This window comes from Micromonospora sp. WMMC264, from assembly GCF_027497275.1.
In the GTDB taxonomy this organism is placed as follows: domain Bacteria; phylum Actinomycetota; class Actinomycetes; order Mycobacteriales; family Micromonosporaceae; genus Micromonospora; species Micromonospora chalcea.
This window is the reverse complement of record NZ_CP114907.1, coordinates 854,886-968,904: the sequence shown is the minus strand read 5'-3', so window position 1 is coordinate 968,904 and position 114,019 is coordinate 854,886. Positions and strand designations below refer to the sequence as shown.

General features: G+C 74.3%; 106 protein-coding genes and 1 pseudogene (2 of these 107 only partly in view). 30 read left to right on the top strand and 77 right to left on the bottom strand.

Annotation, left to right across the window (positions count from 1 at the left end; all coding sequences use genetic code 11):
• From O7542_RS04610 to O7542_RS04595, 4 genes are all read right to left on the bottom strand, one after another.
• A protein-coding gene (locus O7542_RS04610; protein ID WP_043329564.1) for an Rrf2 family transcriptional regulator crosses the window boundary here: on the bottom strand, positions 1-296 show its 5' portion. Its footprint begins 172 nt before the window's first position; 296 of the gene's 468 nt are visible here — the first part of the coding sequence; its start codon is at positions 294-296; its stop codon lies off the left edge, out of view.
• A gap of 70 nt (positions 297-366) precedes the next feature.
• Positions 367-1,245 (bottom strand): acyl-CoA thioesterase II, encoded by an 879-nt coding sequence (locus O7542_RS04605; RefSeq protein WP_043329561.1) that lies wholly within the window; start codon positions 1,243-1,245, stop codon positions 367-369.
• Positions 1,242-2,690, bottom strand: a complete 1,449-nt coding sequence (gene pyk / locus O7542_RS04600) for a pyruvate kinase (protein WP_043329559.1) — start codon at positions 2,688-2,690, stop codon at positions 1,242-1,244. Before pyk ends, O7542_RS04605 begins: the two co-directional genes overlap by 4 nt.
• Positions 2,691-3,095: 405 nt before the next feature.
• Entirely contained in the window at positions 3,096-3,461 is a 366-nt protein-coding gene (locus O7542_RS04595) for a YciI family protein (protein WP_043329557.1), read from the bottom strand.
• A gap of 163 nt (positions 3,462-3,624) precedes the next feature.
• On the opposite strand from O7542_RS04595, the gene O7542_RS04590 reads away from it, so the two are divergent.
• Both O7542_RS04590 and O7542_RS04585 read left to right on the top strand, forming a co-directional pair.
• Complete coding sequence (locus O7542_RS04590) at positions 3,625-4,491, top strand: aldo/keto reductase (RefSeq protein WP_210888588.1); 867 nt, start codon at positions 3,625-3,627, stop codon at positions 4,489-4,491.
• A 79-nt stretch (positions 4,492-4,570) separates the two neighbouring features.
• Positions 4,571-6,163 carry a GMC family oxidoreductase N-terminal domain-containing protein gene (locus O7542_RS04585; RefSeq protein ID WP_281605743.1) on the top strand — a complete coding sequence of 531 codons (1,593 nt, stop codon included), beginning with the start codon at positions 4,571-4,573 and terminating at the stop codon, positions 6,161-6,163.
• A 41-nt stretch (positions 6,164-6,204) separates the two neighbouring features.
• On the opposite strand, the gene O7542_RS04580 is transcribed toward O7542_RS04585, so the two are convergent.
• From O7542_RS04580 to O7542_RS04565, 4 genes are all read right to left on the bottom strand, one after another.
• Entirely contained in the window at positions 6,205-7,008 is an 804-nt protein-coding gene (locus O7542_RS04580) for an alpha/beta fold hydrolase (RefSeq protein WP_064445267.1), read from the bottom strand.
• A gap of 170 nt (positions 7,009-7,178) precedes the next feature.
• Complete coding sequence (locus O7542_RS04575) at positions 7,179-7,442, bottom strand: DUF6244 family protein (protein ID WP_013287536.1); 264 nt, start codon at positions 7,440-7,442, stop codon at positions 7,179-7,181.
• 155 nt (positions 7,443-7,597) lie between these two features.
• Positions 7,598-8,425 carry a hypothetical protein gene (locus O7542_RS04570; protein ID WP_113972510.1) on the bottom strand — a complete coding sequence of 276 codons (828 nt, stop codon included), beginning with the start codon at positions 8,423-8,425 and terminating at the stop codon, positions 7,598-7,600.
• Positions 8,422-10,938, bottom strand: a complete 2,517-nt coding sequence (locus tag O7542_RS04565; protein WP_281605742.1) for an FtsK/SpoIIIE domain-containing protein — start codon at positions 10,936-10,938, stop codon at positions 8,422-8,424. The genes O7542_RS04570 and O7542_RS04565 overlap by 4 nt, the downstream gene beginning before the upstream one ends.
• Before the next feature lie 184 nt (positions 10,939-11,122).
• Here O7542_RS04565 and O7542_RS04560 point away from each other — a divergent pair, with 184 nt between their 5' ends.
• Positions 11,123-12,532 carry an alkaline phosphatase PhoX gene (locus O7542_RS04560; protein ID WP_281605741.1) on the top strand — a complete coding sequence of 470 codons (1,410 nt, stop codon included), beginning with the start codon at positions 11,123-11,125 and terminating at the stop codon, positions 12,530-12,532.
• Between the two features lie 113 nt (positions 12,533-12,645).
• The gene (locus O7542_RS04555; protein WP_281605740.1) at positions 12,646-12,855 is read left to right on the top strand and encodes a Fic family protein; all 210 of its coding nucleotides are present in this window, start codon (positions 12,646-12,648) and stop codon (positions 12,853-12,855) included.
• Positions 12,856-13,062: 207 nt separating this feature from the next.
• Here the strand turns inward: O7542_RS04555 and O7542_RS04550 are convergent, their stop codons facing one another.
• Both O7542_RS04550 and O7542_RS04545 read right to left on the bottom strand, forming a co-directional pair.
• Positions 13,063-13,269: a DUF397 domain-containing protein gene (locus O7542_RS04550; RefSeq protein ID WP_082930880.1), complete on the bottom strand. Its 207-nt coding sequence runs from the start codon at positions 13,267-13,269 to the stop codon at positions 13,063-13,065.
• Entirely contained in the window at positions 13,260-14,027 is a 768-nt protein-coding gene (locus O7542_RS04545; RefSeq protein ID WP_281605739.1) for a Scr1 family TA system antitoxin-like transcriptional regulator, read from the bottom strand. Before O7542_RS04545 ends, O7542_RS04550 begins: the two co-directional genes overlap by 10 nt.
• A 185-nt stretch (positions 14,028-14,212) precedes the next feature.
• On the opposite strand from O7542_RS04545, the gene O7542_RS04540 reads away from it, so the two are divergent.
• Both O7542_RS04540 and O7542_RS04535 read left to right on the top strand, forming a co-directional pair.
• Positions 14,213-14,548: a hypothetical protein gene (locus O7542_RS04540; protein ID WP_209962665.1), complete on the top strand. Its 336-nt coding sequence runs from the start codon at positions 14,213-14,215 to the stop codon at positions 14,546-14,548.
• Between the two features lie 26 nt (positions 14,549-14,574).
• Positions 14,575-14,829: a hypothetical protein gene (locus tag O7542_RS04535; protein WP_082930966.1), complete on the top strand. Its 255-nt coding sequence runs from the start codon at positions 14,575-14,577 to the stop codon at positions 14,827-14,829.
• Positions 14,830-14,866: 37 nt separating this feature from the next.
• On the opposite strand, the gene O7542_RS04530 is transcribed toward O7542_RS04535, so the two are convergent.
• On the bottom strand, positions 14,867-15,448 hold the full coding sequence (locus O7542_RS04530; protein ID WP_069089052.1) for a TetR/AcrR family transcriptional regulator: 582 nt from the start codon (positions 15,446-15,448) through the stop codon (positions 14,867-14,869).
• 182 nt (positions 15,449-15,630) lie between these two features.
• Here O7542_RS04530 and O7542_RS04525 point away from each other — a divergent pair, with 182 nt between their 5' ends.
• Complete coding sequence (locus O7542_RS04525; protein WP_069089051.1) at positions 15,631-17,085, top strand: MFS transporter; 1,455 nt, start codon at positions 15,631-15,633, stop codon at positions 17,083-17,085.
• A 66-nt stretch (positions 17,086-17,151) separates the two neighbouring features.
• Here O7542_RS04525 and O7542_RS04520 read toward each other — a convergent pair whose 3' ends face one another.
• A complete protein-coding gene (locus O7542_RS04520) occupies positions 17,152-17,937 on the bottom strand; it encodes an SGNH/GDSL hydrolase family protein (RefSeq protein ID WP_043329537.1) in 786 nt (261 codons plus the stop codon).
• A gap of 195 nt (positions 17,938-18,132) precedes the next feature.
• Between O7542_RS04520 and O7542_RS04515 the strand changes: the two genes are divergently transcribed.
• On the top strand, positions 18,133-19,668 hold the full coding sequence (locus O7542_RS04515; protein ID WP_281605738.1) for a M1 family metallopeptidase: 1,536 nt from the start codon (positions 18,133-18,135) through the stop codon (positions 19,666-19,668).
• 52 nt (positions 19,669-19,720) lie between these two features.
• Here the strand turns inward: O7542_RS04515 and O7542_RS04510 are convergent, their stop codons facing one another.
• From O7542_RS04510 to gltB, 3 genes are all read right to left on the bottom strand, one after another.
• Complete coding sequence (locus O7542_RS04510) at positions 19,721-20,248, bottom strand: hypothetical protein (RefSeq protein WP_113972517.1); 528 nt, start codon at positions 20,246-20,248, stop codon at positions 19,721-19,723.
• Between the two features lie 145 nt (positions 20,249-20,393).
• The gene (locus O7542_RS04505) at positions 20,394-21,899 is read right to left on the bottom strand and encodes a glutamate synthase subunit beta (RefSeq protein WP_281605737.1); all 1,506 of its coding nucleotides are present in this window, start codon (positions 21,897-21,899) and stop codon (positions 20,394-20,396) included.
• On the bottom strand, positions 21,892-26,550 hold the full coding sequence (gene gltB / locus O7542_RS04500) for a glutamate synthase large subunit (RefSeq protein WP_281605736.1): 4,659 nt from the start codon (positions 26,548-26,550) through the stop codon (positions 21,892-21,894). The genes O7542_RS04505 and gltB overlap by 8 nt, the downstream gene beginning before the upstream one ends.
• Positions 26,551-26,695: 145 nt before the next feature.
• On the opposite strand from gltB, the gene O7542_RS04495 reads away from it, so the two are divergent.
• Positions 26,696-27,538, top strand: coding sequence for a GNAT family N-acetyltransferase (locus tag O7542_RS04495; protein ID WP_069089046.1), 843 nt, complete (start codon positions 26,696-26,698; stop codon positions 27,536-27,538).
• 17 nt (positions 27,539-27,555) lie between these two features.
• Here O7542_RS04495 and O7542_RS04490 read toward each other — a convergent pair whose 3' ends face one another.
• On the bottom strand, positions 27,556-28,743 hold the full coding sequence (locus O7542_RS04490; protein ID WP_043329527.1) for an NAD(P)/FAD-dependent oxidoreductase: 1,188 nt from the start codon (positions 28,741-28,743) through the stop codon (positions 27,556-27,558).
• 11 nt (positions 28,744-28,754) lie between these two features.
• On the bottom strand, positions 28,755-29,981 hold the full coding sequence (lgt, locus tag O7542_RS04485) for a prolipoprotein diacylglyceryl transferase (RefSeq protein ID WP_281605735.1): 1,227 nt from the start codon (positions 29,979-29,981) through the stop codon (positions 28,755-28,757).
• Between the two features lie 102 nt (positions 29,982-30,083).
• Here lgt and O7542_RS04480 point away from each other — a divergent pair, with 102 nt between their 5' ends.
• On the top strand, positions 30,084-30,620 hold the full coding sequence (locus O7542_RS04480) for an NUDIX hydrolase (protein ID WP_281605734.1): 537 nt from the start codon (positions 30,084-30,086) through the stop codon (positions 30,618-30,620).
• Between the two features lie 110 nt (positions 30,621-30,730).
• On the opposite strand, the gene trpA is transcribed toward O7542_RS04480, so the two are convergent.
• From trpA to trpC, 3 genes are read right to left on the bottom strand one after another with little or no spacing between them, the layout of a single operon-like run.
• A complete protein-coding gene (trpA, locus tag O7542_RS04475) occupies positions 30,731-31,534 on the bottom strand; it encodes a tryptophan synthase subunit alpha (protein ID WP_043329522.1) in 804 nt (267 codons plus the stop codon).
• 4 nt (positions 31,535-31,538) lie between these two features.
• Complete coding sequence (trpB, locus tag O7542_RS04470) at positions 31,539-32,765, bottom strand: tryptophan synthase subunit beta (protein ID WP_030500291.1); 1,227 nt, start codon at positions 32,763-32,765, stop codon at positions 31,539-31,541.
• Positions 32,766-32,800: 35 nt separating this feature from the next.
• Positions 32,801-33,604 carry an indole-3-glycerol phosphate synthase TrpC gene (gene trpC / locus O7542_RS04465; RefSeq protein WP_030271968.1) on the bottom strand — a complete coding sequence of 268 codons (804 nt, stop codon included), beginning with the start codon at positions 33,602-33,604 and terminating at the stop codon, positions 32,801-32,803.
• 443 nt (positions 33,605-34,047) lie between these two features.
• Between trpC and O7542_RS04460 the strand changes: the two genes are divergently transcribed.
• Positions 34,048-34,323, top strand: coding sequence for a hypothetical protein (locus O7542_RS04460; RefSeq protein WP_069089043.1), 276 nt, complete (start codon positions 34,048-34,050; stop codon positions 34,321-34,323).
• On the opposite strand, the gene O7542_RS04455 is transcribed toward O7542_RS04460, so the two are convergent.
• The 5 genes and pseudogenes from O7542_RS04455 to O7542_RS04435 form a co-directional block, all read right to left on the bottom strand.
• On the bottom strand, positions 34,316-34,873 hold the full coding sequence (locus O7542_RS04455; RefSeq protein ID WP_281605733.1) for a Trp biosynthesis-associated membrane protein: 558 nt from the start codon (positions 34,871-34,873) through the stop codon (positions 34,316-34,318). The genes O7542_RS04460 and O7542_RS04455 overlap by 8 nt on opposite strands.
• On the bottom strand, positions 34,870-36,423 hold the full coding sequence (locus tag O7542_RS04450) for an anthranilate synthase component I (protein ID WP_043329521.1): 1,554 nt from the start codon (positions 36,421-36,423) through the stop codon (positions 34,870-34,872). Before O7542_RS04450 ends, O7542_RS04455 begins: the two co-directional genes overlap by 4 nt.
• Entirely contained in the window at positions 36,420-36,833 is a 414-nt protein-coding gene (hisI, locus tag O7542_RS04445) for a phosphoribosyl-AMP cyclohydrolase (protein ID WP_043331113.1), read from the bottom strand. Before hisI ends, O7542_RS04450 begins: the two co-directional genes overlap by 4 nt.
• A 180-nt stretch (positions 36,834-37,013) precedes the next feature.
• Positions 37,014-37,661, bottom strand: a pseudogene (locus tag O7542_RS04440) (phosphoribosyl-AMP cyclohydrolase); the annotation flags it as partial.
• A gap of 150 nt (positions 37,662-37,811) precedes the next feature.
• Entirely contained in the window at positions 37,812-38,201 is a 390-nt protein-coding gene (locus O7542_RS04435; protein ID WP_013287558.1) for a MerR family transcriptional regulator, read from the bottom strand.
• A gap of 110 nt (positions 38,202-38,311) precedes the next feature.
• On the opposite strand from O7542_RS04435, the gene O7542_RS04430 reads away from it, so the two are divergent.
• Genes O7542_RS04430 through O7542_RS04420 form a run of 3 tightly spaced genes read left to right on the top strand, consistent with a single transcriptional unit; the run spans position 38,312 to position 40,379 of the window.
• The gene (locus tag O7542_RS04430; RefSeq protein ID WP_043329517.1) at positions 38,312-39,034 is read left to right on the top strand and encodes an ABC transporter ATP-binding protein; all 723 of its coding nucleotides are present in this window, start codon (positions 38,312-38,314) and stop codon (positions 39,032-39,034) included.
• The gene (locus O7542_RS04425) at positions 39,031-39,786 is read left to right on the top strand and encodes an ABC transporter permease (RefSeq protein ID WP_166456895.1); all 756 of its coding nucleotides are present in this window, start codon (positions 39,031-39,033) and stop codon (positions 39,784-39,786) included. The genes O7542_RS04430 and O7542_RS04425 overlap by 4 nt, the downstream gene beginning before the upstream one ends.
• On the top strand, positions 39,783-40,379 hold the full coding sequence (locus O7542_RS04420; RefSeq protein ID WP_030500283.1) for a TetR family transcriptional regulator: 597 nt from the start codon (positions 39,783-39,785) through the stop codon (positions 40,377-40,379). Before O7542_RS04425 ends, O7542_RS04420 begins: the two co-directional genes overlap by 4 nt.
• Before the next feature lie 11 nt (positions 40,380-40,390).
• Here O7542_RS04420 and O7542_RS04415 read toward each other — a convergent pair whose 3' ends face one another.
• Positions 40,391-41,125 carry a DUF2470 domain-containing protein gene (locus O7542_RS04415; RefSeq protein ID WP_043329514.1) on the bottom strand — a complete coding sequence of 245 codons (735 nt, stop codon included), beginning with the start codon at positions 41,123-41,125 and terminating at the stop codon, positions 40,391-40,393.
• A gap of 67 nt (positions 41,126-41,192) precedes the next feature.
• Here O7542_RS04415 and rpsD point away from each other — a divergent pair, with 67 nt between their 5' ends.
• Positions 41,193-41,801, top strand: a complete 609-nt coding sequence (gene rpsD, locus O7542_RS04410; RefSeq protein ID WP_064445248.1) for a 30S ribosomal protein S4 — start codon at positions 41,193-41,195, stop codon at positions 41,799-41,801.
• Between the two features lie 4 nt (positions 41,802-41,805).
• On the opposite strand, the gene O7542_RS04405 is transcribed toward rpsD, so the two are convergent.
• On the bottom strand, positions 41,806-43,596 hold the full coding sequence (locus O7542_RS04405; protein ID WP_043329513.1) for an ABC transporter ATP-binding protein: 1,791 nt from the start codon (positions 43,594-43,596) through the stop codon (positions 41,806-41,808).
• On the bottom strand, positions 43,593-45,461 hold the full coding sequence (locus O7542_RS04400; RefSeq protein ID WP_187692887.1) for an ABC transporter ATP-binding protein: 1,869 nt from the start codon (positions 45,459-45,461) through the stop codon (positions 43,593-43,595). Before O7542_RS04400 ends, O7542_RS04405 begins: the two co-directional genes overlap by 4 nt.
• Before the next feature lie 193 nt (positions 45,462-45,654).
• Here O7542_RS04400 and O7542_RS04395 point away from each other — a divergent pair, with 193 nt between their 5' ends.
• The 3 genes from O7542_RS04395 (at position 45,655) to O7542_RS04385 (ending at position 49,329) form a co-directional block, all read left to right on the top strand.
• Positions 45,655-46,284, top strand: a complete 630-nt coding sequence (locus O7542_RS04395) for a TIGR03085 family metal-binding protein (RefSeq protein ID WP_030500278.1) — start codon at positions 45,655-45,657, stop codon at positions 46,282-46,284.
• Between the two features lie 128 nt (positions 46,285-46,412).
• Positions 46,413-47,363 carry a terpene synthase gene (locus O7542_RS04390; RefSeq protein ID WP_043331108.1) on the top strand — a complete coding sequence of 317 codons (951 nt, stop codon included), beginning with the start codon at positions 46,413-46,415 and terminating at the stop codon, positions 47,361-47,363.
• Positions 47,364-47,502: 139 nt separating this feature from the next.
• Positions 47,503-49,329, top strand: a complete 1,827-nt coding sequence (locus O7542_RS04385; protein WP_043329509.1) for a long-chain fatty acid--CoA ligase — start codon at positions 47,503-47,505, stop codon at positions 49,327-49,329.
• 71 nt (positions 49,330-49,400) lie between these two features.
• Here the strand turns inward: O7542_RS04385 and O7542_RS04380 are convergent, their stop codons facing one another.
• Complete coding sequence (locus O7542_RS04380) at positions 49,401-50,708, bottom strand: low temperature requirement protein A (RefSeq protein WP_281605732.1); 1,308 nt, start codon at positions 50,706-50,708, stop codon at positions 49,401-49,403.
• Positions 50,709-50,780: 72 nt separating this feature from the next.
• Positions 50,781-52,232, bottom strand: a complete 1,452-nt coding sequence (locus O7542_RS04375; RefSeq protein ID WP_064445245.1) for a PLP-dependent aminotransferase family protein — start codon at positions 52,230-52,232, stop codon at positions 50,781-50,783.
• 59 nt (positions 52,233-52,291) lie between these two features.
• Here O7542_RS04375 and O7542_RS04370 point away from each other — a divergent pair, with 59 nt between their 5' ends.
• Together O7542_RS04370 and O7542_RS04365 are read left to right on the top strand one after the other, a co-directional pair.
• Positions 52,292-52,927, top strand: coding sequence for a membrane protein (locus O7542_RS04370; RefSeq protein ID WP_043329506.1), 636 nt, complete (start codon positions 52,292-52,294; stop codon positions 52,925-52,927).
• A gap of 116 nt (positions 52,928-53,043) precedes the next feature.
• On the top strand, positions 53,044-53,505 hold the full coding sequence (locus tag O7542_RS04365; RefSeq protein WP_043329504.1) for a hypothetical protein: 462 nt from the start codon (positions 53,044-53,046) through the stop codon (positions 53,503-53,505).
• Between the two features lie 7 nt (positions 53,506-53,512).
• Here O7542_RS04365 and hisF read toward each other — a convergent pair whose 3' ends face one another.
• The 12 genes from hisF to hisD form a co-directional block, all read right to left on the bottom strand.
• A complete protein-coding gene (gene hisF / locus O7542_RS04360) occupies positions 53,513-54,280 on the bottom strand; it encodes an imidazole glycerol phosphate synthase subunit HisF (RefSeq protein ID WP_043329502.1) in 768 nt (255 codons plus the stop codon).
• Positions 54,281-54,366: 86 nt separating this feature from the next.
• Positions 54,367-55,359, bottom strand: a complete 993-nt coding sequence (locus tag O7542_RS04355; protein ID WP_281606444.1) for an NADP-dependent oxidoreductase — start codon at positions 55,357-55,359, stop codon at positions 54,367-54,369.
• 5 nt (positions 55,360-55,364) lie between these two features.
• Positions 55,365-55,790: an organic hydroperoxide resistance protein gene (locus O7542_RS04350; RefSeq protein ID WP_064445243.1), complete on the bottom strand. Its 426-nt coding sequence runs from the start codon at positions 55,788-55,790 to the stop codon at positions 55,365-55,367.
• A gap of 1 nt (position 55,791) precedes the next feature.
• The gene (locus O7542_RS04345) at positions 55,792-56,238 is read right to left on the bottom strand and encodes a MarR family transcriptional regulator (protein ID WP_043331106.1); all 447 of its coding nucleotides are present in this window, start codon (positions 56,236-56,238) and stop codon (positions 55,792-55,794) included.
• Between the two features lie 80 nt (positions 56,239-56,318).
• Positions 56,319-56,741 (bottom strand): RidA family protein, encoded by a 423-nt coding sequence (locus tag O7542_RS04340; RefSeq protein ID WP_043329499.1) that lies wholly within the window; start codon positions 56,739-56,741, stop codon positions 56,319-56,321.
• Positions 56,738-57,466, bottom strand: coding sequence for a bifunctional 1-(5-phosphoribosyl)-5-((5-phosphoribosylamino)methylideneamino)imidazole-4-carboxamide isomerase/phosphoribosylanthranilate isomerase PriA (gene priA / locus O7542_RS04335; protein ID WP_043329497.1), 729 nt, complete (start codon positions 57,464-57,466; stop codon positions 56,738-56,740). Before priA ends, O7542_RS04340 begins: the two co-directional genes overlap by 4 nt.
• 19 nt (positions 57,467-57,485) lie before the next feature.
• Positions 57,486-57,806, bottom strand: a complete 321-nt coding sequence (locus O7542_RS04330; protein ID WP_104112779.1) for a hypothetical protein — start codon at positions 57,804-57,806, stop codon at positions 57,486-57,488.
• 19 nt (positions 57,807-57,825) lie between these two features.
• Positions 57,826-58,449, bottom strand: a complete 624-nt coding sequence (hisH, locus tag O7542_RS04325) for an imidazole glycerol phosphate synthase subunit HisH (protein ID WP_043329494.1) — start codon at positions 58,447-58,449, stop codon at positions 57,826-57,828.
• Entirely contained in the window at positions 58,449-58,616 is a 168-nt protein-coding gene (locus tag O7542_RS04320) for a hypothetical protein (protein WP_176722837.1), read from the bottom strand. Before O7542_RS04320 ends, hisH begins: the two co-directional genes overlap by 1 nt.
• A gap of 58 nt (positions 58,617-58,674) precedes the next feature.
• Positions 58,675-59,286, bottom strand: coding sequence for an imidazoleglycerol-phosphate dehydratase HisB (gene hisB / locus O7542_RS04315; RefSeq protein ID WP_043329493.1), 612 nt, complete (start codon positions 59,284-59,286; stop codon positions 58,675-58,677).
• The gene (locus O7542_RS04310) at positions 59,283-60,356 is read right to left on the bottom strand and encodes a histidinol-phosphate transaminase (protein WP_069089034.1); all 1,074 of its coding nucleotides are present in this window, start codon (positions 60,354-60,356) and stop codon (positions 59,283-59,285) included. The genes hisB and O7542_RS04310 overlap by 4 nt, the downstream gene beginning before the upstream one ends.
• Positions 60,353-61,678, bottom strand: coding sequence for a histidinol dehydrogenase (gene hisD / locus O7542_RS04305; protein ID WP_166456899.1), 1,326 nt, complete (start codon positions 61,676-61,678; stop codon positions 60,353-60,355). Before hisD ends, O7542_RS04310 begins: the two co-directional genes overlap by 4 nt.
• A 108-nt stretch (positions 61,679-61,786) precedes the next feature.
• Here hisD and O7542_RS04300 point away from each other — a divergent pair, with 108 nt between their 5' ends.
• The gene (locus tag O7542_RS04300) at positions 61,787-62,491 is read left to right on the top strand and encodes an LON peptidase substrate-binding domain-containing protein (protein ID WP_043329490.1); all 705 of its coding nucleotides are present in this window, start codon (positions 61,787-61,789) and stop codon (positions 62,489-62,491) included.
• Here O7542_RS04300 and O7542_RS04295 read toward each other — a convergent pair.
• The 25 genes from O7542_RS04295 to mraZ form a co-directional block, all read right to left on the bottom strand.
• Complete coding sequence (locus O7542_RS04295; protein ID WP_064445238.1) at positions 62,457-63,284, bottom strand: DUF2567 domain-containing protein; 828 nt, start codon at positions 63,282-63,284, stop codon at positions 62,457-62,459. The two genes, O7542_RS04300 and O7542_RS04295, sit on opposite strands and share 35 nt — an antisense overlap.
• 49 nt (positions 63,285-63,333) lie before the next feature.
• Positions 63,334-64,872: a hypothetical protein gene (locus tag O7542_RS04290; RefSeq protein WP_064445237.1), complete on the bottom strand. Its 1,539-nt coding sequence runs from the start codon at positions 64,870-64,872 to the stop codon at positions 63,334-63,336.
• Between the two features lie 140 nt (positions 64,873-65,012).
• The gene (locus O7542_RS04285; RefSeq protein ID WP_281605731.1) at positions 65,013-65,867 is read right to left on the bottom strand and encodes a hypothetical protein; all 855 of its coding nucleotides are present in this window, start codon (positions 65,865-65,867) and stop codon (positions 65,013-65,015) included.
• 2 nt (positions 65,868-65,869) lie between these two features.
• A complete protein-coding gene (locus O7542_RS04280; RefSeq protein ID WP_064445235.1) occupies positions 65,870-66,814 on the bottom strand; it encodes an RluA family pseudouridine synthase in 945 nt (314 codons plus the stop codon).
• On the bottom strand, positions 66,811-67,413 hold the full coding sequence (lspA, locus tag O7542_RS04275; RefSeq protein ID WP_043329486.1) for a signal peptidase II: 603 nt from the start codon (positions 67,411-67,413) through the stop codon (positions 66,811-66,813). The genes O7542_RS04280 and lspA overlap by 4 nt, the downstream gene beginning before the upstream one ends.
• 66 nt (positions 67,414-67,479) lie before the next feature.
• Positions 67,480-67,899: a TraR/DksA C4-type zinc finger protein gene (locus tag O7542_RS04270; RefSeq protein WP_030500254.1), complete on the bottom strand. Its 420-nt coding sequence runs from the start codon at positions 67,897-67,899 to the stop codon at positions 67,480-67,482.
• 224 nt (positions 67,900-68,123) lie between these two features.
• Positions 68,124-69,629 (bottom strand): potassium/proton antiporter, encoded by a 1,506-nt coding sequence (locus O7542_RS04265; protein WP_281605730.1) that lies wholly within the window; start codon positions 69,627-69,629, stop codon positions 68,124-68,126.
• A gap of 22 nt (positions 69,630-69,651) precedes the next feature.
• Positions 69,652-69,960: a DUF167 domain-containing protein gene (locus O7542_RS04260; protein WP_064445232.1), complete on the bottom strand. Its 309-nt coding sequence runs from the start codon at positions 69,958-69,960 to the stop codon at positions 69,652-69,654.
• A 2-nt stretch (positions 69,961-69,962) separates the two neighbouring features.
• Positions 69,963-70,727: a hypothetical protein gene (locus O7542_RS04255; RefSeq protein WP_104112770.1), complete on the bottom strand. Its 765-nt coding sequence runs from the start codon at positions 70,725-70,727 to the stop codon at positions 69,963-69,965.
• 72 nt (positions 70,728-70,799) lie between these two features.
• Positions 70,800-71,606 (bottom strand): DivIVA domain-containing protein, encoded by an 807-nt coding sequence (locus O7542_RS04250; protein ID WP_043329484.1) that lies wholly within the window; start codon positions 71,604-71,606, stop codon positions 70,800-70,802.
• A 41-nt stretch (positions 71,607-71,647) separates the two neighbouring features.
• Positions 71,648-71,953, bottom strand: a complete 306-nt coding sequence (locus O7542_RS04245; protein WP_030500249.1) for a YggT family protein — start codon at positions 71,951-71,953, stop codon at positions 71,648-71,650.
• Between the two features lie 28 nt (positions 71,954-71,981).
• The gene (gene sepF / locus O7542_RS04240; RefSeq protein ID WP_043329483.1) at positions 71,982-72,683 is read right to left on the bottom strand and encodes a cell division protein SepF; all 702 of its coding nucleotides are present in this window, start codon (positions 72,681-72,683) and stop codon (positions 71,982-71,984) included.
• Positions 72,684-72,875: 192 nt separating this feature from the next.
• Positions 72,876-73,628 (bottom strand): YggS family pyridoxal phosphate-dependent enzyme, encoded by a 753-nt coding sequence (locus O7542_RS04235; RefSeq protein ID WP_281605729.1) that lies wholly within the window; start codon positions 73,626-73,628, stop codon positions 72,876-72,878.
• 9 nt (positions 73,629-73,637) lie between these two features.
• Positions 73,638-74,753 (bottom strand): cell division protein FtsZ, encoded by a 1,116-nt coding sequence (gene ftsZ / locus O7542_RS04230; protein ID WP_030500246.1) that lies wholly within the window; start codon positions 74,751-74,753, stop codon positions 73,638-73,640.
• 227 nt (positions 74,754-74,980) lie between these two features.
• Complete coding sequence (locus O7542_RS04225) at positions 74,981-75,799, bottom strand: FtsQ-type POTRA domain-containing protein (RefSeq protein WP_069089027.1); 819 nt, start codon at positions 75,797-75,799, stop codon at positions 74,981-74,983.
• Positions 75,796-77,274, bottom strand: a complete 1,479-nt coding sequence (gene murC, locus O7542_RS04220) for a UDP-N-acetylmuramate--L-alanine ligase (protein WP_064445228.1) — start codon at positions 77,272-77,274, stop codon at positions 75,796-75,798. The genes O7542_RS04225 and murC overlap by 4 nt, the downstream gene beginning before the upstream one ends.
• A 31-nt stretch (positions 77,275-77,305) precedes the next feature.
• Positions 77,306-78,412, bottom strand: coding sequence for an undecaprenyldiphospho-muramoylpentapeptide beta-N-acetylglucosaminyltransferase (gene murG, locus O7542_RS04215; RefSeq protein ID WP_043329477.1), 1,107 nt, complete (start codon positions 78,410-78,412; stop codon positions 77,306-77,308).
• The gene (locus O7542_RS04210) at positions 78,412-79,827 is read right to left on the bottom strand and encodes a putative peptidoglycan glycosyltransferase FtsW (protein WP_176722845.1); all 1,416 of its coding nucleotides are present in this window, start codon (positions 79,825-79,827) and stop codon (positions 78,412-78,414) included. Before O7542_RS04210 ends, murG begins: the two co-directional genes overlap by 1 nt.
• A 231-nt stretch (positions 79,828-80,058) precedes the next feature.
• The gene (gene mraY / locus O7542_RS04205) at positions 80,059-81,186 is read right to left on the bottom strand and encodes a phospho-N-acetylmuramoyl-pentapeptide-transferase (protein ID WP_043329473.1); all 1,128 of its coding nucleotides are present in this window, start codon (positions 81,184-81,186) and stop codon (positions 80,059-80,061) included.
• On the bottom strand, positions 81,183-82,592 hold the full coding sequence (murF, locus tag O7542_RS04200) for a UDP-N-acetylmuramoyl-tripeptide--D-alanyl-D-alanine ligase (protein ID WP_043329471.1): 1,410 nt from the start codon (positions 82,590-82,592) through the stop codon (positions 81,183-81,185). Before murF ends, mraY begins: the two co-directional genes overlap by 4 nt.
• Positions 82,589-84,151, bottom strand: coding sequence for a UDP-N-acetylmuramoyl-L-alanyl-D-glutamate--2,6-diaminopimelate ligase (locus O7542_RS04195; protein WP_181373757.1), 1,563 nt, complete (start codon positions 84,149-84,151; stop codon positions 82,589-82,591). Before O7542_RS04195 ends, murF begins: the two co-directional genes overlap by 4 nt.
• Positions 84,152-84,203: 52 nt before the next feature.
• Complete coding sequence (locus O7542_RS04190) at positions 84,204-86,417, bottom strand: penicillin-binding protein 2 (RefSeq protein ID WP_064445225.1); 2,214 nt, start codon at positions 86,415-86,417, stop codon at positions 84,204-84,206.
• 3 nt (positions 86,418-86,420) lie between these two features.
• Entirely contained in the window at positions 86,421-87,002 is a 582-nt protein-coding gene (locus tag O7542_RS04185; RefSeq protein ID WP_043329466.1) for a hypothetical protein, read from the bottom strand.
• Positions 86,999-88,108 (bottom strand): 16S rRNA (cytosine(1402)-N(4))-methyltransferase RsmH, encoded by a 1,110-nt coding sequence (gene rsmH / locus O7542_RS04180; protein ID WP_281606443.1) that lies wholly within the window; start codon positions 88,106-88,108, stop codon positions 86,999-87,001. The genes O7542_RS04185 and rsmH overlap by 4 nt, the downstream gene beginning before the upstream one ends.
• Before the next feature lie 204 nt (positions 88,109-88,312).
• On the bottom strand, positions 88,313-88,744 hold the full coding sequence (gene mraZ, locus O7542_RS04175; RefSeq protein ID WP_013287610.1) for a division/cell wall cluster transcriptional repressor MraZ: 432 nt from the start codon (positions 88,742-88,744) through the stop codon (positions 88,313-88,315).
• Positions 88,745-89,099: 355 nt separating this feature from the next.
• Between mraZ and O7542_RS04170 the strand changes: the two genes are divergently transcribed.
• Genes O7542_RS04170 through O7542_RS04160 form a run of 3 tightly spaced genes read left to right on the top strand, consistent with a single transcriptional unit; the run spans position 89,100 to position 91,766 of the window.
• Positions 89,100-90,347 carry a MurT ligase domain-containing protein gene (locus tag O7542_RS04170; RefSeq protein WP_064446416.1) on the top strand — a complete coding sequence of 416 codons (1,248 nt, stop codon included), beginning with the start codon at positions 89,100-89,102 and terminating at the stop codon, positions 90,345-90,347.
• The gene (locus O7542_RS04165) at positions 90,337-91,059 is read left to right on the top strand and encodes a glutamine amidotransferase (protein WP_043329464.1); all 723 of its coding nucleotides are present in this window, start codon (positions 90,337-90,339) and stop codon (positions 91,057-91,059) included. Before O7542_RS04170 ends, O7542_RS04165 begins: the two co-directional genes overlap by 11 nt.
• Positions 91,056-91,766 carry a VTT domain-containing protein gene (locus O7542_RS04160; RefSeq protein WP_187694261.1) on the top strand — a complete coding sequence of 237 codons (711 nt, stop codon included), beginning with the start codon at positions 91,056-91,058 and terminating at the stop codon, positions 91,764-91,766. The genes O7542_RS04165 and O7542_RS04160 overlap by 4 nt, the downstream gene beginning before the upstream one ends.
• Positions 91,767-91,812: 46 nt before the next feature.
• On the opposite strand, the gene leuS is transcribed toward O7542_RS04160, so the two are convergent.
• Positions 91,813-94,653: a leucine--tRNA ligase gene (gene leuS, locus O7542_RS04155; RefSeq protein WP_209962686.1), complete on the bottom strand. Its 2,841-nt coding sequence runs from the start codon at positions 94,651-94,653 to the stop codon at positions 91,813-91,815.
• 401 nt (positions 94,654-95,054) lie between these two features.
• On the opposite strand from leuS, the gene O7542_RS04150 reads away from it, so the two are divergent.
• The 4 genes from O7542_RS04150 to O7542_RS04135 all read left to right on the top strand — a co-directional run bounded on the left by O7542_RS04150 (position 95,055) and on the right by O7542_RS04135 (position 101,344).
• Positions 95,055-96,110, top strand: a complete 1,056-nt coding sequence (locus O7542_RS04150; RefSeq protein WP_043329458.1) for a MoxR family ATPase — start codon at positions 95,055-95,057, stop codon at positions 96,108-96,110.
• A 1-nt stretch (position 96,111) separates the two neighbouring features.
• Positions 96,112-97,410, top strand: coding sequence for a DUF58 domain-containing protein (locus O7542_RS04145; protein ID WP_030500230.1), 1,299 nt, complete (start codon positions 96,112-96,114; stop codon positions 97,408-97,410).
• 16 nt (positions 97,411-97,426) lie between these two features.
• Entirely contained in the window at positions 97,427-99,895 is a 2,469-nt protein-coding gene (locus O7542_RS04140; RefSeq protein ID WP_281605728.1) for a DUF3488 and transglutaminase-like domain-containing protein, read from the top strand.
• Positions 99,896-100,159: 264 nt separating this feature from the next.
• Positions 100,160-101,344 carry a DDE-type integrase/transposase/recombinase gene (locus tag O7542_RS04135; RefSeq protein WP_281605727.1) on the top strand — a complete coding sequence of 395 codons (1,185 nt, stop codon included), beginning with the start codon at positions 100,160-100,162 and terminating at the stop codon, positions 101,342-101,344.
• A 378-nt stretch (positions 101,345-101,722) separates the two neighbouring features.
• Here O7542_RS04135 and O7542_RS04130 read toward each other — a convergent pair whose 3' ends face one another.
• The 9 genes from O7542_RS04130 to O7542_RS04090 form a co-directional block, all read right to left on the bottom strand.
• A complete protein-coding gene (locus O7542_RS04130; RefSeq protein WP_030500228.1) occupies positions 101,723-102,121 on the bottom strand; it encodes a DUF3040 domain-containing protein in 399 nt (132 codons plus the stop codon).
• 115 nt (positions 102,122-102,236) lie between these two features.
• Positions 102,237-103,496: a DNA polymerase IV gene (locus tag O7542_RS04125; RefSeq protein ID WP_069089022.1), complete on the bottom strand. Its 1,260-nt coding sequence runs from the start codon at positions 103,494-103,496 to the stop codon at positions 102,237-102,239.
• 84 nt (positions 103,497-103,580) lie between these two features.
• Entirely contained in the window at positions 103,581-104,744 is a 1,164-nt protein-coding gene (locus O7542_RS04120; RefSeq protein WP_281605726.1) for a nucleotide pyrophosphatase/phosphodiesterase family protein, read from the bottom strand.
• The gene (locus tag O7542_RS04115; RefSeq protein WP_030500225.1) at positions 104,741-105,472 is read right to left on the bottom strand and encodes a methyltransferase domain-containing protein; all 732 of its coding nucleotides are present in this window, start codon (positions 105,470-105,472) and stop codon (positions 104,741-104,743) included. Before O7542_RS04115 ends, O7542_RS04120 begins: the two co-directional genes overlap by 4 nt.
• Before the next feature lie 31 nt (positions 105,473-105,503).
• A complete protein-coding gene (locus O7542_RS04110; protein ID WP_030500224.1) occupies positions 105,504-105,683 on the bottom strand; it encodes a hypothetical protein in 180 nt (59 codons plus the stop codon).
• Positions 105,684-105,779: 96 nt separating this feature from the next.
• Complete coding sequence (locus O7542_RS04105) at positions 105,780-109,130, bottom strand: error-prone DNA polymerase (protein WP_281605725.1); 3,351 nt, start codon at positions 109,128-109,130, stop codon at positions 105,780-105,782.
• A gap of 93 nt (positions 109,131-109,223) precedes the next feature.
• On the bottom strand, positions 109,224-111,050 hold the full coding sequence (locus O7542_RS04100) for a DNA polymerase Y family protein (protein WP_281605724.1): 1,827 nt from the start codon (positions 111,048-111,050) through the stop codon (positions 109,224-109,226).
• Positions 111,047-111,808, bottom strand: a complete 762-nt coding sequence (locus O7542_RS04095) for a hypothetical protein (RefSeq protein WP_064445216.1) — start codon at positions 111,806-111,808, stop codon at positions 111,047-111,049. Before O7542_RS04095 ends, O7542_RS04100 begins: the two co-directional genes overlap by 4 nt.
• Before the next feature lie 160 nt (positions 111,809-111,968).
• Positions 111,969-112,472 (bottom strand): SAV_6107 family HEPN domain-containing protein, encoded by a 504-nt coding sequence (locus tag O7542_RS04090; RefSeq protein ID WP_043329447.1) that lies wholly within the window; start codon positions 112,470-112,472, stop codon positions 111,969-111,971.
• 513 nt (positions 112,473-112,985) lie between these two features.
• On the opposite strand from O7542_RS04090, the gene O7542_RS04085 reads away from it, so the two are divergent.
• A complete protein-coding gene (locus tag O7542_RS04085; RefSeq protein WP_064445214.1) occupies positions 112,986-113,474 on the top strand; it encodes a YbaK/EbsC family protein in 489 nt (162 codons plus the stop codon).
• A protein-coding gene (locus O7542_RS04080) for a monooxygenase (protein WP_043329444.1) crosses the window boundary here: on the top strand, positions 113,471-114,019 show its 5' portion. Its footprint extends 180 nt past the window's final position; only the first 549 of its 729 coding nucleotides appear in the window; its start codon is at positions 113,471-113,473; its stop codon lies off the right edge, out of view. Before O7542_RS04085 ends, O7542_RS04080 begins: the two co-directional genes overlap by 4 nt.

The following is a 114,019-nucleotide window of genomic DNA, read 5'->3' as shown; positions in this document are numbered from 1 at the left end:
CGCTGGCCGCGCACGTGCGCGAGCGGCCCGTCGATGACGCGGATCACCTCGGCCAGGGAGATCTCACTCGCCGGCCGGGCCAGCCAGTAGCCGCCCTCGGGGCCACGCTGGGCGTGCACGATGCCGCCCCGGCGAAGCTGGAGCAGGATGCTCTCCAGGAACTTCGGCGGGATGTCCTGGGACCGGGCGATCTGCTCGGCGGTCACCGGGCGGCTCCGCTCGGCGGTCCCGTCCGCGACCGAGGCCAGCTCAGCGGCCGCGCGGAGGGCATAGTCGACCCGGGCGGAAAGACGCATACGGCCAGGTTAGTCCGCTCGGGTGCGGGCCGCCCCGCCGACCCGCGCCCGGACGATCATCACCCGCCGATCAGCCGCCGACGCGGCGCAGCAGTCCCTCCTGCACGGCGCTGGCGATGTGCCGCCCGTCGGCGGTGAACATGCGGCCGGTGGCCAGGCCACGGCCGCCTGACGCGGACGGGCTCCAGCAGTCGTACAGGAACCACTCGTCGGCGCGGAACGACCTGTGGAACCACAGCGCGTGGTCGAGGCTCGCGCCGACCACGCCGCCCGGGCCCCACACCTCGCCGTGCACCGACAGCACCGAGTCCAGCAGCGTCAGATCGGAGGCGTACGTCAGCGCGCACGCGTGCAGCAGCGGATCGTCCGGCAGCTTGCCGTCCAGCCGCATCCACACCCGCTGGTGCGGTTCGGCCGGGCGGTCGCCGGGGCGTACCCAGCCGGGCTCGCCGACGTAGCGCACGTCGATCGGGCGCGGGATCATCCCCCAGATGCCGAGCCGCTCCGGGTAGCGGGAGAGCCGGTCGGTCATGGTCGGCACGTCGTCCGGGCCGGGCACGTCCGGCGGCACCGGGGCGTGGTGGTCCAGCCCCTCGTCCTGTCGCTGGAACGACGCCGACATGAAGAAGATCGGCTTGTCGTGCTGCAACGCCACCGAGCGGCGCACCGAGAAGGACCGGCCGTCGCGGACGTTCTCCACCTGGTACTCGATCGGCTCGGCCGGGTCACCGGGGCGCACGAAGTAGCCGTGCAGGGAATGCACGGCCCGCTCCGCGTCGACGGTGCGGCCGGCGGCGACCAGGGCCTGGCCGGCGACCTGCCCGCCGTAGACCCGCTGCGGGCCCACCGGCGGGCTCATCCCCCGGAAGGTCATCTCCCCGGTACGGTCCAGGTCGAGCACCTCCAGCAGCTGGTCGACCGCCGCCTGCCCGGTCGCCGCAGCACTCACTGGAGCGCTCGCGCCGAGGCCGCGTCCACGAGCGAACCCAGCTGGTGCACGCGCAGCGTGTTGGTGGAGCCGGGGGTGCCGGGCGGGCTGCCCGCCACGATCACCACGTAGTCGCCCGGGTTGGCCCGGTTGAGGCCCAGCAGCGCCTGGTCGACCTGGCGGAACATGTCGTCGGTGTGCTGGACGAACGGCATCAGGAACGTCTCCACGCCCCAGGAGAGCGCGAGCTGGTTGCGCACCTCCGGCACCGGCGTGAAGGCCAGCAGCGGCAGGTCGCAGTGCAGCCGGGCGAGCCGCTTGACGGTGTCGCCGGTCTGCGAGAACGCCACCATGGCCTTGGCGCCGATGGCCCGGGCGATGGAGGAGGCGGCCACGGTGAGCGCGCCGCCGTGCGTACGCGGGTCGTGCTGCAACCGGGGGACGGCGATCGAGCCGGCCTCGGTGGTGGTGACGATCTTGGCCATGGTGCTGACGGTGAGCACCGGGTACTTGCCGACGCTCGTCTCGCCGGAGAGCATCACCGCGTCCGCGCCGTCGAGCACCGCGTTGGCCACGTCGGAGGCCTCGGCGCGGGTCGGGCGGGAGTTCTCGATCATCGAGTCGAGCATCTGGGTGGCCACGATGACCGGCTTGGCGTTCTCCCGGCAGAGCTGCACGGCGCGCTTCTGCACGAGCGGCACCTGGTCCAGCGGCAGCTCGACGCCGAGGTCGCCGCGGGCGACCATGACGCCGTCGAAGGCCAGCACGATCGCCTCGAGGTGGTCGACCGCCTCGGGCTTCTCGACCTTGGCCAGGACCGGGCGGCGCACGCCCTCCTCGTCCATGATCGAGTGGACGAGCTTGATGTCCTCGGGTGAGCGGACGAACGAGAGCGCGACCAGGTCGACACCGAGGCCGAGGGCGAAGCGCAGGTCCTCCGCGTCCTTGTCGGACAGGGCCGGGACGCTGACCGCCACGTTCGGCAGCGAGACGCCCTTGTTGTTGGAGACCGGGCCGCCCTCGGTGACCAGGCACCGGATGTCGTTGCCGGTGACGTCGCTGACCTCGACCGCGACGCGGCCGTCGTCGATCAGCAGCCGGTCGCCCGGCTTCACCTCCTGCGGCAGCTTGCGGTAGGTGCAGGAGACGCGCTCCTTCGAGCCGACGACGTCGTCACCGGTGATCACGACCGAGTCGCCGGTGCGCCACTCGTGCGGGCCGTCGGCGAACCGGCCCAGCCGGATCTTGGGCCCCTGGAGGTCGGCCAGCACCGCGACCGGCTTGCCGGACGCCTCGGCGGCCTCCCGGACCAGCCGGTAGACCGATTCGTGGTCGGCGTGACTGCCGTGGCTGAAGTTGAGCCTCGCCACGTTCATGCCCGCCTCGACGAGCCCTCGGATACGCTCCGGGGACGAGGTGGCGGGGCCGAGAGTACAGACGATCTTCGCGCGGCGTGTCACGCCCATCAGGCTAGTCTCTCCTCCGGATCGGCCTCCCGGCCGACCCCTTGCGGACAGCGGAACAGTTGTCCAACGACGCGCGTGTACCGCGCGGGCGGGCGGTTGGCGTACCGCACCGGAACGTCGTGTGTGGCGGGCATCGGCGACCGCGCGGCGGAAATGGTACCCCTCGCCGTCACGTGCCGGCCGGGTGCTCCCGTGGATGCCGTCCGCCCTCGCCGTGGCGCGGCCCCGCCGGACCGGCCGGGGGCAGGTTCGGGCAGCCGCCGGGCGGCCAGGCCGCGATGATCTCGGCGAGCAGGTGGTCGGCGCGCAGCCCGGACGCGGTCCGCTCCAGCGGGACCCGGCTCGCGGCGCCGTGGAAGTGGTGCAGCGCGATCGCCGAGAACGGCGACGAGACCGCGCCGGCCGTCAGCTCTCCGTCTTGACCAGCGGGAACTCCAGCGAGCCGGCCGGGCAGAGGAAGGTCAGCACCTCGACCCGGTAGAGCCCGGCCTGTACCGCCGGGTCGGCCTCCATGACGCTGCGCACGTCGTCCACCGAGCCGGTACGGGCCAGGCCGAAGCCGATCGGCGGGTCGGGTTCCCGGGCCGGGCCGTCCACCGAGCCGTCGACGAGCACGATGCCGCGCCGTTGCAGCGCCCGCATGTGCTGCAGATGCTCGGCCTGCAGCCGTTGCACGGTCTCCTCCGGCAGGGCCCGGCCGGACGGCCCCGGGTAGAGCACGATGCACTCGTACGTGTCCAGCGCGAAGTCGAGCCGTGGCGTCGTGCCCATGCGCACCTCCTGCTGACCACCGTTGCGCCCAGCCTCGCACGGCGGTCCGGTGCGCCGGGGCCGCTCGCCGCAACTACCGGTGCTTCGCCGCCACGATTCGGGGAATGTCCAGGGGTCGGGGCGCGCGCCGCCCGCGACCGCGTACGAGCACAGGAGGACCGCGATGGCCACCAGCACCCAGCCCGCCAAGGCGTCGGGCAGCTACCGGATCGGTGGTGACCTGCGGGTCGACCGCCTCGGCTACGGGGCGATGCAGCTCACCGGCCCCGGCGTGTGGGGCGACCCGAAGGACCCGGCCGAGGCGGTACGGGTGCTGCGCCGCGCGTACGAGCTGGGCGTCACGTTCATCGACACCGCCGACTCGTACGGGCCGTTCGTCAGTGAGCTGCTGATCCGCGAGGCGCTGCACCCGTACGCCGACGACCTGGTCATCGCGACGAAGGCCGGGCTGACACGCTCCGGCCCGGACGACTGGCGGCCGGTGGGCCGCCCGGAGTATCTGCGCCAGCAGTGCGAGCTGAGCCTGCGCCACCTGGGCCTGGACTGCATCCCGCTCTACCAGCTGCACCGCATCGACGCGAAGGTGCCGCTGGCCGACCAGCTCGGCGAGCTGGCGCTGCTGCGGCAGGAGGGCAAGGTCCGGCACATCGGGCTGTCGCAGGTCAGCGTCGAGCAGATCGAGGCGGCCCGGGAGATCGTCCCGATCGTGTCCGTGCAGAACCTCTACAACCTGGCCGACCGCGGCGCCGAGGACGTGCTGGCGCACTGCGAGCGGCACGACCTGGCGTTCATCCCGTGGTTCCCGATCGCCACCGGCAACCTGGCCCGCCCCGGCGGCCCGCTGGACGCGATCTCGACCGCGCACGGCGCCACTCCGGCGCAGCTCGCGCTGGCCTGGCTGCTGCGCCGCTCGCCGGTGATGCTGCCGATCCCCGGTACGTCGTCGGTGGCGCACCTGGAGGAGAACGTGGCGGCGGCCGAGGTGGAACTGACCGACGACGAGTTCGAGGCGCTGGCCAAGGCGGCCTGAGTCTGCCGCCGTCCGACCCTTTCGCGGAACGTGATCGAGCAACTACCGTCAGAAGGATTCTCACGAGTGGGGGTCCGCTGTGGAGGAGTTCGACTACGTCATCGTGGGGGCCGGCGCGGCGGGGTGCGTGCTGGCCAACCGGCTAACCGAGGATCCGGGGACGCGGGTGCTGCTGCTGGAGGCGGGCGGCTGGGACCGCAGCCCGTACGTGCGCGTGCCGAAGGCGTTCTCCCGGCTGATGGACGACGAGCGCACCGCCTGGCACTACCCGGCCACCACCGGGCCGGGCCGCCAGGAGATCTGGCAGCGCGGCCGGATGATCGGCGGCTCGACGTCGGTGAACGGCATGATCTGGAGCCGCGGCGCGGCCCGCGACTGGGACGCCCTCGACCCGCTGGGCTGGGGCTGGTCGGCCATGCGGCAGGTGTTCACGCGGCTGGAGGACCACCCGCTGGGCCCCGCGCCGCACCGGGGCGCGGGCGGGCCGGTGCGGCTGTCCATCGCCACCGGCACCGACCCGCTCGCCGAGGAGATGGTGGCCACCGGCGCCGAGCTGGGCTGGCGCCGGGCCGACGACCTGGACGCCGACGACGACGAGCGGATCGGCTACCCCACCGCCACAATCCACGGCGGACGGCGGGTCAGCGCCGCGAACGCGTTCCTGCACCCGGTGCGGCGCCGGCCCAACCTGACCGTCGAGGTCGGCGCCGTCGTGCTGCGGGTGCTGGTCGAGGGCGGCCGGGCGGTCGGCGTACGGGTGGCGCACGGCGGCCGGGCGGTCGAGCGCCGGGCGGCCGGGGAGGTGATCCTCGCCGCGGGCGCCCTGGCCACCCCGCACCTGTTGCAGGTCTCCGGCATCGGGCCGGCGGACACGCTGCGCGCCGCGGGCGTGCCGGTGCTGCTCGACCGGCCCCGGGTCGGCGCGGGGCTGCGCGAGCACCGGTCGATGGTGCTGCAGTACCGCCTCGCCGAGCCCGGCGGCCACAACATGACCATCGGCAGCCCGCTCGGGCAGGCCCGGGCCACGCTGCGCTGGCTGCTCACCGGCGGCGGCCCACTCGCCCTGCCGGTGCTCGACGTGGCGGCCCACGTCAAGTCCCGGCCGGAGCTGGACCGCCCGGACGCGCACCTGCTGATGGCGCCGTTCTCGGCCGCGCCGCCGCGGCCCGGCAAGGCGCTCGAACTGGAACGGGAGCCGGGACTGATGTGCCTGGGCACCGTCACCCGGCCGGACAGCGAGGGCAGCCTGGCGATCACCGACGCGGACCCGCGTACGCCGCCGGCTGTCGTGGCGAACTACCTCACCACCGACCACGACCGGCGGGTGGCGGCGGACCTGTTCCGCCGGATGCGGGAGTTCTTCGCCACCGGGCCGATCGCGAAGCGGATCCGGGCCGAGACGGTGCCCGGCCCGGCGGTCCGCACCGACGCCGAGATCGTCGAGGCGGCGGTGGCGCGCGGCTACTGCGGTTACCACGCCATCGGCACCTGCGCGATGGGCGACGGCGACGACCACGTGGTCGACCCGCAGCTGCGGGTACGCGGCGTGGACGGGCTGCGGGTGGTCGACGCGTCGGTGCTGCCGGTGATGGTGGCGGGCTGGACCAGCGCCCCGGTGAGCGCGCTGGCCTGGCGGGCCGCGGACGTCATCCGCGGGCGGGACGGGAGCTGACAGCGCCCGGGCCCGCGCGACGGCGGGCCCGGGCACCGGTGTCAGACCGCGAAACAGTTCGGCCGGACCGGGGCGCCGGCGAGCACCTGGCGCACCACCGTGTACGTGGTGCCGTCCAGCACCAGCCCGAGGTGGCCGACGACCCGCAGCGGGCACCACGCCTGCACCAGCACGTTCGTGGCGCCGTCGGCGAGCAGCGCGTTGTCGACCGGCCGGACCAGCTCGTCCTGCCAGGTGCGCACGGTGGCCCAGCGAACCGGCCCGGGCGTGTCGTCACCGGCGTTGAGGTCGGCCAGGAAGCTCGACCCGATCGACATCTGCTGACAGGCGATCACCCCGGCGCAGCTGCCCAGCCCGAGGAACGCGACCAGGTTGGCGACGTACGTGCCGTACTGCGGGCTGCCGAGGCTGACGTACTGGTCGACGGTGGCGGCGCCGCCGAGGTACTTGACGTACCAGCGGCTGACCAGGCCGCCCTCGGAGTGGCCGACCAGGTCGACCCGGGCCGCTCCGGTGGCGGCGCGGACCTGGTCCACGTAGGTCGAGAGCGCACGGGCGGACTCGCGGATGTCGCCGAGACCGAGATTCGGCAACTGGAAGATCGAGACCCGGTAGCCGTCGGCGCGCAGCCGGGCGGCGATCGGCTCGTACGCGATGGAGATTCCACTGAGGCCACCGACCACGATCACCGGGTCGGCGGCCGCGGCGGCGGCCCGTTGCGCGGCGGTGGTGACGGTGGCCGTGTTCGACGGGGCGGCGGGTTCGGCGGCGGCCGCCTGGGCGGCGGCCGGGACGAGCAGGACGGTGGCGGCGGTGGTGGCGGCCAGGATCGTTCGGAGCAGCATGGGCTGCACCTCCGAGGGGGAGGCACCCGGGCGGACCGGGAGGGGACGGGTGGGATCCGATCGATCGTGGACACGATGATGCGTGTCCGATTTCACACACGTCAATGAAAAGTTACGCGGCGGTAACCACTTGTCGCGCCCACCGCGCAAACCGGCAAGCCGGGCCGGGCTCAGTTGCCCAGCGCCTGGACCTTCGCGATGGTCTCCTGGACGTGCTGCCGGGCCGGCTCCCCGCCCTGCGCGGCCTGCGCCAGCGCCTGCCGGTAGGAGTCGATGACGCCGATCAGCGGCCCGGCCGTCGCCCCCTCCAGCGCGCCCGCCACCAGCGCCCGCGCCTCCGCCGCGTCCTGTGCCGCGGCAGCCGTGCGCGCCTTGGCCTCGTCCAGCTTCTGCGCCGCCGCCGCCAGCCTCGCGATGATCTCCGCCGCGCTCACAACCCCTCCCCCACCTCACCCACCCTCGGGAACCCTACCGCCCTCCCCCACCCCCACACCTTCGCGATCTTGCAGTTTCCGCCCCGGCAAAAGCCACATCAAGCCCACCGCCGCGGCCACAAGTCCATGATCGACGGCGACGAACCGGGCTGGGGTCAGCGGAGGAGGCGGAACAGGAGCAGGTAGACGCAGAACAGCGACGGGGAGACCAGCGCGCAGATCACGAAGCCCAGCGGCACGTACCGCCCGGTCGTGGCCTCACCGCCGGCCAGCGCCGGGCGGCCCCACCGGGCCAGCACGACCTGACCGGCCACGAAGGACAGCAGCGGCACCCCGGCGCAGGACAGCGCCGCCACCAGGTCCAGCCCGGCCACCGGCACCGGCGACCCCACCAGCGCGACAAGCATCAGCAGCGAGCCGACGAGCGCGCAACCGCCGTACACCGCGACCGCCCGGGCCGGCGCCGACCAGGTCGGCAACAGCACCGGCGTGCGGGCCAGCGCGTCGGCCTGCTGCCCGTACCCGTCGGCCTCCCCGGCGAGCCGCTCCGCCGCAGCCAGCTCCGCCGCCGGGTCACCCGCCCGCGGCGCCACACCCGGAGAGGGGTACGCCCCGACGCCCGCCTGCCCCGGCGCGGCGGCTGCGCCGCCGGTCACGCCGTCCCCCGGCCCGGCGCCCGTCCGCCCGCCCGCGTCCTCCCCCCGCCCGGCGCCCGTCCGCCCGCCCGCATCTGCCGCCTCCGGCGCGGCCGGTCCGGCGGCCACCGCAACCGCCGGCGCCGGTACCGAGGTCATCGGCGCGCCGATCGCCTGGCCCAGCCGGTCCAGGTGCTGCCCCTGGGCGACGAGCCGCTGCCCCAGCTTGTCGACGGCGGCCTGCAGGCCACGGCGGCGCTCCGCCTCGGCCGCGATCTCCCGCTCCCCGCCCCGCTGCCGGGTGGACAGCTCCCGCAGCAGCGCCGCGTACTCGTCGAATCCACTCATGGGACATCACTCCCCGCGGCGAACGGCACGATCAGCGCGGTGCGGTGCTCGTGCCGGTCGACGAGCAGCGCGCGGCCCTCGCGCGGCACGTACGCGAGGTCGTGCACGCCGAGGTGCAGGCCCAGGTCGGCGGCGGGCACGTTGAGCGCGACCAGGCCGGTGACGTCGTCGCGCTGCCCGCTGCCGCCCAGGTCGTCGGCGAGCCGGCGCAGCCCGCGCCACCAGCCGAGCACGTGCACCCCGCGCGCGGGCCCCTGGCGCAGCACGGCGCGCAGGTCGTCGTACCCGGAACGGAACGTCGCCGGGTCGGAGGCGGCGAGCGTCGTGGCGGCGGCGTCCACCCCGAACACCACCAGGTAGGTACGCCCGGAGGCCGGGGCGTCACCGGTGGCGGCCTCGGCGAGCTGGGCGCGCAGCGCCTCGGCGGCCAGGCGGCGGACCGGGTGCCCGGCGGCGGCCAGCGTCATGGCCAGGTCGTCGGCGGCGTCGGTGGTGCCGGGCGCCAGCGGCGCGAACAGGAACCGGGCGGTGCCGGGCGCGTGCTGCCGGGCCAGGGACAGCGTGGCCGACCGGAGCACCTCCGCGCCGAAGGCTGCGGTGCCGACCACCGCCAGGTGCCGGCCCGGGCTGGCGTCGAGCGCGAACCCGGCCGGGCTGCCGGCGACGTCGACCGCGCGGCCCACGAGCGCGTACGGCGGGTCGGCGCCCGGCGTCAACGCGGTCCACGCGGAGTCGTCGGTGAGCCGGGGCGTCTCGTGTCCCCGGAACACCGACGGCGGGCGCGACCCGGCAGGGCGGGCCGCGTGCAGCTCGTGGCGCAGCGCTGCCAGGTCGGCCGAGGCGGCGTGCGCGTCGGGGAACCGCACCTCCGCGTCCGCGCCGGGCGCGCCGGCGGCGGTGTTCACCACTGCCGTGCCGACGGTGAGCCCGCGCGCGGCGTCGTTGCGCGGGTCCAGCACGGCGTCCCCGCCGGGCAGCGCGATCCGCAGCGGGAACTGGCCGAAGATGGCCTCGGCCCGGCCGTAGAGCGCCTCGATGCCGGTGGTGCTCTGGCTGGCCAGCACCAGGTGCAGGCCGTACGAGCGGCCCTTGCGGGCCAGTTCCTCGATCAGGTCGACGGCCTGCCGGGCCAGCGCGTCGTTGCCGGCGAACAGCACGTGGAACTCGTCGATCACGGTGACGATCCGGGGCGGCCGGGCGTTGGGCGGCAGGTCGGCCAGGCGGCTGACCCCGTGCCGCTTGAGCAGGTCGGCGCGGCGGCCCAACTCGGCGCGCAGCTCCCGCAGCACCGCCACGCCGTACTCGCGGTCGGACTCGATGCCCACCGCGTCGGCGTGCGGCAGCCAGGACGGGTCGCGGTCGGTGGGCACGAACTCGGTGAAGCTCACGCCCTCCTTGAAGTCGAGCAGCATCAGCCGCAGCTCGGCCGGGGAGTAGCGGGCGGCCAGCCCGTAGAGCACGTCGAGCAGCAGCACCGTCTTGCCGGCGCCGGTGCGGCCGCCGATCAGCCAGTGCGGCGTGGCGTCGTCGAACGCCACCGCGAGCGGGCGGCGGCCGGCGCGGCCGAGCACGGTACGCAGGCCGGAGGCGGCGGACCCGGCCCAGCGCTGCGCGGGCAGCAGGTCGGCGAACGTGACGACGTCCTGGTCGGCGGTCTCGGCGTACCGGCGGGCCAGCGCGGTCACCGCGGCGTGCGACGGGTCGCCGTCGAGCACCACCGGCGCGGCCAGCCCGCTGCCGTCGGCGCTGAACGGGCGGCCGGGCGGGTCACCGACGAGCGTGTACCGCTCGGTGACCCGCAGGTGGGTGGTGGCGCCCAGCGGCGGCGCGGCGCTCGGCCCGGCGGGCCGGTGACCGGCCAGCAGCACACAGACCGCGGCGGCCGGGCCGGCGTGGGTGAGCGCGGCGAGCCGGGCCAGCTCCCGGGGCGGCGGCGCGGACGCGGCCACCACCACCAGCAGCTCCCGGTCCTCCGGCGCGGACCGCTGGGCGGTACGGGCGTGCCGCTCGGCCGCGTCGAGCAGCGCTGCCGTCTCCGCCTCGGTGGTCGCCGCCGCGGCGAGCACCCCGGCGTCCTGCAGCGGGCGCAGCGGCAGGAACGCCGCGCCGAAGGCGGCCTGGTCGATGCCGACGACCCGGATCGCGCCGGCCGGAGCGGCGGTCAGCAGCCGCACCACCACCGCCCGCAGCAGCTCCCCGACGCGCGGGTCGCGGGCGTCCTGATCGAGCGCCAGATGCGCGCCCGCCCCCACCGGCACGAGCACCGGGAACGCGCCGTCGACTGTGGTCGCCGCGCCGAGGCGTACCGGAACGGGGTGGGTCGCGACGCGGGCGGTGCCGGGCACCGCGGCGGCCAGCTCACCGCCGAGGCGGGCCAGCCGCGCGACCAGCTCGGGGCTGCCCACGGGCGCCGGGCCGGCGGCGCCGAGCAGCCGCCGGGCCGCCTCCCAGTGGCGCAGTGCCTGCCGGTGCCGATCGACCGCCTGCCGGTACGCCGCCGCGAGTCTGCCCACCGTCCGCCCTCCGACGTCTTGCGATCGAGGGAACCCTAACGGACGCGCGGCGCAGCGGCACATGGCGCTCCGCACCGGGGATTCGTCCACTGTTCACCCGGCGGCGGACGGGCGCGCCGTCCACCGTTCCCCCGGCCCGGCTTGCCTGTCCCTCGGCGAACCGAGCGCACAGGAAGGCGACGACGTGACCTCACCTCTTCCCCGGCGGTCCCTGCTGCGCGGCGGCGTGGCCGGCGGGCTCGGCATCGTGGTGGCCGGCAGCCTGGAGGCGATCGCCGGACAGGCAGCGGCCCGGCCCGCGTGCCGCCCCGCCGTCGGCTACGGCGACCTGGTGCCGGACCCGGCCGGCCTGCTGGCGCTGCCGCCGGGCTTCTCGTACACGGTGGTCGCGCAGGCGGGCGCGACGCTGCTGGAGTCCGGGCAGCCCACCCCCAGCGACGCCGACGGCACCGGCTGCTTCCGCGGCCCGCGCGGCTCGGTGCTGGTGAACAACCACGAGATCGGCGGCGACGAGCCGTACCCGGTGCCGGCGCTGACCGGTCTCACCTACGACCCGGGCGCCCGCGGCGGCACCACCACCATCGAGGTGGACCGGCACGGGCGGCGGCTGCGCGAGTACGTGAGCGTGGCCGGCACGCACAACAACTGCGCCGGTGGCATCACCCCGTGGGGCACGTGGCTGACCTGCGAGGAGACCGAGCAGCGGGCCGGTGGGCGATTCCTGAAGGACCACGGGTACGTCTTCGAGGTCGACCCGCACGACAGGTCCGCCAACACCGACCCGGTGCCGCTGACGTTCCTCGGGCGGTACTCGCACGAGGCGGTCGCGGTCGACCCGTACACGCACTCGATCTACCTGACCGAGGACGCGAGCGGGCCCAACGGCCTGTACTTCCGGTGGACGCCGCCGCCCGGTTTCCGGGCCGGCAAGGGCGCGCTGCGGGCGCTCGCCCAGCGGCCCGACGGCGGCACCGCCGGCAGCCTCGCCGCGATGCGCTGCCTGCGCGGCGACACGCACGTGGCCGACCTGTCCGAGGCCACCACCCCCGGGACCCGCTACCGGGTCGAGTGGGTCGAGGTGCCGGACCGCGACGCCCGGACCGTGTCCGTACGCAAGCAGTTCACCGACGCGGAGGTGACCCGCAGCCGCAAGCTGGAGGGCGCCTGGTGGGGCGACGGCGGCGCGTACTTCGTGGCCAGCTACGCCCGGCACGACGACGGCAGCGCCAACGAGCACGACGGGCAGGTGTGGTTCTACGACCCGCGCCGGCAGACCGTCACGCTGAAGACGATCTTCGGGGTGAACGCCGACCCGGACGCCGACCACGGCAACTACGACGGGCCGGACAACATCACCGTGTCGCCGTACGGCGGGGTGATCCTGGCCGAGGACGGCGAGGGTGTGTCGCACCTGGTCGGCGTCACCGAGCAGGGCACTGCGTACCCGCTGGCGCGCAACGAGCTGAACGACAGCGAGTTCACCGGGCCGACGTTCAGCGCGGACGGCAGGACGCTGTTCGCCAACATCCAGTCGCCGGGGTACGTGTTCGCGATCACCGGGCCGTGGGGGCGGCCGGGTAACGGGCACCGCTGACGGGACGGTGAGCGGCCGGCGGTTCTCGCTCGGGAGCCGCCGGCCGAGCAGTGCTGGTCTGCGACAGACGTCCCATTCGACACCGCTGCACGGGTCGCCTGGCCAGGCGGATCATGCTGAACGTCTGCCATCCGTTCCGGGAGGGCAACGGACGGACCCTGCGCGCCTTCCTGCGCCAGCTCGGCGCCGCGGCCGGCTACCTGCTCGACTGGTCGGAACTCGATGCGGCGGACAACATCGCCGCTTGCATCCAGCACCTGAACACCGGCGAGACGGACCTCCTGACGGCAGCGCTCGATCCCGTCGTCCGGCGGATCAGCTGAGCCACGCTGCTCAGTCATAGATCCTGGAGGATATCTCCTGTGCTGCTTGACGCATGCGTTCGCGCAGCTTGACCCGACGACCGCGAGGCCACTGCTGCTCCACCTGAGCACGTTGCCTCCCCGCGCGAGCGCAGCCCTCGGCGGAGACCGCCATCCCCCGCCGGGCCAGTTCGGCATCGAGATCTTCACCGAGCGTCGGTGCTGGTGTCATCGACGCTCACTGACGCCGATCTCCTTGGCCAGGTCGACGAATCCCTGCCAGGCCGCTGGCGCGAAGGCCAGCGTCGCGCCAGCCCGGTCCTTGGTGTCCCGGACCAGCACGACGCCCGCGAGGTTGTCGGCGACCTCCACACAAGAGCCGCCGTTGTTGCCGCTCTTCGTGCTCTTGCGCCATCGCGCAGCGGTCATGTCCATGATCCTGCCGCTTCCATGATCAGGTCTAGTGACTGGGTTCGGGAGAGGGCCTCGCCCCTGATGCGCTCCCACCTACGGCTGAGCGTAGCAACGGCCGCAGCCTCATTAAGTAGCTGCGCGGACGCCTGGCTGTCGACGTGCGCGACATGTTCACCGGTGGGCAGTTCGGCGAGGATGAAGCCGCCACCGAGCCCCGGATACATGCCGATGTCCCTCGGCACGACGTGTATCTGCACACCGGGCAGGGCTGCGCAGTGGACCAGGTGCTCAAGCTGCTCCCGCATCAGCTCCCGGTCGCCGTAGGCCGACTGATGCAGCACGCCCTCGAAGATGACCGCGACGACCAGAGGCGGCCGGTCCCGACGGAGGATCGACTGTCGTTCGAGCCGCGAGGCGACCAGCTCATCGATTTCCGCTGCGGTCAGCGCCTCGCCGGTCAGCGTCGCGCGTGCATATGCCTCGGTCTGCAACAGCCCGGGCACCCATGTGTGCTCGAACCAGCGGATCGACACGGCGTCCCGCTCCCAGTCGACCCACTCACGCAGCCACGGCGGTTCACGGCGCTTGAGGACGTCCGGCCAAAGATCCCCGACGTCCCGGCCGAGGAGCGCCGCCACCTGGGCACGTCGCCGAGGCTGCGGAATACGTCCCGGAGAGACCCAACGGGCCGCCGTCTTCGGATCCACGCCGATCTGAGCTGCAAGGCTCTCCGCCGTCTCACCGGCTTCGGCCATCGCCACCTGGAGCGCGTGGTTCATCCTTCCTCCCTCATGGACGTCCCGAACGTCTCGGCACCATACATCAACGCTGTGTATTGGTCCCATAGCTCTCAGCAAAGCTGACCTCCAGGCGACACAGCCGGTGCTCGGACGTCCGGCGGCCACAGGACCAGGGATGTCGGGCGAGCCGCCCGACGCAGCCCCCCTGGCAGGAGAGGAAACTCATGCCCGACAGCAGGCCGAGGGCGGGTCGACGCGACGCAACGGCGAATGACAGCCCGCTCAAGGCGGGAGACCTCCTCTGCCTCGACCGCAGGGCAAGCGTTCAGTTCTTTCGCCCGATCACCGTTCGCGTGATCCGGGAGATCGAGGATCGCCAGCCATACGACGGCTGGGCATGGATCGAGGCGTACGAGTTGAACGCCCGAGGCACCGCAGTCACCAAGCGGGAACTTTTCGTGTATTTGGCTGGTCTGCACCGACTGGAATCAACAACTCGGGAGCGCATGTCCAGCAGCAGCCGCACTTACGCGGCCACGCGGCTGCGAGGGCTGGGGTGAGCACGGGCGCTCGCGCGCATCTGCCTATGCGCCCACTCTGGATCTGCAAACGCTGCGCTTATCCGTGGCCGTGCGCGGAGGCTCGACTCGCACTGCTCGCCGAGTACGCGAACGATCGTGTCGCCCTGTCGATCTACCTGTGTGGGCAGCTCTATGACGCAGCCCACGAGCTACATCGCCTCAACCCGTACGAGGCTCCCAGCCCACAAGTGTTGTTCGCTCGATTCGTCGGCTGGGCACGGCCGCGCCCGCCACTTCCTCCCGTGCCGAGCAGCCCTTGATGCGTCACGTCGACAGACGGCCGGGCGACGAGACGTATCAGGTCACACGGGCCGGCGGGCGCAGGCCGTCCAGCGCGATGGCCAGGACGCGGTCGCGCTGGGCCGGGTCCGGGAACTGGTACGCGGCCAGCCCGCTGATCAGCCGGATCACGTCGTCGAAGCCGGCGTCGGGCCGGGCGGCTCCGGCCTCCTGGGCGCGGCGCAGCAGCGGCTCGCCGGTCGCGTAGATCTCGGTGCGGCAGCTGCGGAACACCTCGGAGTCGTGCACCAGTTCCTCGGCCAGCGCCCGCTTGGTGGCCACGTAGGCGACGAACCGGTGCAGCCAGCCGACGAGGGCGTCCCAGGGCGGCTCGTCGGCCAGGTCGGCGGCGGAGGCGCTGAGCGCGCGCACCTCCTCGACGTAGACCGCCTCGAACAGGTCCCGCCGGTGGGGGAAGTTGCGGTAGAGCGTGCCGATGCCCACGCCGGCCCGGCGGGCGATCTCCTCCAGGGACGCGCCCGCGCCGTGCTCGCCGAAGACCTCACGGGCGGCGGCGATGAGCGCGTCGTAGTTGCGGCGGGCGTCGGCCCGTTTCGGGCGGCGGGAGAAGACCTCACCGGGCATGTCGGCGTCGGTCATGACGCGCGTCACCCCTTCCGTCTTGCAACCGGAGGCAACCCTCCGCTAAGTTAATGGAGGCAAGCCTCCGGTTGCTGACCGGAGCCACCCCTCCGGATAGCTTACTCCGGACTTCCGGCCGCCACCGCCGCAGGACCGCGCGAGCGGCCACCAGTCTCGTACCGAACGGGGAGTCGTCCCACATGATCCACTCAACCCGGCGCGGCTCGCGCCGGCTCACCTTCCTCGTGCTGGCCGCCGGCACCGGATTCTTCGCGATGCTCCAGTCGCTGATCACGCCGGTGCTGCCCACCATCCAGCACGACCTCCACACCTCGCCCAACACGGTGACCTGGGTCCTCACCGCCTACCTGCTCTCCGCGTCCGTCTTCACGCCGATCATCGGCCGCGTCGGCGACATGGTCGGCAAGGAGAAGACGCTCGTCTTCTCGCTCGCCGCACTGGCGCTGGGCTGCCTGCTGGCGGCCGTCGCCCCCAGCATCGGCGTGTTGATCGCCGCCCGCGTGGTGCAGGGCATCGGCGGCGCCGTCTTCCCGCTGTCGTTCGGCATCATCCGCGACGAGTTCCCGGCCGCCCGGGTCAGCTCGGCGGTGGCTTCGATCTCCGCGGTCGTCGCAGTCGGCGGCGGGCTGGGCGTGGTGCTGGCCGGGCCGATCGTGGCCACGCTGGGCTACCGGTGGCTGTTCTGGATCCCGCTGGTGGTGGTCGGCCTGACCGCGCTCGCCGCGCACCGGTTCGTGCCGCGCTCGCCGGTACGCACCCCGGGCCGGATCAACTGGCTCAGCGCCGTACTCCTGTCCGGCTGGCTGGTGGCGCTGCTGCTGCCGGTCAGCAAGGGCGCCGCGTGGGGTTGGGGCTCCGGCCGGGTGGTCGGACTGCTGGCGCTGGCCGCGGTGCTCGCGGTCGCCTGGCTGGCGACCGAGGCGCGGGCCGCGAACCCGCTGATCGACCTGCGGATGATGCGCCTACCGGCGGTCTGGACCACGAACCTCGTCGGGTTGCTCTACGGCGCCTCGATGTTCGCCGTCTACGCCTTCCTGCCGCAGTTCGCGCAGATCCCGACCAGCGCCGGCTACGGCTTCGGCGCCAGCATCACCCAGGCCGGGCTGCTGATGCTGCCGATGCTCGTCGGCATGTTCGTGGCCGGCCTGCTGGCCGGACGGCTGCAGTCCCGGTTCAGCGCCAAGGCGCAGCTGAGCACAGGCGCGGTGTTCAACGTCGCGGCCGCCGCCATGCTGACCGTCGCGCACGACACCCGCTGGCAGGTCGGTGTCGCCGGTGGCCTGGTCGGCCTCGGCATCGGGCTGGCGTTCGCCTCGATGGCCAACCTGATCGTGGCGAACGTGCCGGCCGGGCAGACCGGCGCGGCGACCGGCATGAACGCCAACATCCGTACCATCGGCGGCGCGATCGGCGCGGCGCTCGCCAGTGCCGTGATCACTGCGAATCCGCAGCCGAGCGGGCTGCCCCGGGAGGCCGGTTTCACGGCGGGCTTCCTGCTGCTCACCGGCATCTCGGTGGCGGCGGCGCTGGCCGCGCTCGCCGTACCCTCCGGCCGCCGCCGGTGGCCGCGGCGACGGATCGGGCCGGCGGTGCCGGACCTGGCGCCGGCGCCGGAGCTGGTCCCGGCCCGCTGACCCCATGGGGTACGCGGACGGAAGCCCCGCCCGGCGCCGGTGCCGGGCGGGGCTTCGCCGTGCCGGTCAGCCGATGGCGGCGGTCAGCGCCGCCAGGTAGCCGTAGCGGTAGCCGCTGGCGTTCGGGTGGTACGCCTCGATCACGCCGCTGACGTCACGGATCCACGGGTCGGCGGCGCACACGCCGTGCCCGGCGAAGAACGGCCGCGCGTCGACGAACGTGCCCCCGGCCGCGGCGGCCCGGCCGGAGATGACGCCGTTGAGCGTGTCGGCGGCCTGGTTGAGGATGGTGCGCTTGTAGCTGCTCATGGCGAGCAGGCCGCAGGAGCCGGTCTCGAACAGCCGCGGGTAGCCGAGCACCACCAGCCGGGCGTTCGGGGCCCGGTTGCGGATCGCGGTGTACGTGGCGTCGAGCCGGGCGGGCAGCGTCGCGGTGGCGAACGCCTTCGACTCGTTCACAGCGCTCTCGCAGCTCGACGTGCTGCCGAACCGGCAACTGGTCATCACGTCGGCGAAGCCGGCGTCGTTGCCGCCGATGGTGATGGTGACCAGCGTGGTGCTGCTGCTGAGCTGGCCGACCTGGTTGTTGAGCACGTCGGCGGTGACCGCGCCGCCGCAGGCCGGGAACTTGAAGCTGGTGACCGAGTGGGCGGCGGCCCAGAGCGGGGCGTACGACTTCTGGCTGCGCAGGCAGGTGGACAGGTCGTACGGGCCGGCGCCCACTCCGGAGGAGTAGGAGTCGCCGAGAGCGACGTAGTTGACGGTGGCCGCCCGGGCGGCGCCGGGCAGGAGCACGGCGCCGAGGACGGCCGCCAGGACGGCGGCGAACACGGTACGGACGCGACGGGGCATGGCAGAGCCTCCACGGGGCAGGGTGGTGGAGCCCGTTGACCGCGCGCGTGGCCGAGGGATCGGTGCTGTTACTGGTCGGTAATGCTATCGAAACATTTGCCGAAATTGAATAGCCGAGATCGGCCGGACGGGACAGATGCGTTCACATGCGTCGATTAGCTTGGCGGTGACGACACCCGACGGAGGGAGTCCCCCGTGCGACGCGCACTCACGGCGGCCATCGCCGCCCTGACCCTCACCGCGGCCGGCACCACAGTGACCGGATCACCCGGCCAGGCCGCCCCGGCCGGATGGGGCCGGCCGCAACCCGCGGCGGCCACCCCGACGCCCGGCAGCCCCGGGCTGGGTGACAGCTACTTCCCCGACTACGGCAACGGCGGCTACGACGTCGGGCACTACGACATCCGGCTACGCTACGAGCCGGCCACCGACCGGCTCACCGGCACCACCACGATCCTGGCCACCGCCACCAAGGACCTGTCCCGGTTCAACCTGGACTTCGTCCTTGCCGTCGAGTCGGTGCGCGTTAACGGCTGGGTCGCCACGTACACCCGGGCCGGCGACCACGAGCTGGTGATCACCCCGGCCCGGCCGCTGACCAAGGGGCAGCAGCTCACCGTCGTGGTGAAGTACGCGGGCGTGCCGTCGCAGACCACGGTCCAGGGCTACACGGCGTGGACCCGTACCGCCGACGGGGCGCTCGCCGTCAACGAGCCCGAGTCGGCCTGGTGGTGGTACCCGAGCAACGACCACCCGAAGGACAAGGCCACCTGGGACATCTCCGTCTCGGTGCCGACCGGCGTCGAGGTGATCAGCAACGGCGTGCAGCCGCGCGACCCGCTGCCCGAGGCCGGCAACCGCACCCGGTGGAGCTGGCGCAGCGTCAAGCCCGGCGCCACGTACCAGGCGTTCCTGGCCATCGGGCAGTACGACATCGTCACCGACGTCGCGCCGAACGGCCAGCCGGTGGTGAACGCGTACAGCACCACGCTCGGCGAGCGCCTGCCCGCCGCGCGGGCCAGCATCGAACGCACCGCCGAGATCGTCGACTGGGAGAGCGGGCTGTTCGGCCCGTACCCGTTCGAGGCGCAGGGCGGCGTGGCCGGGCCGGTCGACGGCATCGGCTTCGCGCTGGAGACGCAGACCCGCCCGGTGTACGGCCCCGGCTTCTGGCGGCGCGGCGCCAACCCGTACGTGGTGGTGCACGAGAACGCCCACCAGTGGTTCGGCGACTCGGTGTCGGTGGCGGACTGGCGGCACATCTGGCTCAACGAGGGCTTCGCCTCGTACGCCGAGTGGCTCTGGTCCGAGGAGCAGGGCGAGGGCACCGCGCAGGAGTTGTTCGACTTCACCTACGACAGCTACCCGGCCGACTCCGAGTTCTGGCAGGTGCGCCCCGGCGACCCGGGCCCGAGCGGGATCTTCGACGACGCCGTCTACGACCGGGGCGCGATGGCGCTGCACCAGATCCGGCTCGCCGTCGGCGACGCCGCGTTCTTCCGCATCCTGCGTACCTGGACGGCCAAGCGGCAGTACGGCAACGGCACCGTCGCGCAGTTCCAGGCGCTCGCCGAGCGGATCTCCGGACGGGACCTCGACGCGGTGTTCACCACCTGGCTGTTCACGCCCGGCCGGCCCGATGTGACCGCCGCCGCGCGGACGAGCGCCGCACCGGCGCAGCCGGCCTCGTGGACGAAGATCCGCGCGGCGCACGACCTGCTCGGCCGCTGACCGGGCGCCGGCCGGGCCGCTCCCCCACGACGGGGGCGGCCCGGCCGGCCGGTCAACCGGCGGTCGGCACGGGTGCCGCAGTCGGCGCCGTCCAAGGCTGTGCCGCCTCGACCGCGCGGATGTGGCGGTAGGCGAACCAGAGCGGCGGGAACGCGCCGACCGCGAACGAGAGGTCGACGAGCGTCCAGAACCAGGGGATGTCCCGGATCGGACCGCAGATCACCGCCAGCGGCACGATGCCGGCGCAGGCGATCATTCCGACCTGGACCACCCAGACGTTGCGGACCGGGTCACGCAGCGGCCCCCAGAACGCCACCGCGAGCACCAGGTGCGCGAAGGCCAGCCAGTCGGTGCCGTACCGCAGGAACGGGTAGTCCTCGCCGGCCGCCACCAGTCCGACGTGGACCCGCTCGATCCAGTCGACCAGCGCCGGAAACTGCCCGGCGAGCGGGTCGGACGCCGCCAGCAGCCAGCGCACCTCGACCTCCAGCGGGAACGCGGTCACCCCGCTGAGGAAGAGCCCCGCCACCACCAGCCAGAGCCAGCGGCGGATGCGCCGCAGGCGTACCTCGACGTCCATGGCCGCAGCCTAACGACGGTCGTCGTACCGCCGGGGCCCCGTCCGGCATGACCTGGGCCACCCTTCCCGGACGGCCGCGCGGCGGCGGCGGGTGTTAAGAAGGGCCCCCTCCTCTACCTGAGGCGTTAAGAGGGGGCCCTTCCTTTCACCTGGCGGCGAGCGGCTGGCGGGCCGGGTCGACCGGGGCGGGCAGGTCGCCCACCCCGCCCAGGTACGTGTGGATCGCCGCCGCGGCGGCGCGTCCCTCGGCGATCGCCCAGACGATCAGCGACGCGCCCCGGTGCATGTCACCGGCGACGAAGACGCCGTCGGTGGCCTGCCAGTCCGGGCCGGAGTCGATCGCGCCCCGGCCGTTGCGGGTCACCCCGAACTGCGCCAGCAGCGGCTGCTCCTCGGTGCCCTCGAAGCCGATGGCGAGCAGCACCAGGTCGGCCGGGATCTCGCGCTCGGAGCCGGGCAGCGCGGTGACGATGCGGCGACCGTCCACCTTCTCCACTGTCACCTCGGCGATCCGGACCGCGCGGACCTGGCCGGTGCCGTCGTCCACGAACTCCTGCACGGCGACGGCGAAGACCCGCTCGCCGCCCTCCTCGTGCGCCGGGTAGTTGCGCAGCACCCACGGCCAGGTCGGCCACGGGTCCCGCGCCGCGTCCCGCTCCGTCGGCGGCTCCGGGTAGAGGTCGAGCTGGTGTACGCCGGCCGCGCCCTGCCGGTGCGCCACGCCGAGGCAGTCGGCGGCGGTGTCGCCACCACCGATGATCACCACGTGCTTGCCGGCGGCGTCGATCGGCGTACCGTCGGGCAGCGTCGCGGGGGCGGGCTTCCCGTCCCCGGCGGCGGCCACCACCCGGTTCGCGGCGACCAGGTGCGCCATCGCCTGGTGCACGCCGCGCAGCGGCCGGCCCGGCGTCTCCGGGGTGTCCCGGCCCTGCAACGCGCCGCAGGCGAGCAGCACCGCGTCGTGCTCGGCGCGCAACTGCTCGGCGGTCACGTCGACGCCGACCTCGACGCCGGTGCGGAACCGCACGCCCTCGGCGGTGAGCTGGGCCAGCCGCTTGTCGATGTGCTGCTTCTCCAGCTTGAAGTCGGGGATGCCGTAGCGGAGCAGGCCGCCGATCGCGTCGTCGCGCTCGTACACGGTGACCGTGTGACCGGCGCGGGCGAGCTGCTGCGCGGCGGCCAGCCCGGCCGGGCCGGAGCCGACCACGGCCACCGACCGGCCGGTGGACACGGACGCGGGCCGGGGCCGCAGGCCGTCGCGGGCCACCGCCGCGTCGGCGATCTCCACCTCGACCTGCTTGATGGTGACCGGCTGCTGGCCGCCCAGGCCGAGCACGCAGGCCGCCTCGCACGGCGCCGGGCAGAGCCGGCCGGTGAACTCGGGGAAGTTGTTGGTGGCGTGCAGCGAGTCCACCGCCGCGTCCCAGTTGCCGGTGCGGACCAGGTCGTTCCAGTCCGGGATGCGGTTGCCCAGCGGGCAGCCGTCGTGGCAGAACGGGATGCCGCAGTCCATGCACCGGGTGGCCTGCTCGCGGATCAGCTCCTCACCGGCCGGCGGGTACACCTCCCGCCAGTCGGAGATGCGCACCGGCACCGGACGGCGGGCCGGCAGCCGCCGGTCGTAGCGCAGGAAACCGTTCGGGTCAGGCACGAGCCACCTCCTGGGCGACCGCCCGGGGCGCGGGCGGTACCGGCGCGGGCGAGAGGGCGCTCATCACCGCGTCGTCGACGTCTCGGCCGGCGGCTTCGGCGGCCCGCATGATCTCCATGACCCGGCGGTAGTCCCGGGGCACCACCGCGGTGAACTCCTCCACCGCCTGCGGCCAGCGCTTGAGCAGGTCCTCGGCGACCGCCGAGTCCGTCTCGGCGAAGTGCCGCTGGACCAGCTCGTGCAGCCGGTCGCGTTCCTCGTCGCGCAGCGGCGACAGGTCGACCAGCTCGGTGTTGACCAGTCGCCGGTCGAGCCGGTGCACGAACGCGGTGCCGCCGGACATGCCGGCGGCGAAGTTGCGCCCGGTCGGCCCGAGCACCACGACGGTGCCGCCGGTCATGTACTCGCAGCCGTGGTCGCCGAGGCCCTCGACCACCGCCACCGCGCCGGAGTTGCGGACCGCGAACCGCTCCCCCACCCGGCCGCGCAGGTAGACCTCGCCGCCGGTCGCGCCGTACAGGATGGTGTTGCCGGCGATGATCTGGTCCTCGGCCCGGCGGCCGGGCGCGGCGTCCACGCCGACGAACGGCGCGTCGGCGTCCGGCCGCACCACGATGCGTCCGCCGGACAGTCCCTTGCCGACGTAGTCGTTGGCGTCGCCGTGCAGGCGCAGCGTGACGCCGCGCGGCAGGAACGCGCCGAACGACTGGCCGGCGGTGCCGCGCAGCAGGAACTCGATCGTGTCGTCGGGCAGGCCGGCGCCGCCGAAGCGGCGGGTCACCTCGCCGCCGAGCATCGCGCCGACGCTGCGGTGCTCGTTGCGCACCTCGACCTCGACCCGGACCGGGGTGCGCTCCCGCAGCGCCGGCCCGGCCAGCTCGATGAGCCGGTTGTCCAGCGCCGCGTCGAGGCCGTGGTCCTGGGCGCGTACGCCCCGGCGGGCCGCGCCCTCGGGCAGCTCGGGCAGGTGCAGCACGCGGCTCAGGTCGAGCCCGTGGCCCTTCCAGTGGTCGATCGCGCCGGCCACGTCGAGCAGCTCGGTGTGCCCGATCGCCTCGTCGATGCTGCGGAAGCCCAGCTCGGCCAGGTAGCCGCGGACCTCCTCGGCGAGGAAGAGGAAGAAGTTCTCCACGAACTCGGGGCGGCCGGTGAAGCGCTCGCGCAGCACCGGGTTCTGGGTGGCGATGCCGACCGGACAGGTGTCCAGGTGGCACACCCGCATCATCACGCAGCCCTCGACGATCAGCGGGGCGGTGGCGAAGCCGAACTCCTCGGCGCCGAGCAGCGCCGCGATCAGCACGTCCCGGCCGGTCTTGAGCTGGCCGTCGACCTGCACGGTGACCCGGTCGCGCAGCTTGTTCAGCAGCAGCGTCTGCTGTGCCTCGGCCAGGCCCAGCTCCCACGGGGTGCCGGCGTGCTTGAGCGAGTTGAGCGGGGACGCGCCGGTGCCGCCGTCGTGGCCGGAGATCAGGATGACGTCGGCCTTGAGCTTGGCCACGCCCGCTGCGACGGTGCCCACGCCGACCTCGCTGACCAGCTTGACGTGCACCCGGGCGGCCGGGTTGACGCACTTCAGGTCGTGGACGAGCTGGGCCAGGTCCTCGATGGAGTAGATGTCGTGGTGCGGCGGCGGGGAGATCAGGCCGACACCGGGGGTGGCGTGCCGGGTCCGGGCGATCCACGGCCAGACCTTGTTGCCGGGTAGCTGCCCGCCCTCGCCGGGCTTCGCGCCCTGCGCCATCTTGATCTGGAGGTCGTCGGCGTTGACGAGGTATTCGCTGGTCACGCCGAAGCGGCCGCTGGCGATCTGCTTGACCGCGGAGCGCCGCGCCGGGTCGTGCAGCCGCTCGACGTCCTCGCCGCCCTCGCCGGTGTTGGACTTGCCGCCGAGCCGGTTCATCGCGATGGCGAGCGTCTCGTGCGCCTCCGCCGAGATCGACCCGTACGACATGGCGCCGGTGGCGAAGCGCTTGACGATCTCGCTGGCCGGCTCGACCTCGTCCAGCGGCACCGGCGGACGTACGCCGGTGCGCAGCGTGAACAGCCCGCGCAGCGAGCCGGCCTGCGCGGCCAGCTCGTCGACCTTCGCGGTGTACTGCCGGAACACGTCGTACTGGCGGCTGCGGGTGGCGTGCTGGAGCAGGAAGACGGTCTCCGGGTTGAACAGGTGCAGCTCGCCCTCGCGGCGCCACTGGTACTCGCCGCCGACCTCCAGCCGGTCCGTGGCCTGCACGCCGGGCGCCGGCCAGGCCCGCGCGTGCCGGGCCGCCACCTCGGCGTGGATCTCGGTCAGCCCGATGCCGCCGATGGTGCTCGGCGTGCCCCGGAAGTACCTGTCGACCAGGCGGGTCTCCAGGCCGACCGCCTCGAAGACCTGCGCTCCGCAGTACGACGACACGGTCGAGATGCCCATCTTGGACATGATCTTCAGGACGCCCTTGCCGAGCGCCTTGACGTAGTTGCGGACCGCCTTCACCCGGTCGACGCCGGCCAGCACGCCGGTGGAGATCATGTCCTCGACCGACTCGAAGGCCAGGTACGGGTTGACCGCCGCCGCGCCGTACCCGATCAGCACCGCCGCGTGGTGCACCTCGCGGCAGTCGCCGGACTCGACGATCAGCGCGACCTGGGTGCGGGTCTGCTCGCGTACCAGGTGCTGGTGCACCGCGGCGGTGAGCAGCAGCGACGGGATCGGGGCCAGGTCGGCGTTGGAGTCCCGGTCGGAGAGCACCAGGATGCGTACGCCGTCCTCGATCGCCTCGGAGACGTGCCGGCAGATCTCGGTCAGCCGGGCCTTGATGCCGGCGCCGCCGTCGCGCAGGCGGTAGAGACCGGAGACCCGGACCGCCTTGAAGCCGGGCAGGTCGCCGTCCTCGTCGATGGAGAGGATCTTGGCCAGCTCGTCGTTGTCGATCACCGGGTACGGCAGCACGATCTGCCGGCAGCTCGCCGGACCCGGGTCGAGCAGGTTGCCCTCCGGCCCGATGGTGGACGCCAGGCTGGTCACCAGCTCCTCCCGGATGGCGTCCAGCGGCGGGTTGGTGACCTGCGCGAAGAGCTGATGGAAGTAGTCGTAGAGCAGCCGCGGCCGGGTGGACAGCGGGGCGATGGGCGTGTCGGTGCCCATCGAGCCGATCGGCTCCGCGCCGCTGCGGGCCATCGGGCCGAGCAGGATCTTCAGCTCCTCCTCGGTGTAGCCGAACACCTGCTGGCGGCGGCGTACCGAGTCGTGGGTGTAGACGATGTGCTCGCGGGCCGGCAGGTCGTCCAGCTCGATCAGGCCCGCGTGCAGCCACTCCTGGTACGGCTGCTCGGCGGCCAGCTCGGTCTTGATCTCGTCGTCGGAGACGATCCGGCCGTTGACGGTGTCGACCAGGAACATCCGGCCCGGCTGGAGCCGGCCCTTGGCGATCACGGTGGACGGGTCCAGGTCGAGCACGCCCGCCTCGCTGCCTAGCACCACCAGCCCGTCGGCGGTGTGCCACCAGCGGCCCGGGCGCAGCCCGTTGCGGTCGAGCACCGCGCCGACGATCTCGCCGTCGGTGAAGGCGACCGAGGCCGGGCCGTCCCACGGCTCCATCAGGCTGGCGTGGAAGCGGTAGAAGGCGCGCTTGTCGGCGCGCATGTCCGGGTCGTTCTCCCACGCCTCGGGGATCATCATGAGCACCGCGTGCGGCAGGCTCCGCCCGGCCAGGTGCAGCAGCTCCAGGACCTCGTCGAAGTTCGCCGAGTCGGACGCGGCCGGGGTGCACACCGGGAAGACCCGGCGGATGTTGCCGGGCAGGTTCGGGCTGCGCAGCAGCGCCTCGCGGGCCTGCATCCAGTTGCGGTTGCCGCGAATCGTGTTGATCTCGCCGTTGTGCGCGATGAACCGGTACGGGTGCGCCAGCGGCCAGGAGGGGAACGTGTTCGTGGAGAAGCGCGAGTGCACCAGCGCGATGGCGCTGACCACCCGCTCGTCGGTCAGCTCCGGGTAGAACTCCGGAAGCTGGTCCGGGGTGAGCATGCCCTTCCACACCATGGTGCGGCCGGACAGCGACGGGAAGTACGCCGGCACGCCCCGCTCGGCGGTCTCCCGCTCGACCTGCTTGCGCAGGCAGAACGCCACCCGGTCCAGGTCCAGCCCGGTCAGCGGGGAACCGGCCGGGCCGGCCGGCGAGCCGGTCAGCCGGCGCGCGGCCACGAAGAGCTGCCGGACCCGGGGCATCGCCGCGAGCGCCGTCTCCCCCAGGCCGGACGGGTCGGTCGGCACCTCGCGCCAGCCGAGCACGTCGGCGCCCTCGACCAGCGCGTACTTGTCGACCACCTGGCGGGCACGGGTCTCGGCCGCGTCGTCGTCGGGCAGGAACACCAGGCCGGTGGCGTACTGGCCGGCCGGGGGCAGCGGGAAGTCGACGGTGGCGCGCAGGAACGCGTCCGGCACCTGGATCATGATGCCGGCGCCGTCCCCGGTGTTGTGCTCCGCGCCCCGGGCGCCCCGGTGGTCCAGCCGGCACAGCGCCCCGAGGCCGTTCGCGACGACCTGGTGCGAGCGCCGCCCGTGCAGGTCGGCCACGAAGGCCACACCGCAGGCGTCATGCTCGTACGCGGGGTCGTAGAGCCCGGTCGCCGGTGGGGCCGACTGCGGGCTGTGAGGGTACGGAAAGGCCACCGGGCCTCCTGTCGTCACTCAGGATGGATCATGATGGGGACGACGTCGGCCCTCTGCGGTTTATTGAGTCTACGTTAGGGCTTCCGGCGCAAGGCCAGTTCAGATTGATCACACTTCCAGATGCTGGGACATGTAGTCTCGCGCGGTGGATCTCGCACGCGCTGACGTACTCGACCGGTTGGAGCGGTTCTACGACGCGGTGCCCCGCGACGGGGCCCGGACCGAGGAGTACGGCGCCCTGGTGCTCTTCGTCCGGGAAGGCCCCGGATGGCCGTTCTACGCCCGGCCCCGGCTCGACGCCACCGAGCACCCCACCCTCGCCGATGTCAACGCGGTACGCACCCGGCAGCAGGAACTGGGCCTGCCGGAGGCGTTCGAATGGGTGCACGAGCACCAACCGGAGCTGCTGGCGGTGGCCCGCTCGGCCGGGCTGAGCGTGCTGGAGGCGCCGCTGATGCTGCTGGAACCGGAGCGCCTGCCCGAACCGGGAACGTTCAGCGACGTACCGGTGCGGGTGCTGGACCCCGGCGACGCGGGCTTCGCCGCGGACATCGCGCTGCGGCGGGCCGTCGCCGCGGTCGGCTTCGCCAACGGCGGCACCGCGCGCGGCGAGGCCGGACCGGCCGAGCGGGACGCCACCGTCTCCGGGCTGGACGTGGCCGCGCTGGAGGAGGAGGCGACCCGGGTCGCCGACGGCCGGCGCATCTCCGTGCTCGCCGCCACGCCCGAGGAAGGCGCGCTCGCCGGCGGCATGGCCATGCGGGTCGGCGACGTGGCGGAGATCGCCGGGGTGGCCACGCTGCCGTCCGCGCGGCGGCGCGGCCTCGGCGCGGCGGTGACCGCCACCCTCGCTCGGGAACTGCGGGCCGCCGGCACCGACCTGATCTTCCTCAGCGCCGGCAGCGAGGACATCGCCCGGGTCTACCTGCGGGTCGGGTTCCGCCGGATCGGCACCGCCTGCATCGCCGAGCCCGCCGCCGTCATCTGAGGCCGCCGCGGCGGAGGTCAGGACGGCGGCTGCCAGGCGGCGGCCGCCGCGGCGGCCGTGTTGCGCAGGCGCGGGCTGATCGTGCCGAGGGCGGCGTCGCGGGCGCGCAGCGCCAGCCGGCCCCGGGCCTGCAGGACCGCCGACATCCGCCGGGTCTGCCGGACCATCGTGGCCGCGCGGGGCCGGCGCAGCCTGTCGTACGCGGTCACCGCGTCCGGCAGCCGCGACTCCCGTAGCAGTCCGGCCAGCGTCGCCGCGTCCTCGAACGCCAGGCAGGCGCCCTGGCCGAGGTGCGGCGGCATGGCGTGCGCCGCGTCGCCGAGCAGCACCACGCCGCCCGGCCCGGCCGGGAAGCCGTACGCCTTCGGCAGCGGACGCAGCTCGCGGATCTCCTGCTGCACCACGTCGTCCGGGTCGGTCGCGTCCAGCAGCGTGCCGATCGGCGCGGGCCAGCCCGCGAACCAGCGCTTGAGCAGCGCGAGCTGGACCTCGGGCGGCTCCGGGCGGGGCGCGCCCGCCGCCGTGGCCACCCAGTAGACGCCGCCCCGGCGGGACGCCCCGGCGTTGCCCCGCTCGCCGAGCGAGGCGGCCAGGAACCGGTAGCCGGCGCCCAGCGTCTCCCCCTGCAGCGGCTGGTCGTCGGGCAGTTGCGGGGCCCGGTACCAGGGGATGACCGCCCGCCACGCCGCGCACCCGGAGCTGACCACCGAGGTCTCCGGCGCCAACTGCCGGCGGATCTCGCTGTCGGTGCCGTCGGCGGCCACCACCAGGTCCGCCTCGTAGGTGTGCCGGCCGTCGCCCACCGCCGGGCGCTCACCGGACGCGGCGCGCACCGTCCGCACGCTCACGCCGGTACGCAGCTCGACCCGGTCACCCAGGCCGGCGATGAGCGCGTCGTGCAGGTCCTCCCGGTGCACCACCACCGGCATCCGCTCGGCCGGGGTGGACCGGGCCTGCACCAGCCAGTGCCCGTCCGGGCGGCGCACGCCGCCGTCGGGCAGCGGGGTGGCGATCGCGTCCAGCCCGTCGCCCAGCCCGAGGGCGCGCAGCGCGCGTACCCCGTTGGGCCAGAGCACCACGGCGGTCGCCTCCGGCCGGACCCGGTCGGCGCGTTCCAGCAGCGTGACCTGCCATCCCGAGCGGGCCAGCACGCCGGCCACCGCCATCCCGCCGAGGCCGGCGCCGACCACCACCGCGCTGCGCATGACTCCCCCGCTCAGCTGTCCCGGTCCGCCGGGCGCCCGCCGTCGGCCCGGCCGGCGTTCGTCCGCTCGGCGTCCGTCCGTTCCGGGTCGGCGTCGGTGCCGTCCGCGTCGGCGCCGTCGGTGGCCACGGGGTCGGTGTCCGTGCGGTCGGCCTGCTCCGCGTCGCCGTCGGTGGCACCGCCGGGGGTCTCCGGCCGGTCGTCGTCGGCCGCCGGCTCCACCGGGGGCAGCACGCCGGTCTTCCGGTACGCGTCGAACTGTTCCTCGCTCACCACCCGGTAGCCCTCGGGCGGGGCCGGCCGCGCGGCGGCCTCCCGGGCGGACAGGTCGACCTGGGACACGTCGCCGGCCGGGCCGGCGGCGGGGGCCGGCTCGCCCACCGGCACCAGGTATTCGCGCGGGCCGCGGACCCGGATGAAGTAGGCGAGCGCGCCGAGGAAGACCAGCGCGGCGGTCCAGACGTTGAGGCGTACGCCGAGGATCAGGTTCGCCTCGTCGGTGCGCATCAGCTCGATCCAGAACCGGCCCGCCGTGTAGCCCATCACGTAGAGCGCGAACGCCCGGCCGCGCCCGAGCCGCAGCTTGCGGTCGAGGTAGAGCACCAGCGCGGCGACGCCGACGTTCCAGAGCGCCTCGTAGAGGAAAGTCGGATGGTAGAGCCCCGGCTGGAGCACCGGGTTGCCGGCGTCGTCGCGCAGCGCGTGGCCCGGGTTGTCCGGGTCCATCACGTGCACCTCGAGACCCCAGGGCAGCGTGGTGCGCCCGCCGTACAGCTCGTTGTTGAACCAGTTGCCCAGCCGGCCCACGGCCTGCGCCAGCGGCAGCCCGGGCGCCAGCGCGTCGGCGATCACCGGGAACGGGATGCCGAGCTGCCGGGCGGCCAGCCACGCGCCGACCGCGCCACCGGCCACCGCGCCCCAGATGCCGAGCCCGCCCTCCCAGATGTAGAGCGCCTTGATCGGCTCGCCGCCGGCGCCGAAGTATTTCTCCGGCGACGTGATCACGTGGTAGATCCGCGCGCCGATGATGCCCGCCGGCACCGCCCAGACAGCGATGTCGAGCACCGCGCCCGGAGCGACGCCGCGGCGGCGCAGCCGGTACTCGGTGACCACGCAGGCCACCACGATGCCGAGGATGATGCAGAGCGCGTACGCCCGGATCGGAACCGGACCGAGCTGCCAGACGGCGGTGCTGGGGCTGGGCATGGCCGCCAGTGGGGTCATCGGGGCGAGGGTCACGGGTGCACACGGTACCGGTGCGGACTGTGTGCGCGGCACCCCGGGCCGCCTGCCGCGCGGGTCGGATGACTTCTGGTTTGCACGGTCGTAGGCTGTTTGTCCATGAGCCCGCTCACCTGGGCGGCCGCCGCTGTCGTCACCGACGCATCCGGGCGGCTGCTGCTCTGCGGCCGGTCCGAGGGGGCCCGGCGCTGGGGCCTGCCGGGCGGGCGGCTGCGCCACGACGAGAGCCCGGTGGATGCCGTCGTCCGGGCGGTCCGCACGGAGACCGGCTGGGCGGTGGCGCCGGCCGACCTGGTCGGCCTCTACCGGGTCACCGGTCCACCGGTGCCCGCCCCATCGGCCGGGCGGTGCGGCGCGCGCCCAGACGTGCTGGTGCACGTGTTCCGCGCCGGACCGGCCGACGCCGGACCGGCGGGCGAACCGGCGACCGGGTGCCTGCCTCGGTGGTGGCCGCCGCAAGAGCTGCCCGACGTGCTGACCCCCACGACGCGCGCGGCGATCGCGGACGCGCTCGCCGGCCGCGCCGGCGTGCTGCGGCACACGACCGCCGCCGACGCGCTCACGCCACCCGGCGACGGACAGCCCGCCCCGCCCGGCCAGCGCGCCTCCGAGCAGGTCGACAGCAGTAGCCGCTGACCGCCCGCTCGCTTGATCGACACCAGTTCGGCGAAGTGGCGGTATCCCGGCGTCCTGGACCACGCCAGCTCGGCGAAGTGGAGTCGATCAAGCAGGTGGCGAGCAGGCGGTCAGCGGGCCGGGTTGCGGACGCCCTCGGCCAGTTCGGCGCTCAGCTTGCGCAGCGCGGTCAGGCCGGCGGCCTGGTCCGGGGCGTCCAGCACGCAGCGGACCAGCGCGCTGCCCACGATCACCGCGTCGGCGTACCCGGCGACGGTGGCGGCCTGCGCGCCGGTGCCCACGCCCAGCCCGACGCCGACCGGGATGTCGGTGACCTCGCGCAGCCGGGAGACCAGGACCGGGGCCGCCTCGGAGGTCTGCGCCCGGGCGCCGGTGACGCCCATGATCGCGGTGGCGTAGACGAAGCCGCGGCAGTGCTCGGCGGTCATCCGCAGCCGCGCGTCGGTCGAGGACGGTGAGACCAGGAACGTCCGGTCCAGGCCGTGCGCGTCGGAAGCGGCCAGCCACTCGGCGGCCTCGTCGGGGATCAGGTCCGGGGTGACCAGGCCGGTCCCACCGGCGGCGGCCATGTCGCGGGCGAACGCGTCGACGCCGTACTGCTCGATCGGGTTCCAGTAGGTCATGGTGACCACGCTCGCCCCGGTCGCGGCGACCGCCTCGACGACGCGCAGCGCGTCCGCGACGCGGACGCCACCGGCGAGCGCGATGTCGCTCGCCTTCTGGATGACCGGGCCGTCCATCACCGGATCGGAGTACGGGATCTCCACCTCGATGACGTCCACGCCCGCCTCGACCATGGCCTTCATGGCGGCGATACTGCCCTCGACGGTCGGGAAACCGGCCGGCATGCAGCCGACCAGCACGGCCCGGCCGTCCGCCCGCGCCTTGTCGAAGGCGACCCCGATGCGGCTCACGCTGTCACTCCTTGTCGAGGATGCCGAAGTACGCGCCGGCGGTGTGCACGTCCTTGTCGCCCCGGCCGGACAGGTTGACCACGATCAACGGCTCCCGGCCCAGCTCCTCGGCGAGCCGGGGGGCGATCGCGCGGGCGCCGGCCAGCGCGTGCGCGCTCTCGATCGCCGGGATCACGCCCTCGGTTCGGCAGAGCAGCTCGAACGCGGCCATCGCGTCGGCGTCGTCGACCGGCAGGTACGTGGCCCGCCCGGTGTCGTGCAGCCAGGCGTGCTCCGGGCCGACGCCCGGGTAGTCCAGGCCGGCCGAGATCGAGTGCGACTCGATGGTCTGCCCGTCGGCGTCCTGCAGGACGTACGTGCGGGTGCCGTGCAGCACGCCCGACGAACCGCCGGTGATGCTGGCGGCGTGCCGGCCGGTCCCGACGCCCTCGCCACCGGCCTCGAAGCCGTAGAGGCGGACCCCGGCGTCCGGCACGAACGCGTGGAAGATGCCCAGCGCGTTGGAGCCGCCGCCGACGCACGCCGCGACCGCGTCCGGCAGCGTGCCGGTCAGGTCCAGGCACTGCTGGCGGGCCTCCACGCCGATGCCGCGGACGAAGTCGCGGACCATCTCCGGGAACGGGTGCGGGCCGGCGGCGGTGCCGATCAGGTAGTGGGTGTCGTCGACGTTGGCGACCCAGTCCCGCATCGCCTCGTTCATCGCGTCCTTGAGCGTGCGCGAGCCGGTGGTCACCGGGACGACGGTGGCGCCGAGCATCCGCATCCGGGCCACGTTGAGCGCCTGCCGCTCGGTGTCCACCTGGCCCATGTAGACGACGCATTCCAGGTCGAACAGCGCGGCGGCGGTGGCGGTGGCCACGCCGTGCTGGCCGGCGCCGGTCTCCGCGATGACCCGCCGCTTGCCCATCCGCTTGGTGAGCAGCGCCTGGCCCAGCACGTTGCGGACCTTGTGCGCGCCGGTGTGGTTGAGGTCCTCCCGCTTGAGCAGGACCCGCGCCCCGACCTGCGCGGAGAAGCGCCGGGCCTCGTAGAGCATCGAGGGCGTGCCGGCGTAGTCACGCAGCAGCGCGTCGAACTCGGCGAGGAAGTCCTCGTCGCCCATCGCCTTGCGGTACGCCGCGTCCAGCTCGTCCAGCGCGGCGACGAGCGCCTCCGGGACGAACCGGCCGCCGAACCGGCCGAAGTGACCGGCGGCGTCGGGAACCTGGCCGGCTGCGGGTGCGGCGCTCATCGCGGGCGTCCTCTCGGATCGGGTGGCCCGGCGGCTCAGCGCACCGGGCGGGGCGTGGCCGGGTGGTTACCGGCGTTGACCAGCTCGGCGACCGCTTCACGCGGGCTCTTCTGGGTGACCAGGCCCTCGCCCACCAGCACGGCGTCGGCGCCGGCGGAGGCGTACCGGATCAGGTCGTGCGGACCGCGCACCCCGGACTCGGCGATCTTGACGACGCTGCTCGGCAGGCCGGGCGCGATCCGCTCGAACACCGAGCGGTCGACCTCCAGCGTACGCAGGTCACGGGCGTTCACGCCGATCACCTGCGCGCCGGCCTCCAGGGCGCGGTCCGCCTCCTCCTCGGTGTGCACCTCGACGAGCGCGGTCATGCCCAGCGACTCGATCCGCTCCAGCAGGCCGACCAGCACGTTCTGCTCCAGCGCGGCGACGATCAGCAGCACCAGGTCGGCGCCGTGCGCGCGGGCCTCGTGCACCTGGTAGCTGGAGACGACGAAGTCCTTGCGCAGCACCGGCACGTTCACCGCGGCCCGCACCGCCGCCAGGTCGTCGAGCGACCCGCCGAACCACCGGCCCTCGGTGAGCACGCTGATCGCCCGCGCTCCCCCGGCCGCGTAGTCACCGGCCAGGTCCGCCGGGTCGGCGATCTCGGCCAGCCGCCCCTTGGACGGCGACGAGCGCTTCACCTCGGCGATCACGGCCACGCCGGGCCGGCGCAGGGCCGCGTACGCGTCCAGCGGCGGCGGCGCGGCGGCGGCCAGCTCACGGATCCGCTCCAGCGGAACCTGCTCCTGCCGCCGGGCCACGTCCTCGCGCACACCGGCCAGGATCTCGTCGAGCACGCCTGCGGACGGCGCCGCTCCGGCGTCGTCCCCCTCCGCGTGCGCATGCTCAGCAGTCACCAACGGACTCCCCTCTCCGGGCGTCATGGGCCGATGCTAGGGGGCGCCACCTGGCGACAAGTGCCGGGGGGTATGGCGCACCTCACGACATGGGCTGTGGCATGATGGCCGACTTCCGGTGAACGCCACGTCACGCAGCGCCACGCTGGCATCGACCGTCACCCATCCCCCATCTCACCACGGTTGATCCGTCGCCGCAGCACCGCTCCCGCGCCGGGCTGTGACCAAGCTCAAGGACCTCCGGCCCTGCCCAGGTCGGGCCGCCTGGCGGACCGTTGACCTGTGCTTCACGAGGGCGAAACGTGAGCCCGGCAGCATCGTCCTCGGGCAGACTCGACACCGGCGGCTGACCACCGCCGACAACCATCTCGTGCGGGGTGACCATGAGCGCCAACGGGCCGAACCAGACCATCGGCTTGACCACCATCTCCCGGACCGTCGCCTCCCTCGCCTTCGGCGTGGTGCACACGCTGGAGCGCGCGGTGGCCGGTGACGGCCGGACGCGTACCGCCCAGGGCAACGCCTGGGAGGCCGTCTGCGCCGACCGGGCCCGCGCCGCCCAGCGCCGCGAGCTGGAGCGGCTGGTGGCCGAGCTGACCGCCGCACGGGCCGCGGCCCGCCGCCGGCGCGACGCGCGCGAGGCTCAGCCGGTCAGCTGACCGTCGGGTCCTCGCCCCGGTCCAGCGCGTCCCACGCGTCCCGGGTGCCCCGCTCGACCGCCGGCCGGCCGGGCTCGACCGCCGGGACGGCCCGTCGCTCGTACCGCGCGCCCATCGCGGGCCAGCCCGCTGCGCGCAGCGCGGTGAACGCGCCGCCGGACGCGAGGGCCAGGCCGCCGGCCACCACCAGCGCCGGCCACTGGCGGCTCACCCCGGCCTCGGTGAGGCCGATCCCGCCGCCGACCGCCACGGCCACGCCGACCGCGCCCAGCAGCAGGCCCAGCAGCCGGCGCAGGCGGCCCCGGGTGGCGAGCACCGCGCCGCCGCCGGCCAGCCCCACGTAGGTCAGCGCCAGCACCCAGGGCAGCAGCTCCGCGCCGGTCCGGTCGGCCCGGCCGGGCGGCAGCGACCCCCGGGCGGTCATCTCCACCGACCAGGTCCGGGTCACCGCCCAGCAGGCCAGGCCCGCCCCGGCCAGGCAGAGCAGCACCGCGTACGCGAGTTCGCGCCGACCGCGGGCCGACGGCGCGGTGGTGCCGGGCGCGCTCACCGGGCTGCCCGCAGCGTCTCGGCGGCCGCGATCGCGGCGAGGACGGCGGCGGCCTTGCTGCGCGTCTCCCGGTCCTCGGCGGCCGGATCGGAATCGGCCACGATCCCGGCGCCGGCCTGCACGTAGGCCCGGCCGTCGCGGATCAGCGCGGTACGGATCGCGATGGCCATGTCCAGGTCGCCGCCGAAGGCGAAGTAGCCGACGGTGCCGCCGTAGACGCCGCGCCGCACCGGCTCCAGCTCCTCGATGATCTCCATGGCGCGTACCTTGGGCGCGCCGCTGAGCGTGCCGGCCGGGAACGTGGCGGCGAGCGCGTCGAACGCGGTGCGGTCGGCGCGCAGCTCGCCGACGACCGTCGAGACGATGTGCATGACGTGGCTGTAGCGCTCGATGGTGGCGAACTCGGGCACCTCCACGGTGCCCGGCCGGCAGACCCGCCCCAGGTCGTTGCGGCCCAGGTCGACAAGCATGACGTGCTCGGCGCGTTCCTTGGGGTCGGCGAGCAGCTCGGCGGCGAGCCGGGCGTCGGCCTCCGGGGAGCCGCCGCGCGGCCGGGTGCCGGCGATCGGGTGCAGCAGGGCCCGCCGCCGCCCGTCCGGGCCGGCGCTGACCTTGAGGTGCGCCTCCGGGGACGACCCGACGATGTCGAAGCCGTCGAAGCGCAGCAGGTACATGTACGGGCTGGGGTTGGTGGTGCGCAGCACCCGGTAGACGTCCAGCGGGTCGGCCTCGGTGGGGCGCTCGAAACGCTGGCTGAGCACGATCTGGAAGCACTCGCCGGCACGGATCGCCTCCTTGGCCGCCGCCACGGCCTTCGGGTAGCCGCCCTCCGGGGTCCGGCTGACCACCTCGCCGACGCCCGGCCGGCCGACGGTGGACACCATGGGCGGGATCGGTCGGGACAACGCGGTGGTCATGGCGTCCAGGCGACCCACCGCGTGGTGGTACGCGGCGTCGACCAGCTCCGCCCGCCCGGGCGTATCGAGCGGGGGCAGGACCGCGTTGGCGACCAGGATCGCCGAGCCCTCGTAGTGGTCGAGCACCACCAGGTCGGTGGCGAGCATCATGCCCAGCTCGGGCACGTCCAGCTCGTCCTCGGTCAGCTCGGGCAGCCGCTCGAAGCGGCGGACCAGGTCGTAGGCGAGGTAGCCGACCAGCCCGCCGGTCAGCGGCGGCATTCCGCCGGCCGGGTCCCAGGCCGGGCCGGCGAGCGCGTCGACCGACTCGCGGAGCACGGTGACCGGGTCCCCGGTGGTCGGTACGCCCGCGGGCGGTGTGCCGGTCCAGCGCGCCTCGCCGTCCCGCTCGGTGAGCGTGGCGCTGCTGCGGACGCCGATGAACGAGTACCGCGACCAGGCCGTGCCGGCCGACCCGACGCCCTGCTCGGCGGATTCCAGCAGGAACGTGCCGGGACCGCCGGCCAGCTTGCGGTAGACCCCGACCGGGGTCTCGGCGTCGGCGAGCAGCCGCCGGGTCACCGGCACGACCCGCCAGCGGGCGGCCAGGTCGGCGAAGGTGGACCGGTCCGGGCTGACGGTGCCGTCGGTCACGGGGTCTCCTCCGGTGAGCTGACCGGCAGGTCGGTGAAGAAGCAGGTGCGCTGCCCGGTGTGGCAGGCCGCGCCGACCTGCTCCACGCTGACCAGCAGCGCGTCGCCGTCGCAGTCCAGGGCCACCGAGCGCACGTACTGGTGGTTGCCGGAGGTGGCGCCCTTGACCCAGTACTCGCCGCGGCTGCGCGACCAGTAGGTGGCCCGGCCGGTGGTGAGCGTGCGGTGCAGCGCCTCGTCGTCCATCCAGGCGACCATCAGCACCTCGCCCGTGTCGTGGGCGCGGACCACGGCGGCGACCAGGCCGTCCGGGGTGCGGCGGAGTTTGGCCGCGATGGCCGGGTCGAGCCGGGACGGCCGGGCCGGGCCGGGACTGGGGGCGCCGGTCAGCGGCGCGTCAGGGGCGGGCACGGTTGACCATTCTCCCGCACGCGGCCCGGGGACCGCCGACGTGTCCCGGGAGGCGGGCGTCACCGTCGCCAGCGCCCGGCCCAGCTGCCGCAGGTAGCGGTCCGCCCGGCCGTCGGTGAGCGCCTCGGCCAGGTCGGTCCCGGTGGCCCGGGCGATCTCCGCCGCGTACGGGCGCACCAGCGGGAGGATGCCGGTGACCAGCCGTCCGGCGGCGGCGCCGACCTCGGCCGGGTCGCCGGGGCGCAGCCCGAGGCAGAGGAGCATGTCGTCGCGGTAGCCGGGCGGGGCGACCGGCAGGTCCAGCGCGGCGGTCAGGGCGGCCCGGCGGGACACCACGCGCACCGACGGGTTGGCCGGCCGCAGCACCGAGGGGCAGAGCCGGGCCAGGTCGGCCGCGGCGAGCCGGACCCCGACCGGGTCACCGGCCAGGCGCGCGGCGGCGACCTTGCCCAGCGTGGCGATCAGCTCCTCCAGGCGCGGCTCGTCGGCGGGCTGGCAGAGCACCGGCAGGTCGATCCGGCGCCGCCATTCCGGCACCGCCCAGAGCAGCCGGGCCGGCGCGGTGACCGGGAGCCCGAACGCCCAGTCGGCGGGCTGGCCGAGCCGGCGTACCCAGGAGCGGACGTCGCGGGCGGCCACGGAGACGTGCACCAGGCGGCCGCCGAACTCGGTCAGGTACGCCCGCCGGGCCGCGTACGGCGTGCCGCGGCGGGACGTGACCTGCCGGGGCCCGCCGGTGGCGCGTGGCTCGTCGGCGGCCACCAGCACGTCCACGTCCACGTCGCTGTGCTCGGTGGCGGCCCGCCGGGCGTGGCTGCCCCGCAGCATGATCCCGACGACCGGCCGGTCGGCGGCGTGCCGCAGGCGGGCGGCCCAGAGGTCGAGGAACCCGGTGTCGGACAACGGAGCTGGACCCACTGCCTCATGGTGCCGAAACCTGATCTTCCGATGCCGGACTCCCTGTCCGCCGCCGGGTGTTCAGCCCGACTCCTCCTCCGCCCGCCGGTACGCGTCGATCTTGTGTTCGAGAACCTTCAGGTCCTCCTCCAGCTCGGCCATCCGGGCCAGCACCCGGGCGCGGTGCGCCTCGAACAGCGCCCGCCGCGCGCCGAGGGTGCTGTCGCCGTGCCGGGCCAGCTCGGCGTAGCGGCGCATGTCGCGCACCGGCATCCCGGTGCGCCGCAGCCGGGTGAGCAGGAACAGCCAGTTGACGTCGGACTCGGTGTAGCGCCGGCGGCCGGAGGAGTCCCGTCCGACGCGGCCCACCAGCCCCTCCTGCTCGTACCAGCGCAGCGTGTAGGTGGTCAGGCCGACCCGTTCCGCCGCCTCACCCACGGTGAGGCTCATCTCCCGCGTGCTGATGTCCACGCCCTCCAGGCTTCCAGTTCGAGCCCACTCGAAGTCAAGTCCCTCGTTGCCTCGCCGACGGAATTCATCTAGCGTTGAGTTCACCGGGTGATGAATTGACGGAGGCGAGCATGGACGACGCGGTGTCGGTCCGCGAGCTGGTGGTCGACCGGGGCGGGCGGCGGGTGCTGCACGGCATCACCTGCGGGGTGCCCCGGGGCACGGTGACCGGGCTGCTCGGGCCCAGCGGCAGCGGCAAGACCACGCTGATGCGCGCGGTGGTCGGCGTGCAGACGGTCGGCTCCGGCGCGGTCGACGTGCTCGGCCGCCCGGCCGGCTCGGCCGACCTGCGCCGCCGGGTGGGCTACCTGACCCAGGCGCCGAGCGTCTACGCCGACCTGACGGTGCGGGAGAACGCCCGCTACTTCGCGGTGCTCCAGGGCCGGGGCCGCGCCGAGGCCGACCGCGCGGTCACCGACGTCGGCCTGGGAAAGGCGGCCGACCAGCTCGTCGGCACGCTCTCCGGCGGCCAGCGCAGCCGCGCCTCGCTCGCGTGCGCGCTGGTCGGCGAGCCGGAGCTGGTCGTCCTCGACGAGCCGACGGTCGGCCAGGACCCGGTGCTGCGGGCCGACCTGTGGGCCCGGTTCCACGCCATGGCCGCCGCCGGCACCACGCTGCTGGTGTCCAGCCACGTGATGGACGAGGCCGCCCGCTGCGACCGGCTGCTGCTGATCCGCGAGGGCCGGCTGGTCGCCGACGACACCCCGGCCGCGGTCCGCGCCGCCACCGGGACCGACGACCTGGAAGAGGCGTTCCTGCGCCTGATCCGCGACGCCGAGGGAGAGGCGCGATGAACGGACGGATCCTGGCCGCCACCACCGGGCGCATCCTGCGCCAGCTCCGGCACGACCGGCGGACCGTGGCGCTGCTCGTGGTGGTGCCGTCGGTGCTGCTCACGCTCGTCTACTTCATGTACGTCGACCAGCCCGCCCCGCCCGGCGCGCCCAGCACGTTCGACCGGGTGGCCCTGATCATGCTGGGCTTCTTCCCGTTCATCATCATGTTCCTCGTGACCAGCATCGCCATGCTCCGCGAGCGCACCACGGGCACGCTGGAGCGCCTGCTCACCACGCCGCTGGGCAAGCTCGACCTGCTGTTCGGGTACGGCATCGCGTTCGGCCTGGCCGGGGTGCTCCAGTCCACTGTCGCCTCGGTCGTCGCGTACCGGGTGTTCGGCCTGGAGACCGCGGGCAGCGCGTGGCTGGTCGTGCTGATCGCCGGGGTGAACGCGGTGCTGGCGGTGGCGCTCGGGCTGTTCTGCTCGGCGTTCGCCCGCACCGAGTTCCAGGCGGTCCAGTTCATGCCGGTTGTGGTGGCGCCGCAACTGCTGCTGTGCGGCCTGTTCGTGCCGCGCGACCAGATGGCCGGCTGGCTCCAGGCGGTCAGCGACGCGCTGCCGCTGTCGTACGCCGTCGAGGCGCTGCAGGAGGTCGGCGCGCACGCCGAGCCGACCGGGACGATGTGGCGGGACGTGGCGATCGTGACCGGGGCGGCGGTGGCGGCGCTGGTGCTGGCCGCCGCGACGCTGCGCCGGCGCAGCGGGTGAACGCGCGGCGCACCGGGCGGCGGCCCGGCACCCCGGACACCCGCGAGGCGATCCTCGCCGCGGCGCGGGAGGCGTTCGCCGAGCGGGGGTTCGACGCCGCGTCCATCCGGGCCATCGCCGCGGCGGCTGGAGTGGACCCGGCGCTCGTGCACCACTACTTCGGCGGCAAGGAGGAGCTGTTCCGGGCCGCGACGGCGTTCCCGGCCGACCCGGGACGGCTGCTGCCGGCGGTGCTCGCCGGCGGCCCGGACGCGCTCGGCGAGCGGATGGTCCGGGTGTTCCTGGAGGTCTGGGACTCCCCCACCGGCACCGCCGCGGTGGCGCTGCTGCGCTCGGCGGTCAGCAACGACTGGACGGCGCGCCTGCTGCGCGAGTTCCTGGTCACGCAGGTGCTGCGGCGGGTGCTCGACCAGCTCGACGTCGACCCGGCGCAGCGCGCGCTGCGCGGCGGCCTGGTCGCCACCCAGCTCGCCGGGCTGGCGATGATGCGGTACGTGCTCCGCCTCGACGCGGTCGCCACCGCCGAGCCGGCGACGCTGGTGGCCGCCGTCGGCCCGACGGTCCAGCGGTACCTCACCGGCGACATCACCTGAGCCGTCGCGGCTCAGGCCGCGGCCGCCCGGGGGCAGAGCATCGGGTGCAGCAGGCGGGACAGCTCCGCCACGTCGGCGACCGGCCGGGGGAAGGCGAGCCGGGCCCGCCGGGTCGCGCCGGGCCGCCCGTGCGCGACCAGCAGGCCGTACCTGTCGATCCGGACCACCCGCGGGATCTGGTCGCCGGGCAGGTCCAGCCGCCGCCGCAGGTAGTCGCCGACCTGCTCGGCGTGGTGGTCGGCCAGGTCCGCGAGCAGGGCGGCCTCGACCGGGTGCAGCGGGTCCGGCTCGGCCTCCGCGAACGCCTCCGGGTCGATCCGGCGCACCCGCCCGGCGCGTTCCCAGCGGGCCTCGGCCACCTCGAAGCGGTGCAGGTGGAACCGGCTGCCCACGTCGAGCAGATCGGCGACCGGGTCGGTGGCGGCGAAGTCGACCGCCGCGTCGCGCGCCTCGTCCCCGTTCAGCCGCGTCGCCCAGCCGGACACCCAGGCCCGGCCGAGCGAGGGCGCCCCGGCCGCCGGCGGCAGGTCGAGCACGTCGAGCACGGCGGCCACGTCGGCGTCGCCCGCCGGCGGCACGAGCGCCGCGGCGAGGTCACTGACCACGGGTACGAGCAGCAGCACCCGCCCGTCCGGGTCGACGGCGTGCCGGACCTGGTGCGGGCCGGGGTGCCGGGCCAGGTGGACGAGGGCGGGCAACCGGCCCGCGACAAGGGTTCGCACGATCTCCGCCGGGCTGGGCCGCATGATCCCGACCTCCTCAAGATAGGTTAGGCTTACCTAAGAAGCAGGCTAGACGATCGGAGACGCCCCCGTGAACCACCCCCGGCCCAAAGCCCGGCTCTCCCGGGCCCTCGGCATCCCGCTGACCCGCAAGTGCGTGCGGTACTTCGAGCGGCGCCCCTATCCCCCGGGCGTGCACGGCCGGTCCCGCCGCACCACCTCCGACTACCAGGTGCGGCTGCTGGAGAAGCAGCGGCTGCGCCACCAGTACAACGTCAGCGAGGCCCAGTTGCGCCGGCTGTTCGACGAGGCCGCCCGGGCCGCCGGCAAGACCGGCGACACGCTCGTCGCGCTGCTGGAACGACGCCTCGACGCGGTGGTCCTGCGGGCCGGGCTGGCCCGCAGCATCTACCAGGCCCGCCAGCTCGTCGGGCACGGCCACATCACCGTGGACGGGCGCAAGGTCGACCGGCCGTCGTACCGGCTGCGGCCCGGCCAGGTGGTCGGCGTACGCGAGCGCAGCCGCACGCTGCCGCCGTTCCAGCTCGCCGCCGCCGGGGCGCACGCCGACGCGCAACCCCGGCCGTACCTGTCGGCGCAGCCGGCGCAGCTGCGCGCCACGCTGGTACGCGAACCGGCCCGGCACGAGGTGCCGGTGGTCTGCGACGAGCAACTGGTGGTGGAGTTCTACTCCCGCTGACCGGTTACCGGGTCTGCTCCAACCAGGACGCGTACAGCAGCGCGTACACGGAGTCGGTGTCGCGGACCAGCTCGTCGTGCGGGCCACGCTGCACGATCCGGCCCCGGTCCACCACGATCACCTCGTCCGCCGCCTGCGCGGTGGACAGCCGGTGCGCGATGGCGAGCGTGGTCCGCCCCCGGGTCACCGCGTCGAGCGTGCGTTGCAGGCGTACCTCGGTGGCCGGGTCGACGGCGCTCGTCGCCTCGTCCAGCACCAGCAGGTCCGGGTCCGCGACGTACGCCCGGGCCAGCGCCACGAGCTGCCGCTCGCCGACGCTGAGCGCCTCCCCGCGCTCACCGACCGGCGTGTCCAGCCCGGACGGCAGCCCGTCCAGCCAGTCGGCCAGGCCCAGCTCGCCGAAGGCGGCGGTGAGCCGCTCGTCGGTCAGGTCGGGGCGGGCGAAGCGGACGTTCTCCCCGACCGTGGCGTCGAACAGGAAGCCGTCCTGCGGCACCATCACCACCCGGGAACGCAGCGAGTCGAAACGCACCTGCCGCAGGTCGACGCCGGAGAGCAGCACCGCGCCCTCGGTCGGGTCCATCAGCCGGGTGAGCAGCTTGGCGAACGTGGTCTTGCCGCTGCCGGTCTCGCCCACCACCGCCACCCGGCTCTTGGCCGGGATGTCCAGCGTCACGTCGTGCAGCACCGGCGGGCCGCCCGGATAGGCGAACGTCACGCCGGCGAACCGGGCGTCCAGCGGCCCGGGCGGCAGCTCCCGCCCCTGCTCGCCCGGGTCGGCCACGTCCGGGGAGACGTCCAGCACGTCCAGCACCCGGCGCCAGCCGGCGATCGCGTTCTGCGCCTCGTTGAGCACCTCGGTGGCGATCTGCACCGGCTGGATGAACAGCGTGACCAGGAACAGGAACGCGGTGAGCTGGCCGACCGACAGCGTGCGGTCGACGCCCAGGCTCACCCCGACCACGACCACGCCGGCCAGCGCCAGCCCGGCCGCCAGCTCCCCCACCGAGCTGCCCATGATGCTGATCCGGATCGCCCGCTGCTGGGCCACCCGCTGACCGTCGATGGCCGTGTCGAGCCGCCGCGCGGTCCGCCCGGCGATGCCGTACGCCCGGATCACCGGCGCGCCCACCACGCTCTCGCCGATCGCGCCGAGCAGCGTGCCGGTGCGCTGCCGCACCAGGCCGTAGGCCCCGGCGAGGCGGCGCTGCAACTGCCGGATCACCAGCACCGCCGGCGCGAACGCGACGAGCACCACGAGCGTCAACTGCCAGGAGTACGCGAGCATCACCGCTGTGGTCACCAGCAGCTGGCCCAGGTTGACGATCAGGATCACGCCGCCCCACTGCAGGAACTGGGTGATCTGGTCGACGTCGCTGGTCACCCGGGAGACCAGCGAGCCGCGCCGCTCGGACTGCTGGTGCAGCATGGACAGGTCGTGCACGTGCCGGAACGCCCGGGTGCGCACCCCGGCCAGGGCCGTCTCGCTCACCGTGAACAGCCGGCGCATCATCAGGTAGCCGCAGGCGGTGGTGACCACCAGCACCCCGGCGGTGATCGCCACGGTGAGCGAGATGACGTTCAGATCGAGCCCGCCGACGATGCCGTGGTCGATGCCGCGCTGCACCGCCACCGGCACGGCGACCCGGCCGACCATGTAGACCAGCGCCAGCGCCAGCGTGCCGGCGAGACCGGTGCGCAGCTCCGGGGAGAGCGCCAGCCCGCGCCGCAACGTCTGCCAGGTCGACTCGGTGGTCTCGGTGCTCCGGTCCGCCTCCGCCGTCGTCGCGCTCACCGCTCCACCTCCAGGCCGGAGGCCAGCGGCGTGACCTCGTCGTACGTCTGCTTCTGCTCGCGTTCCTGCTCGGCCTGCTCGTACGCGGTGACCAGGTCGGCGTAGCCGGGCACGGTGGCCAGCAGCTCGGTGTGGGCGCCGCGGGCGACCACCCGGCCCTGCTCCACGTAGATCACCTCGTCGGCGAGCGCGATGGTGGCCCGGCGGTACGCCACCACCAGGATCGACGCCGGGGCGCCGCCGTCGGCGGGCGCGCGCAGCCCGGCCAGGATGGCCGCCTCGACGCGCGGGTCGACAGCGCTCGTGGCGTCGTCGAGCACCAGCAGCCGGGGGCGCCCGGCCAGCGCCCGGGCCAGCGTCAGCCGCTGCCGCTGCCCGCCGGACAGCGAGGTGCCCCGCTCGCCGACCATGGTGTCCAGCCCGTCCGGCAGCGCGGCCACGAAGCCGTCCGCCTCGGCCAGCCGCAGCGCCGCCCACACCTCGTCGTCGCCGATGCCGGCCCGGTCCAGCGCGATGTTGGCCCGGACCGTGTCGTCGAAGACGAACGGCACCTGCGCCACCAGCGCCACGGTGCCGGCGAGCGAGGCGGCGGTCAGTTCCCGCACGTCCACGCCGTCCAGCGTGACCCGCCCGGCGCCCGGGTCGACCAGGCGCACGGCCAACGACGCGATCGTGGACTTGCCCGAACCGGTGGGCCCGACCAGGGCGACGGTCTTCCCGGCCGGCACGGTGAACGTCACCTCGCCGAGCACCTGGGCGCCGGGCAGGTGCGCCTCGGCCGGCTCGTACGCGAAGTGCACGTCGTGGAACGCGAGCGTGGCCGGCGTACGGGTGGCCGGGTCGAGCGTCCTCGTGCCGTACGGCATCTCGCCTGTCGCGTCGAGCACCCGGCGCACCCGGTCCCACCCGGCGACGCTGCGGGGCAGCTCGGCCAGCACCCAGCCGATGGCGCGCACCGGAAAGGCCAGCACGGTGAACAGGAACGCGACGCTGACCAGCTCGGACACGGTGATCGCGCCCTGCCGCAGCCGGATCGCGCCGACCACCAGCACGGCGAGCGTGCCGAGGCTGGGCAGCGTCTCCAGCATCGGGTCGAAGACGCCGCGCAGCCGGCCGACCGAGATCAGCGCGTCCCGCAGCTCGCCGGCGCGGGCGGCGAAACGGGCGGTCTCCTGGGCCTCGCGGCCCATCGTCTTGACCACCAGCGCGCCGTCGAAGCTCTCGTGCGCGATGCCGCTGACCTCGGCGCGCAGCCGCTGCGCCCGGGCCTGCCGGGGCGCCATCCGGCGGGAGTAGACCACGTTGAGCGCGAACAGCGCGGGGAACACGGCGAGGCCGACCAGGGCCAGCGCCCAGTCGGTGACGAACAGTGACGCCACCGCGCCGACCAGCATCACCAGCGTGCCGACCGCGAACGGCAGCGGCGCGATCGGGTACCAGGCCGCCTCCACGTCGGAGTTGGCGTTCGACAGCAGCGTGCCGGTGGAGTTGCGGTGGTGCCAGGCCAGCGGCAGTTCCAGGTAGCGGCGGGTGACCCGGCGGCGGTAGGCGGCCTGGAGCCGGTACTGCATGTAACCGGCGCCGAGCCGCCGGCCGAAGATGCCGACGACCCGCAGCACGCTGATGCCGAGCAGCGCCGCCGCGGCCAGCGCCAGGGTCCCGCGGGCCACCTCGCCGCGCTCGACCGCGGGCACGACGACCTTGCCGACCACCCCGCCGACCACGTACGCGCTGGCGATCACCAGGAGGCCGAACAGCACGCTGCCGCTGACCGCCACCGCGAAGATCCGCGGCTGTTCCCGGATGGCCCGGCCGAGCACCCGTAGCCCTCTGCCGAGCACGTCCCGACTTGTCCCGCTCGCCACGTTCGCCCCCGCCGTAAGCCGCAATTTTCTCCCCCATCCTTACCGCTCGCCGCCAGCTCCGCCGACCCGGCCGGGATATGTCCGCCGTCACGTTCGCACCGGACCTGGGCGGACACCGGCCCTCGATGCTCGCGGCCCGCCGTAGCGCCGGGCGTGGCGCGCCGATCGGCCGCGACGGGCCTACGATCGGGCCATGCCGCGGTACGCCCGAACGGAGCGCGAGGCGCTCGCCGACCTGATGCTGGAGCTGGGACCGGACGCGCCGACTGTGAACGAGGGGTGGACCACCCGCGACCTGGCGGCGCACCTGCTGGTGCGGGAGCGCCGGCCGGACGCGGCGGGCGGGATCCTGCTGCCGCCGCTGCGCGGCTACGGCGAGTCGGTCCGCAGGCGGATCGCCGCCGGGCCGTACGCCGACCTGATCGCCCGGGTCCGCCGTCCCCCGGTGTGGAGCCCGGTGAGCAACCCGCTCACCGACGAGATCGCGAACGGGATGGAGTTCTTCATCCACCACGAGGACGTCCGCCGGGCCCGGCCGGGCTGGCAGCCGCGTGACCTGCCGGCCGGGCAGCAGGCGGTGCTCTGGAAGCGGGTCGCCCTGCTGGCCCGGATGGCGCTGCGGCGCTTCCCGGCCGAGGTGCTGGTGCAGGCGCCGGGGCACGGCGAGCTGCGGGCCGGTGGCGGCGGCGAGCGGCTGCGGCTGGTCGGCGCGCCGGGGGAACTCGTGCTGTTCCTCACCGGGCGGCAGCGGGTGGCCCGGGTCCAGGTGGACGGTCCGGCCGAGCGCGCCGAGCGTCTGCGTACCGCCGAACTGGGCCTGTGACAGACGTTTCCGCCCGCCCACCCAGGCGATCGTAGAATGTGGACACCCGGCGTTCGATAACGTTCGCCGGCTGCCGTACGCTCCTGCGCACCGGCCCGACCCTGCGGGGCGGCGGACAGGGGACGACGATGCGGGACTTCGCGCTCTCGGCGCTGCACGAGCCGCCCTTTCCCTCCCGGTGTCACCCGGCCGCGGACGAGGTGGCCGCGCAGAGCGTCGCCTGGGTGCGCGGTTTCGGCCTGGTCAAGACCCAGGCCGGCCTGCTGCGGCTGGCCGGCGCCCATGCCTCGGAGCTGGCCGGACGGGCCTGCCCCGAGGCGTCCCCGGCCGGTCTGCGGCTGCTCACCGACCTGATCAACTGGCTGTTCGTGGTGGACGACGCCTGCGACGACGACGGGCTGGGCGCCGCGCCGACGGTGCTCGCGCCCACCCTGGCGGCGCTGCTGGAAGTGCTCGACCGGCACGGTGACCCGGACGCGCCCGCGCCCACCGACGCCGGCCCGATGGGCCTGGCGCTGCACGATCTGTGCCGGCGGGCGCGCGGCCGGGGCCGGCCGGCGCACCTGATGCGGCTGGTGAGCCAGTTGCGGGAGTACCTGCTGGCGCTGCTGTGGGAGGCGGCGAACCGGGAGCGCCGGCGCGTGCCCGGGGTCGCCGAGTACGTGCAGATGCGCCGCCACACCGGCGGCGTACGCCCCAGCTTCACGGTGACCGACCTGGCCCGCCCGTCCCTGCCCCGGGCCGACCAGCGGGCGACCCCGGCGCTCACCGCGCTGGACGCCCTCGCCACCGACCTGGTCTGCTGGTGCAACGACGTGTTCTCCTACGGCAAGGAGCGGGGCGTCACCCCGGACGCGCACAACCTGGTGACCACGATCGCGGGCGAGACCGGGCAGGACGAGTCGGCGGCGCTGAACGCGGCGGCGAACCGCTTCAACGCGGCCCTCGCCTCGTACGCGGAGCGGGACGCGGCGTTGAGCGCCGGGGCCGACGAGGGGATGCGGGCGTTCCTGGACACCCGCCGGGACTGGATCCGGGCCACCTACGACTGGTCCCGCGCCGCCAGCCGATACGCCTGATCCGATTCCAGAAGTCGGAACCGGTGGCGACTCGGCCGATCAGGGCTAGCCGCTGGCCGGGTACAGGCAATACCCTTCGGTAACCGCAGACCGGCGTGACCCCCGTCACGTCCCTCCACCCCTGAAGGCGGCTACAGCGATGGCTCTCGATGTACCGTACCGTTCCGTACCCGACATGTTCCTCAAGCGCGTGGCGGACTCCCCCGACCGCCAGGCGTTCGCTCACCCCGCACCCGACGACTCGGGCCCGGTCTGGCTGACGTGGGAGCAGGTCGGGCAGCGCGCGAAGGCGATCGCCGCCGGGTTGCACGGGCTCGGTGTCGGCCTGGAGAACCCGGTGGCGATCCTGGCCAACACCCGGCTGGAGTGGGTGCTGGCCGACTTCGGCATCATGTGCGCCGGTGGGGCCACCACCACCGTCTACCCGACCACCGAGCCCGACGACGCGGTCTACATCATCGCCGACTCCGGCTCGAAGGTGCTGTTCGCGGAGAACCCGGCCCAGGCGGCGAAGATCGCCGGAGCGGACCTGCCCGCGCTGACCCACGTGGTGCTCTTCGACGGCGCGCCCGACCCGGCCGCCGCCGTCCCGCAGCTCACCCTGGCCGAGCTGGAGGAGCGCGGCGCCGCCGCGCTGAGCGCCGAGCCCGACCTGATCGACATGCTCGTGGCCGGCATCGGCCCGGACCACCTGGCGACGCTCATCTACACCTCGGGCACCACCGGCCGCCCGAAGGGCGTGGAGCTGCTGCACGGCGGCTGGTGCTGGGAGGGCGTGGCGCAGGCCGAGCTGGGCCTGCTGCGCACCGACGACCTGCAGTACCTGTGGCTGCCGCTGTCGCACTCGTTCGGCAAGACGCTGCTCTGCGGCGCCACCCACGTCGGCCTGCCCACGTACGTCGACGGCCGGGTGGACAAGCTGGTCGACCTGCTCGGCGTGATCCGGCCGACGCTGATGTGCGGCGCGCCCCGGGTCTTCGAGAAGGTCTACAACAAGGCGGTCACCACCGCGCAGGGCGCGGGCGGCGCGAAGGCCAAGATCTTCGCCTGGGGCGTCGAGGTCGGCAAGGAGAAGGTCGCGCTGGAGCAGGCCGGCAAGCCGGTGCCGGCCGGGCTGCGGATGAAGTACGCGCTGGCCGAGAAGCTGGTGTTCAGCAAGCTGCAGGCCCGGCTCGGCGGCCGGATGCGGGTGCTGGTCTCCGGCGCGGCGCCGCTGAGCAAGGAGATCGCCACCTTCTTCGCCGCCGCCAACCTGCCCATCTCCGAGGGCTACGGCCTGACCGAGACCAGCGCCGGCGCGTTCGTGAACCCGCCCGACGGGCTGAAGATCGGCAGCGTGGGCCGGGCCATGGGTGATCTGGAGTGCCGGATCGACACCGACGGCGAGATTCTGATGCGGGGCAAGCCGGTCATGCGGGGTTACCACAACCTCCCCGAGGAGACCGCCGCCGCGTTCACCGAGGACGGCTTCTTCCGCAGCGGCGACATCGGCACGCTCGACGACGACGGCTACCTGCGCATCACCGACCGCAAGAAGGACCTGGTCAAGACGTCCGGCGGCAAGTACGTCGCGCCGTCGCACATCGAGGGCATGTTCAAGGCGGTCTGCCCGTACACCTCGCAGGCGGTGGTGATCGGGCAGGCGCGCAACTACTGCACCATGCTCGTCACGCTGGACCCGGACGCGATCAAGGGCTGGGCCGCCGGCACCCCGCTGGAGGGCAGCGACTACACCACGATCGTCACCTCGCCGCAGGCGCGGGAGATGGTCGAGGGGTACGTCGCCGAGCTGAACGCCAAGCTCAACCGCTGGGAGACGATCAAGAAGGTGACGATCCTCCCCCGTGACCTCACCATCGAGGACGGCGAGGTCACGCCGTCGCTGAAGATCAAGCGCCGGAGCGTGGAGACGAACTTCTCCTCCGAGATCGACAAGATGTACGAGGGCACGCTCGCCGAGCTGTGACCCGCACCGCCAGCCGGTAGCGCCGGCCGTGCCCCACCGTCCCGGGGCACGGCCGTTCGCGTCGGCGCCGGTCAGAGGTGCTGCTGCCGCCAGCGGCTCTGCTCGGCCTCGGCGGCGATCTGCTCCTCCAGCGCGAGCTGGCGTACCCGGCGCCGGTGACCGTTCTCGCCCCGGGTCTCCCAGGCCACTCCCGCGCCGGTGACCACCGCCAGCACGATCAGCGCGACCAGCTCCGGCACACGGAACACGAATGGGGCGACCGCGGTCAGCGCCCCCACGGTGGTCAGCAGCCGCCAGTGGATCTCGCGCAGCGCCACCCACCAGCACCCGGCGACGCCGAGCAGGTGCAACGCGACCCCGCCGAACAGGATCGCGCCCCAGAAGTCGCCGAGCGGCAGCCCCCAGGCGGGCGTGTGCGGATCGGCGGCCTCGGCCAGCAGGTCCTTGAGGCCGAGCGCGTAGAGGATGATCCCGGCGACTATCGGCAGGTGCAGGAACGTGTACGCGGTGCGGGCCAGCCGCAGCCGTGTGGCGCGGTCCCGGGCCTGGTGCAGGACCTGTTCCATGGCGAACGCCAGCGTGTCGAAGTACGCCCACCACAGCGCCGCCACGACCGTGATGCCGAGCAACGCGGCGATCGCCACCGGGCCGGTGAGCGGCAGCCCGCGCTTCGGGCCGAGCCCCAGCGCGATGATCGACTCGCCGAGTGCGACGAGCACGATGAGCGCGTGCCGTTCCGCCCAGTGCCCGGCCGAGAGCACCACCCACCACTGCTGGCCCAGGACCGTCCCGGCGACGTACTCGACAAGCAGCGCCAGCGTCCAGAGCGCCAGTTGCAGCCCCACCGCGAACCGCTCCTGCGGCAGCCGGCCGGGGAGTGTGCCGGCGACGACAAGCAGCGCCGTGGCCACCGTCGGGGCCAGGAAGCGCATCCGCAGTCCCCGGCGCCGGGCCGGGTCGGCGCGGTCGGCCCAGGCGAAGACGGTGAGCTGGGCGGTCCGGATCACGAAGTAGCACGCGGCGAAGACCAGCGGCCCGGGCAGCCAGCCACCGCTGTTGGCGAACGCGCTGGGCGTGCTGAGCACGAGCAGGAACGTGGCCGCCACGGTGACGACGCCGATCAGCGGCAGCATCCCCTGGTCGGCGCGGAACGCGTTGCCCATCCGGGCGAAGCCGGTCCACGACCACCAGAGCAGCGCCAGCACCAGCAGGAACCGGTAGAGGTTGACCGGCGTGAGCACCGAGGCGGTGAGCGTGGTGACGCTCAGGAACGCGAAGACGAAGACCAGGTCGTAGAAGAGCTCCAGCCGGGTGGTGCGGGAGCCCGGCGCGCTGCGCCGCACCGCCCACGACCACCGGACCGCGTCCCCGTCTCCCACCCGGGCAGTGTGCGGGCGCGGACCCGCCCGCAGCTGTGGTTCGGGCGGTTCACCACCGGATCGGGCGGGCGGTCAGGCGATGACGCTCGGCTCGCGCCACTGCGGGCGGCTGGTGCGGTCCAGGTCGTAGCGCACCGCGGCGAGCCGGCCCACCGCTTCCACCAGTTCCTCGGCGGGCAGCGTGAAGGGCAACCGCAGGAAGCGCTCGAGCGTCCCGTCCAGGCCGAACCGGGGTCCGGGCGCCAGCCGTACGCCGACCTCCTCGGCGGCCCGGGCCAGCGCGCTGGAGATCGGGCCGTCCAGCTCGGCCCAGAGCGTCACGCCGCCGCGCGGCGGCGTGACCCGCCAGTCGGGCAGCTGCTCCGCGAGCGCCGCGACCAGGGCGTCGCGCTGCGCGGCGAGCTGGGCCCGGCGGGCGGCCACGATGGCCGGCGCCTCGGCGAGCAGATGCACGGCGACGAGCTGGTCGAGCACCGGGCTGGCCATGTCCACCCCGACCCGGGCCGCGGCGAGCCGCTGCACCTGGGGCGCGGAGGCGCGGACCCAGCCGATCCGCAGGCCGCCCCAGTAGGGCTTGCTCATCCCGCCGATGCTGATCACCCGGGAGTGCCTGTCGAAGACCGCGACCGGCGGCGGCAGCGGGGTGCCGTCCAGCGGCAGGTCGACGAAGGACTCGTCGACGACGAGGTCGGTGCCGGCCGCGTGGGCCGCGCCGACCAGCCGTTCGCGCAGGTCGGCCGCCATCAGGTGGCCGGTCGGGTTGTGGAACTCCGGGATCACGTACGCGAGCTTCGGCCGGGTCTGCCGGATGCTGCCGAGCAGCAGCTCGGCGTCCCAGCCCTCGTCGGACAGGCCGTGCGTGGCGATCCGGGCGCGCCGGGCGGCCAGCGCGGCCAGCGCGTTGGGGTAGGTGGGTGACTCGACGAGCACCGCGCCACCGGGCGACAGGGCCAGCCGCAGCACCAGGTCCAGCGCGTGCTGGGTGCCGCTGGTGACCATGATCTGCTCCGGGCTGGTGGGCAGCCCGCGCTCGGTGTACCCGCGGGCCACCGCCTCCCGCAGCTCGATGATGCCGGTCGGGTGGTAGCCGGCCCCGCCGAGGTAGCGGGGCAGGTCCTCGGCGGCCGCCCGGGCGGCCGGGACGAGCTGCGGCGGCGCGGACAGCGCGGCCACGCCGAGGTCGATCATGTCGCGGTCGTCCAGCGGCGTCCACAGCCCGGTGCTGGCGACCCGGTGGCCGCCGGGCAGCATGGTCCAGCTCCCGGCGCCCCGGCGGCTGGCCAGGTGGCCGCTCTCCCGCAGTTCCCGGTACGCGGCGGTGACAGTGGTCCGGCTGATCCGCAGCGCCTCGGCCAGTTCCCGCTCGGCCGGCAGGCGTACCCCCAGGGGCAGCCGGCCGTCGGCGAGCAGGCCCCGGACGGCGCCGGCGAGCGCGGCGTAGTCGGGGCTGCGGCGGCGGCCCGGCAGCGCATGCCACTGGCCGAGGAGTCGCGCCAATTGGACGCCGCGCACCTGGCTGGTCATGGCCACACCTCCGGAATTGGACCCCTTACGTCCTGCAATTGGCCCCTAGGGTGGCATGCATGGCACCGCTTGGCAATCTCGGGCACCGTTCGGCGCGACGACTCACCCAGCTCTACGCCGGGCTCGTCCTGTACGGCCTCAGCATGGCGCTGATGATCCGGTCGGAGCTGGGGCTGGACCCGTGGGACGTGTTCCACCAGGGGCTCGCCCGGCAGACCGGTCTCTCCTTCGGCACCGTCACCATCGCCGTCGGCGCTCTCGTGCTGCTGCTCTGGATCCCGCTGCGGCAGCGGCCCGGCCTCGGCACGGTCAGCAACGTCGTGGTCATCGGCCTGGTCGTCGACGCCACCCTGGCCGTGCTGCCGCCCGGTGAGGGCATGCCGGCGCGTGCCGCGATGCTCGTGGCCGGGATCGTCGCCAACGGCGCCGCCACCGGGCTCTACCTCGGCGCCGGGCTCGGCCCCGGGCCCCGCGACGGTCTGATGACCGGATTCGTCGCCCGTCATCCCCGCTTCTCGGTGCGGCTGGTCCGCACGAGCATCGAGGTCACCGTGCTGGCCCTCGGCTGGCTGCTCGGCGGAACCGTCGGCCTCGGCACCGTGGCGTACGCGCTGACCATCGGCCCGCTCGCCCAGTTCTTCATCCCGGTCTTCGCGCTGCCCGCACGGCCGGCGAGCGGCGCTTACGCTACGTGACCGGCGCCGGGCCGACCGCCACGGCCCGAAGCGATCCGCAACGCGCTGAGCTGCGGTGACGAAGAACAGCAAAACCAGGTGTTTCCTCCGCCGTCGCGGCCGGGCATCATTCCTGCATGGGGGAGAACGGATGGCGTTGGAGCGACGCCTGGATCTTCGTCGCGCTTGTCATCGCCAGTGGCGCCGGCCGGCACCGGCGGTCCGCGTCGACACGCCGCCCCGAAGGCGTACGACTGGCCGACGTCCTCTCCACCGCCGACCACCTCAACCAGGCCATCCCCGAGCGGCACGAGGTGGAGGGCGCGGTCCGGCGGCTCGTCGGCGCGGGCCTGGTCAGCGTCGCCGACGGCTGGTTCCGGGTCACACCGGACGGTGAGCGGCTCTGGCGCACCCGCCCCAGCGCCGGGCTCGGCACCACTGTGGACACGGTGCAGGGCGTGCTAACCCGCCGGCACCCGCCCGGTGAGTCCGAGTGGCAGCTCGACGAGGACGACCACGCCGCCGCCGTGCAGGAGTACGTGGTCCGCTCGATCCCGATGCCGCGCCGCTCCCCCGAGGGGCACTCCGGCCGGCAGTGAGCGCGCCTCAGCGCACCGGGTGCCCGGCGCCGCGCAGCGCGTCCTTGACCTCGCCGACGGTCAGCTCACCGAAGTGGAAGACGCTCGCCGCGAGCACCGCGTCCGCCCCCGCGCCGACGGCCGGCGGGAAGTGCGCCACCTCGCCCGCGCCGCCGCTGGCGATCACCGGCACGTCGACCACCTCCCGGACCGCCTGGATCAGCGGCAGGTCGAACCCGGCCTTGGTGCCGTCGGCGTCCATCGAGTTGAGCAGGATCTCCCCCGCGCCCAGCTCGGCGCCGCGCGCCGCCCACTCGACCGCGTCCAGCCCGGTGCCCCGCCGCCCGCCGTGCGTGGTCACCTCGAAACCGCTCGGCGTCGTGCCGTCGGGCGCGCGGCGCACGTCCAGTGAGAGCACGAGCACCTGACTGCCGAACCGGTCGGCGATCTCGGCGATCAGCTCCGGGCGGGCGATGGCGGCGGTGTTCACGCCCACCTTGTCCGCCCCGGCCCGCAGCAGCGTGTCGACGTCGGCGACCTGGCGGACGCCGCCGCCCACGGTGAGCGGGATGAAGACCGACTCGGCGGTACGCCGCACCACGTCGAGCATGGTGCCGCGGTCACTGGACGAGGCGGTGACGTCGAGGAAGGTCAGCTCGTCCGCGCCGGCCCGGTCGTACGCCGCCGCCAGCTCCACCGGGTCGCCCGCGTCGCGCAGGTCGAGGAAGTTGACCCCCTTGACCACGCGCCCGGCGTCCACGTCCAGACACGGGATGACCCGTACCGCCACCGTCATGCCCCGAGCCTAGCCAACGCGCGGGCGGTGGTGACCCGCCGGTGAGGCCGGTCACCACCGCCCGTGGTGGTACGGGTTCACGCCGGTCAGAGACGGACCAGCATCTTGCCGAGGTTCTCGCCGCGCAGCAGGCCGAGGAACGCCTCCGGGGCCTGCTCGATGCCGTCGACGATCGTCTCGTCGTACGACAGCCGGCCCTCGCGCAGCCAGCCCGCCACCTCCTGCACGAACTGCTCCCGCAGGTGACCGTGGTCACTGACGAGGAAGCCGCGCAGCGTCAGGCGTTTGCCGATCACCAGCGCCAGGTTGCGCGGCGCGGCCGGCGGCTCGGTGGCGTTGTACTGGGCGATCATGCCGCAGATGGCGGCCCGGCCGTGCACGTTCATCACCCCGATCGCGGCCTCCAGGTGGTCGCCGCCGACGTTGTCGAAGTACACGTCGACGCCGTCCGGCGCGGCCGCCCTGAGCTGCTTGGACACCTGGCCGTCGTGGTAGTCGAACGCGGCGTCGAAGCCGAGCGCGGTGAGCCGTTCCACCTTCGCCGCGGAGCCGGCGCTGCCGATCACCCGGCCGGCGCCGCGCAGCTTCGCGATCTGGCCGACCATGCTGCCCACCGCGCCGGCCGCGCCGGAGACGAAGACGGTCTCCCCCGGCTTCATGGCGGCCACGTCGAGCAGCCCGGCGTACGCGGTCAGCCCGGTCATGCCGAGCACGCCCAGATGGGCGGTCACCGGCGCCAGGTCCGGGTCGATCTTGCGCGCGCCCTTGGCGTCCACCAGCGCGTACTCGCGCCAGCCCAGCCCGTGCAGCACCGTGTCGCCGGGCTTGACGCCGCCGGCCTCGCCGGCCACCACCTCACCGATCGCGCCCCCGTCGAGCGGGGCGTCGAGCGCGAACGGCGGCACGTACGACTTGACGTCGTTCATCCGCCCGCGCATGTACGGGTCGACGGACATGAACCGGTTGCGGACCACCACCTGCCCCGGGCCCGGCGTCGGCACCTCGGTGGTGACCAGCCGGAAGTTCTCCGCGGTCGGCCAGCCCTGCGGCCTGGACGCCAGATGGATCTCCCGGTTCATCCCGCTCATCGGGCCTCGCGGACCGTGCGGGTGACCTCGACGTTGCCCCGGGTCGCGTTAGAGTAGGGGCAGACCTGGTGGGCCGCGTCGACCAGCTGCTCGGCGGCCGCGCGCTCGACCGCGGGCAGGTCCACCACGAGGGTCACGGCGAGGCCGAAGCCGCCGCTGCCGTTCGGGCCGATGCCCACCTCGGCCTCGACCACCGAGCCGGAGACGTCCGCCTTGGCCTTGCGGGCGACCACGCGCAGCGCGGAGTGGAAGCAGGCCGCGTAGCCGGCCGCGAAGAGCTGCTCCGGGTTGGCCGCGCCGCCGGCGCCACCCATCTCCTTCGGTACGGCGAGGTCCAACTCGACCGTGCCGTCGGAGGTGCGGACGTGACCGTCGCGGCCGTCGCCGGTGGCGCGGGCGGAGGCGGTGTAGAGCACCTGCATGTCACTGCTCCTTCTGTCGGTGGATCGTCTCGGTGACCCGGGTGAGGATGCCGTGGAGGAAGACCAGTTCGGCCTCGGTGAGCCCGGTGGCGGTGGCCACCTGCCGCGGCACGTCACACATCCGCTCCCGCAGGGCCCGGCCCTGGCCGGTGAGGCCCACCTCGACCCGGCGCTCATCGGCGGCCGAGCGGGTACGCACCACCAGGCCGGCCGCCTCCAGCCGCTTGAGCAGCGGGGAGAGCGTGCCGGAGTCGAGCCGGAGCGCGGCGCCGAGCTCGGAGACCGTGGGGGCGTCGTCGTCACGCTCCCAGAGCACCAGCAGCACCAGGTACTGCGGGTAGGTCAGGCCGTGCTCGTCGAGGATGGGCCGGTAGACGTCGGTCATGGCGCGCGACGCCGCGTAGAGGGCGAAGCACACCTGCCGGCGCAGCACCAGATCATCGGTCACCGCGAAACCGTAACGCACAATTAGGTTGTGCACAACCGATCGGCGTGTGGTCCGGGGCGCGCGAGGCACCCCGGAACGCCTCAGGCGGGGAGGTACGCCTCCAGCTCGACCTCGACCAGCAGGTCCGGGTCGATCAGCCCGGCCACCACCACCATCGTCGCCACCGGGCGTACCGGGCCGAACACGGCGTTGTGCGCCCGGCCCACCTCGTCGGCGAAGATCCGGTCCGTCACGTACATCCGGGTCCGCACCACGTCGCCCGGACCGGCGCCCACCTCGGCCAGCGCGTCCAGGCCGATCCGGATCGCCTGCGCGGTCTGCGCCGCCGCGTCGCCGGCGTGCGCCACCCGGCCGTCCACAGTGGAGGTGCAGCCGGCTGTGATCGCCAGCGAACCGGCCCGGACCACCCGCGAGTAGCCGTACAGCGCCTCCCACGGGCCGCCCGAGCCGAGCCGGGTCACCACACCGGCGTCCGCCGGCGGCTCGGGCGGCGCGGCGGTCACGCGCCGGCCCGCAGCGTCGCCAGCGCCTCGGCGACGGTGAACGCGCCCGCGTAGAGCGCCTTCCCGGCGATCACGCCCTCCACGCCCACCGGCTCCAGCGTGGCCAGCGCCCGCAGGTCGTCGAGCGTGGACACGCCGCCGGAGGCGATCACCGGGGCGTCGGTGCGGGCACACACCTCGCGCAGCAGGTCCAGGTTCGGCCCGCGCATGGTGCCGTCCTTGGTGATGTCGGTGACCACGTACCGCGCCGCGCCCGCCGCGTCCAGCCGGGCCAGCACCTCGTACAGGTCACCGCCGTCGCGGGTCCAGCCGCGCGCCGACAGGGTACGGCCGCGCACGTCCAGCCCGATCGCCACCCGGTCGCCGTACTCGCCGCAGATCCGGTCGCACCACTGCGGATCCTCCAGCGCGGCGGTGCCGATGTTCACCCGCGCCGCCCCGGTGGCCAGCGCCGCCCGCAGCGACTCGTCGTCGCGGATGCCACCGGACAGCTCCACCTTCACGTCCAGCTTGCCGACCACCTCGGCCAGCAGCGCGGCGTTGGAGCCCCGCCCGAACGCGGCGTCCAGATCCACCAGATGGATCCACTCCGCGCCGTCGGACTGCCAGGCCAGCGCCGCGTCCAGCGGGTCGCCGTACGCGGTCTCGCTACCGGCGGCGCCCTGCACGAGCCGGACGGCCTGGCCGTCGGCGACGTCCACGGCGGGCAACAGGGTGAGGCTCAACGCTTCTCTCCTCGGATCCTCAACGACGGTCCAGCGCGATCACCACGATCGCGGGCAGGACCAGCAACAACAACGCGACCAGCACCAGCCGCAGCGCCAGGTCGTCCACCAGGCTCCAGATGCCGACCACCGCCACCGCGGTGAGCACCAGGATCGTCGCCCGCTCCCGGCGGGTGTGCCGGCGCAGCCGGCCGGTACGGCCGCGCCGCAGCGACGGCGTCAGCCGGCGTACCAGGGAACGACGCCGCTCCCGGCGGGCCACCCGGCGGGCGCGGACGGCGCGCGCACGCTCCTGCTCGGCCTCGCGCGCCGCGCGGCGGCGGGCCCGCTCCTTGCTCACGCCGACGCCAGCGGGCCGGTCACAGCGTGCCGAGCCAGTTGCGCAGCAGCGCCGCACCGGCGTCGGCCGACTTCTCCGGGTGGAACTGCGCGGCCGACAGCGCGCCCCGCTCCACCGCGGCCACGAAGTCCGTGCCGTGGTGCGCGGTCGTCACCGTGGCGCCCGCCTCGGCCAGCGCCGCCGGGTCCGTCACGCCGTAGGAGTGCACGAAGTAGAACCGGGTGCCCTCCGGCAGCCCGGCGAACAGCGTCGAGCCGGCCGGCGGCCGCACCGTGTTCCAGCCCATGTGCGGCAGCCGCCGCGCGGGCAGCCGGGTCACGCCGCCGGGCAGCAGCCCGAGCCCCTTGGTGACCACGCCGTGCTCCTCGCCGTGCCCGAAGAGGATCTGCATGCCGACGCAGATGCCCAGCACCGGCCGCCCGGCGGCGACCCGCTCGGCGATCACCGGCCCGGCGCCCAGCGCCTCGATCCCGGCCATGCAGGCGGCGAACGCGCCCACGCCCGGCACCACCAGGCCGTCGGCCGACGCGGCGGCGTCCAGGTCGTCGGTGACGGTCACGTCGGCGCCGGCCCGCGCCACCGCGCGCTCGGCCGACCGCAGGTTGCCCGAGCCGTAGTCGAGCACCACCACGCGCCGCGTCATCAGCTCTCCCCCGGCAGCAGCCAGAGCACCCCGGCGACGGTGGCCAGTACGGCCAGCAGCCCGGTGACCACCACGGCGGCGCGCGGCGCGCCCTGCTTGAGCAGCGACCACGTCCCGCCGACCAGCAGCCCGGCCAGGATCAACACAAGAGTGGGCAGCACCTTCATCAGAGCCGCCTTTCATTCGCGACTGCGGGACTCCGCTGCGCTGCGTTCCTCGCGCTCATCAGAGAGCGCCCTTCGTGGACGGCACCACACCGGCGTTACGGGGGTCGAGCGCGGTGGCCTCGCGCAGCGCGCGGGAGACGGCCTTGAACTGCGCCTCGACCACGTGGTGCGCGTCCGGGTGACCGCCCGGCCGGGCCGCGCGCAGCACGTCCACGTGCAGCGTGATCCGGGCCGACTGGCCGAACGACTCCCAGATGTGCCGGGTCATGCTCGTCGGGTAGACCGGCCCGATGTACGGGGCCAGCGCCGGCTCGTCGTGCACCACGTACGGGCGGCCGGACAGGTCGACGGCGGCGCGGACCAGCACCTCGTCCATCGGGACGGTCGCCGAGCCGTACCGCCGGATGCCCGCCTTGTCGCCCAGCGCCCGGTCGAACGCGGCGCCCAGCGCCAGCGCGGTGTCCTCCATCGTGTGGTGCGCGTCGATCTCCAGGTCGCCGACCGTGTGCACGGTCAGGTCGAAGCCGCCGTGCCGGGCGATCTGGTTGAGCATGTGGTCGTAGAAGCCGACGCCGGTGGAGATGTCGGCCTGGCCGGTGCCGTCGAGGTCGATCTCGACGAGCACCTTGGTCTCGTTTGTGACCCGCTCGATCCGGGCGATCCGGCTCATGAAACGTTCTCCATCGCGGTGAGGAAGGCGTCGGTCTCGGTCGGGGTGCCGGCGGTGACGCGCAGCCAGCCGGGCAGGCCGACGTCGCGCACCAGCACGCCGGCATCGAGCAGGGTACGCCAGGCCACCGCCTGGTCCCCGTCGACGGCGAACAGCACGAAGTTCGCGTCGCTGTCGGCCACCCGGTGGCCCCGGGCGCGCAGCTCGGCGACGATCCGGTCCCGCTGCTCCATGATCGCGGCCACGGTGCCGAGCAGGGCGTCCCGGTGCGCCAGCGCCGCGCGGGCGGCGGCCTGGGTGAGCGCGGACAGGTGGTACGGCAGCCGGACCAGCTGCACCGCGTCCACCACCGCCGGGTCGGCGGCCAGGTAGCCGAGCCGGCCGCCGGCGAAGCCGAACGCCTTGCTCATGGTGCGGGTCACCACCAGCCGCGGGTGGCCGGGCAGCACCGCCAGCGCGCTCACCGTGCCGGGCCGGGCGAACTCGGCGTACGCCTCGTCCACGACCACCATGCCGGGCGCCTCGTCCAGCACGGCGGCGACCACGGCCGGGTCGAGCGCGGTGCCGGTCGGGTTGTTCGGCGAGCAGAGGAACACCACGTCCGGCCGGTGCTCGCGGACCTGGGCCACCGCCTCGTCGGCGGTGAGCCCGAAGTCCGCGCCGCGCCGGGCGGGCACCCACCGGGTGCCGGTGCCGAGCGCCAGCAGCGGGTGCATCGAGTACGCCGGGGTGAAGCCGAGCGCGGTGCGCCCGGGACCGCCGAACGCCTGCAGCAGCTGCTGCTGGATCTCGTTGGAGCCGTTCGCCGCCCACACGTGGTCGGCGGTGAGCCCGTGCCCCAGGTAGGCGGCCAGGTCGGCGCGCAGCGCCACCGCGTCCCGGTCCGGGTAGCGGTTGAGGTCACGCAGCTCGGCGGCGAGCGCCTTGCCGATCGCCTCGACCACCGGCTCGGGCACCGGGTAGGAGTTCTCGTTGGTGTTCAGCCGCACCGGCACGTCGAGCTGCGGCGCGCCGTACGGCGTGCGCCCGCGCAGGTCCTCGCGGATCGGCAGGTCGTCGAGCGTGGTCACGACGCCCCGCCCTCGGGGAACCGGACGCTGACCGCCTGGCCGTGCGCGGGCAGGTCCTCCACGGTCGCCAGCGTGACCACGTGCGGGGCCACGTCGCGCAGCGCCTCCTGCGTGTATTCGACCAGGTGGACGCCGCGCAGGAACGACTGCACGGACAGCCCGGAGGAGTGCCGGGCGCAGCCGCCGGTGGGCAGCACGTGGTTGGAGCCCGCGCAGTAGTCGCCGAGCGACACCGGCGACCACGCGCCCACGAACACCGCACCGGCGTTGCGGACCCGCAGCGCCCACTCGCGGGCGTTCTCGGTCTGGATCTCCAGGTGTTCGGCCGCGTACGCGTCGACCACCCGCAGGCCCGCCTCCAGGTCGTCGACGAGGACCACGCCGCTCTGCTCGCCGCGCAGCGCGGTGCCGATCCGCTCGGCGTGCTTGGCCGCGGGCGCCTGCCGGGCAAGCTCCGCGTCGACCGCGTCGGCCAGCGCGGTGGACGGGGTGACCAGCACGCTGGCCGCGAGCGGGTCGTGCTCGGCCTGGCTGATCAGGTCGGCGGCGACGTGCGCCGGGTCGGCGGTGTCGTCGGCCAGGATCGCGATCTCGGTCGGGCCGGCCTCGGCGTCGATGCCGACCACGCCGCGCAGCAGCCGCTTCGCGGCGGTGACCCAGATGTTGCCCGGGCCGGTGATCATGTCGACCGGCTCGCAGCGCTCGTCCCCGGCCGGGTCGGCGTCCGCCCCGTACGCGAGCATGGCGACGGCCTGGGCGCCGCCGACGGCGTACACCTCGTCCACGCCGAGCAGCGCGCAGGCCGCCAGGACCCGGCGGTCCGGCAGGCCGTCGTTGTCCTTCTGCGGCGGGCTCACCACCACCAGCGAGCGCACCCCGGCCGCCTGGGCCGGGACGACGTTCATCACCACCGTCGACGGGTACATGGCCAGGCCGCCGGGGACGTAGAGACCGACCCGGTCGACCGGCACCCACCGCTCGGTGACCGTGCCGCCGGGCACCACGGTCGTGGTGTGGTCGGTGCGGCGCTGGTCGGCGTGCACCTTGCGGGCCCTGGTGATCGACTCCAGCAGCGCGGCGCGGACCTGCGGGTCCAGCTCGTCCTCGGCGGCGCGGATCGTCTCGACCGGCACCCGCAGCCGCTCCGGTGACACACCGTCGAACCGTTCGCTGGCCTCCCGGATCGCCGGGTACCCATGCTCCCGGACCGCCTCGACCAGCGGGCGGATCCGCTCGACCGCCACGGAGACGTCGAGCTGGGCACGGGGCAGCAGGCGGCGCGGGTCACGTGCCCCGCCGCGCAGGTCGATCCGATTCAGCACGCCTGCGAGTCTAGGCCGCCGCCGCGGCGACCGGCCCGGGCCGCCCGCACGCCGGGACGGTGAGCCGGGACACGCGCGGGCGGGCGCGTTGGGGATACGCTCGATCGCGTGAGCGCACGGCTGCCGGTGTTCCCGCTCGGGACCGTCCTCTTCCCCGGGCTGGTCCTTCCGCTGCACATCTTCGAGGAGCGCTACCGGGCGCTGGTACGCCACCTGGTGGCGCTGCCCGAGGGCGCGCCGCGCGAGTTCGGCGTGGTCGCGATCCGGGCCGGCTGGGAGGTGGCGCCGGCCGGGCCGCCGGGGCGCTTCGGGCTGACCGCCGGCGAGGTCACGCTGCACGAGGTGGGCTGCACCGCCGAGCTGCGGCAGGTCACCGAGCTGGCCGACGGCGGGTTCGACATCGTCACCGTGGGGCGGCGCCGGTTCCGCCTCGCCGAGGTCGACCATTCCGCCGAGCCCTACCTGACGGCGGAGGTGGAGTGGTTGCCCGAGCCGGGCGGCCCGGACGAGACGGCCGACCTGCTGGCGGCCCGGGTGATCTCGGTGTTCCGGCAATATCTCGGCCTGATCCGGCCGGACCAGCAGGAGATCTCCGAGCAGTTGCCGGAGGACCCGACGGTGCTGTCGCACCTGGTGGCCGCGACCGCCGCGCTGACCGTGGACGACCGGCAGCGGCTGCTCGCCATCGACGACACCGCCGCCCGCCTGCGGGCCGAGCTGCGCCTGCTCAACCGGGAGACGGCGTTGCTGCGGCAGGTCCGGGCGGTGCCGGTGCCGCTCAGCGAGCTGGCGGGTCTCCCGGCGCCGAACTGAACCCCGGCGGCGGCCACCCGCCGTCGAACTCCGGCTCCGGCCGCAGCGACGGCCACCGCGACCAGCCCGCGAGCAGCGTGTACGTGACTGCGGCGCCGAACGCGGCGAGCAGCAGGTTGCCGTGCGGCAGCGGGAGCGGGCCGAACCAGTCGACGCCGCCGGCGCGCAGGTCGACGGGTTTGGTGAAGGCGGTACCCGGCGGCGCGGTCTCCACCAGCCGCTGGAACGTGGACAGGCCGATCCGGCGGCCGACCTGCCAGGCCACCACCGCCGCGCCGAGACCGCCGAGGGTGACCGCGAGCAGGCCCGCCGGACCACGCCGGCGGCGCAGCACCACCCACAGGGTGATCGCGGCGAGCACGCCGAAGCCGAGGGTCAGGAGGCTGAACCAGCCGTCCGCGGCGATCGGCTGCTCCGGCTGCGTGGTGGCGTAGACCGCGCCGGCCGGCGTCTGCCGTACCGGGGTGGCCGGCGCCGCCCACACCCAGAGCAGCCCGAGCGGCGCGCCGAGCGCGGTGAGCAGCGCGGCCACGCCGAGGGTGGTCGCCACCACCCGGCCGGCGGATCGCCGGGACGCGGGCGACGCACCGGGGAGCTGCGTCACGACGCCCGGATGCCCGGCCAGCGGGTCGGCGCCGGGCGCGGTGACCGGGGTGCCGGCGGGCACCGGCAGTCCGCCGGGCCAGCCGGGTGGTCCGCCGGGCCAGGCAGGCGGCTGCTCGCGCTCGGGCCGCGCCTCGGCGCCGTCGGCACGCTCGCGCGTCCGCTCGGGATCAGGGGTGTCCGGAGTCACCCGTTGATCCTCTCAGGCCGGGGCACGGCGCGGGGCGGTGGTCGCCGCCTCAGCGCGCGAACGGTTCCACCATCACCGCGGCGGCCTTGAGCCAGGCGTTGCGGGTCTCGGCCTGGAGCTGGTGGTACTCGATCGAGGAGCCGGTCTCCAGCGCCGGGTCGTAGGGCACCACCGCCACCGCCCGGGTCCGGGTGGCGAAGTGCCGTTCCAGGTCGTCCTGCAGGGAGGTCCGGCCGGGCGTCGGGCAGGAGATCAACGTGACCGCGTTGTCGGCCAGGTCGCCCATGCCCTCCTCGTGCAGCAGGTCGAGCATCCAGTCCGCGCTGAACGCCGCGTCCTCACGCGGCACGGTGGTCACCACGAGCTGGTCGGCGGCCTGCATCACGGTGCGCCAGTTCGGGCTCTCCACGTTGTTGCCGGTGTCCACGCAGACCACCTCGTGGGTGCGGCGCAGCAGCTCCAGCACCCGCTTGACGGTGAACTGGTCGAGCCGCTGGGCGAAGCGCGGGCTCTCCTCGCCGGCCAGCACGTCGTACGAGCCGTCGGAGGCGTGCCGCAGGTAGTCGTCGAGGTGGGACAGCAGCCGGTTGCCCTCGAGGATCTCGATCTGCGCCAGGTCGTGGATCAGGTGGCGGATGGTGCGGGCGTGCCGGGCGCTGCCGGCCCGCAGCCCGAGCGTGCCGCGCAGCTCGTTGTCGTCCCAGGCGAGCACGCCGCGCCCGCGGACGCTGCCCACCGTCGCCGCGGCGAGCACGGTGGCGGTGGTCTTGTGCACCCCGCCCTTGGGGTTGGCGAACGCGAGCACCCGGGGCGTGCCCAGCTCGCGGCGCAGCACGCTGGTGGCGCGTTCCAGCTCGGCGTCCGGCTCGGGGGCACGCCACTGCGCCTGGGCCGGCGCGACTCGCCCGGCGCGGCCGGAGCGGCCCTCCAGCGGGCTGCGCGGCGCGGGCACCACCGGTTCCGGCGCGGGCGGGACGTCCGGCCGGTAGCGGCCCCGGTCGAGCAGGGCGTACCGGGACTCGGCCGGCGGTGGCGCGGGCCGGTAGCCACCGTCGAGAAGGGAGTAGCGCGACTCGGCCGGCGCCTCGGCCCGGCCGCGCGGCTCCGGCAGCGCCGGTTCGGCGCGCCAGGACGGCTCCGGCCGGGGCTCGGCGGCGAAGGACGGGTCCGGTGCGACAGACGGCTCGGCGCGCCAGGACGGCTCGGCCGGATAGGGCTGCCCGGCGCGCCAGGACGGCTCCGGGTCGGTGCGGTACGCCGGCTCGGCCCGGTAGGCCGGTTCACCCTCCTGGCGGGGGTCGGCGCGGAAGGCGGGGTCGACGCGGAACGTGGCCTCGGCCCGGTAACCGGGCTCGGCGCCGTACGACCCGTCGGGGGCGCGGCCGACGGCGGCGGCGCGCCCGGTCCAGCCGGTGCCGGCGGCGCGGCGTGGCAGCGGGTCGGGCGGCGGCGCGTGGTGGTCCTCGACGTGCCGGTCGGCGTCGGCGTGCTCCGCGCCGCGACCGCCGAGCCGGGCCCGGTCGAGCAGCGCCCGCCACCGCGGTGCCGGCTCGCCCTGCCGACCCCAGCCGGTCTCGCTGCCGTCCAAGGATTCGCCCTCCCCCAGCCCATCGATCTCCGCCTGACAGGCTACGAACGAAACCCTATTCGGACCACTCCCCGCGCCGCACATCGCCCGGTGACCCGCCGCACGGTGGGATCGACCGGGTGGCCGCGCCCGCTGATGTCTCAGGAGGTGGGAGCGGGATTGGGTGGCCCGGATCCGGGGACCGGCGCACGGGCGGTCGGTGAAGGTCCGCTCACCGTCCGTGCAGCTTCCGACGAATCGCCCATTCCGCCGCCCTGGGCCGCCGCGCTGTCCGCCGGCGGCCGGGCCACGTCACGCTGCTCCGGCAGCGGCGGGGTGAACACCGTCCGGTCGAGCCGGGTGACCTCCGGCGCCGGGTCCACCACCCGTACGTCCGGGCGCCCGGCGAGCGCGCGCAGCGCGTCCGGCGCGGCACGGACCACCGCGGCGTACACGCAGGCGCACCCGGTCCGGTAGGCGTCCGCCTCCCGGGCCGCGACCTCGGCCCCGCTCTCGTACACCCGGCGCAGCTCCGGATCGGCGGTGGCCGCCGGGGCGGCGGCGCGCGACCGGTAGTCGGCGGCCTCCCGGTCCTTGCGCCCGGCGACGTCGGCCATCCCGGCGACCACGTCGTCCGGCAGCCGCAGCGCCGCGATCCGGACGATCTCGGTCTGCCGGCCGGACAGCGGCACCCGCGCCACCACCGCCGAGACCGGCGCGCCGTCCAGCGCGGCGGCCGCCCGCGCCGGGGTCAGGTAGCCGGCGAACGAGACGAGCGCGTAGGCGTCGGGCGCGCCGAGGGCGGCCAGCTCCTCCCCGGCGGCGCGCAGGTACGCCGGGACGCTCGCGCCGGCGGCCACCCCGACCCGGGTCACCTCGCCGACAGTGCGGTCGCTGACCGGACGGTCCCGCCGCTGTGCCACCGCTACCACCAGCACCACCAGCGCGCAGGCCAGCGCCAGCCAGGTCAGCGTGGTGAACCGGGACCGGCGCGGCGGCGCGGCGTCGTCGCTCATGGTCAGTCGCGCAGGATCTCCAGCGCCCGGGCCAGATCCTCCGGGTAGTCGCTGACGAACGTCACCTCGTCGCCGGTGCCCGGGTGCGCGAAGCTCAGCGAACGGGCGTGCAGCCACTGCCGGGACAGCCCCAGCCGGGCCGACAGCGTCGGGTCCGCCCCGTAGGTCAGGTCGCCCACGCAGGGGTGCCGCATGCTGGAGAAGTGCACCCGGATCTGGTGCGTGCGCCCGGTCTCCAGCCGTACGTCGAGCAGGCTGGCGGAGGGGAACGCCTCCAGCGTGTCGTAGTGGGTGATGCTCGGCTTGCCGCCGGAGACCACCGCCCACCGGTAGTCGTGGTGCGGGTGCCTGTCGATCGGCGCGTCGATGGTGCCGCGCAGCGGGTCCGGGTGGCCCTGCACCACGGCGTGGTAGCGCTTCTCCACCTCGCGCTCCTTGAACGCCCGCTTCAGCGCGGTGTACGCGCGCTCGCTCTTGGCCACCGCCATGATCCCGGTGGTGCCGACGTCGAGCCGGTGCACCACGCCCTGCCGCTCCGCCGCGCCGCTGGTGGAGATGCGGTGGCCGATGCCGGCCAGCCCGCCGATCACCGTCGGGCCGGTCCAGCCGGGGCTCGGGTGCGCGGCCACCCCGACCGGCTTGTCCACCACCACGATGTCGTCGTCGGCGTACACCACGGTCAGGCCGGGCACCGCCTGCGGCACCACGGTCGGCGGGGCGGGCGGCGCGGGCAGCGTGACCTCCAGCCACGAGCCGGCCTTGACCTTGTGCGAGTTGGGCCGGGCCACGCCGTCGACGAGCGCGTCGCCGGCGTCGATCAGGCCGGCGGCGGCGGTGCGGGAGAGCCCGAACAGCCGGGACACGGCCTGGTCCAGGCGCATGCCGTCGAGGCCGTCCGGGACGGGCAGGGAGCGGGTGTCGCCGCCGGCGGCGAACGCGGAGGTCACGCGGTCTCCCGCTGCTCGGTCGCGGCGACGTCGTCGCGCTTCTCGTCGCGCAGCCGGGAGCCGTCGCGTTGCCGGCCGGTCAGCTCCAGGAAGACCGCCAGTACCACGCCGCAGACCAGCGAGCTGTCGGCCAGGTTGAACACCGGCCAGACCTGGCCGTACGGGTCGAAGAGGCTGATCATGTCGACCACGTGGCCGACGAAGTGCCCGGGCGCGCGGAAGATCCGGTCGATCAGGTTGCCCAGCGCGCCGCCCAGCACCAGGCCCAGCGACACCGCCCACGGCAGCGAGCGCAGCCGCAGCGCCATCCACGCGATCCACCCGATCACCACGAACGTGATGATCGGGAAGACCCAGGTGTGGTCGGAGCCGATGCTCCAGGCGGCGCCGCTGTTGCGGGTGAGGCTGAAGTAGACCGCGCCGCCGAGCACCGACACCGGCTCCCGGCCGGTCAGCTCGGCCAGCGCGAGCTGTTTGGTGCCCAGATCCGCCAGCAGCGAGAACAGGGACACGCCGAGCAGCAGGCCGACGGCCCTGCGGCGGGGCGCGCCGGCACCCGACTCGGTGGTGCCGGAACCGGCGGGCGGTGCTGCGGTCATCTGCTCCCCATCGACGCTTGCGACGGCGTGGTCACCGTCTGCCGTACGGCCGCCGGGGAGCGGTGATCAGCGCCGCTCCTCCAGCTGCTTGCAGGTCACGCAGAGGGTGGCCGACGGGAACGCGGCGAGCCGCTCCACCGGGATCGGGTTGCCGCACCGCTCGCACCAGCCGTAGCCGCCCTCGTCGAGGCGCTCCAGCGCGCGCTCGACCTGCGTGATCCGCTCCTTGATGCTGTTGGCGAGAGAGATCTCCTGCTCCCGCTCGAACGTCTTGGTGCCGGTGTCGGCCTGGTCGTCCCCGGCCGAGTCGGTCAGCCGGTCGCGCTGCAGCTCGGTGATCTCGCTCAGCGTCTGATCGTACTCGGCGTTCAGCTCGTCCCGCCGCGCCGCCAGGGCGGCCCGGATCTTCTCGGTCTCCGCCGCGCTGCGGGTGGCCTTCGGCGCGGGCTTGCGGCCGGCGGTCCTGGTGTCGGCTGGCTTCGCCATCGTCAGCTCCCTCAGCCGCGTGGCGCGGCGGTCAGCGGTACGTGGGCGGGGACGCCTTCGTCGGCGTCTCCGCGTACGGAAGGGTGCACGGCGAGCGGGCCCGCCGTGCACTCCGGAGGTTGGCAAGAATACGGAACGTACAGGCGTCCGACAACGTGCCGCACCGTCGTCCCACGTATCCGCCCCGGACTGCCATCAATCGGGGCAAAAGGAACGGTAGCAGATCAGCGGGCCGTCTCCTCGCCGTACTCCCCGAACCATCGCGCCAGCCGGCCCCGGCGGCTCACCGCCCGCAGCCGCCGCTCGGTCTCGTCCCGTACGCCGGCGGTGGCGACGATGAGCAGGCTGTCCCCGACCTTGAGCCGGGTGTCCGCGCCGGGCACGAACCCGACGCCGTCGCGCAGCACCAGCGTGACCGCGGCGCCCACCGGCAGCCGCAGCTCGTCCACGTGCACCCCGGCCAGCCGGGACCCGTCCGGCACCTCCAGCTGGAGCAGGTCGGCGCGCATCCGCTCCAGCGGGGCGGTCTCCAGCATGATCTCGTTCGGCTCGGCCGGCGCGATCACGCCCAGCCGGCGGGCCGCCGACGCCAGCGTGCCGGCCTGGAGCAACGTGAAGATCACCACCAGCACGAAGACCGCGTCGAAGAGGCGGTCCGCCCCCGGCACGTGCAGCGACAGCGGGATGGTGGCGAGCACGACCGGCACCGCGCCGCGCAGACCGGCCCAGGACAGGAAGAGCTGCTCGCGCAGGTTGACCCGGAACGCCAGCGCGGACACCGCCACCGACAACGGCCGGGCGAGCAGCAGCAGGGCCAGCCCGGTGATCACGGCGGGCAGCACCGCGGTCTCCAGCCGGCTCGGCGAGACCAGCAGGCCGAGCAGCACGAACAGGCCGATCTGGGCCAGCCAGGCCAGCCCGTCGGCGAAGCCGAGGATGGCCTGCCGGTGCGGCAGGCGGGAGTTGCCGAGCAGCACGCCGGCCACGTACACGGCGAGGAAGCCGGAGGCGTGCACCACCGAGCCGGCCGCGTACGCCAGCACGGTGAACCCGACCACCGCGATCGGGTACAGGCCGGCCGACGGGAGCGCGGCCCGGCGCAGCGCGTACCGCCCGGCCAGCCCGGCGCCCACCCCGACCGCCGCGCCGACGCCCAGCTCGTAGCCGAGCAGCAGCGCCTCGTACCACCACGGGTGGGCCACCTCCGCTCCGGCGCGGGAGAGCAGCAGCACCACGAGCACGACGGGCGCGTCGTTCACCCCGGACTCGGCCTCCAGCGCGGCCACCAGCCGGGGCGGCAGACGCAACCGGCGCAGCGTGGCGAACACCGCCGCCGCGTCGGTCGAGGAGAGCACCGCGCCGTAGAGCAGCGCCAGCCGCCAGTCCAGGTCGAGCAGCAGGTGCACCACCACGCCGACGACCACGATGCTGACCACCACGCCGACGGTGGACAGCGTGGCCGCCAGCCCGAGCACCGGCCGCAGCGTGCTCCACCGGGCGGTCAGGCCGCCCTCCGCGATGATCACGATGAGCGCGCAGAAGCCGAGCACCCGGGTCAGCTCGACGTCGTCGAAGCGGATGCCCAGCCCGGCCTCGCCGAGCAGCACCCCGAGCGCCAGGTAGACCAGCAGGCTCGGCACGCCGAGCCGGGTGGAGAAGCGCACCGCGCCCACCGCCACCAGCAGCACGGCGGCGCCCACCAGCAACGCGACGTCCAGCCCGGGGGTCATCGCCGACCGGCCCGGGCGGATCTCACGGCGTGCTGCCGTCGCGCAGTCGCCGCAGCACCTCGGGCAGTTCGGCGTGCGGGCGTTCCACCAGGAAGAGCTTGTCCCGGCTGGCCGCGCCGGAGCGCAGCGACACGGTCGCCGGCCGGACGCCGAGCGCCTCGGCGAGCGCCCTCCGGGCCGCCTCGGTCGCGCGGCCGTCCACCGCCGGCGCGTGCACCGCGACGACGAGCGCGGGACCCAGCGGCCCGTCGTACCGGCCGCCGACCCGAGTCCGGGCCGCGCCGGGCTTCACCCGCACCGCGACGGTGAGCGTGTCGTCCGCGATCGTCATGGTCAGCGGGGCCGGGCCTCGGCCAGCAGGGTGGTGGCGGCGGCGCACTGCGCGCACGGGGTGAAGCCCAGGCCGACCGCCTCGGCGACCGGAACGGGCTCGTCCTCCCGGCCCACCAGATGCGGGCAGCCGGGCAGGTGGAAGCGGGGGTGGCCGTCGACCACCAGGACCTCGCCGGGCAGCCGCACCAGCCGGGCCACCTGCCCGGCGGAGAGGAACTCGGCCGGCGGGTCGCCGTCGAACGCATCGCCCGGCGCGGGCGAGGTGGGCCGCGTGGCGTCCGAGGCGCGCTGGCCGGGCGGCGAGTAGGGCGTCGGTTCCGCGTCGGTCACCGGCTCGGCGGCGACGCGTTCGTACGACTCGGCGGTCGCCGGCTCGTAAGGCGCGGTGTACGGATCGGCGTCGAACGGATCGGCCGGTGGTGAGTACGCGGCCGGCGGCGGGGTGTCGTCCGGTTCGGTCACCGGCGACCCGGGCGGTTGCCGCCACCCGGATCCGCCGGCGTCGACCGTGGACGTGTGGTGCGGGACCGGGCTCACCGGGTCGTCCGGAGACGGGACGGTGTGCGCGGTCCGGGTACGCGGCCCGGTCGCCCGGCCGGCCGTGGCCCGCGCCGCGGCCGCCTGGCGGGCGAACGCGACGAAGACGACGGCGGACAGGACGCTGGCCGCGATCGAGACGATGAGCAGGAGGCTGGATCCGCCGGCGAGCCCGGCGACCAGCAGCACGACCGCGACGACGATGAGCAGGATGCTGGCGGCTACCACGGCTCACCCCCGGCCGCGTCGTGTCGGTCTGGGCGGTCGGTGGCCGTCACGGGGACGGCCACCGACGCGGGATCAGCGGCCGGACTCGAGCGAGCCGGCGCCGCGGCCACCGCCGTAGGAGCCGGCGAGGCCGGCCGCGGCGAGACCGTTGCTGCCGGCGGCACGGGTGCCCTCGGCGCGGTTCATCTCCACCTCGAGGCCCTGGCCGCGACCGTCGAGGTCACGCAGCTGGCTCTCCAGGTACGCCTTGAGCCGGGTGCGGTACTCGCGCTCGAACTGCTTGAGCTCCTCGATGTGCTTCTGCAGCGCGGTGCGCTTGGCGTCCAGGCCGCCCATGGCCTCCTGGTGCCGCTGGCGGGCGTCCCGCTCCAGGGCGTCGGCCTTGGCGCGCGCCTCCCGGGTGACCTCCTCGGCCTTCGAACGGGCCTCGGAGAGCAGCTGGTCGGCCTCGCGACGGGCGTCGGAGACGTGGTCGTCGGCGGTGCGCTGGGCCATCATGAGCACCCGCAGCGCCTGCTGCTCGCCGTCCCCGGTCACCCCGGCCGGGCCGCCCTGCGTGCGGACCTGCTCCAGCTCGGCCTGCATCGCGCGGGCCGCCTGCTCGGCGGCCGCCTTGTCGCGCTGCACCCGGTCGAGCTGGGCCTTGACGTCGTTGAGCTCCGCCGCGAGGCGGGCGTCACCGCCGGGGCCGGCGGGAGCGCCACCCCGACCGCCGCGCTCCACCTGGGCGCGCAGCTCGTTGTTCTCCTCGATCAGACGGGCCAGCTCGCGCTCGACCTCGTCCAGGAAGGCGTCGACCTCCTCCTCGTCATACCCCCGCTTGCCGATCGGCGGCTTTTTGAAGGCGACGTTGTGAACGTCGGCCGGGGTCAGCGGCATCGAAACTCCTCGGGTCAGTTGCGGCCGCGAAAGCGCTCTGGTCAGGCAAACGCGAAGATCAGGCGCCTAAACACGAACTCCATCAGCACGAACAGGATAACCAGGAGCACAAGGGAGGCCAGGTCGATGCTCACGGTACCAATTCGCAGTGGCGGGATCACACGCCTCAACGCTCGCAGGGGCGGATCAGTGACGCTCCACACGACTTCCAGTCCCGCCGACGCTCCCCGGCCCGGTTGCCAGCGGCGACCATAGGCCAGCACCGCCCCCATAACAAATCGCGCCAAAAGGACAATTAGGAAGATGTACAGCAGCAGGTAGAGCACCTGGAACAGGATCGACAACACGGCAGGCGACGTCCCTCGGTCATGTGGGTCAGCTCAGGCTGAAGAAGCCGCCCTCAGCGATCTTGGCCTTGTCCTCCGCGGTGACCTGGACGTTGGCCGGTGAGAGCAGGAACACCCGGTTGGTCACGCGCTCGATCGTACCGCGCAGGCCGAACGCGAGCCCGGCGGCGAAGTCGACAAGGCGGCGGGCGTCCGCCTCGTCCATCTCGGTGAGATTGATGATCACCGGTACGCCGTCCCGGAAGTGCTCGCCGATGGTCCGCGCCTCGCGGTAGGTGGTCGGGTGCAGCGTGGTGATCTGGTAGCGCTGCTCGTCCTCCGGCGCCACCCGCTCCCGCTCGCGCGGCTGGGCCTGCGGCGCGAGCGCGAGATTGTCCCGCGTGTGATAGGTCAGGGCGCCCGAGGTCTCGCCGGCGGAGGACCGGGTGATCGACCGGACGCTGGAGCGCTCGACCCGCTCCGGGCGCTCCACGTCGCCCCGGTCGGTGTCGACCGACCGGCTGGAGGCGCGCTCGGACAGCCGGCCCCGGTCGCTGAGGCGGGACCGCGTCGCCGGCGGCTCGTCGGCCTCGTCGTCGTCCTCGTCGGCGAACTCCTCGGCGTACCGGCTCGACCGGTAGCGCGACGAGTCCCGGTAGCCACCCTTGTCGTAGCCACCGTCCTCGTACGCCCGCTCGTCGTCCTCCTCGACCAGACCGAGCCAGACCCCCGCCTTGCGCAGTGCACCCATCCCCGCGCCCTTCCGTCCGCCGTGCGGCACGCGCCCCCGTGCCGTGTCGCTTGATCACGAGTGGACGATCATGCCCACCGGACCGGATCGGCAATCCCCTGACGTGCGGTTCGCGGTCCGCCCGTCACGGCCCCCGGCTACGGGACGCCGTCCTGAACAACACTGATGTAATTTGCTTCCGTCGTGGTGAGGCTACCGCAGCGCAGGGCGCATTCCGAGCAACGCGCTGCCGACACGGACATGTGTCGCGCCGTGCCCGATCGCGCTTTCCAGGTCGCCGCTCATCCCCGCCGACAGCACCGTGGCGCCCGGATGGTCGGCCCGTAGCGCCGCCGCCACCTCGGCCAGCCGGGCGAACGCCCGGTCCGGCTCCCAGCCCAGCGGCGCCACCGCCATCAGGCCGGCCAGCCGCAGGCCGTCCGCGCCGGCCACCGCCGCAGCGACCGGGTCGAGCCCGCGCTGCGGATCGGCGGCGCCCGGCAGTGCCCCGCCCCGGGCCGGGTCGCCGTCGATGCTCACCTGCACCAGCACGTCCAGCGGCCGGTCCCGGACCGCGCCCGCGGCGGCGTCCAGCGCGGCGGCCAGCCGGACGCTGTCCACCGACTGGACCACGTCGGCGTACCGGACCACCGACCGGGCCTTGTTGCGCTGCAACTGGCCGATGAAGTGCCAGCGCGGCGCGGCGCCGGCGCCGGCGTCGGCGACCGCCTCCGCCTTCGGCGCCGCCTCCTGGTCGCGGTTCTCCCCGACGTCGGTCACGCCCAGCGCGGCCAGCGCCACCACGTCCGACGCCGGGTACGTCTTGGTCACCGCGACCAGGGTGACCGCGTCCCGCTGCCGCCCGGCCGCCGCGCAGGCGTCGGCGATGCGGGCCCGGACCCGGGCCAGCCCGGCCGCCAGCTCGGCGCGCCGCTCGGGCCGCACCGCCGTCTGTGACTCCGTCATCGGCGCGGCTCAGGACCCGTTCTTGAGGAAGTCGGGCACGTCGACGTCGTCGAAGAGCACCCGCCGCGACGGCTGCTGCGGCGCCGGCATGGTGGCCGGCGGGCTCACCGGCGCGTTCGGCTGGGCCGGCGGGTTCTGGTTGCTCTTGCGCGGCGGCTCGACCGCCTTGTACGCGGGCGCGCCCCCGTCGAAGCCCGCCGCGATCACGGTGACCCGCACCTCGTCACCGAGCGCGTCGTCGATGACCGCGCCGAAGATGATGTTCGCGTCCGGGTGGGCCGCGTCGGTGACCAGCTGCGCCGCGTCGTTGATCTCGAACAGGCCGAGGTCCGACCCGCCGGCGATGGACAGCAGCACACCGCGCGCGCCGTCCATGCTCTGCTCCAGCAGCGGGCTGGAGATGGCCGCCTCGGCCGCCTCGACGGCGCGGTTCTCGCCCCGGGCGCTGCCGATGCCCATGAGCGCGCTACCCGCGCCGCTCATCACGCTCTTCACGTCGGCGAAGTCCAGGTTGATCAGACCCGGCGTGGTGATCAGGTCGGTGATGCCCTGGACACCGGAGAGAAGCACCTGGTCCGCCGTGCGGAACGCGTCCATCATGGAGATGTTGCGGTCACCGAGCGCGAGCAGCCGGTCGTTCGGGATCACGATGAGCGTGTCGCACTGGTTGCGCAGCTCCTCGATGCCCGCCTCGGCCTGGACCTGCCGGCGCTTGCCCTCGAACGAGAACGGCCGGGTCACCACGCCGATGGTGAGCGCGCCGAGCTTGCGGGCGATGTTCGCCACGACCGGCGCGCCGCCGGTGCCGGTGCCGCCGCCCTCGCCGCAGGTCACGAACACCATGTCGGCGCCCTTGAGGACCTCTTCGATCTCGTCGCGGTGGTCCTCGGCGGCGTTCTTGCCGACGTCCGGGTTGGCGCCCGCGCCCAGTCCCCGGGTCAGCTCCCGGCCCACGTCGAGCTTGACGTCGGCGTCGCTCATCAGCAACGCCTGCGCGTCGGTGTTGATCGCGATGAACTCGACGCCCTTGAGCCCAACCTCGATCATCCGGTTGACGGCGTTGACTCCGCCGCCCCCGATGCCGACGACCTTGATGACCGCCAGGTAGTTGTGCGGAGGTGTCATCTCCGGTCCTTTCCCTTCGAGATTGGCATGGGCCGACCCCACACGGCTTGGCCGGATCAGCGGCCTCCGACGGCTGAACCCTCACCCTCTACTAGAGGCTTAGAGTTATGTCAACCACTGATCTCTTCGGGGCAACGTATGCGCCGCCGCGCCAGGAGCCAAGGACCTGTTCCGGCGTGTCGCGACCGAGCGACAGGGGACACAGCGTCCGCTCGCTGAGCCGCGGGTCACTCGAACGTGACCACGTCCGGCGCGCTGACGTCGATCCGGTCCGCCTTGCGGCTCAGCAACGCGGTCGCCACGGTGGACTTGTCCGCGCCCCGGGAGGCGTCGCCCCAGAACACCTGACGCTCGCCGCGCAGCTGCAACGTGATCCGGGCCAGGCCGGCCACGTCCACCGCGACCAGCTCCGCGCGCAGCTTCTCCCCCAGCGCGGCGAGCACCGCCAGCCCGGCCCGCGTACCCGGATCGTCCGGGCCCGGCCGGGCCACCTTGACCAGCGGCAACCCGTCCGGCGCCCGGTCCAGGCGCTGGAAGACCACGCCCGAGCCGTCCACCACCACGAACCCGTCGCCCTGCGGCACCGCCGCCACCGCGGTGCGCTCCCGCACCCGGATCACCAGCGTGCCCGGCCACTCCCGCTCGACCGTGGCGCTGGCCACCGGCGGCAGCGTGCCGACCCGGCGGGCGGTCGCGGCCAGGTCCACCCGGGCCAGCGGCTCGTTGTCCGGCACCGCCGCGGCGTCGCGGATCTGCACCGGCGTGACCAGCCGCGCGCCGACCACCCGCACCTCGCGTACGCCGAACAGGCCGGTGCCGAGCACCGTCCACGCCACCAGGCCCACGACGGCGAGCACCGCGGCGGCGACCGCCCACGGCAGCGCGGCCCGCATCCGCCGCTGCCGGGCCCGGGCCATGAACCGGCGGGCCGACGGCGGCACGGCGTCCGCGTTGGCCCGCACGAGCTGCCAGCGCCGCACCGGGCTGCGCCGGCCACCTCCGCCGTCCGGGCCGGGGGTACGGCCGCGGGCCGGACCGGGACTCATCCGGCGGTGGCCGCCGCGCCGTCCGGGCCGACGCCGGCGTCCAGCCCCGTGCCGCCGGAGCGGGCCAGCAGGGCGTCGAGCAACTGGTCACCCATCAGCGAGATCGGCGGCGCGCCCATGGTCACCACCACGTCGCCAGCCCGGGCCCGGCGGGCCACCTCGGCCGGCACGTCGTCCCACGCCTCGACGAACACCTTGCGCTCGTCCGGCAGCGGCACGTCCTGGATCAGCGCGGCCGAGCCCTCGCCGGGGCGGCGCGTCTCGCCGGGACCGAACACCTCCAGCAGCACCACCTCGTCGGCGATGCCGAGGGCGGCGGCGATCTCCGCCTGGTTGTCCCGGGTCCGGTAGAGCCGGTACGGCTGGAACACCACGATCAGCCGGCCGTCGCCGGCCACCTCGCGCAGCGTCTGCAGCGCCAACGTCATCGAGGTCGGGTGGTAGGCGTACTCGTCGTAGACCAGCACGCCGTCGGCGACGCCCTTGCGCTCGAAGCGGCGCCGCACGCCGGGGAACGCGCCGAGCGCGGCCTCCGCCGCCGGGACCGGCAGCTCCAGCAGGTACGCGGCGAGCACCGCGGCGGCGCTGTTGAGCGCCATGTGCCGCCCCGGTACGGGCAGCCGGAACTCGCCGAACGCCCGGCCCTCGATCTCGGCCTGATAGCGCACCCCGTGCGCGGACGAGACGACGTCGCTCATCCGCAGGTCCGCGTCGGCGGACTCGCCGTACGTCCAGACCCGGCGGCCCTCGGCGCGCAGCGTCTCGGCCAGCCGCCGCCCGCCCGGGTCGTCGGCGCAGGTGACCACGAACCCCGCCGGGTCGGTGAGCCGGGCGAACTCGGCGAACGCCGCCTCCAGCGTGGCCAGGTCGCCGTAGGTGTTGAGGTGATCCGCCTCGATGTTCGTGATGATCGACACGAACGGGCGGTAGATGAGGAAGGAGCGGTCGCTCTCGTCCGCCTCGACCACGAAGTGCTCGCCGGTCCCGTGGTGCGCGCCGGAGCCGACCTCGGAGATCTCGCCGCCGATCACGAAGGACGGATCGGTGCCGGCCTGCTGGAGCACCATGGTGACCATCGAGGTGGTGGACGTCTTGCCGTGGGTGCCCGCGACCGCCACCGTACGGCGGCCGGTCATCGCCGCGGCGAGCGCCTCGGACCGGTGCAGCACCCGCAGGCCCCGCCGGCGCGCCTCCACCATCTCCAGGTGGTCCTGCGGGATCGCCGAGGAGTAGACGACCGTGTCCACGCCGTCGAGGTTGGACGCCTCGTGGGTGGAGTGGATGGTGCCGCCGAGCGCCCGCAGGCCGGCCAGCGACGGCCACTCCCGCAGCTCGCTGCCGGAGACCGGCAGACCCCGGGTGAGGAACAACCGGGCCAGCCCGGCCATCCCGACCCCGCCCACGCCGATCAGATGGATCCGGCCCAGGTCCTCCGCCGTCATGGTGCCGGCGGGCGTGAACTGCGCGGTGTTCATCAGACGTACCTTCCCGTCGCGGTTTCCCTCATCAGCGGGCCACCGCCTCGTAGACGAAGTTCAGCAGCGCCACGTCGCCGTCGCGGCGGCCGTAGCCGGCTGCCGCCTGGCTCATCGCCCAGAGCCGCTGCGGGTCCCGGATCAGCGGGATCACCGTCCGCTCCACCCAGGCCGGGGTCATCTCGGCGTCGTCGACCAGCAGACCGCCGCCCGCCTCCACCACCGGCAGCGCGTTGCGCTTCTGCTCCTGGTTGCTGTGCGGGTAGGGCACGTAGACGGTGGGCAGTCCGATCGCGGCCACCTCGGCGCAGGTCATCGCGCCGCCCCGGGCCAGCATCAGATCGGCGGCGGCGTAGCCCAGCTCCATCTCGGACAGGTACGGCAGCGTGACGTACGGCACCGGCAGGTCGGTGGGCACCGAGACCGGCTCGTTGCGGGCGCCGATGACGTGCAGCACCTGCACGCCGTTGCGCGCCAGCTCCTTCGCCGCGCCGGACACGGCCAGGTTGATCGAGCGGGCGCCCTGCGAGCCACCGGCGACGAACAGCACCGGCAGGTCGGGACGGAGTCCGAAGTGGGCGCGGGCGGCGTCACGCAGGGCGGCCCGGTCCAGCCCGGCGATGCCCCGGCGCAGCGGCACGCCCACCACCCGGGCGTCGCGCAGCGCCTCGGCCTGGGCCGGCTGGTGCGGGAAACCCACCGCGACGTTCTTGGTGAACTTCATCCCGAGCCGGTTCGCCACGCCCGGCGGCACGTTCACCTCGTGGATGACGATCGGCAGCTCCCGCCGCCACGCGGCCAGGTAACCGGGCACCGAGACGTACCCGCCGAAGCCGACCACGGCGTCGGCCTGGACCTCGTCGATCACCTTGCCCGCGGCGCGGGCCGCCTTCCACATCCGGTCCGGGGTGCGCACCAGGCTCATGTTCACCGACCGGGGAAGCTGGTACGCCGGGATCTGCCGCAGGTCGTAGCCGGCCGGCGGGATCAGCTCGTTCTCCAGCCCCTTCGGTGTGCCCAGACAGGTGATCCGGACGCTCGGGTCGTGTCGGCGCAGGCAGTCGGCGAAGGCGAGCAGCGGGTAGATGTGCCCGCCCGTACCCCCTCCGCAGAGCACCACCGAACGCAGCGGACCCATCAGCGTCTCCTCTCGCTCGCCGCGCCGGTGCGCGCCCGGTCGGACCGGGCGCCGCGGGGCGCGGCCTGATCGTCCTGCCGCCGCTGCCGGGACCGGGGCACGGACCCTCGGTCGGCCGGCGGCGACGCCGGCTTGCGGCGCCGGCCGGGAAGCGGCGGCAACGGGGCCCACACTAGTCGGACCCATCGGGCGGGCGGACGGGCATGCAGCGCTCGCGCGGCGTCCGGCTCGGCGCGGGCGAACGAGGCGAGCATGCCGACCGCGGCGAGCGTCACCACCAGGGCGCTGCCGCCGTCGGAGATGAACGGCAGCGGTACGCCGGTCAGCGGCAGCAGCCCGGTCACGCCACCGATGTTGATGACGGCCTGGCCGACCAGCCAGGCGGTCACGCCGGCGGCGGCGAGCCGGCGGAACGGGTCCTCGACCCGGCGGGCGATGCGCAGCCCGGTGTACGCGAGCACGGCGAACAGCACCAGGATCACGGTGCAGCCGACCACGCCCAGTTCCTCCGCGACGATGGCGAAGATGAAGTCGTTGTGCGCCTCGGGGAGCCAGTTCCACTTCAGCGAGCTCTGGCCCAGGCCGACGCCGAACCAGCCGCCGTTGCCGATCGCGTAGCGGGCCTGCACGAGCTGGTAGCAGTTCGGCAGCTCCTGCTCGAAACACGTGCGCGGGGAGGGCGGGTCGAGCCACATGGTGAGGCGGCCGAGCCGGTAGTTGTCGGCGCCCCGGGAGCCGGAGCCAGCGCCGAGCGAGGCCGCGGCCACCAGCAGGCCGATGCCGGCCAGGCCGATCGCGGTGAGCGCGGCGAAGACCCGGGTCCGTACGCCCGCCGCCCAGAGCATGCCGACCACGAGCGCGAGCAGGCACAGCATGCTGCCCAGGTCGTTGTAGCCGACCAGCACGAACAGCAGGCCCACCACCGGGAACAGCGGCGTGGCCAGTTCCTTCCACCAGCCCAGCACCGCGCCCTTGCGGGCCAGCACGTGCGCCGCCCACAGCACCAGCGCGAACTTCGCCACCTCGACCGGTTGCAGCGAGATCGGGCCGAGCGAGAGTGAGAGGAGTTCGGCCCGCAACGGCCCGATCGACGTCACCCCGAACAGCGAGCCCATCGCGACGAGCAGGTTGAGCAGGAGCAGCAGCGCGACCGCCACCCCCAGCGCCGGGCGGCTGACCGCCCGGAACGTGCGCGCGGGCAGCCGCTGGCAGGCCCAGAACGCGCCGATGCCGATCACCGCGAACACGGCCTGCTTGGTCAGCGACGCGGACGCGTCGCCGCCCTCGGCGAAGTCCTTCACGCTGGTCGCGGAGAAGACCATGGTGAGGCCGATCAGCAGCAGCAGTCCGACGCTGGACAGCAGCAGGTAGTACGAGGCCAGCGGCCGGGCCAGCAGGCCACGCAGCGCGGCCAGCCCACCGGCCGGATCCCAGCGCGCCGCCGGCGGTTCGGCCGGAGGCGTGGCCGCCGGCGCACGGCGGGCCGGCGGGTCGCTGGTCACCTGGATGTCTCGTCCCTCCCCCACAGGCCCATCATTGCCGCTCGCCCCGCCCGCCCGTGGCGCAACCGCCCGGTCGGCGTGTCGGATCTGAAGGAAGGGCCCCTTATTAACAGACGTCTGTTAATAAGGGGCCCTTCCTTACACCTAGCTGACCGCGGCGAGGAACTCGCTGTAGAACAGGCCCAGCGCGATGGCCACGCCTATGCCGGCGATGATCCAGAACCGGACCACGATGTTGACCTCGCTCCAGCCGGCCAGCTCGAAGTGGTGCTGCAACGGCGACATCCGGAACACCCGCTTGCCGGTGGTACGGAACGAGATGATCTGGATGACCACCGACATCGTGATGATCACGAACAGGCCGCCCAGGATCGGCAGCAGCAGGATCGTGCGGGTGGACATCGCCATGCCGGCGATCAGGCCGCCCAGCCCGAGCGCGCCGGTGTCACCCATGAAGATCCGCGCCGGGGACGTGTTCCACCACAGGAAGCCCACGCAGGCGCCCGCCGCCGCGCCGGCGATCAGCGCGATCTCCAGCGGGTCGCGCACGGTGTAGCAGTACGCCTCGGTGTAGTTCGGGTCGGCGCACCAGTGCCGGTACTGCCAGAACGCGATGAGCGCGTACGCCGCGAGCACCATCACCGAGGCGCCGGTGGCCAGGCCGTCCAGGCCGTCGGTGAGGTTGACGCCGTTGGTGGCGGCCATGACCACCATGATGATGACGATCACCGAGCCGATCTTGCCGATCTCCAGCGCCGGGATGTCCCGGATGAAGCTCAGCGTGGTGCTGGCCACCGTCTCGGTGTTCGTCGCGTTGCCGCCGGCGTCGGTCATGCTCGACGGGAAGTAGACCGCCACCGCGCCGAAGACCGCGCCGACCAGGATCTGCCCGGCCAGCTTGCCCCGCTTGTTGAGGCCGCCGCTGTGCCGCTTGCGCACCTTCAGGAAGTCGTCGATGAAGCCGACCGCGCCGGAGAACACCATCAGCCCCAGCAGCACCAGCGCCGTGATCGTCGGCTCGACCTGGGCGATCTGCGCGTCCGGCAGTGTGGTCAGGGCCAGGTGCCCGGCGACGTACGCGATGACAGTGGCCAGGATGAAGACCACGCCGCCCATCGTCGGCGTGCCCTTCTTGCCCTCGTTGCTGGCGAGCCCGAGGTTCGACCGGATCGGCTGGCCGGCCTTCAGCCGGGCGAACACCTTGATCGCGATCGGGGTGCAGAACAGCGAGATCAGGAACGCGACCCCGATGGCGACGATGACCGCCCTCATGCGGCGCCGCCCTCCGTCGCACCCTCGCGGGCGTCCGCGCGCAGCGCGTCGGCCACCTCCCAGGTCCGGTACCGGGAGCCCTTCACCAGCACCACGTCTCCCGGACGCAGCTCGCTCCGCAGCACCTCGACGGCCGCCGCCTGATCGCTGAGCAGCACCGACTCTCCTCCCCAATTGCCTACCGCTGTCGCGCCCTCGTGGATCGGCGCCGCCGGCTCGCCCACCACGAGCAGCCGGTCCACTCCCAGCTCGGCCGCGAGCCGGCCGACCTGCTGATGCCCCTGAAGTTCGAAGTCACCCAGCTCGGCCATGTAGCCGAGCACCGCGACCGTACGCCCCTCGCCGCGCATGCTGGCCAACGCCCGCAGCGCCACGCCGGTGGAGGCCGGGTTCGCGTTGTACGAGTCGTCGATCACGGTCACCCCGTCGGGGCGCTCGAAGACGTCCATCCGCCGGGTGGAGACCAGGCCCAGCTCGTTCAGCGCCGCCGCCAGGTCGGGCAGCGGCAGGCCCAGCTCGCGCCCGACCGCCGCCGCGGCGAGCGAGTTGGAGACCTGGTGCCGGCCGGTCAGCCCGAGCCGCACCGGCGCGCTCCCCTCCGGGGTGACAAGCGTGTACGAGGGCCGGCCCCGGCCGTCGAGCGTCACGTCCACGGCGCGCACGTCGGCGCGCTCCGACTCGCCGTACCGCACCACCCGGGCCTGCGTACGCGTCGACATCGCGTCCACCCGCGGGTCGTCGGCGTTGAGCACCGCCAGCCCGTCGGACGGCAGCGCCTCGACCAGTTCCCCCTTGGCCAGCGCGATGGCCTCCACCGAGCCGAACTCGCCCAGGTGCGCCACGCCGACGTTGAGCACCACCGAGATCCGGGGCGGCACCACGTCGCACAGGTACCGGACGTGCCCCACCCCGCGGGCACCCTTCTCCATCACCAGGAAGCGGGTCTCCGGGGTGGCCTGCAGCGCCGTGTACGGGTGCCCCAGCTCGTTGTTGAACGAGCCGGGCGGGGCCACCGTCGGGCCGAGCCGGACCGCGACCTGGGCGATCAGGTCCTTGGTGGTGGTCTTGCCGGACGAGCCGGTCAGCCCGATCACGGTCAGGCCGGGCAGCCGGTCGACGACGGCGCGGGCCAGCCGGCCCATCGCGTCGAGCGCGTCGCCGACGAGCACCATCGGCACGCCCGGCACCTCCCGGGTGCCGAGCACCGCCACCGCGCCCGAGGAGATCGCGCCGGCCGCGTAGTCGTGGCCGTCCACCCGCTCGCCGGGGAAGGCCACGAACAGGCCGCCCCGGCTCACCTTGCGGGAGTCGAACTCGACGGTGCCGGTGACCCGGGCGTCCGGGTCGGCGCCGACGAGCCGGCCGTCGACGGCGGTGGCCACCTCGGCCAGCGTCAGCGGGATCACCGCTGACCCACCAGGTCACCGAAGCGGGCGCGCAGCGCCGCCGCCAGCTCCACCCGGTCGTCGAACGGCAGCACCTCGCCGCCGATCTCCTGGCCGCGTTCCTGGCCCTTGCCCAGCACCGCCACCACGTCACCCGGTTCGGCCACCCGGACCGCCTCCTCGATCGCCGCCCGCCGCCCGGGCACCTCGATGACGCGGGCCGGGGTCGCGGCGGCGTACGCGCCGGCCAGCACCTCGGCCCGGATCGCGGCCGGTTCCTCGGTCCGCGGGTTGTCGTCGGTCACCAGCACCACGTCGGCGCCGCGCGCGGCCACGCCGCCCATCACCGGCCGCTTGCCCCGGTCCCGGTCGCCGCCGGCGCCCAGCACGCAGATCAGCCGGCCGCCGGTCAGGTCGCGCAGCGCCGTCAGCACCGCCTCGATCGCGTTGGCCTTGTGCGCGTAGTCGACCACCCCGCGTACCGGGGCGTCGCCGCTGACCAGTTCCAGCCGCCCGGGCACGCCGCCGCAGGCGGCCACGCCGCGCGCCGCGGTCTCCGCGTCCACCCCGACGGCGACCAGGAGCGCGACGGCCAGCAGCGCGTTCGCCACGTTGTGCCGGCCGGGCAGCGCCACCCCGGTGGGCAGCGCGAGCCCGTCCGGCCCGTGCAGGGTGAAGCGCTGCGCGTACCCCTCGCCGTCGATGCCCTCGGCCCACCAGGTGGCGTCCGGGTCGCCGGCTGCCGAGTAGGTGACCGTGCCCGGCTTGTACAGCGGGCGCAGCGCCGGGTCGTCGTGGTTGAGCACCTCGACCCGGCAGCGGCCGTCGAACAGCCGGGCCTTGGCCGCGAAGTAGTCCGCCTCGTCGGCGTGGAAGTCCAGGTGGTCGGAGCCGAAGTTGGTGTAGCCGCCGACGTCGAAGCGGACGCCGCCGACGCGGCCCATCGCCAGGGCGTGGCTGGACACCTCCATGACCACGGTGTCCACCCCGTGCTCGCGGGCCACCGCGAGCATGGCGTGCAGGTCGGTGGCCTCCGGGGTGGTCCGGACGCTGTCGATCACCAGATCGCCGAGGCGGGTCTCCACGGTGCCGATCAGGCCGGTGACGCGCCCGGCGGCGCGCAGCCCGGACTCGACCAGGTAGCTGGTGGACGTCTTGCCGGCGGTGCCGGTCACGCCGATCACGGTCAGGCCGGCGGTCGGGTCGCCGTAGACCGTCGCGGCCACCTCGCCGAGCGCCTCGCGCGGGTCGTCGACGACGAGCACGGGCAGGCCGGCGCCGGCGGCCAGCGCCACGCCGGCCGGGTCGGTGAGCAGGGCCACCGCGCCCGCCTCGGCGGCGGCGGCGGCGAACTCCGCGCCGTGGCGCCGCGCGCCGGGCAGGGCCGCGTACAGGTCGCCGGGGCGGACCTCCTGGCTGGCGTGGGTCACGCCGGTGACAGCCACCTCGGCGGCCCCCTCCGGCGGGGTCACCGCCACGCGGGCGGCGAGGTCGCCGAGCCGTACGGGACGCACGGTGGCGGGACGTGGATTGCCGGGCACGGCGTCAGACCCTACCCGGTCGTCCGGTTCCGACCGCACAGCCGCCCCGGTGGTTCGTCGCCACTCACCGATGATGTCCCGCCGTCCCGGCTCAGCGCGGAAAGACCTCGAACTTCGGGGACTTGTTGGTCAGCGACGGCGGCACCCGGTAGTGGCGGAGAGTGAAGCCCATCATCTCCCGGAACGCGGGCGCGGCCACCGCGCCGCCACCGCCGCCGGGGCTCCACACGAAGACCGCCACCACGTACCGGGGGTTCTCCGCCGGGGCCATGCCGATGAACGAGCCGACCTCACCGGGCTGCTGCTTGCCGTTGTCGTAGCGCAGCCCGGTGCCGGTCTTGCCGGCCACCCGGTAGCCGGGCACAGCGGCGGCCAGCCCGGTGGCCTGCCCCTCCGGGCCGTCGACGGTGGTGACCGCCTCCATCATCCGGCGCAGCGCGGCCGCGTTTGCGGGGCTGAGCACGGACCGGGTGGTCGGCGTCGCGGCGGGGCTGCGTGTGCCGTCCGCGCCGATCGTCTCCTTGACCAGGTGCGGCTGCACGTACGTGCCGTTGTTGGCGATGGCCGCGTACGCGGCGGCCATCTGCAGCGGCGTGGCGTCCACGCTGTGCCCGATCGGCACCGACCCGTACGCCGAGCCGCTCCACTGGTCCGGCGGGAGCAGCCGGCCGGCCGCCTCACCCGGCATGCCCTCGCCTGTCACCTGGCCCAGCCCGAACCGCTTCTGGTAGTCGAAGAGCCGTTCCTTGCCCAGCTTCTCGCCGATCTCGATCGTGCCGACGTTCGACGAGAAGGCGAGCATGCCGGGGATGCTCATGGTGCGGCCGTCGACCGGGTGGGTGTCGCGGAAGGTGACCCCGCCCCGCTCGATGGTGTTGGCGACCGGGAACGCGGTGTCCGGGGTGATCACGCCCTCCTGGAGCGCCGCGCCGAACGTGATCGCCTTGTGGATCGAGCCCGGGTCGACCACGAACGTGGTGGCCGCGTCGTCCCGGTCCGACGGCGAGGTGACCTTGGTGGGGTTGGCCGCGTCGTACGTCGGCTGGCTGGCCTGGGCCAGCACCTCGCCGCTGGGGATCTCGATGATCACCGCGGCGCCGACGCTGCCCTTCACCTTCTCCGTCTGCTTCGCCAGGATCCGCTGCGTCATGAACTGCAGGTCCCGGTCGACAGTGAGTTGCAGCGAGCTGCCCGGCTTCGGCTGGGTGGTCCGGCTGTAGCCGCCCGGGATGGGCGCGGCCAGGTCACCCTGGCCCACCTCGTAGGTCCGCTTGCCGGCCTGTCCCCGCAGCACGTCGTCGTACCTGGCCTCCAGCCCCTCCAGGCCGTTCATGTCCTGGCCGACGAAGCCGAGCAGGTTCGCGGCCAGGTCCCCGCCGGGCACCTCGCGCCGCTCGTCCCGGTGCACGTTGATGCCGGCCAGGTCGAGTGCCATGATCCGCTTCGCGGTGCCGATCTCGACGCCCCGGGCCAGGTAGACGAACTGCAACGGGGTGTCGGTGCCGGGCAGGTTGCGCTCGCGCATCTTCTCGGCCAGGTCCGAGGCGGGCACGCCGAGCAACGGGGACAGCGCCCGTGCGGTGGCGGCGCGGTCCTTGACCCGGGTCGGGTCGGCGAACACGTACCGGGCCTCCACACTGTGCGCCAGCGGCTCACCGTTGCGGTCGAGGATCGCCCCGCGCGGGGCCGGCAGCTCGACCACGGCGAGCCGGTTGGGCAGGCCGCCGTCGGCGTACGCCGGGGTGTCGACGGTCTGGAGGTAGACCAGCCGCACGCCGATGCTGGCGAACAACGTCAGCGCCAGCAGCGTGCCGAGGCGCAGCCGCCGGCGCGGATCGCCCAGCCGCGGGGGCCGGCGCGGCTTGCGGACCGGTCGGCGCGGCTGGGCGGCGGGACGGCGCGGCTGGGACCGGCGGCGCGGGGGCGGCGCGTCCTCCTCGTCGTCGAACGGCTCCCGCACCGGCCGGGACGAGACGGTCCGCACCACGCCGGCCCGGCCGCCCGCGGCGGTGGCCCGGCGGCCGGTCCGGGCGCCGTCACCCGTGGGCTCGCGCGTGCCGGCACGCCCGGCCCGGCCGCCGTCGAGCACCTGCAACGCGGGCCGGAACGGGTCGCCGGACCGGGTGCTGCGGGGGGTACGCCGTTGCTCGGCGCCGCCGCCCTCACGCACGGTCCGTCCGCGTGGGGTGTACGCCCGGGCGTCGGAGATCCCGCCGAGACCCGGCTCGCGCGGCTCCGACCCCCGCGACGATCCGCGCCGGGAGCCCGTGGCGTCCCGGCGCGGATCCTCCGATCTCGGCGGCACCGCTCAGCCTCCGTTGCCCTGCTGGCTGGTGACCGACGGGGCGCCCTGGGCGGGGTGCGGCACCCCGATGGTCTGCCCGTCCGGCAGCCGGATGTAGGCCGGGTCCTCGGACTCGACCAGGCCCAGCTTGCGGGCGTTGGCGGTCAGGTTGCCGGGCGCCTTCTGGTTGGCGATCTCCTTCTTGAGCTCCTGCTCGTCCACGTCGAGCTTGGCCTGCTGCTGCTGGAGCCTCTCCAGCTTGAAGGCGTTCTCATTGATCTTGGTGTTGACGGCCAGGATGCCCAGTACCCCACCGACCACGAGAACCAGGATCAGTGCGACGAAAGGCGCCCGGGGCACCCGGATCGGCGCCGGCGGGGCGACCCGCAGGCGCGGCGCCGGCGTGCCGGTGACCCGGGTCCGCTCGGCCGGCCGCAGAGCGGCGCTGCCCTGCGTCGGGAACTCGCGCGCCCCCCGGGCGCGAGTGTCCTCCCGGCGGTCGGTCGCCGTCGTGGCCCGCGTGGTGCGCTGCGCCGCGGTCCGGCCCCCCGACCGCGGTGCGCGCTGCCCGACGGCTCCCCGGCCGTCGCGCTTCTCGACGTTCATGTCCCCTCCCCCTCTTCGTCCGTCCCGATCCCGTCCCCCGGAGCCGACGCGGGGTCCGTCCCGGACCCCGGTGACCCCGTCCCCGGTTGGTGCATCGCCTTCACCCGGCGGCGGTACCGTTCGCGGTCGGTACGCCCCTGCCGGGCCGCCTCCGGGTCGAGCCGTTCCGCTGCCCGCAGCCGCACCGAGGCGGCGCGCGGGTTCGCGGCCACCTCCGCCTCCCCGGGCAGCTCGGCGCCCCGGCTCAACAGCCGGAACGTCGGGCCCGACCCGGGCAGTTCGACCGGGAGGTCGACCGGGCCCTTGCTGCGGACCCGGTCGGCGAGCGCGTGCTTGGTGAGCCGGTCCTCCAGCGAGTGGTAGGACAGGACCACCATGCGGCCGCCCACTGTGAGCTTGTCCAGAGCGGCCGGCAGCGCTGTCTCCAGCGCTGCCAGTTCTCTGTTTACCTCGATCCGTAAAGCCTGAAACGTTCTCTTTGCCGGGTGTCCGCCAGTTCGTCGGGCTGGCGCCGGAATGCTCTCCCGGACCAGCTCGGCCAGCCGGGCCGACGACGTGATCCGGGCCCGCTCCCGTTCCCGGATGATCGCCGAGGCGATCTTCCCGGCGAACTTCTCCTCGCCGTACACCCGCAGCAGGCGGGCCAGGTCCGGGTGGGAGTAGGTGTTGACCACCTCCTCGGCGGTCACCCCCCGGGTCTGGTCCATCCGCATGTCCAGCGGCGCGTCCTGCGCGTACGCGAACCCGCGGTCGGGCGCGTCCAGTTGCAGCGACGAGACGCCCAGGTCGAACAGCACCCCGTCGATCGCCGGGTAACCGAGCCGGTCGAGCACCTCGGGCAGCTCGTCGTAGACGGCGTGCTCCAGGTGGATCCGGTCGGCGAACCGGGCCAGGCGGACCCGCGCGTGGGCGAGCGCCTCGGTGTCCCGGTCCAGGCCGATCAGCACCGTGTCCGGATGCGCCGTGAGCACCGCCTCGGCGTGCCCGGCCAGGCCGAGCGTGGCGTCGACGTGGACGGTGCGACCGGGCCGGCTCAGTGCGGGGGCCAGCAGCTCGAGACACCGCTCGAGCAGCACCGGCACGTGCGTGCCGCGTAGCTCCCCCATCTCGACCCCCACCCCGTTCGCCAACCGTTCCGTCACGTGTCCGTCGTCGCCACGACGCCTCGCCATACCGCCAGATCCCCATCCGCTCCCGCCCGCCGGAGGCCGCGGCCCTCCGTGTCGGATCGTGCGCCTGGCACCGGGGAAGGGGTGCCAGGAACTCGAAAGCGGCTGGAGATCTCGCAGTACGTCGGGCGCCGTCACGCCCTACAGACCGCCGGGCAGCACCCCCTCCTCGATGTCGGCGAAGTCGTCTTCGCTCTCCGCGAGGTAGGCCTCCCAGGCCGCCTTGTCCCAGATCTCCACCCGGGTGCTCGCTCCGATCACGACCAGATCCCGGTCCAGTGCCGCGTACGACCGCAGGTGGCCGGGTATGGTGACCCGCCCCTGCTTGTCCGGCACCTCGTCGTGCGCGCTGGCGAAGAAGACCCGGCTGTAGGCCCGGGCCGCCTTGCTCGTCATCGGCTGCGCGCGCAGCTGGTCGGCGATCCGCTGGAACTCGGGCATCGGGAAGACGTAGAGGCAGCGCTCCTGCCCTTTGGTGATCACGACACCCCCCGCCAGTTCGTCCCGGAACTTCGCCGGCAGGATCAACCGGCCTTTGTCGTCCAGGCGCGGAGTGTGGGTGCCGAGGAACATCGGCCCAACCCCCTCGCCCTGAGCGGCGTTCGCGGCGCCGCTGACCCCCCGGGCCGGTGTGGCCCTCCCGGCCTCACCATCGCGCCCCACTCTACTCCACTTCCCTCCACCTGCAACCAGAATCGCCCGCGCGGCGTGGCGTTTCCGCGCGCAAAACCGCACGTCAACGCGGGTGGGGCGGAGTGGAGGGGGTGGGGCGCGCCCGGCACCGTCCGCTACCCGACATCGACCGACGCCGTCCGGCCCCGCGCGCTCCACCCGTCCGCCGGAACGTCCCCGGCCGAACGGTTCGCCGTCGGCGGCGATCTGGTGGAGGTGGCGGTCCGGTAACCTCGCTCGCGTGACGGACGCGAAGATGCCCTTGCGGGCAAAGGTGGCCAGCTCCGTGTCGCGCACCGCCGCGGCGCTGTCGCGGGCCGCGGGCCGTGGCGACGGCTCGGTGATCGGCGGCTGGATCGGCCTCAAGATCGACCCGGACCTGCTCGCCCACCTCTCGGCCGGGCGCGCCATCGCCCTGGTGTCCGGCACCAACGGCAAGACCACCACCACCCGGCTCACCACCGCCGCGGTCGGCGTGCTGGGCCGGGTCGCCACCAACTCCTTCGGCGCGAACATGCCCACCGGCCACACCTCGGCGCTCGCCAAGGCCGGCAGCACGCCGTACGCGGTGCTGGAGGTGGACGAGCACTACCTCGCCCAGGTGCTGGAGGCGACCGAGCCGCACGTGGTGGCGCTGCTCAACCTCTCCCGCGACCAGCTCGACCGCGCCAAGGAGGTCGCCATGATGGCGCAGCTCTGGCGCGCCGCCCTGGTCCGGCACCCGCGGGTACGGGTGGTCGCCAACGCCGACGACCCGATGGTGGTGTGGGCCGCCACCCCGCCGGCCGACCCGGCCCAGGGCCACGTGCCGCCGCACGTCACCTGGTTCAGCGCCGGGCAGCGCTGGCACGACGACTCCTGGGTCTGCCCCGAGTGCGGCTCCACCATCCAGCGCTCCGGCGAGCAGTGGTGGTGCACCGGCTGCCCGCTGCGCCGCCCCGAGCCGAACTGGACGGTCGAGGACGACGGCGTGCTCGACCCCACCGGCGCCTGGCACAAGATCCAGCTTCAGCTCCCCGGCAAGGTCAACCTCGGCAACGCGGCCACCGCCCTGGCCGTCGCCGCCGAGTTCGGCGTACGCCCGGTGGACGCGGTCTCCCGGCTCGGCACCGTCACCTCGGTGGCCGGGCGCTACGCCCAGGTGAACCGCGACGGGCGCAACATCCGGCTGCTGCTGGCGAAGAACCCGGCGAGCTGGCTGGAGGCGTTCGACATGGCCGACGTCGCGCCGACACTGCTGTCCATCAACGCCCGCGACCCCGACGGGCTGGACACGTCCTGGCTGTTCGACGTGGACTTCTCCCCGCTGACCGGCCGGCAGGTGCTGATCACCGGCGACCGGGCGTACGACCTGGCGGTGCGGCTCGAGGTCAACGGCGTGCCGTTCCAGCACGTCCGCAGCTTCGACGAGGCGGTCCGCGCGGTGCCGCCGGGCCGGCTGGAGGTCATCGCCAACTACACCGCCTTCCAGGACATCCGAGCGGAGCTGGACCGTGTCAACTGAGAGCCTGCGCATCGTCTGGATCTATCCCGACCTGCTGTCCACCTACGGCGACCGGGGCAACGCGCTGATCCTGGCCCGCCGGGCCCAGCTGCGCGGCATGCCGGTCGAGGTGCTGGAGGTCCGCTCCGACCAGCGGCTGCCCGCCACCGCCGACATCTACCTGCTCGGCGGCGGCGAGGACGGCCCGCAGGCGCTCGGCGCCCAGCGCCTGATCGCCGACGGCGGCCTGCACCGGGCGGTGGCCCAGGGCTCGGTGGTGTTCGGCGTCTGCGCCGGCTACCAGTTGCTCGGCACCTCCTTCTTCGCCAAGGGCACCCAGTGCGCCGGCCTGGAGCTGCTCGACCTCTCCTCCGACCGCGGTCCCACCCGGGCCGTCGGCGAGCTGGCCGGCGAGGTCGACCCGCGGCTGGGCATCCCGCACCTGTCCGGGTTCGAGAACCACGGCGGCCGTACCCACCTCGGCCCCGGCGTGTCCCCGCTGGCCCGGGTCACCACGGGCGTCGGCAACGACGGCGCCACCGAGGGCGCGTGGCGGGGCAAGCTGCTCGGCACCTACTCGCACGGCCCGGCGCTGGCGCGCAACCCCGACCTGGCCGACCTGCTGCTGCGCTGGGCGACCGGCATCCACCAGCTTCCGCCGCTCGACGACACCTGGGCCGACCGGCTCCGCTCCGAACGCCGCACCGCGGTGGCCGCCGCCCCGAGGCCGTGACCGACGCCGCCCGGCCGGGGCGGCGACCGGTGGCCCGCCGGCTCGCCGGGTTGCTGCGGCAGCCCTCGGCGCGCCGGTTCGGGCTGCTCCTGCTGCTGCTCGCCGGGTTCGGCGTGACACTGCTGCTGGTGCCGCGGCCGGATCCGGCCGACCTGCCCCGACTCGCCGACTCGCTCGGCGGCTACGGCCCGCCCGCGGCGGTTCTCGGCGGCGCGCTGCTGCTGGTGGCTCTGGTGCCGCGCACGTTCGTCACGCTGGCCGCGGGCGCGATCTTCGGCCCGGTGCAGGGCGCCGCGTACGCGCTCGGCGCGGCGCTGCTGGCGGCGGCCCTCGGCTTCACGGTGGGGCGGGTGCTCGGGCGCGACTTCGTCGCCGAGCGGGTACGCGGCCGGCTGGCCCGCCTCGACGGCTGGTTCGCCCGGCAGAGCGTCTTCGGCGTGATCACCGTACGGCTGCTGCCGATCGCCGGGTTCGGCCTGGTCAGCTACGGCTACGGCACCACCGCCGCCCGGGTGGTGCCGTTCCTGGCCGGCAGCGTGATCGCCTCCGCCCCCACCGCCATCGGTTACGCGGCGATCGGCGCGGCGGTGACCACGCCCGGGTCGATCAACTGGTACGCGGCGGCGCCTGCGAGCCTCGGCCTGATCGCCAGCGTGCTGATCGTCCACCGCTGGTGGCGGGCCGAACGGCGACGCCGAGCGACCTGACCGGCGGGTGGGCGTGTCCCGCGTGTGGACACGCCCACCCGCCGGCTCAGACGACGACCGAGACCATCCGGCCCTTCACCACGATCACCTTGCGCGGCTCCTTGCCGGCCAGGGTGCCGGCGACCGCCTCCAGCGCCGCCGCACGGACGGTCTCCTCGGAGGCGTCGGCGGGCACCTCGATCCGGCCCCGGACCTTGCCGTTGACCTGCACCGGGTAGGTGACCGACTCGGCCACCAGCAGGGCCGGGTCGGCGACCGGGAAGTCCGCGTACGCCAGCGAGTGCTCGTGACCCAGCTTGCGCCACAGCTCCTCCGCCATGTGCGGGGCGAACGGCGCGACCATCAGCACCAGCGGCTCGGCCACCTCACGCGGCGTCTCCGCCAGCCGGGTCAGGCCGTTGGTCAGCTCGATCAGCTTGGCGATGGCGGTGTTGAACCGGATGCCGTCCATGTCGGCGCGGACCCCGTCGATCGCCTTGTGCAGCAGCCGCCGGGTCGCCTCGTCGGCCGGCGCGTCGGTGACCCGCAGCTCACCGGTCTGCTCGTCGACGACGGTGCGCCAGACCCGCTGCAGGAACCGGTACGAGCCGACGACGGCCCGGGTCTCCCACGGGCGGGACACCTCCAGCGGGCCCATCGACATCTCGTACACCCGGAACGTGTCGGCGCCGTACGCCGCGCACATGTCGTCCGGGGTGACGACGTTCTTCAGCGACTTGCCCATCTTGCCGTACTCGCGCCGGACCTCGGTCTCGCCGTGGAACCAGCGGCCGTCGACCTCGACGACCTCCTCGGCGGGCACGTACGCGCCGCGCGGGTCGACGAACGCGTACGCCTGGATCATGCCCTGGTTGAACAGGCGGCGGAACGGCTCGAACGACGAGACGTGGCCCAGGTCGTACAGCACCTTGTGCCAGAAGCGCGCGTACAGCAGGTGCAGCACGGCGTGCTCGGCGCCGCCGACGTACAGGTCGGTGCCGCCGCAGTCACCCGGACGCTGCGGCCCCATCCAGTACGCCTCGTTCTCCGGGTCGGCGAAGCGCTGCGAGTCGGTCGGATCCAGGTAGCGCAGCTCGTACCAGCAGGAGCCGGCCCACTGCGGCATCACGTTGGTCTCGCGGGTGTAGCGCTTGGGCCCGTCACCCAGGTCCAGCTCGACCTCGACCCAGTCGCGACGCCGCGACAGCGGGGTCTCCGGGTTGCTGTCGGCGTCGTCGGCGTCGAACGTCTTCGGCGAGAAGTCCTCCACCTCGGGCAGCTCGACCGGCAGCATCGACTCGGGCAGCGCGATCGGCGCGCCGGTCTCGTCGTACACGATCGGGAACGGCTCGCCCCAGTAACGCTGCCGGGAGAACAGCCAGTCGCGCAGCCGCCAGGTGACCGCGCCGGCGCCGTGCCCGTTCGCCTCCAGCCACTCGATGATGCGCGCCTTGGCCTCGGTGACGCCCAGGCCGTCCAGGTCGATGCCGCGCTCCGGCGCGGCGCTGTTGATCGCCGGGCCGTCCCCGGTGTACGCCTTGCCGGCGAAGCCCTCCGGCGGCTGCACGGTCCGCACGATCGGCAGCTCGAAGACCTCGGCGAAGTCCCAGTCCCGCTCGTCCTGCGCGGGCACCGCCATGATCGCGCCGGTGCCGTACCCGGCCAGCACGTAGTCGGCGATGAAGATCGGGATCTGCCCGCCGGTCACCGGGTTGGTCGCGTAGGCGCCGACGAAGACGCCGGTCTTCTCCTTGCTGTCCGCCTGCCGCTCCATGTCCGTCTTGGCCGCGGCGGCCTTCCGGTACGCCTCGACGGCCTCACGCGGGCTCGCATGCCCACCGGTCCAGGCGTCCTTCGTCCCCTCCGGCCAGGCGGCCGGCGTCAGCACGTCGACCAGCTCGTGCTCGGGGGCCAGCACCATGTAGGTGGCGCCGAAGACGGTGTCCGGCCGGGTCGTGAACACCCGCACCGGCGCGGCGGCGGTCGGGAAGTCGATGTGCGCGCCGGTCGACCGGCCGATCCAGTTGCGCTGCTGCAGCTTGATCGGCTCCGGCCAGTCCAGTGTGTCCAGGTCCTCCAGCAGCCGGTCCCCGTACGCGGTGATCCGCATCATCCACTGCTTCAGGTTGCGCTTGAAGACCGGGAAGTTGCCGCGCTCGGAGCGGCCGTCGGCGGTGACCTCCTCGTTGGCCAGCACGGTGCCCAGCCCCGGGCACCAGTTGACCGGCGCCTCCGAGACGTACGCCAGGCGGTGGTCGTCGACGACGCGCCGCCGCTCCCCCACGGACAGCTCGGCCCACGGCCGCCCGTCCGGGGTGGCGCGGGTGCCGCCCTCGAACTCGGCGATCAGCTCGGCGATCGGCCGGGCCTTGCGTGCGTCCGTGTCGTACCAGGAGTTGAAGACCTGCAGGAAGATCCACTGCGTCCAGCGGTAGAAGTCGGTGTCGATGGTCGCCACCGACCGCCGCTCGTCGTGGCCCAGCCCCAGCCGGCGCAGCTGCGCCCGGTACCGCTCGATGTTCGCCTCGGTGGTGGTCCGGGGGTGGGTGCCGGTCTGCACCGCGTACTGCTCGGCGGGCAGGCCGAACGCGTCGAAGCCCATCGCGTGCAGCACGTTGCGCCCGGCCATCCGCTGGTAGCGGGCGTAGCAGTCGGTGCCGATGTAGCCCAGCGGGTGGCCGACGTGCAGGCCGGCGCCGGAGGGGTACGGGAACATGTCCAGCACGTACAGCTTCTCGGCGCCCGCGCGCGGATGACCCGGGTCGGCCAGCGGGCCGGTCGGGTTCGGCGCGTGGAAGGTGCCGTCCCGCTCCCAGGTGTCCTGCCAGCGGTGTTCGATCTCGTCGGCCAGTGCGGCGGTGTACCGGAACGGGGGAATGTCGGTCGCCGGTGCGGCTGCCTCACTCATGGCGTCTCCTCGGCGCGGATCGGGCGATTCGAAAAAATTGTGGGCGGTCTGCTGCGGGCACAAAAAAGCCCCTCGCGCAGGAGGGGCGGCCGTGCTGTCGCGCGTTCAGCGCATCAACACGGCTCGGTAAGAAGCAGGAAGAACCCGGCCATGCAGGCAGTGTACCTCGCAGCCCTCGGCGGCGGCGCGCCCGTTCCGCCCGGAGCGGCCGGTCCCCCGGTCCGGCGAATATTCCGGGCGTAACCGACCGACCACCTGCGGGAGTCGGCAGTAACGACAAACATGGTTAGCCTGAGAGGCCAGTGAGATTACTGCGGCAGACGTGGCTCGGCGTCGCGAACCCAACGGCGGGTCCAGGTGCTCTATAAAGAGCTGCCGTCCAGGCGACGAGGAGGAGGCCCGTGACACAACAGACCTGGGACGAGGTGGGCGGTCTGCTGCCGCACGACGAGTTCCGCGCCGCCAGCGAGGCCATCGTGGCCAACATCGAGCAGGTCATCGAGGGCAAGACCGCCACCGTCCGGCTCGCCCTGGCGGTGCTGCTGGCCGAGGGCCACCTGCTCATCGAGGACGTGCCCGGCGTCGGCAAGACCAAGCTCGCCAAGGCGATGGCCCGGTCCATCGACTGCTCGGTCCGGCGGATCCAGTTCACCCCCGACCTGCTTCCCAGCGACGTCACCGGCGTGAGCGTCTACAACCAGGAGACGCACGACTTCGAGTTCCGCCCCGGCGCGGTCTTCGCCAACCTGGTGGTCGGCGACGAGATCAACCGGGCCTCGCCGAAGACCCAGTCGGCGCTCCTGGAGTGCATGGAGGAGCGCCAGGTCACCGTCGACGGCGTCACCTACCAGCTGCAGACGCCGTTCATGGTGATCGCGACGCAGAACCCGATCGAAATGGAGGGCACGTACCCGCTGCCCGAGGCGCAGCGCGACCGGTTCACCGCCCGCATCGCCATGGGCTACCCGGACCCGCGCGCCGAGCTGGCCATGCTCGACGGGCACGGTGCCACCGACCCGCTGTCGGGGCTGCGGCCGGTCTCCGACGCGGCCACCGTGCGCCGGCTGATCGGTCACGTCCGGCAGGTGCACGTCGCCGACGCGGTCAAGCAGTACGCGATCGACCTGGTCACCGCCACCCGGGAGGCGCCGGACCTGCGCCTGGGCGCGTCCCCGCGGGCCACGCTCCAGCTGCTGCGCACCGCCCGCGCGGTGGCCGCCCTGGAGGGCCGCGATTACGTGCTGCCGGACGACCTCCAGGTCCTCGCGGTGCCGGTGCTGGCGCACCGGATCATCCCGACCGCCGACGCCCAGCTGGCCCGGCGCACCACCGACGCGATCGTCTCCGAGCTGGTGCACCGCCTGCCGCTCCCGCACGACCGGCAGCGTTCGCCGTACGACACCCGCCCCGGCGGCGGCAACAACGGCCGCGGGCCGTACGAGCCGCGGAGGCCGTGACGTGCGCGACGGCCTGCGTGGGCTGACCACCCGCGGCCGCTCCTTCCTGGCGGCCGCGGTGGCCGCGGCGATCTCCGCCGGCATCCTGGGCGAGAAGGACCTGCTCCGGGTGGCGGTCCTGCTCGCCGTCCTGCCGCTGCTGGCCGCCGCGTACGTCGGGCGCAGCCGGTACAAGCTGGCCTGCAACAGGTCGCTGGAGCCGCACCGGGTGCCGGTCGGGGCCAGCTCCCGCGTGGTGCTGCGGCTGCAGAACCTGTCCCGGCTGCCCACCGGCACGCTGCTGCTGGAGGACCGCCTGCCGTACGCGCTGGGCAGCCGCCCCCGGGTGGTGCTGGAGCGGCTCGGCGCGCACCAGGCCAGCTCCGTGGCGTACACCGTCCGGGCGGACGTGCGCGGCCGCTACGAGGTGGGCCCGCTGGTGATCCGGCTGACCGACCCGTTCGGGCTGTGCGAGCTGACCCGCTCGTTCCCCAGCACCGACCACCTCACGGTGATCCCACAGGTCACTCCGTTGCCGTCGGTGCGGCTCCCCGGTGAGTACGCCGGCAGCGGCGACAGCCGGGCCCGCTCGGTAGCGGTGCACGGCGAGGACGACGCCGCCACCCGGGAGTACCGGATGGGCGACGACCTGCGCCGCGTGCACTGGAAGTCCACCGCCCGCACCGGCGAGCTGATGGTGCGCCGCGAGGAGCAGCCGTGGGAGAGCCGCGCCACCGTCGTGCTGGACACGCGCGCCGCCGGGCACCGGGGCGAGGGGCCGACGGCGAGCTTCGAGTGGGCGGTCTCGGCGGCCGCCAGCATCGCCGTGCACCTGCGCCAGGCCGGCTACAAGCTGCGTCTGGTCACCGGCAACGGCGCCGACGTCGCGGCGACCGAGGCCGGCGGTGAGGGCCTGCTCCTGGACCAGCTCGCCGACGTGCACCTGGACCGGCGCGGCGAGATCACCACGCTGGTGCAGCAGGTCCGGCAGCGGGCCGACGGCGGCCTGATCATCGCGTTGCTCGGCACGCTCGGCGCCGCCGAGGCGGAGCTGCTGGCCGGGCTGCGCGGCAACGGGGCGACCTGTGTGGCGTTCCTGCTCGACAGCAACACCTGGCTGAACCTGCCGCCGAAGGCCCGCACCGAGGCGGAACGGGCGCACGGCGCCGCCGCGCTCGCGCTGCTGCAGAGCGGCTGGCGGGTCATCGGGGTGGAGCACGGCAGCCGTCTGCCGGTGCTGTGGCCGCAGGCCGGGCGCGGATCGCAGGGATTCGCGCTGCGGGCGGCCCTGGCCGAGACGGTCGCCGGAGGCATGCGATGACCGGAAGGAAGCTCCCGTGACCCCCCATCGCAACATCGGGTTCGTCGCCGCGGCGGCGACCCTGCTGGCGGCGGCCCCGCTGTCGGCGATCTTCGAACGCTGGACGTGGCTGATCCAGGCCACCATCGTGGTCGCCGTGGTGGCCGGCTCGGCCGCGTTGAGCCGGCTGGCCCGGGCGCCGCTGTGGGGCCAGGTGCTGGCGATGCTCGCCGGCCTGACCCTGGGCCTGACGTGGATCTTCCCGAGCGGCGCCGAGCTGCTCGCGTTCATCCCGGCCCCGGGCACGTTCGCCCACTTCGGCGAGCTGACGCAGGCGTCGCTGGAGGACATGCGCTCGTACGGCGTGAAGGTGCCCGACGTCGACTCGCTGCTGTTCCTCGCGGTGCTCGGCATCGGCGCGGTCGCCGTGGTGGTGGACGTCCTCTCGGTCGGGCTGCGCCGGCCGGCGCTGGCCGGCCTGCCGATGCTCGCCATCTACTCGGTGCCGGTGGCGGTCTACCTGGACAGCGTCCCCGCCACCCCGTTCGTGGTGGGCGCCGCCGGCTACCTGTGGCTGCTGGTCACCGACAACGTCGACCGGGTACGCCGGTTCGGCCGCCGGTTCACCGGTGAGGGACGCGACGTCGACGTCTGGGAGGCGTCGCCGCTGGCCGCGGCGGGCCGCCGGCTGGCAGTGGTCGGCGTGGCGGTGGCGGTGGCGCTGCCGCTGGCCGTGCCCGGGATGACCGGCGGGCTGATGAACAACGTCGGCGCCGGGCCCGGTGAGGGCAACGGCCGGCCCGGCCAGGGGGGCAGCCCGGGCCGGATCGACCTGTTCGCAGCGCTCAGCGGCCAGCTCAACCAGAGCCAGGAAACCGAGCTGGTGAAGGTCAGCACCAACGAGCCGAGCCCGTTCTACCTGCGCCTCGGCGTGGTCGACGACCTGCGGCCGAGCGGCTTCCAGGCGCGCGTGCCCACCGGGCGGCCGGTCACCCGCGGCCTGCCCGACCCGAGCGAGCGCACCCCGCGTGGCGTCGAGCGGCAGCGCTACAAGGCCACCGTCGAGGTGTCGAAGAACCTGAACATGCCGCTGCTGCCGGTCTACGCCGATCCGGTGAAGGCGGACGACCTCAACGGCAACTGGCTGTACGACTCGAGCCAGCAGATAGTCTTCTCCAACCGGGAGAACGCCCGCGGCAAGAGCTACTCGTTCGAGTACGTGCGCTCGACGTTCAGCCCGGCGGCGCTGCGCGCCGCCCCGTCCCTGCCCTCGGACAGCCAGGTGAAGCGGCAGCTGACCGACCGGCCGTCGGTCCCGGAGGTCGAGGATCTCGTCGGCGAGCTGGTGAGGGGCAAGTCGAACGACTACGACAAGGTCCGCGCGATCTACGAGTACTTCTCCGTGGAGAACGGCTTCACCTACTCGCTGTCCACCCGCGACGGCAGCAGCGGGCAGGACATCACCGACTTCCTCGCCACCAAGGTCGGCTACTGCCAGCAGTACGCGGCGGCGATGGCCTGGCTGGTCCGGGCCGCCGGCATTCCGGCCCGGGTGGCTGTCGGCTTCACCAACGGCAGCAAGTCCGACGGCGGCACGTACGTGCTGACCAACCGCAACCTGCACGCCTGGACCGAGGTCAACTTCGGCAACGGGATCGGCTGGGTGCCGTTCGACGCCACCCCGGCGGCGAGCGTGCAGGGCTCGGTCCGCTCCGCCTGGGCGCCGGACACCGACGCCCCCGAGGAGGTCACCCCGTCGCCCGGCAGCACCGTCGCTCCCGGCGCCGCCGACCCGTCGGCCGGCCCGAACGAGGCGGACCGGCTCGACAAGGACACCGACCAGGGCCTGTCCCTGGGCGGAGGTGACCCGGCCGAGCAGAACCGGGTGTGGCCGTGGTGGCTGGCCGCGGCGCTGGCGCTGCTGGCGCTGTTCGCCGTACCGGGGCTGCGCCGCTCCACCCTGCGCCGCCGCCGGCGCGTCCGGGTCCGGGCGCCCTCGGCCACCGCGCTCGCGGTGCCGGGCCAGCGGGGCGAGGCACGGGAGGTCGTCGTCGGCGTGGACGCCGAGTCCGCCCGCGCCGACGCGCACGCCGCCTGGGACGAGCTTCTCGACACGCTCGTCGACTTCCACGTCCGGGTGGACCGCACGGAGACCCCCCGCGCGACCGCCGAGCGGCTGGCCCGGGAGGCGCTCACCGAGAACGGCGACGCCGCAACCGGGGTACGGCTGCTGGGCCGGGCCGAGGAGCGGGCCCGGTACGCGCGGGACCCGCTCGCCGGCGCGGAGTTGCAACCGGCGCTGCGGACGGTCCGGGGCGCGCTCGCGGCCGGGGCGGACCGCCGCACCCGGCTGCTGGCCGCGCTGCTGCCCCCGTCGGTGATCCAGCGTTGGCGGACCGCCCTGGCCGAGCAGTCGGCGCGGATCGTCACCACGAGCGGGCAGGCCCGGACGCAGATGCTGCGCTGGAGCCCACGCCGCCTGTTGGCGGGCCGCACGGCCCGCTGACCGTCCCGCCCCGTCCCCCCGCCCCCGCCCCCGGCCCGTTGATCAAGGAGTTTGTGTCTCCGCGCCGCCTCCGAACGGACACAAACTCCTTGATCACCGACTGCTCAGCGAGGTGACGGGGTGGGGAGCGGGGGCGCTTCGAGATCTTGGTAGGAAAAGGCCCCTATAGCGGCTGTTCAGTCCCATGACATCTGTCAGCGTTGAAGTCCCGATACATGTGTCACGTGGTAGGGATCTTGGGTCGGGTGGTATGTGCTGCCGGGCATGGCTTCTCGGCGGCATGTGATGAACCTGCTGGACGCGCTGCTGGCGGCGGGGGTTCGGGTGAACGCGGCCGAGTTCGCGCGTGAGCACGGGGTGTCGGTGCGCACGGTGTACCGGCACCGCGCACGTATCCGGGCCGAGGGTCAGTGGCAGGAACGATCCCGGCGGCCGCGTACCAGTCCGCGGGTCACGCCGCCGGAGGTGGACGCGTGGATCTGCAAACTGCGCGCTGAACTGGGCCCGGACAACGGGGCTGACTTCATCCGAGACGCGTTGGACGATGTGCGCCGGCGCACCGACGCGTCCTGGTCGGTGCCGTCACGCTCGACGGTCAACCGGGTGCTGGCCCGGCATGACCTGCTCGTGGCTACTCCGGCTAAACGACCGCGTAGCTCGTGGCGGCGTTTCAGCTATGCCCGGCCCCGCGACTGCTATCAGATCGACGCCACCGAAGTGAAACTCGCCGACGGCCGCACTGTCGTCGTCTTCGACGTCCTGGACGACTGCACCCGCACCCTGGTCGTCTGCCACGCCGCCGCCGCGGAGACCGCCCGAGCCGCGATCACCGCGATCAGACAGGCGTTCACCGCCTACGGCGTGCCGGCCATCGTGCTCAGCGACAACGGCATCGCGTTCACCAGCCGCCGCACCCGACCCGGATCAATCTCCACCTTCGTGCAGACCCTGATCGACCACGGCACCCGCCCGATCAACTCCAGCCCCTACCACCCACAAACCTGCGGCAAGGTCGAACGCCACCACCAAACCCTCAAAAAATGGCTGAGCACCCAACCCCCACCACAGACCCTCACCGCCCTGCAAACACTCCTGGACACCTACCGCCGCTACTACAACACCCAACGCCGCCACAGCGCCCTACCCCACCGCACCACACCCGCCCACGCCTGGACCCACGCACCCACCCTAGGCGGACCCACCAGCCCACCCCTGCAAACCGACGCCACCCTGCACCACTGCCCCGTCGCCAGCAACGGCGCCATCGCCGTCGCCGGACACCGCACCAGCGTCGGCACCACCCACGCCGGCACCACCGTCACCGCCATCCGCGACAACAACCACGTCACCATCTACCACCCCGACGGCCAACCCATCGGCTACCTCCACCTCAACCCCGACAAGAACTACATCCCCCTCACCCCCACCCCCACGATCCACAACCCCTGACACATCTATCGGGACTTCCCGTTGACACATGTCCCGGGACATGACAGCCCCTATAGCGGCCCTTTCCTACCAAGATCTTCGCGTTTCCCGCGCTTTGGAAGATCGATCTCTATTCGTGGACGATCAGCCGACAGGAGCCGCCGCAGGTCGGCGCGGAGGCGATGATCGGCTGCGAAGCACTGGCCAGCGGACCGGGGAGAGACTCACGCCGCAGCCGGGGAAATCCGAGGGCACCGCCACACCGACCGACATCAGGGCGTGGACGGGTGCGGCGCGATCGACCGCTACGCGACAACAACCGGCCGTGGAGCGGGCACGACGAAGCGCACGCCGACGGGCGTCGCCGCGACATCCGCCCCGGTCCGGGGCGGAGCACGGTCAGCGGTGTCCCTCCGGGCGCTGCCGCCAGCGGTCCTCCATCCGGTCGAGGAAGGAGCCCCGGCGGCCACTGCTGCGGCCACGGGGACGACGCCGGCTCGTTGTGCCGCCGACCACGTGCAGGTCGGGCGACTGGGATCGGCGGTGCGACTGCACCGCGTAGCCCAACGAGGCCAGCATGACGACGAAACCCGCCACGGCCACCGCGGGAATCTTGATCACGGCACCATAGATCAACAGGGCCAGACCAGCGACGACCACGCCGGCAGCGACGAGCACGCGACGCCGCGCGTGGAAACGCGGGTCGCTGGCGCGCACGGCCGAGGCGAACTTGGGGTCCTCGGCAAGCGACCGCTCGATCTGCTCGAACAGCCGCTGCTCGTGCTCCGAGAGCGGCACGGCACTCCTCCCCGGTCACGTTGGTCGACCCGGGCGGGCCGACAGACCGTGGCAGCCAACCGGCTGCTTACCCGCAAGTCTACGAGGGCCCCCGCGCGTCGGAAAGCGGGACGACCTACGGCCGGGTCGGTTTTTCGACTTGTCGTGTATCACGACGGCCGAGAAGACTGGCCGGACCTATGACGGACCGCCCGAATCGGGCGGCCGCCGCATCGGCCGCCGCCTCCGCCTCACGCCAGCCGCGCTCGGGCGCGCCGAGGGTGAGCTGCTGCGGGGTCTCCCCGGCGGGGGCGAGACCTTCCATCCGGACCCCGACCAGCCGAACCGGCTCGCCGGGAGCGAGCGCGCCCCACAACGCCCAGGCCGTGTCGAACATCTCCCGGGCGGTGTCGGTGGGCACGGCGAGCGTGCGGGAGCGGCTGATCGTCCGGAAGTCGGCGAAACGGACCTTGAGCGACACGGTACGGCCCACCTGCCCGGCCGCCCGCAGCCGAGCGCCGGCCTTGTCGGCGAGGGCGAGCAGGGACCGCCGGATCTCGTCCGGGTCGGTCACGTCGATGTCGAACGTGACCTCCGCGCCGATCGACTTCTCCACCTGTTCGGGCGTCACCCCGCGCGGGTCCCGCCCCCAGGCCAGCTCGTGCAGGTGGGCGGCGGACGCCTCGCCCACGGCCCGGCGCAGCAGGCCGGCCGGTGCCTCGGCGAGGTCGCGTACGGTGCGCAGGCCGAGGCGGCGCAGCGCGTCGGCGGAACGCTCCCCCACGCCCCACAGGGCGGACACCGGCAGCGGGTGCAGGAACTCCAGCACCCGGGCGGCCGGGACCACGAGCAGGCCGTCGGGCTTGGCCCGGGTGGAGCCGAGCTTCGCCACGAACTTGCTCGGCCCGACGCCCACCGAACAGGTCAGCCGCTGTTCCTCGGCGACCCGGCGGCGGATCAGCGCGGCGATGTCGGCGGGCCGGCCGAACAGCCGGCGGGCGCCCGCCACGTCGAGGAACGCCTCGTCCAGCGAGAGCGGCTCGACCAGCGGGGTGACGTCCCGGAAGATCCGCATGACCGCCCGCGACGCCTCGGTGTAGGCGGTGAAGTCGGGCGGCAGGTAGACAGCGCCGGGGCAGAGCGCCCGGGCGCGGGCGGTGGGCATGGCGCTGCGGACGCCGTACTGCCGGGCCTCGTAGCTGGCGGAGCTGACCACGCCGCGCGGGCCGACGCCGCCCACCACCACCGGCCGCCCGCGCAGCTCGGGACGGCGGCGCACCTCGACCGAGGCGTAGAACGCGTCCATGTCGACGTGCAGGATGGCGCAGCCGGTGTCGTCGGCGTCCGGCCCGAAGCGCGGGTCACCGCCTCGGGGCAACGACTGGCTGCGGCCCATGCCAGCAGGCTAGCCCGCCGGTCCGACAACCCCACCGCCCAGCCCGGCGGCCACCGACGCGGCCGCAGCCGCGGATGAGCCGGGTCAGCCCCGCACCACCAGCAGCGGAACGGTCATCTCGGCGGCGGTGTCCGCGCCGTGGTACGCCACCAGCCGCGACGCCATCGGCGGCTCGGAACGGGTGGCGACCACCGCGTAGGTGTCCCGGCAGACCACCACCACGTCGCCGATCCGCCTCAGGTGCGCCTCGGGCACCGGCCCGAACCAGCCGGTCGCCACCGCCTCGGCGCGGGTCAGCACGTGCGCGGCCGGGCCCAGCAGCTCGGTCCAGGCGGCCACCACGTCGGCTTCGGCGCCCCGCTCGGTGTGCAGGTAGCGGACGCGGGGCTCACCGGCGACCACCAGTACGCCGGCGCGCAGCCGGGGATCGGCGTCCAGGTCGATCCGGTGCCCGGCGGGCACGTCGAGCTGGCCGTGGTCGGCGGTGACCAGCAGCGCGGCGTCCGGCGGCAGCCCGTCGACGAGCCGGGCCAGCAGCGCGTCCACATCGGCGGCGGCCAGCCGCCACGGCTCGGAGTCGACGCCGCTGAGGTGCCCGTGCCGGTCCAGGTCGGGGTGGTACCCGGACACCAGCGTGGGTCCGTCCCCGGCGGCCAGCGCCGCCAGCATCCGCGCGGCGAGCGCGTCGGCGCCGGCCGCGCCCCGGTAGTCGCCGCCCCGGTTGGCGGCGAGCGTCAGGCCGCTGCCGGCGAACTCGGGGCGGCTGACCACGGTCACCGCCACCCCGGCGGCGCGCGCCCGCTGGTACCAGGTGGGCACCGGCTGCCAGCTCACCGGGTCGGGGTCGCCGGCCCAGTCGACGTGGTTGAGCACCCGGTCGGTGCCGGGCACCCGGACGGTGAAGCCGAGCACGCCGTGCGCGCCCGACGCGGTGCCGGTGCCGAGGCTGACCAGGCTGGTCGGGGTGGTGGACGGGAAGCCGGTGGTGAGCGGCCGGCCGGTGGTGGCGGCCAGTCCGGCGAGCGTCGGGGCGTACCGGGCGGCGGTGGGGATCTGGTACCAGCCGAGGCCGTCGACGAGCAGCACCGCGATCCGGCGTACCCCGGCCAGCCCCGGTGCCAGGCCGAGCCGGTCGGCCGCACCGGGTACGCCGAGCACCGACAGCGCGCTGGGCAGCACGTCGGCCAGGCTGCCGCCGTCGTAGCGCGGCGCAACCCGGTCCAGCGGGCCCGGAGCCGGGCCGGTCATGCCGGGCGGCGGGCGAACAGGTGCAGCTGAGCGGCGAGATCACGGTACGGGGGCCGGGCCGCGAGCGCCCGTTCCAGCTCCACCAGGGCGGCCGGCTGACCGTCGGCCACGGCGGCCGGAAGCAGGTCGGCGAGCACCCGTACCCCGTGGATCTCCTCCACGGCAAGGCCGGCGGCGGTGAGCAGCGCGCTCGCGTCGGCGGCGTCGTAGCGGCGGCGCAACGTGTCCCGGCGGCCGGTGGTGCCGTGCGGGTCGGCGGCCAGCGCCGCGGCGGCGTCAAGCTGCCCGTTCATCGCCCGGCCGAACACGGCGGCGGCCCGGCCGGCGACGAGCACGCTCGCCGCGCCGCCCGGGCGCAACGCGGTGACCAGCGCGGAGATCACCGGTTCCGGCTCGTCGACGACTTCGAGGACGGAGTGGCAGAGCACCAGGTCCACGGTGGCCGGTTCGACCAGCCCGGCGAGCGCGTCGGCGTCGCCCTGCGTCGCGCGTACCCGGTCGGCGACCCCGGCCTCGGCGGCGCGGCGGGTCAGCGCGGCGAGCGCGTCGGGGCTGGCGTCGACCACTGTGACCCGGTGACCGGCCTCGGCGAGCGGGACGGCGAAGCCGCCGGTCCCGCCGCCGACGTCGAGCACGGAGAGTCGTTCGCCGGCCCGCCGGTCCAGCTCGGCCCGGAGCACCGACCAGATGACGGCGGTGCGGGGGGTGAGGGTTCGGATCTGCTCCACGCGCCGAGCCTAGTCACCCCCCGGCCCAGGTTCAGGACTCGCCGCCGCCGGCGGGGTCGTCCTCGGCGCGGGAGCGCTGGTCGTTGGCCACCGGGCCGTCGGTCACCTGGTATTCCCGCGGCTCGGCCTCGTGGGTGGGCGCCCAGTCGGCGCCGAGGCGGGTCCGTCGGGCGTTGGCTACGCCACCGGCGTACGTGCGGTGAAAGGTCATCTGTTCATCCCCCATACCCCGGGTGGGCCACTCTGCCCACCCGCGTCGGGAGTCTCCCGCCTCCGGCTCACGGAAACCGTAATGTGGATCACTCCATCAACGGAAATCCCTGGATGCCGGTGTGACGGGGGGCTCGATCGCGTCCAGCCGGTCCGCGGTGAGGTTCGTGACGCCCTCGTGCCGCTGCAGCCGGCCCCGCACCACCAGTGCTCCACTGGTGCGGGCGATTCGACGGTAGCGCTGCCACAGCCCCGGGGAGCAAGTGACATTCAGCATTCCGGTCTCGTCCTCCAGGTTGAGGAACGTGACGCCGCCGGCGGTCGCCGGGCGCTGCCGGTGGGTGACGATCCCGCCGACCCGGATCCGCTGCCCGGGCGGCACCTGGCCGAGCCGGGCGATCGGCACCGCGCCCAGTTCGTCGAGGCGGTCCCGGATGAACCGGGCCGGATGGCTCTCCGGGGACAGGCCGGTGGCCCAGACGTCGGCGACCAGGCGGTCCACCGCGGCCATGCCGGGCAGCGTGGGCGGGTCCGCGCCGGTCACCGTGCCGGGCAGCCGGCCGGGCCGGTCCTGGGCCGCCGCGCCGGCGGCCCAGAGGGCCTGCCGCCGGGTCAGCCCGAAACAGGCGAAGGCGTCGGCGGTGGCCAGCGCCTCCAGCTGCGCGGCGGTGAGACCGACGCGGCGGGCCAGGTCCGGCATGTCCCGGTACGGCCCGTGCGCCGTCCGTTCCGCCTCGATCCGCTCGGCCACGTCCTCGCCGAGGGTACGGACGCTGCCCAGCCCGAGCCGTACCGCCGGGCCGCCCAGCCCCCAGGCGTGCGGCGGCTCGCCCGGCACGCTGCCCCACCGCGTCTGCGGGGTGGACTCCAGCACCGCCTTGGCGCCGCTGGCGTTGATGTCCGGCCGGCGTACCTCCACGCCGTGCCGGCGGGCGTCGTCGGCGAGCGTCTGCGGCGAGTAGAAGCCCATCGGCTGGGCGTTGAGCAGCGCGGCCAGGAACGGGCCCGGGTGGTAGCGCTTGAGCCACGAGCTGGCGTACACCAGGTAGGCGAAGCTCATCGCGTGGCTCTCCGGGAAGCCGTAGCTGGCGAACGCGGTGAGCTTGCGGTAGACGTCGTCGGCCAGCTCGCCGGTGATGCCCCGCTCGGCCATCCCGGCGTAGAGCCGGTCGGCGATCTGCGCCATCCGCTCCACCGACCGTTTCGCCCCCATGGCCCGGCGCATCTGGTCGGCGCCGGCCGCGTCGAACCCGGCCAGGTCGATGGCGAGCTGCATGAGCTGCTCCTGGAACAGCGGCACGCCGAGCGTCTTCTCCAGCGCGTTGCGCATCAGCGGGTGCGCGTACGTGACCGGCTCCTGGCCGTTCTTGCGCCTGATGTACGGGTGCACCGAGCCGCCCTGGATCGGGCCGGGCCGGATCAGCGCCACCTCCACCACCAGGTCGTAGAACTCGCGCGGCTTGAGCCGGGGCAGCGTGGCCATCTGGGCGCGGCTCTCCACCTGGAACACGCCCACCGAGTCGGCCCGGCAGAGCATGTCGTAGACCTCGGGGTCGTCCAGCGTCATGTCGCCGAGGTCGAGGCGGGAGCCGATCAGGTCGTAGCCGTAGTGCAGCGCCGAGAGCATGCCGAGGCCGAGCAGGTCGAACTTGACCAGGCCGACGGCCGCGCAGTCGTCCTTGTCCCACTGGAGCACGCTGCGGCCGGGCATCCGGCCCCACTCCACCGGGCACACCTCGATCACCGGCCGGTCGCAGATCACCATGCCGCCGGAGTGGATGCCCAGGTGCCGGGGGAACGTCTGCAGCTCGTTGGCGTACGCGACCACCTGCTCCGGGATGTCCGCCACGTCGACCGCGGCGACCGAGCCCCACCTGTCGATCTGCTTGCTCCAGGCGTCCTGCTGGCCGGGTGAGAAGCCGAACGCCTTCGCCACGTCCCGCACCGCCGACCGGGGCCGGTACGAGATGACGTTGGCGACCTGGGCGGTGTGCTCCCGGCCGTAGCGGGCGTAGACGTGCTGGATCACCTCCTCCCGGCGGTCGGACTCGATGTCCACGTCGATGTCCGGCGGGCCGTCGCGTTCCGGGGCGAGGAACCGTTCGAACAGCAGCCGGTGCCGGACCGCGTCCACGTTGGTGATGCGCAGCGCGTAGCAGACCGCCGAGTTGGCCGCCGAGCCCCGGCCCTGGCAGTAGATGTCCTGCGCGCGGCAGAACGCGACGATGTCGTAGACCACCAGGAAGTAGCCGGGGAACCCGAGGTCTTCGATCATCCGCAGCTCGTGTTCCAGCTGCGCGTACGCCTCCGGGTGCGCCTCGGGCGGGCCGTAGCGCTCGCGGGCGCCGTCCATGGTCAGCCGGCGCAGCCAGCTCATCTCGGTGTGCCCGGGCGGCACCGGGTACGCCGGCAGCTTCGGCGCCACGAGCTGCAGGTCGAAGGCGAGTTCCGCGCCGTACTCGGCGGCCCGCGCCACCGCCCCCGGGTACGCGGCGAACCGCGCCGCCATCTCCGCGCCGCTGCGCAGGTGGGCGGTGGCCGCGGCGGGCAGCCAGCCGTCGATCTCGTCGAGGCTGCGCCGGGCCCGGACCGCCGCGACCGTGGTGGCCAGCCGCCGCCGGCCCGGGGTGGCGTAGTGCACGTTGTTCGTGGCGACTGTGGGCAGCCCGGCCGCGGCGGCCAGGTCGGCGAGCGCGTCGTTGCGGTCGGCGTCGACCGGGTGGCCGTGGTCGGTCAGCTCCACCGCCACCGTCTCCGCGCCGAACAGCGCGGTGAGCCGGTCCAGCTCCCGGGCCGCCGCGTCGACGCCCTCGGTGAGCAGCGCCGCGGGCACGTGCCCCTTGCGGCAGCCGGTGAGCACCAGCACGTGGTCCTTCAGCTCCGCCGCGATCTCCTCCAGCTCGCCGTAGACCGGGCGGCCCTTCTCCCCGCCGCGCAGCTGGGCGCGGGAGATGGTGGCGGCCAGGCGCGCGTACCCCTCGTGGCCGTGCGCCAGCACCAGCAGGTGCCGGCCGAGCGGGTCGGGTTCGCCGTTCTGCGGGCCCGGCAGCCCGAGGGACAGCTCCGCGCCGAAGATCGTCGGCAGCCGCAGCGCGCGGGCCGCCTCGGCGAAGCGCACCACGCCGTAGAAGCCGTCGTGGTCGGTGACGGCGAGCGCGGTGAGCCCGAGCCGGGCCGCCTCCTCGGCCAGCTCCTCCGGGTGGCTGGCCCCGTCGAGGAAGCTGAAGTTGGAGTGCGCGTGCAGCTCCGCGTACGGCACCACGCCGTCCGGCCGGTCCAGCTGCGGCGGCCGGTATTCCTGGCGCTTGCGGCTCCACGCCGGTGAGTCGCCGCCGTCGGCGTCGACCGCGAGCGGGTCGACCACGTGCAGGTGCCGCTCCCCCTTGGCCCGTCCGGAGAGCACCTGCTCCAGCTTCGACCAGGGCATCTTCGGGTTGCGGAAGCTCACCGGTGCCCGCCTCGCCCTGCACCCGAAAGCCCGAGATCTTGGTACGAAGCGGCCCCCGGAGGGGCGCTTTCGTACCAAGATCTTTCCCGGCGCTCAGTCATAGATCGCCTCCACCAGCCACTGCCCGCCCTCGACCGCGAGCAGCAGCGCGGCGCCGTCGGCCAGGCTCACCTGGAACCGGGCCCGGCGGCGCGCCTCGGCCGGCGCCCACCAGCGTTCGTCCACCGGCCACGGCCCGGCCCACCCGGTGATCTCGGCCGGGCGCCCGTCGCCGACGGTGAGCCGGGCCGGCGCCGCGCTGACCGCCAGCCGGGCGCTCACCACGACCGGCTCCCCGGCCGCGTCGCGCACGTCGGCGGCCAGTGGGGCGGGCAGCACCACGGCCGGCGCGGGCGGCGGGATCCTGCCCGGCCACGGCGGCTCGGCCATCGCCCGGCCCCGCCCGGCCCGCCGCCCCGCACGGCCCCCAGGGGGTACGACGACAGGGGCGGACGCGGCACCCGGAGCGGCCCCGGCGGCCGGGCGCGACGGCGTCACGCCGCTCGCCGGAGCGGCCGGAGCCGGGCGCGACGACGTGACACCGCGCACCGAACCGGCCGGGACCGGGCGCGACGACGCGACACCGCGCACCGAACCGGCCGGGACCGGTGGCGCGGCGGCGGGAGAGGCGGGCGGCAGGGGTGGCGGGCCGGGGCGCGCGGGCACCCGCTCGTCGCCCCACGGGACCAGGCGCACCTGGTCGGCCGGGGACCGCCCGCCGCCGAGCACGGCGGTGACCACCGCCTCGGGGCCGAGGATGCCCTGCACCCGGCTCAGCGCGCGGTGCGCCCGCTCCCGTTCCGCGCCGGTCTCCCCCCACAGCCCGGGTTGCAGGCCCGCCTGGGCGAGCACCCCGTCGGGCACCAGCCGCAACCGGACGATCCCGGCGGTCGGGCGGGCCGGGCGCGTCCCGCCCCGGCCGTTGCTGCCGGTGAGCCAGCCGTCGAGCTGCCAGCGGACCCGGTCGGCGATGGCCGCGGCGGTGAGCAGGCCGTCGTGCCGCCAGACCCGGTGCAGCTCCTGGCCGTGCGCGGTGACCGCCTCGATGCCGAGGCGGGTGCAGGCCAGCCCGTACCCGGCCAGCCGCTCGTGCAGCAGTTCGGCGAGCGTGCGGGCGGCGAACGCGGCGGCGTCGACCCGGTCGACCGGCTCGTCGTAGTCGGCGGTGACGATCAGGTCGGCGGGCGGCTGCCGGACCGCGAGCGGGCGGTCGTCCCGGCCGCCGGCGAGCCGGTGCGCCAGCGCGCCGTCGAAACCGAACCGGGCCAGCACGTCCCCGGCGGGCAGCGCCGCGAAGTCGCCGAGGGTGCGGACGCCGAGCCGGCGCAGCAGGTCGGCCAGGGCGGGCCGGCCGAGCGCCTCGACCGGCCGGGTGGCCAGGAACTCGCGGGTGCCGCCGGGCGCCACGATCCGCCCCTCCCGGGCGGCCAGCCCGGCCGCGAACACCCCGTCGGCGATGCCGACCTGGCTCTCCACCGCGCAGCTCTGCGCGACGTGCTCGACGATCCGCTCGGCCGCCGCCTCCTCGCCGCCGAGGTAGCGGCTCGGCCCCCGGGCCGCCGTGGCGCAGGCGCCGGGCCGGATCACCTCGACGCCGGCGACCACCTCCTCCACGGCGGCCACCACCGGTTCGAACGCCCGCGCGTCCCGCCCCGGGTCGTGGTCGACCACCGTCAGGTGCGGGCAGCGCCCCTGCGCCTCCCGGCGGCGCAGCCCGCGCCGGATCCCCTCGGCACGGGCCCGCTCGGAGCAGGCGACCACCCGGTTGGCGTGCAGCACCACGACCGGGTCGGTGGCGGGCACCCCGTCGACGATCTCGGCGGCGAGGACCGGCCAGTCCGGGCACCAGAGCAGCAGCGTCCGCTGCGGTACGCCGCTCACGCCGGCCCGGCCACGGCGGGCGTACGGGCGGGCGGAGCCACCACGCGCAGCCGGCGCGACGGCGCGGCGGACGGTGCGCCGAACCCGGCCGAGCGGGGGATCACCCGGGTCAGCTCGTCGCCGGGCAGCCACACCTTGATCTCCTTGGGGCGGGCGGCGGCGCCCCGCCCCCGGGCCGAGACGGTCACCTCACGGCGGCGCAGCCGCCCGCGACCGGCGCCGAGCCCCTGCCAGACGCCCCGGACCACCTGGAGCGTGACGTCCGCGCCGTCCCACCGGCCGTACGGGACGAGCACGCTTCCGCGCTGCCGGGCGCGGGCGGCCAGCCGGGTGGCGATCGAGGCGGAGACGGTGGCCGGCACGGCGGTGACCACCACGTCGACCCCGTCGATGAGCGCGGCGACCACTGTGGGCCACTCCGGCCCGGGGTCGGGCACCAGGGCCAGCCGGTCCAGGGCGATGCCCGCCTCGGCGGCGGCGCCGGCCCCGAAGGTGGGTACGCCGACCACGGCGCACCACGAGCCGGCCCGGGACGCCTCGGCGAGCAGCGCGAGGATCAGCGAGGTGGCGCCGCTGCGCCGGGGCTGGCCGGCGCCGACCGCGACGGTGCTGCCGCGGCGCAGGCCACGGTTGGGCAGCAGCCCGGTCAGCTCGGCCCGGACGGGCAGCACCCGGTGGCCGCCGGCCGGGTCGGGCGCGCTCGCCGGACGGACCAGCTCGGCCAGGGCGGCGGAACCGACCACCATGCGGCCCGCCATCGGACCAACCCCCCGTCGTGTTTCCGCCACGGGCCCGCCCGTGGATGGTGCTGTGGATCGTGTGCTGTGGATCGTGTCGGTGCTGCGGCACGCGCGTGCCGGGTGTGGGAGCGGCGCCCGGCCACCCGGGGTCCCGCCGGTGGTGGCCGGGCGCCACGAATCAGGCCGCGGCCGCTCCGGGCCGGGTCGGGGAGTCGGGGGCGCCGCGCCGCAGGGGCCGGGGCAGGCCGTCGAGCGCCGGCTGGTGGGCCAGGCCGAGCGCGGTCTCCACCACTGTCACGAACTCCTCGGCGGCACGCAGCAGGTCGTCGGCCTCCCGGGCGGTGACCACCCGGGGGATGCCTGCTTCGGCGGCGGCCCGCTTGCTCGCGCCAGCGGCGAAGTAGGCGGCCCACTCGTCCAGCTCGGGGGCGACGGTGGCGAGCAGCACCCAGACGCTGGTGATCCGGTTCCGCCGGGTGGGCGCGGGACGGGCCCGGGCGGCGAGCACTGCGGCGGCGGCGCGCAGCGCCGCGAGATGGGCGGCGGCGTACCGGAGACCGTCGGGACGGGTGCGGGCGGCCTCGGCCAGCCCGTCGCGGGCCACCGCGAGCAACTGGGCGGGGGTGCGGTGCGGCAGCACGTGCGCGGGCACCGTGGGCGCCTGGGCCGGACTGGTCGGCATGGGTCTCTCCTCCGCGTGTGGCCGGGGCGGGCGGTCGCGCGACGGGGAAACCGTCGCCCGGTCGCCCGGAGCGGTCGGTGCGGAGGAAGACGCACCTTCGGGTGGCTGGCCGGCCGGGTGTGGACGCTTCCCCACACCCACCCCCGGCCGGCGTGCCGGCGGGTCCGTCGCCCGCCGCCCGGGGGTCGTGGGCGGCGGGCGACGACCTGCCTGACGGGCCCGGACTCGCGACTGTCCGAACCCGGTGCGGCCCGCGGTGCCGCACCTCCCGGAAGCCGGTGCCGCGAAACACCGCTTCCGGAGCGTTCGACGGGTGTGCGACCGGTCGGACCGGAGCCGGGCCAGCCGGGGAGCTGAGCCGCTATCCGCTCCAACCGAATCGAACACTCGTTCTAACTACCCTGACAGTACACCTCCCCACCGACGAAAACGCAACGTGTGACGCGCCGGGGACACACGGGAGGGCCACGGCCCCCGGCGGGGTCGTACCGGGGGTGAGGGAAGAATGGGGGCATGCAGCCACACCCGAACGTGCAGGCGGTGCAGCGAGCGCTCGACGAGGCGGGCGCGCGGGACGGATCGGGCGAGGCCAGCCTCGTCCGACTGCTGCCCGACGCGGTGCACACCGCCGCCGCCGCGGCCGAGGCGCTCGGCGTCGCCGTCGGTGCCATCGCCAACTCGCTGATCTTCGACGCGGACGGCGCGCCGCTGCTGGTGCTCACCTCCGGCGCGCACCGGGTGGACACCGCCGGGCTGGCCGCCACGCTGGGCGTGACCCGGCTGCGCCGGGCCACCCCGGAGTTCGTCAAGCAGCACACCGGGCAGGTGATCGGCGGCGTCGCCCCGGTCGGCCACCCCACGCCGCTGCGCACCGTCGTCGACACCGCTCTGACCGGGTACGACGAGGTGTGGGCCGCCGGCGGCGTACCCCGGGCGGTGTTCCCCACCACGTACGCGGAACTGCTGCGGATCACCGCCGGCGCGCCGGCCGAGGTGGCGTGAACCCCGAACTCGTCACGCTGCACGTGTGGCGTGTGCCCCGGCGGGCCGTACCCGGTGTGCCGGCCCGGATGGCCACCCACCCGGCGCGGCTGCGCCGCCTGCCCGGCGTCCGCTTCGCCAAGCTGCTCGGCACCGGGACCGGCACCGGATTCGGCCCCGGCGACGCCGACCTGACCCGGTGGGCCGCGCTCGTGGTCTGGGACTCCCCCGCCGACGCGGCCGGCTTCGACGCCTCCCCGGTCGCCCGCTCCTGGGCCCGGATCGCCCGCGCCGCGGTACGGGTCGACCTGCGCCCGCTGACCAGCCGCGGCCGGTGGTCCGGCCGGGAGCCGTTCGGCGCGCCGTCGGGCGGGCGGGTCACCGGTCCGGTGCTGGCGCTGACCCGGGCCCGGCTGCGGGCCCGCCGGGCGGCCACGTTCTGGCGGGCGATCCCGCCGGTCGCCACCGAGCTGCACGCCGCGCCCGGCCTGCTCGCCCGCTTCGGCGTCGGCGAGGCGCCGCTGGGCTGGCAGGGCACGGTGAGCGTGTGGCGCGACCCGGCGGAC

Excerpts from the sequence above, each read along its gene's own strand:
- pyk (WP_043329559.1), bottom strand. The coding sequence starts at position 2,690 with ATGGGCGTGACACGCCGCGCGAAGATCGTCTGTACTCTCGGCCCCGCC.
- O7542_RS04595 (WP_043329557.1), bottom strand. The coding sequence starts at position 3,461 with ATGGGCACGACGCCACGGCTCGACTTCGCGCTGGACACGTACGAGTGC.
- O7542_RS04590 (WP_210888588.1), top strand. The coding sequence starts at position 3,625 with ATGGCCACCAGCACCCAGCCCGCCAAGGCGTCGGGCAGCTACCGGATC.
- O7542_RS04580 (WP_064445267.1), bottom strand. The coding sequence starts at position 7,008 with ATGCTGCTCCGAACGATCCTGGCCGCCACCACCGCCGCCACCGTCCTG.
- O7542_RS04570 (WP_113972510.1), bottom strand. The coding sequence starts at position 8,425 with ATGAGTGGATTCGACGAGTACGCGGCGCTGCTGCGGGAGCTGTCCACC.
- O7542_RS04555 (WP_281605740.1), top strand. The coding sequence starts at position 12,646 with ATGCTGAACGTCTGCCATCCGTTCCGGGAGGGCAACGGACGGACCCTG.
- O7542_RS04550 (WP_082930880.1), bottom strand. The coding sequence starts at position 13,269 with ATGGACATGACCGCTGCGCGATGGCGCAAGAGCACGAAGAGCGGCAAC.
- O7542_RS04545 (WP_281605739.1), bottom strand. The coding sequence starts at position 14,027 with ATGAACCACGCGCTCCAGGTGGCGATGGCCGAAGCCGGTGAGACGGCG.
- O7542_RS04540 (WP_209962665.1), top strand. The coding sequence starts at position 14,213 with ATGCCCGACAGCAGGCCGAGGGCGGGTCGACGCGACGCAACGGCGAAT.
- O7542_RS04535 (WP_082930966.1), top strand. The coding sequence starts at position 14,575 with ATGCGCCCACTCTGGATCTGCAAACGCTGCGCTTATCCGTGGCCGTGC.
- O7542_RS04530 (WP_069089052.1), bottom strand. The coding sequence starts at position 15,448 with ATGACCGACGCCGACATGCCCGGTGAGGTCTTCTCCCGCCGCCCGAAA.
- O7542_RS04525 (WP_069089051.1), top strand. The coding sequence starts at position 15,631 with ATGATCCACTCAACCCGGCGCGGCTCGCGCCGGCTCACCTTCCTCGTG.
- O7542_RS04520 (WP_043329537.1), bottom strand. The coding sequence starts at position 17,937 with ATGCCCCGTCGCGTCCGTACCGTGTTCGCCGCCGTCCTGGCGGCCGTC.
- O7542_RS04510 (WP_113972517.1), bottom strand. The coding sequence starts at position 20,248 with ATGGACGTCGAGGTACGCCTGCGGCGCATCCGCCGCTGGCTCTGGCTG.
- O7542_RS04490 (WP_043329527.1), bottom strand. The coding sequence starts at position 28,743 with ATGCGCAGCGCGGTGGTGGTCGGCGCCGGCCTCGGCGGGATGGCGGTG.
- O7542_RS04480 (WP_281605734.1), top strand. The coding sequence starts at position 30,084 with ATGAGCCCGCTCACCTGGGCGGCCGCCGCTGTCGTCACCGACGCATCC.
- trpB (WP_030500291.1), bottom strand. The coding sequence starts at position 32,765 with ATGAGCGCCGCACCCGCAGCCGGCCAGGTTCCCGACGCCGCCGGTCAC.
- O7542_RS04460 (WP_069089043.1), top strand. The coding sequence starts at position 34,048 with ATGAGCGCCAACGGGCCGAACCAGACCATCGGCTTGACCACCATCTCC.
- O7542_RS04430 (WP_043329517.1), top strand. The coding sequence starts at position 38,312 with ATGGACGACGCGGTGTCGGTCCGCGAGCTGGTGGTCGACCGGGGCGGG.
- O7542_RS04425 (WP_166456895.1), top strand. The coding sequence starts at position 39,031 with ATGAACGGACGGATCCTGGCCGCCACCACCGGGCGCATCCTGCGCCAG.
- O7542_RS04415 (WP_043329514.1), bottom strand. The coding sequence starts at position 41,125 with ATGCGGCCCAGCCCGGCGGAGATCGTGCGAACCCTTGTCGCGGGCCGG.
- O7542_RS04395 (WP_030500278.1), top strand. The coding sequence starts at position 45,655 with ATGCCGCGGTACGCCCGAACGGAGCGCGAGGCGCTCGCCGACCTGATG.
- O7542_RS04390 (WP_043331108.1), top strand. The coding sequence starts at position 46,413 with ATGCGGGACTTCGCGCTCTCGGCGCTGCACGAGCCGCCCTTTCCCTCC.
- O7542_RS04385 (WP_043329509.1), top strand. The coding sequence starts at position 47,503 with ATGGCTCTCGATGTACCGTACCGTTCCGTACCCGACATGTTCCTCAAG.
- O7542_RS04375 (WP_064445245.1), bottom strand. The coding sequence starts at position 52,232 with ATGACCAGCCAGGTGCGCGGCGTCCAATTGGCGCGACTCCTCGGCCAG.
- O7542_RS04370 (WP_043329506.1), top strand. The coding sequence starts at position 52,292 with ATGGCACCGCTTGGCAATCTCGGGCACCGTTCGGCGCGACGACTCACC.
- O7542_RS04365 (WP_043329504.1), top strand. The coding sequence starts at position 53,044 with ATGGGGGAGAACGGATGGCGTTGGAGCGACGCCTGGATCTTCGTCGCG.
- hisF (WP_043329502.1), bottom strand. The coding sequence starts at position 54,280 with ATGACGGTGGCGGTACGGGTCATCCCGTGTCTGGACGTGGACGCCGGG.
- O7542_RS04355 (WP_281606444.1), bottom strand. The coding sequence starts at position 55,359 with ATGAACCGGGAGATCCATCTGGCGTCCAGGCCGCAGGGCTGGCCGACC.
- O7542_RS04350 (WP_064445243.1), bottom strand. The coding sequence starts at position 55,790 with ATGCAGGTGCTCTACACCGCCTCCGCCCGCGCCACCGGCGACGGCCGC.
- hisH (WP_043329494.1), bottom strand. The coding sequence starts at position 58,449 with ATGACGCGGCGCGTGGTGGTGCTCGACTACGGCTCGGGCAACCTGCGG.
- O7542_RS04320 (WP_176722837.1), bottom strand. The coding sequence starts at position 58,616 with ATGAAGGTGCTGCCCACTCTTGTGTTGATCCTGGCCGGGCTGCTGGTC.
- hisB (WP_043329493.1), bottom strand. The coding sequence starts at position 59,286 with ATGAGCCGGATCGCCCGGATCGAGCGGGTCACAAACGAGACCAAGGTG.
- O7542_RS04285 (WP_281605731.1), bottom strand. The coding sequence starts at position 65,867 with ATGAGCGACGACGCCGCGCCGCCGCGCCGGTCCCGGTTCACCACGCTG.
- lspA (WP_043329486.1), bottom strand. The coding sequence starts at position 67,413 with ATGACCGCAGCACCGCCCGCCGGTTCCGGCACCACCGAGTCGGGTGCC.
- O7542_RS04270 (WP_030500254.1), bottom strand. The coding sequence starts at position 67,899 with ATGGCGAAGCCAGCCGACACCAGGACCGCCGGCCGCAAGCCCGCGCCG.
- O7542_RS04265 (WP_281605730.1), bottom strand. The coding sequence starts at position 69,629 with ATGACCCCCGGGCTGGACGTCGCGTTGCTGGTGGGCGCCGCCGTGCTG.
- O7542_RS04260 (WP_064445232.1), bottom strand. The coding sequence starts at position 69,960 with ATGACGATCGCGGACGACACGCTCACCGTCGCGGTGCGGGTGAAGCCC.
- O7542_RS04250 (WP_043329484.1), bottom strand. The coding sequence starts at position 71,606 with ATGCCGCTGACCCCGGCCGACGTTCACAACGTCGCCTTCAAAAAGCCG.
- sepF (WP_043329483.1), bottom strand. The coding sequence starts at position 72,683 with ATGGGTGCACTGCGCAAGGCGGGGGTCTGGCTCGGTCTGGTCGAGGAG.
- O7542_RS04235 (WP_281605729.1), bottom strand. The coding sequence starts at position 73,628 with ATGACGGAGTCACAGACGGCGGTGCGGCCCGAGCGGCGCGCCGAGCTG.
- ftsZ (WP_030500246.1), bottom strand. The coding sequence starts at position 74,753 with ATGACACCTCCGCACAACTACCTGGCGGTCATCAAGGTCGTCGGCATC.
- O7542_RS04225 (WP_069089027.1), bottom strand. The coding sequence starts at position 75,799 with ATGAGTCCCGGTCCGGCCCGCGGCCGTACCCCCGGCCCGGACGGCGGA.
- murC (WP_064445228.1), bottom strand. The coding sequence starts at position 77,274 with ATGAACACCGCGCAGTTCACGCCCGCCGGCACCATGACGGCGGAGGAC.
- murG (WP_043329477.1), bottom strand. The coding sequence starts at position 78,412 with ATGGGTCCGCTGCGTTCGGTGGTGCTCTGCGGAGGGGGTACGGGCGGG.
- mraY (WP_043329473.1), bottom strand. The coding sequence starts at position 81,186 with ATGAGGGCGGTCATCGTCGCCATCGGGGTCGCGTTCCTGATCTCGCTG.
- O7542_RS04185 (WP_043329466.1), bottom strand. The coding sequence starts at position 87,002 with ATGAACGTCGAGAAGCGCGACGGCCGGGGAGCCGTCGGGCAGCGCGCA.
- rsmH (WP_281606443.1), bottom strand. The coding sequence starts at position 88,108 with ATGGGGGAGCTACGCGGCACGCACGTGCCGGTGCTGCTCGAGCGGTGT.
- mraZ (WP_013287610.1), bottom strand. The coding sequence starts at position 88,744 with ATGTTCCTCGGCACCCACACTCCGCGCCTGGACGACAAAGGCCGGTTG.
- O7542_RS04170 (WP_064446416.1), top strand. The coding sequence starts at position 89,100 with ATGCCCTTGCGGGCAAAGGTGGCCAGCTCCGTGTCGCGCACCGCCGCG.
- leuS (WP_209962686.1), bottom strand. The coding sequence starts at position 94,653 with ATGAGTGAGGCAGCCGCACCGGCGACCGACATTCCCCCGTTCCGGTAC.
- O7542_RS04135 (WP_281605727.1), top strand. The coding sequence starts at position 100,160 with ATGGCTTCTCGGCGGCATGTGATGAACCTGCTGGACGCGCTGCTGGCG.
- O7542_RS04125 (WP_069089022.1), bottom strand. The coding sequence starts at position 103,496 with ATGGGCCGCAGCCAGTCGTTGCCCCGAGGCGGTGACCCGCGCTTCGGG.
- O7542_RS04120 (WP_281605726.1), bottom strand. The coding sequence starts at position 104,744 with ATGACCGGCCCGGCTCCGGGCCCGCTGGACCGGGTTGCGCCGCGCTAC.
- O7542_RS04110 (WP_030500224.1), bottom strand. The coding sequence starts at position 105,683 with ATGACCTTTCACCGCACGTACGCCGGTGGCGTAGCCAACGCCCGACGG.
- O7542_RS04095 (WP_064445216.1), bottom strand. The coding sequence starts at position 111,808 with ATGGCGGGCCGCATGGTGGTCGGTTCCGCCGCCCTGGCCGAGCTGGTC.
- O7542_RS04090 (WP_043329447.1), bottom strand. The coding sequence starts at position 112,472 with ATGCCGACCAGTCCGGCCCAGGCGCCCACGGTGCCCGCGCACGTGCTG.
- O7542_RS04085 (WP_064445214.1), top strand. The coding sequence starts at position 112,986 with ATGCAGCCACACCCGAACGTGCAGGCGGTGCAGCGAGCGCTCGACGAG.